Origin of the sequence: Cypionkella sinensis (genome assembly GCF_042646385.1) — a bacterium.
GTDB lineage: Bacteria > Pseudomonadota > Alphaproteobacteria > Rhodobacterales > Rhodobacteraceae > Cypionkella > Cypionkella sinensis.
This window is the reverse complement of the sequence record NZ_JBHRTO010000002.1, coordinates 843,020-933,825: the sequence shown is the minus strand read 5'-3', so window position 1 is coordinate 933,825 and position 90,806 is coordinate 843,020. Positions and strand designations below refer to the sequence as shown.

89 protein-coding genes, 4 pseudogenes and 1 other annotated feature (1 of these 94 cut by a window edge) are annotated in these 90,806 nt (G+C 61.3%); of the genes and pseudogenes, 53 read left to right on the top strand and 40 right to left on the bottom strand.

From position 1 onward, the window contains the following. Positions 1–879, bottom strand: a pseudogene (locus tag ACFOGH_RS19690) (IS3 family transposase); the annotation flags it as partial. Then, positions 542–658, bottom strand: a sequence feature (AL1L pseudoknot). It overlaps the preceding pseudogene by 117 nt. Positions 880–1,517: 638 nt before the next feature. Here ACFOGH_RS19690 and ACFOGH_RS19685 point away from each other — a divergent pair. Next, positions 1,518–1,613 (top strand): annotated as a pseudogene (locus ACFOGH_RS19685) (cyclopentanol dehydrogenase); the annotation flags it as partial. Positions 1,614–1,686: 73 nt separating this feature from the next. Here ACFOGH_RS19685 and ACFOGH_RS19680 read toward each other — a convergent pair. The 4 genes from ACFOGH_RS19680 to ACFOGH_RS19665 form a co-directional block, all read right to left on the bottom strand. Continuing rightward, the gene (locus tag ACFOGH_RS19680; RefSeq protein ID WP_380074881.1) at positions 1,687–2,985 is read right to left on the bottom strand and encodes an MFS transporter; all 1,299 of its coding nucleotides are present in this window, start codon (positions 2,983–2,985) and stop codon (positions 1,687–1,689) included. A gap of 58 nt (positions 2,986–3,043) precedes the next feature. Then, complete coding sequence (locus tag ACFOGH_RS19675) at positions 3,044–3,499, bottom strand: MaoC family dehydratase (RefSeq protein ID WP_380074880.1); 456 nt, start codon at positions 3,497–3,499, stop codon at positions 3,044–3,046. Then, on the bottom strand, positions 3,496–3,954 hold the full coding sequence (locus ACFOGH_RS19670) for a MarR family winged helix-turn-helix transcriptional regulator (protein WP_380074879.1): 459 nt from the start codon (positions 3,952–3,954) through the stop codon (positions 3,496–3,498). The genes ACFOGH_RS19675 and ACFOGH_RS19670 overlap by 4 nt, the downstream gene beginning before the upstream one ends. Before the next feature lie 104 nt (positions 3,955–4,058). Beyond that, positions 4,059–4,607 carry a TetR/AcrR family transcriptional regulator gene (locus ACFOGH_RS19665; protein WP_380074878.1) on the bottom strand — a complete coding sequence of 183 codons (549 nt, stop codon included), beginning with the start codon at positions 4,605–4,607 and terminating at the stop codon, positions 4,059–4,061. Between the two features lie 110 nt (positions 4,608–4,717). Here ACFOGH_RS19665 and ACFOGH_RS19660 point away from each other — a divergent pair, with 110 nt between their 5' ends. Further along, positions 4,718–5,494, top strand: coding sequence for an SDR family NAD(P)-dependent oxidoreductase (locus ACFOGH_RS19660; protein ID WP_380074877.1), 777 nt, complete (start codon positions 4,718–4,720; stop codon positions 5,492–5,494). Positions 5,495–5,517: 23 nt separating this feature from the next. After that, on the top strand, positions 5,518–6,528 hold the full coding sequence (locus tag ACFOGH_RS19655; protein WP_380074876.1) for an NADP-dependent oxidoreductase: 1,011 nt from the start codon (positions 5,518–5,520) through the stop codon (positions 6,526–6,528). 10 nt (positions 6,529–6,538) lie between these two features. Here ACFOGH_RS19655 and ACFOGH_RS19650 read toward each other — a convergent pair. Together ACFOGH_RS19650 and ACFOGH_RS19645 are read right to left on the bottom strand one after the other, a co-directional pair. Continuing rightward, positions 6,539–6,831 (bottom strand): annotated as a pseudogene (locus tag ACFOGH_RS19650) (transposase); the annotation flags it as partial. Between the two features lie 242 nt (positions 6,832–7,073). Next, on the bottom strand, positions 7,074–7,913 hold the full coding sequence (locus tag ACFOGH_RS19645; protein ID WP_380074875.1) for an amidohydrolase family protein: 840 nt from the start codon (positions 7,911–7,913) through the stop codon (positions 7,074–7,076). A gap of 171 nt (positions 7,914–8,084) precedes the next feature. On the opposite strand from ACFOGH_RS19645, the gene ACFOGH_RS19640 reads away from it, so the two are divergent. From ACFOGH_RS19640 to ACFOGH_RS19585, 12 genes are all read left to right on the top strand, one after another. Beyond that, on the top strand, positions 8,085–9,395 hold the full coding sequence (locus tag ACFOGH_RS19640; protein ID WP_380074874.1) for an ABC transporter substrate-binding protein: 1,311 nt from the start codon (positions 8,085–8,087) through the stop codon (positions 9,393–9,395). Between the two features lie 95 nt (positions 9,396–9,490). Further along, positions 9,491–10,387: a carbohydrate ABC transporter permease gene (locus tag ACFOGH_RS19635; RefSeq protein ID WP_380074873.1), complete on the top strand. Its 897-nt coding sequence runs from the start codon at positions 9,491–9,493 to the stop codon at positions 10,385–10,387. A 3-nt stretch (positions 10,388–10,390) separates the two neighbouring features. After that, the gene (locus ACFOGH_RS19630) at positions 10,391–11,257 is read left to right on the top strand and encodes a carbohydrate ABC transporter permease (RefSeq protein ID WP_380074872.1); all 867 of its coding nucleotides are present in this window, start codon (positions 10,391–10,393) and stop codon (positions 11,255–11,257) included. Positions 11,258–11,260: 3 nt separating this feature from the next. Continuing rightward, positions 11,261–12,346, top strand: a complete 1,086-nt coding sequence (locus ACFOGH_RS19625) for an ABC transporter ATP-binding protein (RefSeq protein ID WP_380074871.1) — start codon at positions 11,261–11,263, stop codon at positions 12,344–12,346. Positions 12,347–12,348: 2 nt separating this feature from the next. Continuing rightward, on the top strand, positions 12,349–13,467 hold the full coding sequence (locus ACFOGH_RS19620) for a mandelate racemase/muconate lactonizing enzyme family protein (RefSeq protein WP_380074870.1): 1,119 nt from the start codon (positions 12,349–12,351) through the stop codon (positions 13,465–13,467). Then, positions 13,464–13,793, top strand: coding sequence for an L-rhamnose mutarotase (locus tag ACFOGH_RS19615; protein ID WP_380074869.1), 330 nt, complete (start codon positions 13,464–13,466; stop codon positions 13,791–13,793). Before ACFOGH_RS19620 ends, ACFOGH_RS19615 begins: the two co-directional genes overlap by 4 nt. After that, positions 13,786–14,844 (top strand): Gfo/Idh/MocA family protein, encoded by a 1,059-nt coding sequence (locus ACFOGH_RS19610; RefSeq protein ID WP_380074868.1) that lies wholly within the window; start codon positions 13,786–13,788, stop codon positions 14,842–14,844. Before ACFOGH_RS19615 ends, ACFOGH_RS19610 begins: the two co-directional genes overlap by 8 nt. Next, positions 14,837–15,283: a MaoC family dehydratase gene (locus tag ACFOGH_RS19605; RefSeq protein ID WP_380074867.1), complete on the top strand. Its 447-nt coding sequence runs from the start codon at positions 14,837–14,839 to the stop codon at positions 15,281–15,283. Before ACFOGH_RS19610 ends, ACFOGH_RS19605 begins: the two co-directional genes overlap by 8 nt. Further along, positions 15,280–15,606 carry a UxaA family hydrolase gene (locus tag ACFOGH_RS19600; protein WP_380074866.1) on the top strand — a complete coding sequence of 109 codons (327 nt, stop codon included), beginning with the start codon at positions 15,280–15,282 and terminating at the stop codon, positions 15,604–15,606. Before ACFOGH_RS19605 ends, ACFOGH_RS19600 begins: the two co-directional genes overlap by 4 nt. After that, a complete protein-coding gene (locus ACFOGH_RS19595; RefSeq protein WP_380074865.1) occupies positions 15,603–16,811 on the top strand; it encodes a UxaA family hydrolase in 1,209 nt (402 codons plus the stop codon). Before ACFOGH_RS19600 ends, ACFOGH_RS19595 begins: the two co-directional genes overlap by 4 nt. An 11-nt stretch (positions 16,812–16,822) precedes the next feature. After that, positions 16,823–17,560 carry an SDR family oxidoreductase gene (locus tag ACFOGH_RS19590; protein WP_380074864.1) on the top strand — a complete coding sequence of 246 codons (738 nt, stop codon included), beginning with the start codon at positions 16,823–16,825 and terminating at the stop codon, positions 17,558–17,560. 15 nt (positions 17,561–17,575) lie between these two features. Next, positions 17,576–18,415 carry a fumarylacetoacetate hydrolase family protein gene (locus ACFOGH_RS19585; protein WP_380074863.1) on the top strand — a complete coding sequence of 280 codons (840 nt, stop codon included), beginning with the start codon at positions 17,576–17,578 and terminating at the stop codon, positions 18,413–18,415. Positions 18,416–18,539: 124 nt separating this feature from the next. On the opposite strand, the gene ACFOGH_RS19580 is transcribed toward ACFOGH_RS19585, so the two are convergent. Together ACFOGH_RS19580 and ACFOGH_RS19575 are read right to left on the bottom strand one after the other, a co-directional pair. Continuing rightward, positions 18,540–19,106, bottom strand: a complete 567-nt coding sequence (locus ACFOGH_RS19580; protein WP_380074862.1) for a MaoC family dehydratase — start codon at positions 19,104–19,106, stop codon at positions 18,540–18,542. Positions 19,107–19,109: 3 nt separating this feature from the next. Continuing rightward, positions 19,110–20,204 (bottom strand): lactonase family protein, encoded by a 1,095-nt coding sequence (locus ACFOGH_RS19575; protein WP_380074861.1) that lies wholly within the window; start codon positions 20,202–20,204, stop codon positions 19,110–19,112. Positions 20,205–20,334: 130 nt separating this feature from the next. Here ACFOGH_RS19575 and ACFOGH_RS19570 point away from each other — a divergent pair, with 130 nt between their 5' ends. The 8 genes from ACFOGH_RS19570 to ACFOGH_RS19535 all read left to right on the top strand — a co-directional run bounded on the left by ACFOGH_RS19570 (position 20,335) and on the right by ACFOGH_RS19535 (position 28,205). Further along, positions 20,335–21,096: an IclR family transcriptional regulator gene (locus ACFOGH_RS19570; RefSeq protein WP_380074860.1), complete on the top strand. Its 762-nt coding sequence runs from the start codon at positions 20,335–20,337 to the stop codon at positions 21,094–21,096. A gap of 180 nt (positions 21,097–21,276) precedes the next feature. Then, on the top strand, positions 21,277–22,440 hold the full coding sequence (locus ACFOGH_RS19565; protein ID WP_380074859.1) for a CaiB/BaiF CoA transferase family protein: 1,164 nt from the start codon (positions 21,277–21,279) through the stop codon (positions 22,438–22,440). Next, the gene (locus ACFOGH_RS19560; protein ID WP_380074858.1) at positions 22,437–23,561 is read left to right on the top strand and encodes an extracellular solute-binding protein; all 1,125 of its coding nucleotides are present in this window, start codon (positions 22,437–22,439) and stop codon (positions 23,559–23,561) included. The genes ACFOGH_RS19565 and ACFOGH_RS19560 overlap by 4 nt, the downstream gene beginning before the upstream one ends. Before the next feature lie 53 nt (positions 23,562–23,614). After that, positions 23,615–24,799, top strand: coding sequence for a substrate-binding domain-containing protein (locus tag ACFOGH_RS19555; RefSeq protein WP_380074857.1), 1,185 nt, complete (start codon positions 23,615–23,617; stop codon positions 24,797–24,799). A 53-nt stretch (positions 24,800–24,852) separates the two neighbouring features. Next, positions 24,853–25,596 carry an ATP-binding cassette domain-containing protein gene (locus ACFOGH_RS19550; protein WP_380074856.1) on the top strand — a complete coding sequence of 248 codons (744 nt, stop codon included), beginning with the start codon at positions 24,853–24,855 and terminating at the stop codon, positions 25,594–25,596. After that, entirely contained in the window at positions 25,589–26,314 is a 726-nt protein-coding gene (locus tag ACFOGH_RS19545; protein WP_380074855.1) for an ATP-binding cassette domain-containing protein, read from the top strand. Before ACFOGH_RS19550 ends, ACFOGH_RS19545 begins: the two co-directional genes overlap by 8 nt. Further along, positions 26,311–27,246 carry an ABC transporter permease gene (locus ACFOGH_RS19540; protein ID WP_380074853.1) on the top strand — a complete coding sequence of 312 codons (936 nt, stop codon included), beginning with the start codon at positions 26,311–26,313 and terminating at the stop codon, positions 27,244–27,246. Before ACFOGH_RS19545 ends, ACFOGH_RS19540 begins: the two co-directional genes overlap by 4 nt. Beyond that, entirely contained in the window at positions 27,243–28,205 is a 963-nt protein-coding gene (locus tag ACFOGH_RS19535; protein WP_380074852.1) for an ABC transporter permease, read from the top strand. Before ACFOGH_RS19540 ends, ACFOGH_RS19535 begins: the two co-directional genes overlap by 4 nt. Before the next feature lie 114 nt (positions 28,206–28,319). Here the strand turns inward: ACFOGH_RS19535 and ACFOGH_RS19530 are convergent, their stop codons facing one another. Further along, entirely contained in the window at positions 28,320–28,556 is a 237-nt protein-coding gene (locus tag ACFOGH_RS19530) for a hypothetical protein (RefSeq protein WP_380074851.1), read from the bottom strand. A 697-nt stretch (positions 28,557–29,253) separates the two neighbouring features. Further along, positions 29,254–29,868, bottom strand: coding sequence for a TetR/AcrR family transcriptional regulator (locus ACFOGH_RS19525; protein WP_380074850.1), 615 nt, complete (start codon positions 29,866–29,868; stop codon positions 29,254–29,256). 149 nt (positions 29,869–30,017) lie between these two features. Here ACFOGH_RS19525 and ACFOGH_RS19520 point away from each other — a divergent pair, with 149 nt between their 5' ends. The 3 genes and pseudogenes from ACFOGH_RS19520 to ACFOGH_RS19510 form a co-directional block, all read left to right on the top strand. After that, positions 30,018–31,145 (top strand): efflux RND transporter periplasmic adaptor subunit, encoded by a 1,128-nt coding sequence (locus tag ACFOGH_RS19520; RefSeq protein WP_380074849.1) that lies wholly within the window; start codon positions 30,018–30,020, stop codon positions 31,143–31,145. A 5-nt stretch (positions 31,146–31,150) separates the two neighbouring features. Continuing rightward, positions 31,151–32,896 carry an efflux RND transporter permease subunit gene (locus ACFOGH_RS19515; protein WP_380074848.1) on the top strand — a complete coding sequence of 582 codons (1,746 nt, stop codon included), beginning with the start codon at positions 31,151–31,153 and terminating at the stop codon, positions 32,894–32,896. Beyond that, a pseudogene (locus tag ACFOGH_RS19510) lies at positions 32,863–33,532 on the top strand (IS3 family transposase); the annotation flags it as partial. The gene ACFOGH_RS19515 and the pseudogene ACFOGH_RS19510, both read left to right, overlap by 34 nt. Before the next feature lie 516 nt (positions 33,533–34,048). Here ACFOGH_RS19510 and mnhG read toward each other — a convergent pair. The 7 genes from mnhG to ACFOGH_RS19475 all read right to left on the bottom strand — a co-directional run bounded on the left by mnhG (position 34,049) and on the right by ACFOGH_RS19475 (position 41,112). Further along, positions 34,049–34,426 carry a monovalent cation/H(+) antiporter subunit G gene (gene mnhG, locus ACFOGH_RS19505; protein ID WP_380074847.1) on the bottom strand — a complete coding sequence of 126 codons (378 nt, stop codon included), beginning with the start codon at positions 34,424–34,426 and terminating at the stop codon, positions 34,049–34,051. Next, entirely contained in the window at positions 34,423–34,704 is a 282-nt protein-coding gene (locus tag ACFOGH_RS19500; RefSeq protein ID WP_380074846.1) for a K+/H+ antiporter subunit F, read from the bottom strand. Before ACFOGH_RS19500 ends, mnhG begins: the two co-directional genes overlap by 4 nt. After that, positions 34,701–35,189 (bottom strand): Na+/H+ antiporter subunit E, encoded by a 489-nt coding sequence (locus ACFOGH_RS19495; RefSeq protein WP_380074845.1) that lies wholly within the window; start codon positions 35,187–35,189, stop codon positions 34,701–34,703. Before ACFOGH_RS19495 ends, ACFOGH_RS19500 begins: the two co-directional genes overlap by 4 nt. Further along, the gene (locus ACFOGH_RS19490) at positions 35,186–36,805 is read right to left on the bottom strand and encodes a monovalent cation/H+ antiporter subunit D (RefSeq protein ID WP_380074844.1); all 1,620 of its coding nucleotides are present in this window, start codon (positions 36,803–36,805) and stop codon (positions 35,186–35,188) included. Before ACFOGH_RS19490 ends, ACFOGH_RS19495 begins: the two co-directional genes overlap by 4 nt. Next, positions 36,802–37,146, bottom strand: a complete 345-nt coding sequence (locus tag ACFOGH_RS19485; RefSeq protein WP_380074843.1) for a Na+/H+ antiporter subunit C — start codon at positions 37,144–37,146, stop codon at positions 36,802–36,804. The genes ACFOGH_RS19490 and ACFOGH_RS19485 overlap by 4 nt, the downstream gene beginning before the upstream one ends. Further along, positions 37,146–40,031, bottom strand: a complete 2,886-nt coding sequence (locus ACFOGH_RS19480; protein ID WP_380074842.1) for a monovalent cation/H+ antiporter subunit A — start codon at positions 40,029–40,031, stop codon at positions 37,146–37,148. The genes ACFOGH_RS19485 and ACFOGH_RS19480 overlap by 1 nt, the downstream gene beginning before the upstream one ends. Positions 40,032–40,425: 394 nt before the next feature. After that, the gene (locus ACFOGH_RS19475; protein ID WP_380074841.1) at positions 40,426–41,112 is read right to left on the bottom strand and encodes a GntR family transcriptional regulator; all 687 of its coding nucleotides are present in this window, start codon (positions 41,110–41,112) and stop codon (positions 40,426–40,428) included. A 174-nt stretch (positions 41,113–41,286) separates the two neighbouring features. Between ACFOGH_RS19475 and ACFOGH_RS19470 the strand changes: the two genes are divergently transcribed. Together ACFOGH_RS19470 and ACFOGH_RS19465 are read left to right on the top strand one after the other, a co-directional pair. Further along, positions 41,287–41,922, top strand: a complete 636-nt coding sequence (locus ACFOGH_RS19470) for a flavin reductase family protein (protein WP_380074840.1) — start codon at positions 41,287–41,289, stop codon at positions 41,920–41,922. 3 nt (positions 41,923–41,925) lie between these two features. Continuing rightward, positions 41,926–42,651 (top strand): aspartate/glutamate racemase family protein, encoded by a 726-nt coding sequence (locus tag ACFOGH_RS19465; protein WP_380074839.1) that lies wholly within the window; start codon positions 41,926–41,928, stop codon positions 42,649–42,651. Positions 42,652–42,851: 200 nt separating this feature from the next. Here the strand turns inward: ACFOGH_RS19465 and ACFOGH_RS19460 are convergent, their stop codons facing one another. The 7 genes from ACFOGH_RS19460 to ACFOGH_RS19430 are packed head-to-tail and all read right to left on the bottom strand — an operon-like array spanning position 42,852 to position 51,063. Further along, a complete protein-coding gene (locus ACFOGH_RS19460) occupies positions 42,852–43,862 on the bottom strand; it encodes an ABC transporter ATP-binding protein (RefSeq protein WP_380074838.1) in 1,011 nt (336 codons plus the stop codon). Beyond that, the gene (locus tag ACFOGH_RS19455; RefSeq protein ID WP_380074837.1) at positions 43,859–44,845 is read right to left on the bottom strand and encodes an ABC transporter ATP-binding protein; all 987 of its coding nucleotides are present in this window, start codon (positions 44,843–44,845) and stop codon (positions 43,859–43,861) included. Before ACFOGH_RS19455 ends, ACFOGH_RS19460 begins: the two co-directional genes overlap by 4 nt. Positions 44,846–44,847: 2 nt before the next feature. After that, positions 44,848–46,332 carry an amidohydrolase family protein gene (locus ACFOGH_RS19450; protein WP_380074836.1) on the bottom strand — a complete coding sequence of 495 codons (1,485 nt, stop codon included), beginning with the start codon at positions 46,330–46,332 and terminating at the stop codon, positions 44,848–44,850. Then, entirely contained in the window at positions 46,329–47,531 is a 1,203-nt protein-coding gene (locus tag ACFOGH_RS19445; protein ID WP_380074835.1) for an amidohydrolase family protein, read from the bottom strand. Before ACFOGH_RS19445 ends, ACFOGH_RS19450 begins: the two co-directional genes overlap by 4 nt. 3 nt (positions 47,532–47,534) lie before the next feature. Continuing rightward, positions 47,535–48,467 (bottom strand): ABC transporter permease, encoded by a 933-nt coding sequence (locus ACFOGH_RS19440; RefSeq protein WP_380074834.1) that lies wholly within the window; start codon positions 48,465–48,467, stop codon positions 47,535–47,537. Positions 48,468–48,470: 3 nt separating this feature from the next. After that, positions 48,471–49,442, bottom strand: a complete 972-nt coding sequence (locus tag ACFOGH_RS19435) for an ABC transporter permease (RefSeq protein ID WP_380074833.1) — start codon at positions 49,440–49,442, stop codon at positions 48,471–48,473. 58 nt (positions 49,443–49,500) lie between these two features. Next, complete coding sequence (locus tag ACFOGH_RS19430; RefSeq protein ID WP_380074832.1) at positions 49,501–51,063, bottom strand: ABC transporter substrate-binding protein; 1,563 nt, start codon at positions 51,061–51,063, stop codon at positions 49,501–49,503. 915 nt (positions 51,064–51,978) lie between these two features. On the opposite strand from ACFOGH_RS19430, the gene ACFOGH_RS19425 reads away from it, so the two are divergent. The 18 genes from ACFOGH_RS19425 to ACFOGH_RS19340 all read left to right on the top strand — a co-directional run bounded on the left by ACFOGH_RS19425 (position 51,979) and on the right by ACFOGH_RS19340 (position 70,395). Beyond that, positions 51,979–52,539 (top strand): NAD(P)H-dependent oxidoreductase, encoded by a 561-nt coding sequence (locus ACFOGH_RS19425; protein WP_380074831.1) that lies wholly within the window; start codon positions 51,979–51,981, stop codon positions 52,537–52,539. Between the two features lie 19 nt (positions 52,540–52,558). Then, the gene (gene sfnG / locus ACFOGH_RS19420) at positions 52,559–53,650 is read left to right on the top strand and encodes a dimethylsulfone monooxygenase SfnG (protein ID WP_380074830.1); all 1,092 of its coding nucleotides are present in this window, start codon (positions 52,559–52,561) and stop codon (positions 53,648–53,650) included. Between the two features lie 36 nt (positions 53,651–53,686). Then, positions 53,687–54,532 carry an ABC transporter ATP-binding protein gene (locus tag ACFOGH_RS19415; protein ID WP_380074829.1) on the top strand — a complete coding sequence of 282 codons (846 nt, stop codon included), beginning with the start codon at positions 53,687–53,689 and terminating at the stop codon, positions 54,530–54,532. Then, positions 54,532–55,428 (top strand): branched-chain amino acid ABC transporter permease, encoded by an 897-nt coding sequence (locus ACFOGH_RS19410; protein WP_380074828.1) that lies wholly within the window; start codon positions 54,532–54,534, stop codon positions 55,426–55,428. Before ACFOGH_RS19415 ends, ACFOGH_RS19410 begins: the two co-directional genes overlap by 1 nt. Continuing rightward, complete coding sequence (locus ACFOGH_RS19405; RefSeq protein ID WP_380074827.1) at positions 55,428–56,456, top strand: branched-chain amino acid ABC transporter permease; 1,029 nt, start codon at positions 55,428–55,430, stop codon at positions 56,454–56,456. Before ACFOGH_RS19410 ends, ACFOGH_RS19405 begins: the two co-directional genes overlap by 1 nt. 21 nt (positions 56,457–56,477) lie before the next feature. Then, complete coding sequence (locus ACFOGH_RS19400; RefSeq protein ID WP_380074826.1) at positions 56,478–57,806, top strand: ABC transporter substrate-binding protein; 1,329 nt, start codon at positions 56,478–56,480, stop codon at positions 57,804–57,806. Between the two features lie 52 nt (positions 57,807–57,858). Further along, complete coding sequence (locus ACFOGH_RS19395; protein ID WP_380074825.1) at positions 57,859–58,620, top strand: ABC transporter ATP-binding protein; 762 nt, start codon at positions 57,859–57,861, stop codon at positions 58,618–58,620. 3 nt (positions 58,621–58,623) lie between these two features. Then, positions 58,624–59,859, top strand: a complete 1,236-nt coding sequence (locus ACFOGH_RS19390) for an SfnB family sulfur acquisition oxidoreductase (RefSeq protein ID WP_380074824.1) — start codon at positions 58,624–58,626, stop codon at positions 59,857–59,859. A gap of 1 nt (position 59,860) precedes the next feature. Beyond that, entirely contained in the window at positions 59,861–61,024 is a 1,164-nt protein-coding gene (gene ssuD, locus ACFOGH_RS19385; RefSeq protein WP_449249483.1) for an FMNH2-dependent alkanesulfonate monooxygenase, read from the top strand. Then, on the top strand, positions 61,021–62,433 hold the full coding sequence (locus ACFOGH_RS19380; RefSeq protein WP_380074823.1) for an FAD/NAD(P)-binding protein: 1,413 nt from the start codon (positions 61,021–61,023) through the stop codon (positions 62,431–62,433). Before ssuD ends, ACFOGH_RS19380 begins: the two co-directional genes overlap by 4 nt. Positions 62,434–62,619: 186 nt before the next feature. After that, a complete protein-coding gene (locus tag ACFOGH_RS19375; RefSeq protein WP_380074822.1) occupies positions 62,620–63,252 on the top strand; it encodes a helix-turn-helix domain-containing protein in 633 nt (210 codons plus the stop codon). 50 nt (positions 63,253–63,302) lie between these two features. Further along, on the top strand, positions 63,303–64,373 hold the full coding sequence (locus ACFOGH_RS19370) for an extracellular solute-binding protein (protein ID WP_380074821.1): 1,071 nt from the start codon (positions 63,303–63,305) through the stop codon (positions 64,371–64,373). A gap of 89 nt (positions 64,374–64,462) precedes the next feature. Then, a complete protein-coding gene (locus tag ACFOGH_RS19365; protein WP_380074820.1) occupies positions 64,463–65,308 on the top strand; it encodes an ABC transporter permease in 846 nt (281 codons plus the stop codon). Beyond that, positions 65,305–66,096 (top strand): ABC transporter permease, encoded by a 792-nt coding sequence (locus tag ACFOGH_RS19360; protein WP_380074819.1) that lies wholly within the window; start codon positions 65,305–65,307, stop codon positions 66,094–66,096. Before ACFOGH_RS19365 ends, ACFOGH_RS19360 begins: the two co-directional genes overlap by 4 nt. Continuing rightward, a complete protein-coding gene (locus ACFOGH_RS19355) occupies positions 66,093–67,196 on the top strand; it encodes an ABC transporter ATP-binding protein (protein WP_380074818.1) in 1,104 nt (367 codons plus the stop codon). Before ACFOGH_RS19360 ends, ACFOGH_RS19355 begins: the two co-directional genes overlap by 4 nt. Positions 67,197–67,205: 9 nt before the next feature. After that, the gene (locus ACFOGH_RS19350; RefSeq protein ID WP_380074817.1) at positions 67,206–68,594 is read left to right on the top strand and encodes an NAD(P)/FAD-dependent oxidoreductase; all 1,389 of its coding nucleotides are present in this window, start codon (positions 67,206–67,208) and stop codon (positions 68,592–68,594) included. Positions 68,595–68,656: 62 nt separating this feature from the next. Beyond that, positions 68,657–69,016: a cupin domain-containing protein gene (locus ACFOGH_RS19345; protein ID WP_380074816.1), complete on the top strand. Its 360-nt coding sequence runs from the start codon at positions 68,657–68,659 to the stop codon at positions 69,014–69,016. A 47-nt stretch (positions 69,017–69,063) separates the two neighbouring features. After that, on the top strand, positions 69,064–70,395 hold the full coding sequence (locus ACFOGH_RS19340) for a glutamine synthetase family protein (protein ID WP_380074815.1): 1,332 nt from the start codon (positions 69,064–69,066) through the stop codon (positions 70,393–70,395). A 10-nt stretch (positions 70,396–70,405) separates the two neighbouring features. Here ACFOGH_RS19340 and ACFOGH_RS19335 read toward each other — a convergent pair whose 3' ends face one another. The 7 genes from ACFOGH_RS19335 to ACFOGH_RS19305 all read right to left on the bottom strand — a co-directional run bounded on the left by ACFOGH_RS19335 (position 70,406) and on the right by ACFOGH_RS19305 (position 76,689). Then, positions 70,406–71,113, bottom strand: coding sequence for a pentapeptide repeat-containing protein (locus tag ACFOGH_RS19335; RefSeq protein ID WP_380074814.1), 708 nt, complete (start codon positions 71,111–71,113; stop codon positions 70,406–70,408). A 153-nt stretch (positions 71,114–71,266) separates the two neighbouring features. Next, positions 71,267–72,046, bottom strand: coding sequence for a carbohydrate ABC transporter permease (locus ACFOGH_RS19330; protein ID WP_380074813.1), 780 nt, complete (start codon positions 72,044–72,046; stop codon positions 71,267–71,269). Continuing rightward, positions 72,043–72,897: a carbohydrate ABC transporter permease gene (locus ACFOGH_RS19325; RefSeq protein WP_380074812.1), complete on the bottom strand. Its 855-nt coding sequence runs from the start codon at positions 72,895–72,897 to the stop codon at positions 72,043–72,045. The genes ACFOGH_RS19330 and ACFOGH_RS19325 overlap by 4 nt, the downstream gene beginning before the upstream one ends. A 245-nt stretch (positions 72,898–73,142) precedes the next feature. After that, the gene (locus ACFOGH_RS19320; RefSeq protein WP_380074811.1) at positions 73,143–73,961 is read right to left on the bottom strand and encodes an LOG family protein; all 819 of its coding nucleotides are present in this window, start codon (positions 73,959–73,961) and stop codon (positions 73,143–73,145) included. A 113-nt stretch (positions 73,962–74,074) separates the two neighbouring features. Next, positions 74,075–74,464, bottom strand: a complete 390-nt coding sequence (locus ACFOGH_RS19315; RefSeq protein ID WP_380074912.1) for an SDR family oxidoreductase — start codon at positions 74,462–74,464, stop codon at positions 74,075–74,077. Between the two features lie 579 nt (positions 74,465–75,043). Further along, complete coding sequence (locus tag ACFOGH_RS19310) at positions 75,044–75,535, bottom strand: flavin reductase family protein (protein ID WP_380074810.1); 492 nt, start codon at positions 75,533–75,535, stop codon at positions 75,044–75,046. A gap of 62 nt (positions 75,536–75,597) precedes the next feature. Then, positions 75,598–76,689, bottom strand: a complete 1,092-nt coding sequence (locus tag ACFOGH_RS19305) for an LLM class flavin-dependent oxidoreductase (protein ID WP_380074809.1) — start codon at positions 76,687–76,689, stop codon at positions 75,598–75,600. 116 nt (positions 76,690–76,805) lie between these two features. On the opposite strand from ACFOGH_RS19305, the gene ACFOGH_RS19300 reads away from it, so the two are divergent. The 4 genes from ACFOGH_RS19300 to ACFOGH_RS19285 all read left to right on the top strand — a co-directional run bounded on the left by ACFOGH_RS19300 (position 76,806) and on the right by ACFOGH_RS19285 (position 80,930). Continuing rightward, positions 76,806–77,360, top strand: a complete 555-nt coding sequence (locus ACFOGH_RS19300) for a winged helix DNA-binding protein (protein WP_380074808.1) — start codon at positions 76,806–76,808, stop codon at positions 77,358–77,360. 93 nt (positions 77,361–77,453) lie between these two features. Beyond that, positions 77,454–79,625 (top strand): esterase-like activity of phytase family protein, encoded by a 2,172-nt coding sequence (locus ACFOGH_RS19295; protein WP_380074807.1) that lies wholly within the window; start codon positions 77,454–77,456, stop codon positions 79,623–79,625. Between the two features lie 155 nt (positions 79,626–79,780). After that, positions 79,781–80,605: a 2,3,4,5-tetrahydropyridine-2,6-dicarboxylate N-succinyltransferase gene (dapD, locus tag ACFOGH_RS19290; protein WP_380074806.1), complete on the top strand. Its 825-nt coding sequence runs from the start codon at positions 79,781–79,783 to the stop codon at positions 80,603–80,605. Between the two features lie 4 nt (positions 80,606–80,609). Further along, on the top strand, positions 80,610–80,930 hold the full coding sequence (locus tag ACFOGH_RS19285) for a hypothetical protein (RefSeq protein WP_380074805.1): 321 nt from the start codon (positions 80,610–80,612) through the stop codon (positions 80,928–80,930). 326 nt (positions 80,931–81,256) lie between these two features. Here the strand turns inward: ACFOGH_RS19285 and ACFOGH_RS19280 are convergent, their stop codons facing one another. Beyond that, positions 81,257–82,258 (bottom strand): Hint domain-containing protein, encoded by a 1,002-nt coding sequence (locus ACFOGH_RS19280; protein WP_380074804.1) that lies wholly within the window; start codon positions 82,256–82,258, stop codon positions 81,257–81,259. A 306-nt stretch (positions 82,259–82,564) separates the two neighbouring features. Between ACFOGH_RS19280 and dapE the strand changes: the two genes are divergently transcribed. Together dapE and ACFOGH_RS19270 are read left to right on the top strand one after the other, a co-directional pair. Beyond that, a complete protein-coding gene (gene dapE / locus ACFOGH_RS19275; protein ID WP_380074911.1) occupies positions 82,565–83,719 on the top strand; it encodes a succinyl-diaminopimelate desuccinylase in 1,155 nt (384 codons plus the stop codon). Further along, positions 83,716–84,144: a GNAT family N-acetyltransferase gene (locus ACFOGH_RS19270; RefSeq protein WP_380074803.1), complete on the top strand. Its 429-nt coding sequence runs from the start codon at positions 83,716–83,718 to the stop codon at positions 84,142–84,144. Before dapE ends, ACFOGH_RS19270 begins: the two co-directional genes overlap by 4 nt. Before the next feature lie 114 nt (positions 84,145–84,258). Here ACFOGH_RS19270 and ACFOGH_RS19265 read toward each other — a convergent pair whose 3' ends face one another. From ACFOGH_RS19265 to ACFOGH_RS19235, 7 genes are all read right to left on the bottom strand, one after another. Continuing rightward, a complete protein-coding gene (locus tag ACFOGH_RS19265) occupies positions 84,259–85,065 on the bottom strand; it encodes an ABC transporter permease (protein ID WP_380074802.1) in 807 nt (268 codons plus the stop codon). Further along, positions 85,055–85,987, bottom strand: a complete 933-nt coding sequence (locus ACFOGH_RS19260) for an ABC transporter permease (RefSeq protein ID WP_380074801.1) — start codon at positions 85,985–85,987, stop codon at positions 85,055–85,057. The genes ACFOGH_RS19265 and ACFOGH_RS19260 overlap by 11 nt, the downstream gene beginning before the upstream one ends. A gap of 115 nt (positions 85,988–86,102) precedes the next feature. Continuing rightward, positions 86,103–87,101, bottom strand: coding sequence for an ABC transporter ATP-binding protein (locus ACFOGH_RS19255; RefSeq protein WP_380074800.1), 999 nt, complete (start codon positions 87,099–87,101; stop codon positions 86,103–86,105). A 101-nt stretch (positions 87,102–87,202) separates the two neighbouring features. Beyond that, positions 87,203–88,369, bottom strand: coding sequence for an ABC transporter substrate-binding protein (locus ACFOGH_RS19250; RefSeq protein WP_380074799.1), 1,167 nt, complete (start codon positions 88,367–88,369; stop codon positions 87,203–87,205). Positions 88,370–88,511: 142 nt separating this feature from the next. Further along, positions 88,512–88,943 carry a GAF domain-containing protein gene (locus ACFOGH_RS19245; protein ID WP_380074798.1) on the bottom strand — a complete coding sequence of 144 codons (432 nt, stop codon included), beginning with the start codon at positions 88,941–88,943 and terminating at the stop codon, positions 88,512–88,514. Positions 88,944–88,960: 17 nt separating this feature from the next. After that, complete coding sequence (locus ACFOGH_RS19240) at positions 88,961–90,040, bottom strand: HPP family protein (RefSeq protein ID WP_380074797.1); 1,080 nt, start codon at positions 90,038–90,040, stop codon at positions 88,961–88,963. Further along, a complete protein-coding gene (locus ACFOGH_RS19235; protein ID WP_380074796.1) occupies positions 90,037–90,387 on the bottom strand; it encodes a hypothetical protein in 351 nt (116 codons plus the stop codon). The genes ACFOGH_RS19240 and ACFOGH_RS19235 overlap by 4 nt, the downstream gene beginning before the upstream one ends. A gap of 249 nt (positions 90,388–90,636) precedes the next feature. Here ACFOGH_RS19235 and ACFOGH_RS19230 point away from each other — a divergent pair, with 249 nt between their 5' ends. Next, positions 90,637–90,806, top strand: the beginning of a protein-coding gene (locus ACFOGH_RS19230; RefSeq protein ID WP_380074795.1) for a hypothetical protein. Its footprint extends 436 nt past the window's final position; only the first 170 of its 606 coding nucleotides appear in the window; it begins with the start codon at positions 90,637–90,639; its stop codon lies off the right edge, out of view.

Here is a 90,806-nt window from a genome sequence, read left to right as displayed (position 1 = left end):
ACAAGTATTGCGATCCACGGTCCGAATGGTGAACCAAGCTCTTGTTATCCGGCGTCTTTCTTTGCCAGATCGCTTGCTCCAGTGCATCGAGCACGAACTGGGTCTTCATCGAAGTCGAGGCACGCCAACCGACAATACGGCGCGCGAACACGTCAATGACGAAAGCCACATAGACCGTCCCGGACCAAGTCTGCACATAGGTAAAATCTGAAACCCACAGCTTGTTCGGCCGATCTGCCATGAAGAGCCGGTTCACCTTGTCATCGGGGCACGGTAGCGAGGTGTCAGGGTTGGTCGTGATGATCTTTTTGCCCCGAAGCACGCCCTTGATGCCCAGAACACGCATCAACCGTTCCACGGTGCAGCGGGCGACATCCTCACCTTCACGCCGCAGAACATGCCAGATCTTCCGTGCACCATAGAGCTTGCGGTTGTCCTGCCAGGCCGCATCGATCTTGATGCTCAGGGCGGCGTCGGACTTGGCCCTAGCAGAGGCCAGATCGGGGTCACGCGCAATGGCACGCCGGTCATAATAGGTCGACGGGGCGATCTGTAGAATTTTACACATCAGCTCGACCCCGAACTGTCCCCTATGTTCTTCCATGAAAGCAGTCACTTGCGAAACGGGCGGTCGAGCTCCGCCATCGCAAAATACGCTGATGCCTTCTTCAGTATCTCGTTGGCCTGACGCAGTTCACGGTTCTCACGTTCAAGCTCTTTTATTCGAGCTTTATCGGCACTGGTCAGACCTGGCCGTTCGCCACCATCACGCTGGGCCTGACGCACCCAAACGCGAAGGCTGTCCGGCGAACAACCCAATTTGCCTGCAATCGCCACCAGCGCCGCAGCTTCGCTTTGATACTCATCGCGGTGTTCCATCGCCAGCCGCACCGCACGTTCGCGGAACTCGGGTAGCGCTGATCCAGCGCCAGATAGCAGCGCTGATAAAAGTCTGCATCGAACTGCTCTGAAGGTGATCGCACTTCGTAGTCACCATGCGATATGAAATGAAGAATCGCCGCTGCACCAATCTGCGCCAGATCGGCATAGCGCTCCCGATAGAAGACTGGATCAATCAAAGGATGCGGCTGGCGCAGATGGCCCGCCAAAGTGCGTTCTATAAAATCCCCAAAAGCTGTCTGAGCCCCCTGGTCGTCCCAGTCAACGTAGCGGGCTTTGTAAAACGCTGTGGAAAAATATGGAGAGGGGTCAAGACCCTGTTTGTCTCCTTCTGTCAGGAAGTGATGAAGTGTTGCCCCCTGATCCAGACGATTATGTCGAGTGTAGAAATTGCGATCGAAAATTTTCTCGATGAAGTGCGCGATTTGTGGATTTACGGAGCTTTTTTTCATAGATCATAAACTCGTTACGACAAGTGAAAGTAAGCTAGAGCCAAGTTCGCAGCGTTCGGTCCCAGCATTTGATATACAGATTCAATGATGTAACGACGCATTACTGATGTCCAGATGCCACGGGGCTATTCCAGATGACAGGCATGATAGTGCCGCTTCGGCAGCCCCGCCGAGGTCGCCAAGGCGGTCGTCTACCTCGTCTCAGACGAATCCTCATGGAACATTGGCAGCGAGATCGTCGTCGACGGCAGCGCATGCTGAACAAGTGACCCTGCGGGCAGGCGCGGTCTGCCTTCATTTTCACCAGCCGCACCGCCTTATGAAACTGGCGGGCTCAGGTCAGCGTCGTCGCGACCGACCACTTTCTGCGCCCGGGTCCGATCGCCAGAACCGACAGCGCGGCAATGATGCACAACACGCCGGCGGTGACGAGTGCTGGCATGTAGGTATCTAGTCCCGTCCTTACCGCGCCCGCGAAGTAGGCAGCCGTGGCAGCCCCGATCTGGTGGCCCATGAACACCCAGCCAAACACCATGGGTGCGCGTTCGGCGCCAAACTTCTCGGCCGCAAGTTTCACGGTTGGCGGCACCGTTGCAACCCAATCCAGCCCGTAAAAGATCGCAAAGACGGAAAGCTCATAGATCGAGAAGCTGCTGAACGGCAAATAGATCAGCGACAGGCCGCGCAGGCTGTAAAAGACGAATAGCAGGTGGCGGTTGTCATAGCGGTCCGACAGCCAACCCGACCCGATGGTGCCGACGAGGTCGAACACGCCGATCAGCGCGAGGATGCTGGCTGCCGTCACGGCTGCGATGCCAAAGTCGCCACAGATCGAGATCCAGTGCATCTGGATCAGCCCGTTGGTGCTGAAGCCGCAGATGAAAAATGTTCCGAACAGAATCCAGAACACCGGCTCGGTTGCGGCGGCACGCAGGATCTGGAGCGGTTGCAACAGCAGCTTGCCCACATTGGCGGCGCGCGGCGGGGTGGGCGCGATCTGATCTTCGCCAAAGCGCGGCAGGCCGACATCCGCGGGCCGGTCGCGCATGAACAGAAGGATCAGGAAAAGCGTGACCAGGAGCACGCAGATCAGCACGGTCAGGGCACTGCGCCAGCCGAATGTCTCCGACAGGCTCGCCAGAAGCGGCAGGAAGACCAATGACCCCGTCGCGTTGGCGGCCGTCATCAGGCCCACGACAAGCCCCCGCCGCGCACCGAACCAGCGGGTGGCGACCGTCGCCCCCAGCACCAGCGCCGTCATGCCGGTGCCCATGCCGATGATGACGCCCCACAGCGCCACCAGATGCCAAAGTTCGGTCATGAAGTAAGAGGCCGCAATGCCAGCAAGTATCGTCACAAGCGCGAAAAGCGTCACTTTGCGCACGCCCCAGTAATTCATGAAGGCCGCAGCAAAGGGGGCAAAGATCCCGTAGAACACCAACCGGACGGCTATGGCGCTTGAGATCTGTTCGGTCGTCCAGCCGAATTCCTGTTCCAAGGGGCCCATCAGCACTCCGGCAGATCCCATGACACCGGCGGTGGCGAGCATCGTCAGAAAGGTGATGGCCGCAACGAGCCAGCCGTAGTAGACGTTACGTGCAGCGAGAGTATGGGCGAGACGGTCGGACAGCATGGGTTGGCCTTTGCGGTGTGGGATGTCGGTGTTTGGGAAATCCGGTAAGCCGCACTTGTCAGGGTTCAGCCGACCGCGCCTTGACGATCAGGTTGCCGATAGCGCGCTGCACCACCTCGCCGTTCTGGTTGATGGTAAGGTTGCGCACCTTGATCACGCCCTGCATCGTGCGGCTTTGTGATCGGCGGACAGCCAGGATTTCTGACGTAACATGCAACTCGTCGCCTGCGCGCACCGGAACGGGCCAAGCCAGTTCATCAAAGCCCGCGGCGATGATCCCGCCTGCGGGAAGGAACTCTCCGTCAACCATAAGGCGCATCGTCAGGGCGGCGGTGTGCCATCCGCTTGCCGCCAGATCACCGAACAGCGTATGCTCTGCCAAAGCGGGGTCAAGATGGAAGGGCTGCGGATCAAAGTCCTGTGCAAAGCGGACAATGTTCTCCGCGCTCACCCGGACTCTGCCGGACCCGAAGATCTGACCAACGCTGATGTCCTCTAGATAGGCGTCTCTCATGGCGCGCCCTCCACGGTGTCGGACAGACCTTCCGAGATGGCACGCGCGCGCTCTAGCATCGCCAGAAACGCCGGCCAGTCCTCACCGAACGCATCCACGAAGGCATACTGCGTTACCTCCCATGCGGCCTTGGCCCGCAGACGCAGGGTGGCACCTTCGTCGGTCAGGGACAGGATCTGCTCTCGGCCCCTCCCGGCTTCTGTGCGGATCAGGCCGCGCCGCTCCAGCACTGCCAGCGCACGGTAGAGCGCCGTGCGCTCGATCGAAAGCTTGTCCGACAACGCCATCGTCGGAATGCTGCCCGCCCGCGCGATATTGGCAAGGATCGCGTATTGCATGGTGTTGATATCGAATGGCGCCAGCGCACGATCATAAAGCCGTCCCGTCGCGCGAGCGGCTATTTTAAGATTGGTGCCCGCGCAAAGGATGCGATGGCGATCACTGTCGGTTGGCATGTCGTGTCCTGTCGGCGAAAGAAGGAATCATCCATTAGATGTATATGCATCATATTATCCGTGATGCATATACATCTTCCCATTTGGTGCCAGAGTCGCGGGTTTCAGCGCTTCAGTGAGGCCGCAATCCACGCCTTGGTCTGTGCCAGAATATCGTCCGACAGCGCAGGGTCGTCGACCGCACGCGCAAGGATCATCGCGCCGACCGCCGCCGACCAGCAGCCAATCGCAGCGCCTCGGGCATCACCCACGCCCTCGCTTTCCAAGGATTCAGCCAGCCGCGCGATCTGATCCGTTACCCCTGACGCCATGGCGGCACGTGCCTCGGGCGTCTGACGGCGCGCGTCAGAGGCAAAGGCGGCCGTCGGGCAACCCGACGCCGGAGCATCCCGGTGGACGGGCGACAAATAGGCCGCGAGGAAGGCATCGAAACCGCCCGCATCCCGTTCATCCGCAAGCGCGTGGGTCACCGTCTGGGCGATCAGCTCGTCCTTTGATGCGAAGTGGCCGTAAAATCCGCCATGCGTCAGACCGGCGGCCTTCATAACCTCGGCCACCGACACTGCCTCGAACCCCTTGTCCCGAAACAACCGCGCCGCTTCCGTAAGAATGCGGTCGCGATTTTCGGCCATCTGCTCACGCGTAACTTTCATCGTTGCACCTCTCGCCCGGGGACTTGACTTATTCATGATCATCATCATATTTGTGCACAATGATGATGATCATCATGAATATAATCGCGATCCTGCAGGAGAACAATGCCATGCAAACGAAAACTCTGATTACTGGTGCCTCATCGGGCATCGGTGCCACTTATGCAGATCGCTTCGCCAAGCGCGGTCACGATCTGGTTCTGGTCGCGCGTGACACCGCCCGGATGGAGGCGTTGGCCGCCCGGCTGCGGTCCGAGACGCGGGTGGCAATCGATATTTTGACCGCCGATCTGACGCAGAATGCAGATGTCGCCACAGTTGCCGCTCGGCTGCGCGATGACACCAGCATCGGCATCCTTGTGAATAACGCCGGAGCGGCACTGAAGGGTGCCTATGCCGATCAGGACAGCGGCGACATTGCACGGCTGATCGCGTTGAATACCACTAGCCTAGCCCTTCTGGCACACGCAGCTGCAGCCCGCTTTGCCCGCGAAGGGTCAGGCGCGATCATCAACATCGCTTCAGTTGTGGGGCTGGTGCCCGAGTTCGGCCAGACGGCCTATGGCGCGACCAAGGCTTTCGTGACCTTCCTTTCGCAAGGATTGGCGTTCGAGCTTGGGCCCAAGGGCGTTTATGTGCAGGCGGTGCTGCCTGCCGCGACCCGGACCGAGATATGGCAACGTGCGGGCGCAGCAGATGCCGACCTGCCACCGATGATGGAGGTGGGCGATATGGTCGATGCGGCCCTCGCAGGTTTTGACGCACGCGAAGCGATCACGATTCCGGCGCTTGGCGATGCGCGTCTATGGGATGCCTATCAGGCCGCGCGCCATGCCATGCTGCCTGAATTTGGAAATACCCAACCCGCTGCACGCTATCGCGCCTGATCTTTCCGATTGAGGATATCCCGATGAAAGCCTTCATTCTTGACGCCTACGGTAAGGGCGCAAAGCTGCGCCTCGCAGATCGGCCCGACCCAAGCCTCGGCCCGCGCGACGTGTTGGTGCGTGTCCATGCTGCGGGACTGAACATGCTAGACAGCAAGATCCGCGACGGAGAGTTCAAGCCGCTGCTGCCTTACAAGCCGCCTCTGATCCTTGGCCACGATCTGGCCGGCACGGTCGAGGCGGTCGGTAGCGCTGTCACCCACTTTGCCCCCGGCGATGCCGTGTTTGCGCGGCCAAGGGATGGCCGTATCGGCACCTTGGCGGAACTGATCGCGGTGGATGAAGGTGACCTTGCCCGTAAACCCGAAAGCCTCACAATGGTCGAGGCCGCAGGACTGCCGCTTGTGGCGCTGACCGCATGGCAAACTTTGGTGGAATTGGGCAGGGTTCAATCGGGTGCCAAGGTGCTTATCCACGCCGGTTCGGGTGGATTTGGCAGTGTCGCAATCCAGTTGGCCAAGCATCTTGGGGCCACGGTGGCCACCACGGCCAGTAGCGGCAATGTCGACATGGTGCGTGCGCTTGGGGCTGACGTTGTGATCGACTATCGCACTCAGCGCTTCGATGCCCTGCTTTCCGACTATGATGTGGTCGTCTGCGGTCAGGATGCCGATACGCTGGCCCGATCGTTGGCAGTGCTTAAACCTGGCGGCAGGCTGATCTCGATCTCTGGCCCGCCAACTGTTGAATTTGCCAAGGCGCAAGGGCTTAATTGGCTTTTGCAGCAGGTCGTGCGCCTCCTAAGCTTTAGCATCCGCCGAAAGGCAAAGGCGAAGGGCGTGCGATATGACTTCATGTTCATGCGGGCCGATGGCGGGCAACTGGCACAGCTTGGCGCGCTCATCGAGGCGGGCGCCATCCGCCCGGTGATGGATCGCATCTTTCCATTCGATCAGACGAACGAGGCGTTCGCCTATCTTGAAACCGGGCGGGCAAAGGGCAAGGTCATCGTCGAGCTGCACCCCAAACCATAGGCCAGAAAAGCAAGGCTTCCCGCCGCGCCATCGGCGTCGTCAGGACTTTCCCAAGAGATCCTTCAGAACTACATTGTCGAGCAAGGCATCGGCCAGCAGGCGCTTCAGCTTCGCGTTCTCGTCCTCAAGCTGCTTCAGACGCTTGGCGTCCGACAGGTCCATCCCGTCATACTTGGCCTTCAACTTGCAAAACGTCGCCCGGCTCAGACCTGGCTTCCGGCAGAGATGGGAGGTGGCAGTCCCGCATCCTGCTCCTTGATCATCCCCGATGATCTGCGCCTCGGAGAAACGGCTTTTCCTCATGTCGTCTGCTCCTTCTTAAGGTTGGGCAGACTTTACATCACATCGAAGGAACTTCCGGGGGGCAGGTCAGCTCCACGGCAAGTACGGCCTCAAACGCTGATGTGCACATCATCTAGCCAGAAAGATCGCTCACTAGGGCCGCAGTCGTTTCTGAACCCTTCATCACCCAGCGACGGCATGCCCAAGCATTTCAATGGGTCCCAACATCGACTCTTGGTGACAAAGATCTCTTAGGGTCAAACTCACTGCGCTGCGGTCTTCCAAATCCTTTGCGCATTTCCATGCAGCAGACTGTTACGGTCATCCTCAGAAAGTGCCGCCAGCAGCGCATGGCTACTGGCGACCCATTCGCCAAGGTTGGAATGCAAGGTACAAACCGGGCTATCTGACCCCCAGACGATGCGATCCGGGCCGAATTGGTGCAGAATGTGATCAACCCAAGGCCGCAGCGTTTGCAAAGTCCAGTTTCCGCCAGTGTAAGCGGTCACGCCTGACAGCTTCATGTAAAGGTTGGGTCGCCGCGCCAGTTCGGTGATCTGCGCTGCCCATGTATCAAACCCACCGCCAGCAATATCGGGCACACCGCAATGGTCCAGCACAAAAACCGTGTCCGGGCAGGCATCCACCAGCGCCCTTGCCAAAGGTAGCTGCCGGGCTAGCATTACAATGTCAAACGGCAAGCCAGCAGCGCCAAGACCTGCGATATTCTGCCGGAAAAGCGCGGTTTGCGATACCGCATCCGGCACCACATGCAGCACGCGGCGCACGCCCTTCACCACCCGGCGATCCACACGCTCCAGCCATGCCGCAAAGCCCGCAGACTCGGGTCGCGCCGCCGCAATCGCCCCCCGGATCAGACTGCAGGGCCGCTGCATTAGTTCGGCGACAAAGGTGGTTTCGGCCTCGATATCCGCCTCGGCCACATCCACCTCCATGTGCAGCACATCGGTAATCCCGATGCGCCGCGCAGTGGCCTCGTAATCCGCATAGCTCCAATCCCGGTTCAAATCCGGCACATCGGCCAGCCACGGATAGGACAGTCGCTTGCGGTCGATCAGATGCAGATGGGTGTCAAAGATCACAGGATTACCCTCGCCAGTAGCCACAGATCCAGTCAGCGCGCCGGAATCTGCCCGAGTCATACTTGACTTGCAGCCGCTTGTCACGTTTAACTATGAAAAGATGTTCTGGATATGAAATTCCTCGGCTTCAAGATCGCCGCTTTTGAGCATCGCAAAACGGGAGGAGACGACATGAAAGGACGCGTTGCCAGCTCTGTGCTGGCGCTTGGCGCAGGCTTGGGATTTGCGACCGGCGCACTGGCGGACGGCGAATTTGCAGGCGTGACCATCGAGGCCAAACTGATCGGCGGTCAGCAGTATGAGGCGCTTTATGCCCGCATCGCCGATTGGGAAAAGGCGACCGGGGCCAAGGTCAATATCATCAGCCAGAAGAACCACTTCGAGCTGGACAAGGAATACAAGGCCGACATCGCGGCTGGCACGACAAGCTGGTGTGTGGGCTCCAACCACTCATCCTTCGCGCCGCAATACCCCGACTTGTTCACCGATCTGACGCCTTTGGTGCCCGCAGATTCGGTTGCAGGCTTTGTGCCCGCCAATATCGCGGCAGCCACGATCAACGGCAAACTCACCATGCTGCCGCGGGCGCAGTTCGATGTCTCGGCGCTGTATTATCAAAAATCGCTCTACACAGATCCGGCCAAGGCCGAGGCGTTCAAGGCCAAATTCGGCTATGATCTGGCCGTGCCGGAAACCTGGGATCAATTCCGCGATCAGGCGGAATTCTTCGCGGCACCCCCGAACTTCTACGGCACCCAATACGCGGGCAAGGATGAGGCGATCAACGGCCGCTTCTACGAACTCGTCGTCGCCAATGGCGGCAAGATGTTCAACGACGACATGTCGCCAGCGTTCAATTCGGCTGCGGGCAAAGAGGCGCTGCAGTGGTTCGTTGACCTCTACAAGGCAGGCGCGGTTCCCCCCGGCACCACCAACTATCTGTGGGATGACCTTGGCAACGGCTTTGCCTCTGGCACCGTCGCGCTGAACCTGGATTGGCCGGGATGGTCGGGCTTCTTCAACGATCCGAAAGCCTCGAAAGTCGCAGGCAATGTCGGCGTCGCCCCTGCCCCCAAGGGCTCGGCAGGCGTCCGCACCGGCTGGTCGGGCTTCCACGGCTTTTCCGTCACCGAAGGTTGCGCCACCAAAGAGGCTGCGGCTTCGCTGGTCGATTTCCTGACCAACGAGGACAGCCAAAAGCTGGAATCCGCCGCAGGCCCGCTGCCGTCGCGCACCGCTGTCTGGGATTACGTGATCGAGCAAGCCAAGGGCGATGCCTACAAGACTGAAGTGCTGCAAGCCTTCCAGGAAACCGCGAAAACCGCGTTCCCTGTGCCGCCAACCCCGTACTGGATCGAATCCGGCAATCTGATCTTCCCGGAACTGCAAGCGGCCATCCTTGGCGACAAGACCGTGGATCAGGCGCTGCAAGATGCGTCCGATGCCGTTGACGGGCTGATGAAAGAAAACGGCGTCTACTGATCGCCGCGCAGTCAAGACGGGGCGGCCGCCTGTGGCCGCCCCTGTTTCCCTGAAGCTCCGCGCCTCAGCCCAGACCTTTCAAGTCGAGTGACGTCATGACCCGTGCCAAACTGCCCCCGTGGCTGGTGCTTTTGCTGCCTGCCTTCATCATCATTCTGGCGGTGGTCGCGGTTCCGCTGATCTTGTCGCTGTATTCCAGCTTCACGCCATATCACCTGACCCGGCCCGACACGCTGTGGAAATGGACAGGCAGCTTCAACTACATCAAGGCCGCAACCGACGCGAATTTCTGGAAAGCCTTTGGCCGCACGGTTCTGCTGCTGACCATCGCGCTGAACCTTGAAATGCTGTTGGGCCTTGGCCTTGCGTTGATGGTGTCCAAGGTGACGCGCGGCCAGCGGGCTTTGCGCACGGCCATGATGTTTCCGATGATGTTTTCGCCCATCCTCGTGGGCTTTCAGTTCAAATTCATCTTCAACGATAACGTGGGCTTGGTGAACAACGCCCTGCAATCGCTTGGGTTGACCGATGTTGCGATCCCGTGGTTGGTCGATGGCAACCTTGCGATGTTTGCCATCATCTTTGCCGAAGTCTGGACCAGCACATCCGTTTTCGCCATCCTGATCTTGGCGGGTCTGTTCGCCATCCCGCAAGACCCACTTGAGGCGGCAAAAGTCGATGGCTGCACGCCTTGGCAATCGTTCCGCTTTGTCACCCTGCCGTTCCTGATGCCGTTCATCTACATCGCCATGGCGATCCGCAGTCTGGATGTGGCGCGGGCCTATGACATCGTGCAGGTGATGACCAACGGCGGCCCCGCGCGGCGGACCGAACTGCTTTGGACGCTGATCGGGCGCACCGGCTACGTCGATGCCCGCATGGGTTATGCCAATGCCATGGGCTACATCGCCATCCTGATGTCGATTGGCTTCACCGTCTATTTCTTCCTGAAATTGCAATCGGCCCGGCGCGAGCTGGGCATGGGGGACTAAGCCATGGCAAGTGCCTCGCAACACCGCATCCAAAAGCGCGTACTGAAAGTCGCGCATTTCATCGGCCTATTCCTGGCCATGTCGCTGATCTGTGTGCCCGGTCTGTGGGTGGTGCTGAACAGCTTCCGCCCCACCATCGAGATCATGGCAAAGCCGCCGGTCTGGATACCGCAAGATCTGAGCCTTGATCACTACCGCGCCATGTTCGGCGGGGCAGGCGAAGGCGGTGTCCCGGTGATGACCTATTTCCGCAACTCGCTGATCGTCTCGCTGACTTCGACCGTGATCGCGCTGCTGGTGGGGATGGCAGGCGGCTATGCCTTTGCCCGCTACCGCTTCAAAGGAAAGGGCATGATGTTCGTGGCCCTGATGGCCAGCCGCGCCGTGCCGGGCGTGGCGTTGTCGCTGCCGTTGTTCATCATCTTTGGCCGCACGGGGTTGATCGACACGCATTTCGGCCTGATCCTTGTCTATGTCGCGATGAACGTGCCGTTCACCATCTGGCTGATCGACGGCTTTTTCCGGCAAGTGCCGAAAGAACTGGCCGAGGCCGCCGAAATCGACGGCTGCACCCGCTGGCAAGCCTTCTGGAAGATCGAATTTCCGGTGGCGCGGTCGGGGATCGCCTCGGCAGGCATTTTTGCCTTCCTCACCTCGTGGAACGAATACGCGCTGGCCAGCCAACTCACCCGGTCCACCACGTCCAAAACCATGCCAGTGGGGCTGCTGGACTTCACCTCGCAATTCACCCTCAATTGGGGGGGCATGTGCGCGCTGGCGGTCTTGATGATCATTCCAGCGCTGGTGCTGACCTTCCTCGTGCAGAAACACCTTATCGCCGGGCTGACCTTCGGCGGCGTCAAAGGATAAATCATGGCTCAGGTTCAACTAAAAAACGTCGTCAAGAAATACGGCGCCTTGGGGGTGGTTCATGCCATCAACCTTGACATCGCCGAGGGCGAGTTCGTGGTGCTGGTTGGCCCCTCGGGCTGCGGCAAATCCACCACCCTGCGCATGGTGGCAGGGCTCGAGGATATAACGGATGGTGAGATTCTGATCGGCGACCGCGTGGTGAACGACCTGCCCCCGCGCGAGCGTAATCTTGCGATGGTGTTCCAGAACTACGCGCTTTATCCGCATATGACGGTGCGCGAAAACCTTGGATTCAGCCTGAAGATCGCCAAGAAATCGCAACCCGAAATCAACAGCGCGGTGGACGAGGCCGCCAATATCCTGTCGCTCACCCCGATGCTGGATCGCAAACCCGGCGCGCTTTCGGGCGGTCAGCGTCAGCGTGTCGCCATGGGCCGCGCCATCGTCCGCCAGCCCGAGGTGTTCCTGTTCGACGAACCCCTGTCAAACCTCGACGCCAAACTGCGCACCCAGATGCGGGTCGAGATCAAGAAACTGCACCAGCGCGTGGGCTCCACCGTGATCTATGTCACCCATGACCAGATCGAGGCGATGACCCTGGCCGATCGCATCGTGATCATGCGCGACGGCCACATCATCCAAGTCGGCACCCCGTTGGAGGTGTTCGAGAACCCGGTGAACACCTTCGTCGCCACCTTCATCGGCTCTCCTCCGATGAACCTGCTGAACGGCACCGTCCAAGGCGGCAAGGTCGTGCTGACCGATGGCACCGCAATCCCGCTGCCCCCCGGCCTGCCCGTCGCAGATGGTCGCCGCATTCAGTTCGGCATTCGCGCTGACAACATCATGCCCGAAGGCCACGCCCTGCCGCCCACGCCGCATATGGCCTATGTCGATATGCCCGTCGCGCTGACCGAACCCCTGGGCACCGAAACCCTGCTCTATGCCACACTTGCAGGCACCGAAGTGCAGGCCAAAATGCTCAACCCCCGCCCGGTGTCCCCCGGCGAGACGATGCGCTTTGGCATAGCGCTTGATAAATGCCACATCTTCGATGCCGATACCGGCATCAGCCTGCGGGGATAATCATGGCACGCATCACTCTGGCCGAGGCTTTTCTGGTTGACCTGATCCCCAAGGTCAAACGCACCGACGCGATCCAGTCCTTCAAATCGCAGGAAACCATCTTCGTCACCCTGACCGATGCCGACGGCGCCACCGGCATAGGCTATGCCTACACCATCGGCGACGGCGGCCCGGCCATCCTGTCGCTGCTGCACCGCACCCTGCTGCCCGCGCTGATGGGGCGCGAGGCGGAGATGATCGAACAGATCTGGCGCGACCTTCTGTTCACCAGCCATGCCACGGCCGTTGGCCCGATCATGGCACTGGCGCAAGCAGCCATCGACACCGCTTTGTGGGACATGCGCGGCAAACGCGCCAACCTGCCGCTGCATCTGCTGGCAGGCGGTGCCAAAACCCGCGTGCCGATGTATTCGACCGAAGGCGGCTGGCTGCATCTGGAACCCGCCGCTTTGGTCGATGACGCACTGGCGATGCGCGCGGCGGGCTTCAAAGGCTCGAAAATCAAGATCGGCAAGCCCACCGTCGCGGGCGACGCCGCCCGCCTGACTGCCGTGCGCAGCGCGCTTGGCGATGATTACGAAATCATGACCGATGCCAACCAATCCCTGACGCAACCCGAGGCCACGCGCCGCCTGCACCTGCTCGAATCCCTCAACATCGCGTGGTTTGAAGAACCCCTGCCCGCCGATGACATCGCAGGCCACGCCCGCCTGAACCGCCTCTCCCGCGTGCCGATTGCGGTGGGCGAGTCGATGTATTCCCCCGGCCAGTTCGCCGATTACATTGCCGCCGAGGCTTGCGGCATCGTGCAGGCCGATGTCGCCCGCATCGGCGGTATCACCCCATGGCTGAAGGTCGCTCATATGGCCGAAGCGCATAACCTGATGATCTGCCCGCATTTCCTGATGGAACTGCATGTCTCGCTGGTCTGTGCCGTGCCGAACGCGCCGTGGCTGGAATACATCCCGCAACTGGATGACATCGCCGCCCCGATGGCGCGTGACGGCGGCCACGCGCTTGCCCCCACCACGCCCGGCCTTGGCATCACATGGGATCACGCAGCTTTGGCCGCCCGCACCGCCGCAGGCTCGCGCTTTACCGTGCAAGAGGGCAAGCTATGAAACGCTATGGATCCGTCCTTGGTCTTTCCGAAGAAGGCAAAGCCGAATATCGCAAACTGCACGCCGCCGTCTGGCCTGCGGTTTTGGCCAAGATCACCGAATGCAACATCCGCAATTATTCGATCTTCCTGAAAGAACCCGAAAACCTGCTGTTTTCCTACTTTGAATACACAGGCACCGACTATGACGCCGATATGGCGAAAATGGCCGCCGATCCCACAACGCAAGAATGGTGGGCCGTCAACATGCCGCTGCAACGCCCGCTCGACACCCGCAAGCCCGGCGAATGGTGGGCGGATATGACCGAAATCTTCCACCATGACTGATCTGCGCCAAACCATCACTCCGCCCAGAACCAGCCTGCCCATCGTGATTTTCGGCGCAGGCTCAATCGTGTCTGACGCGCATCTGCCCGCCTATGCGCAGGCAGGTTTCACCGTCGCTGGCATCTACGACCCCGACCATGCCAAGGCCAGCGCGCTGGCGCAAAAGCACGGCACAACCGCCTTTGCCAGCCTGTCCGATGCCACAGCCCTTGGCACCAAAGCGCTCTATGACCTTGCCGTGCCACCTGCCGCCATCCCCGGCCTGTTGCGCGCCCTGCCCAAAGGCTGCGTGGCCCTGATCCAAAAGCCGATGGGCAGCGATCTGGCCGAGGCGGATGAGATCATCCGCATCTTGCGCGCCCGCAACATCCGCGCGGCGGTGAACTTTCAATTGCGGTTCGCGCCGATGTGTCTGGCACTGAAAGACGCCATCGCGCGCGGTGATCTGGGCGATGTGATCGACTTTGATGCGCTGCTGGCGGTAAACACCCCTTGGCATCTCTGGGCGTTTCTGGCTGACTTGCCGCGCGTGGAAATCCTGCTGCACTCGATCCATTACCTTGATCTGATCCGCGATCTTCTCGGCAATCCGGCAGGCATCGCCGCCCGCACCATGGGGCATCCGTCCTCCTCGATCTCGAACAGCCGCACCTCGATGATCCTCGATTACGGCCCGCAGGTCCGCGCCAATCTGTCGATCAACCACAACCACAGTTTTGGCCGCAAGTTTCAGGCCTGCGAGTTTCGCATCAGCGGCACCAAGGGCGCGGCCTATCTCAAGGTCGGCGTCAACCTCGACTACCCCTTGGGCGAACCGGATGAGTTGTGGCTGAACACAGGTGGCGACTGGCGGCAAATCCCGCTGGTCGGCAACTGGTTCATCGCCGCCTTTGTGGGCCGCATCACCCAAGTCATGCGCTTTGCCACCGGCGAGGACGCAGTGCTACAAGGCAGCGCCGAAGACGCTTGGCACACTATGGCGCTGGTAGAGGCCGCTTACGAAAGTGCCGCGGCGCCGCTTCATCCGATCAGGACGCATCCCAATGCTTGAACAGACCAAATACTATGAAGATTACACGATCGGCGAGGCGCGCCACACCACGGGCCGCACCATCACTGAAACTGATTTTGTCGTCCACGCCGGACATTCCGGCGACTTCTTTCCGCATCACCTCGATGCCGAGTTCTGCAAAACCCTACCCTTCGGCCAACGCATCGCCCACGGTACTATGGTGTTCACCATCGGCGTCGGCCTGACCGCCACCATCATCAACCCGGTGGCGTTTTCCTACGGCTACGACCGGATGCGCTTTGTGAAGCCCGTGTTCATCGGCGACACCCTGCGCAGCCGAGTAGAGATCATCGCCAAGGAATTGATGGAGAAACGCCCCGGCTATGGCCGCGTGACCGAGCGTCTGACTGTCACCAAACAAGCCGGCGAAACCGTTCTGGTGGCCGATCACATCTATATGGTGGAGTGCAAGAAATGACCGGCTTCGATTTCGGCCCGTTTCTCTTGCTGTCCGACAAAGACAACGTGCTGGTTGCCCGCGCCAACGCGCCCGAGGGGCTGGTGGTCACGCTCGAATCCGGCCCAACCACGCTGACCCGCCCCATTCCGATGGCCCACAAGATCGCCCGCCACGCCATTGCCGAGGGCGACACGATCTTGAAATACGGCATGCCCATCGGCATCGCCACCGCCCCGATTGCTGCGGGCGCGCATGTCCATATCCACAACATCCGCTCGGCCTATACCGCGACGATCTCGCTGCAAGATGCCGACGGGGTTTCTGCCGGAGTATCGCTATGATCAACGCCTGGGCCCGCGCCGATGGCCGCAAAGGCATCCGCAATACCGTGGTTGTCGCCTATCTGGTCGAATGCGCGCATTTCGTGGCGTCAGAAATCGTCCACCGTTTCCGCAACACCCCCCACGAAGGCGATGTGCAACTGATCGGCTTTCCCGGCTGCTACCCCAACGAATATGCCGCACAGATGATGGAAAAGCTCTGCACCCATCCCAATGTCGGCGCGGTGCTGTTCGTCTCGCTGGGCTGCGAAAGCTTTGACAAGGTCCGCGCGGCCAATGCGGTTGACGCCTCGGGCCGCCCGGTGAAAACGCTGGTGATCCAGCGTGCTGGCGGCACCCGCTCCACCGTGCAGGCCGGGGCGGATTGGATCGCCCAGACCCTGACCCAGATCGCCACCGGCCCCCGCGCCCCGATGGGGGTGGATGAGTTGATCATCGGCACCGTCTGCGGCGGCTCGGACGGAACCTCCGGCATTTCCGGCAACCCCGCCGCTGGCAAGGCGTTTGACCTGCTGGTCGCCGAAGGCGCCGCCTGCATCTTTGAGGAAACCGGCGAGTTGATAGGCTGCGAAGAGATCATGGCCGAACGCGCCATCACCCCCGAACTGGGCCAGATCCTGCGCGAAAGCGTGCAGAAGGCCGAACGCTATTACGCCACCCTCGGCTACGGGTCTTTCGCCGCGGGCAATGCCGCAGGCGGGCTGTCCACCATCGAGGAGAAATCGCTGGGCGCTTATGTCAAATCCGGCGACAGCCCGATTTCCGGCCTGATCAAACCCGGCGACATCCCCCCCACAGGCGGGCTTTACCTGATGGATGTGGTCCCCGACGGCGATGTCCGCTTTGGCTTTCCGAACATTTCCGACAATGCCGAAATCGTCGAGATGATCGCCTCTGGTGCGCATATGACGCTGTTTGTGACCGGGCGCGGCTCGGTCGTCGGCAGCGCCATCTCGCCCGTGATCAAGATCTGCGCCAACCCCGACACCTACCGCGCACTGTCCGAGGATATGGACGTGAACGCGGGCGACATCATCGAAGGCCGCCGTTCCATCCCCGAAGTGGGCCAGGAAATCCGCGATCTGGTCGTCGCGGTCGCCGCCGGCAAACAGACCAGATCCGAGGAACTCGGCCACCGCGAATTCATCCTCACCTACAAATCTTTCGAACCCATCGGCCCGGCCTGCCTGCCGGGTGCCGCATAAAGGACCACAAGATGCAAAGACTGCTGGGCAAACGCGCCCTGATCACCGCCGCCGGACAGGGCATCGGCAAGGCCACCGCCCTGCGCTTGGCCGAAGAAGGCGCCGAAGTGCTGGCGACCGATGTGAACGCCGCAACGCTCGACGAACTCAACGGCACCCCCGGCATCACCACGCAAGTGCTGAACGTGCTGGATGCCGAGGCGATCACCGCCACAGTGGCCGCGGCTGGCCGCATCGACATCCTGTTCAACTGCGCAGGCGTGGTCCATGCAGGCGACATCATGCAATCCACCGAAGACGATTGGGATTTCGCTTTCGCACTGAACTGCAAGGCGATGTATCGGATGCTGCGTGCGGTTCTACCCGGCATGGTCGCGCAAGGCGGCGGGTCGATCATCAACATGGCATCCGTTGCGGGGCCCCTGACCGCGCCGCCAAACCGCTTCATCTATTCGGCGTCCAAGGCCGCAGTTGGCGGTATCACCAAATCCGTGGCGCAGGATTACGTCAAGCAAGGCATCCGCTGCAATGCGGTCTGCCCCGGCACCGTCGACAGCCCCTCTTTGCACCAGCGTCTGCGCGACACCGGCAACTACGAATCCGCCATGGCCGCCTTCATCGCGCGTCAACCGATGGGCCGCATCGGCAAGCCCAAGGAGATCGCCGCCATGGTCGCCTATCTGGCGGCCGACGAATCCGCCTACACCACCGGCCAGTTGATCGCGCTTGATGGCGGCTGGACCATCTAAGACAAGGAAATCCCTATGAAACTCGTCCGTTACGGTGCCCGTGGCGCTGAAAAACCCGGCCTGATCGACGCCGATGGCGATATCCGTGATCTGTCGGCGCATGTGCCTGACATTGCAGGCGACGTGCTGGCCAATCTCGACCGCCTTGAATCCATCGACCCCGCCAGTCTGCCCTTGGTCGAAGGCAACCCGCGCTACGGTGCTTGCGTCGGGCAGATCGGCAAATTCATCTGCATCGGCCTGAACTATTCCGATCACGCCGCCGAATCCGGCATGGCCGTGCCGCCCGAGCCGGTGATCTTCGCCAAATACACCTCTGCCGTCTGCGGCCCGAATGACGACATCATCATCCCGCGCGGTTCGGAAAAGACCGATTGGGAGGTGGAGTTGGCCTTCGTCATCGGCAAACCCGGCAAGTATATCGCCGAGGCCGATGCGATGGATCACGTCGCAGGCTTCTGCGTCTGCAACGATGTGTCAGAGCGCGCCTATCAGACCGAACGGTCCGGCCAATGGTCCAAGGGCAAGTCTTCGGACAATTTCGGCCCGATCGGCCCGTGGCTGGTGACGCGCGATGAGGTCGCCAATCCCAACGATCTGCATATGTGGCTGAAGGTCAACGGCGCGCAGATGCAGAACGGCTCGACCAACACGATGGTCTATCAGATCCCGTATCTGGTGTCTTACCTGTCGCAATTCTTCACCCTGCATCCGGGTGACGTGATTTCAACGGGAACGCCGCCGGGCGTTGGTCTGGGCATGAAACCGCCGCGTTATCTGAAGGCGGGCGATGTGGTGGAATTGGGCATCGAAGGTCTGGGCGACCAGCGCCAAACCTGCGTAAACGATCAATAAGACAAGGATTAGCCCCTTCAACCACAACATATAGTGGTTGCAGGGGTTTATCCACACAAGTCATTCCCAGCTGGGAATGGCACTTCAGGACAGTGCCACCGCTGGAAAGCGCGCGGCGACCAGCCTAAACCCGCGCCGCCTTTTCGGCCATCCGCGCCCTTGCTGCTTCAGCAAACGGCGCTGGATCGCGGTAAAGCGCTGTCAGCAGATGCTCGGCATACAGCACCAACTCGCCCTCGCCCTTATAGACCGAATAGCTGACCCGCAGCTTGCCCATCTTTTCGGAATGCACCTCTTTCGCCAGATTCTCGCGAATGGTGTAGATGGTGTCGCCGATGAACACCGGCTTAATGAACCGCAGCCGGTCATAGCCATAGCTGAATGAGTTCAGGCAGTTTGTCGCCGCCAGCCCAAGCCCGAGTGAAAACACAAACGCCCCCGCCACCAAGCGGCGGCCAAACACGCCTTCCTCCACCGCAAAACGCTCATCGCTGACGTAGGGATGATGGTCCATCACCAGCGAATTGAACTGCATCGACTCGCCCTCGGCAATCGTGCGGCGGATCGACCGGATTTTATCGCCAATCGCAAAATCCTCGTAAAACCAGTTCTCGGCATTCCAAACCGGAATTTTTGCATGGTCGTCCGGCAACCCCGGCAGCCCGCGCGGATGCACTCCAATCTCCGCCATCGCCTATACCTCCGCGAATTTCAGGCACATCGGCGTGCCAATCTGCAAAGCGGCCCCGGTGTCCCGCAAGCCACCTGTGTCCGCATCCCGTGCCAGCACGCTCACCCGGTCTGAATTCTGGTTTGCCACCAGCAGATGCCGCCCCGAAGGCGTGATCGCCAAATGCCGGGGTGTCGCCCCACCGCAGGGCACAAACCCGCGCGGGGTCAGATGGCCCGTGTACTGATTGACCTCAAAGATCGCGACACTGTCATGCCCGCGATTGCCGCCATACAAAAACCGCCCATCGGGTGAAATCTGAATGTCCGAACAATGATTCCCCGCCCGTGCCTCATCCGCCACCGCAGGCTGGCGATCAATCGGCGAAAGCTGTCCCGTCACCGCATCAAACCCATGCGCCGTCACGGTCGAGTCCAGCTCGTTCATCACAAACACAAACCGCCCCCCCGGATGCAACGCCACATGCCTTGGCCCGGCCCCCGGCGCCGTCTGCGCCAAAGCGATACGCACCGGCACCCCATCGGCACCAATCCTGTAGGTGATCAGCGCATCCATGCCCAGATCGGCGACAATCACCATGCTGCCCTGCACCACCTCTGTGACGCTATGCGCATGCGCCCGCTCCTGCCTTGCCGCATCGGGGCCAGAGCCTTGATGCGCGACGCTTGCCATCGCAGGCGACAGGCCCTTCGAATCAATATCAAACACCACCAAAGACTGGTCCGGCCCGCCCTCGCCCACCGTATAATTGGCCACAAACAACCGCCGCCCATCGCGCGAGATCATGTTATGCGCGGTGATGCTGCCACGGCTTGGTTGGGTGTTCAGATACGCCAGCGTCCCCGTCTCAGGGTCGAAGGTAAACGCCGTCACCAATCCCTCCCGCCAATCTGCCACTTCGGAATTGGCATAGACACGGCGCCCATCGGCGCTGACCGACAGATAGGTCGGATTTTCCACTTGGCGGTAGACTGCCCGCTTGCGAAACGTCAGCGCGTCTTCGTCAAAGTCAAATACATTCAATCCATCCCCGCGCGCGCCCTGAAAATAGGGTGCCTCACGGTTCAGCGTGCCTATAAACAACAGCAATTCGCCCATCATGTCCCCCTGACCCAGATCGCGCCCTAACGGACCATCTTCCATATGTAAAAAATCATACTGCCAGTAAACTCTGTTGACGCAGCTGCGTCAATGCGTAGCTTGATGTGATAATTTCACAGGTGAAACCATGTCAGAGACTGAAGACGACGGCCGCTACCGTGCCCCTGCGCTGGACAAGGGGCTCGATATGATCGAACTCTTGGCCGCCCGCGAAGAGGGCATGACACTGAAAGACATCTCAACAGCGCTGAACCGGTCTCCGACTGAACTTTACCGGATGCTCGACCGCCTTGCGCGGCGTGGTTATGTTGCGCGGCAAGGCGATACCTATGCGCTGACGATGAAGCTGTTCTTGCTGGCCCATCTGCGCCCGCCGATCCGCCGTCTTGTCGGGCAGGCGATGCCGGTGATGCGCCGCTTTACCAACGCTGCCGAGCAAGCCTGCCATTTGGTGATTTATGATCGCGGCGATCTGGTGGTGATCGCGCAGGTTGAAGCGCCGGGATATTGGGGCGTTACAATCCGTGTAGGCGCGCAGATTGGGCTGGTCAATTCGGGCTCTGGGCATGTCATTCTGGCCTTCGCATCGCCCGAAGAACGCGCACTGATGTTCGAAGAGCATGAGAAGATGCCCTATGAGGTCGCGCCCACTGATCTGGAGCAGCGACTGGCCGATGTGGCCTTGCACGGCTATGAGGCGATGCAAAGCCAGCAAACGCCGACGGTATGGAACCTGTCCGTGCCGATCATGGGGCCGAATGGCAGCGTGCTGGCTGCCCTGACCTGCCCCTTCGTGCGCCGCCTTGAAAACCCCGATGCGCCGGACCGTGATCGCGTGCTGGCTTTGCTGCGCGCGGCAGGGAACGAGTTGTCGGTGACAACCGCCTGAATTGCCCATGCGCTGCCAATACCCAAGCCCCGGCACGTGCCGGGGCTTTTTCTTTGTGCCAGCCTGCTGATTCTGGCTTGCGCGTTTCTTCCATAAATGAAAACATAATTTACCAACGAAAGATTGTGCTGCATTGCGGCATGACGAAGGCGGCGCACATTGCGCCGGGGAGAGAGCGACGTGACACAGACCGAGGCCATTCTGCCGCTTGACGGGTTGATCGTGCTGGACATGAGCCAGTTTCTGTCCGGACCCTATTGCTCGTTGCGTTTGGCTGACATGGGCGCGCGGGTGATCAAGATCGAACGGCCGGATGGCGGCGATCTGTCGCGCAGACTGTATCTGTCGGATACCGAGATTGGCGGCGATTCGACGATTTTCCATGCCATCAATCGCGGCAAGGAAAGCCTTGCAATTGACCTGAAGAACCCCGCCGATCTAGCCGCCTTGCGCAAGTTGATCACCAGCGCCGATGTGCTGATCCAGAACTTCCGTCCAGGTGTGATCGAACGGCTTGGCTTCGATTACGACGCGGTCAAGGCGATCAATCCGCGTCTCGTCTATGCCTCGATCAGCGGTTACGGCGATGAAGGGCCGTGGGTCGCGCGGCCAGGCCAAGACCTGCTTGCGCAGGCGCGCTCGGGGGTGATGTGGCTGAACGGCGATGAAGACCAAGGCCCGGTGCCGTTTGGTCTGGCGATTGCTGATATGCTGGCGGGGGCAGCCTGCTGTCAGGGCATCCTTGCGGGCCTCGTGCGACGCGGGATTTCAAACCAAGGCATGCATGTGCAGACCAGCCTGATGGAGGCATTGATCGACTTTCAGTTCGAGGTGCTGACCACCCATCTGAACGATGGCCGCCGCTTGCCGAAACGGTCGGATTTCCGCAGCGCCCATGCCTATCTGTCTGCGCCTTACGGCGTGTATCAGGCCACCGATGGCTGGCTGGCCATCGCGATGACGCCACTGCCAAAGCTGGCGGATCTGATGCGGATCGACACGCTGGCGCCTTACCGTGATGATCCGAAACTCAGCTTTACCCAGCGCGATGCGATAAAGCGCCTGATTGCGGACAAGGTCGCCACCCGCTCGATTGACGAATGGCTTGCCGTATTGGAACCCGCGGATATCTGGTGCGCGCGGGTGTTGGATTGGCCCGCGCTGCTGGCCTCGGAAGGCTTTCAGACCCTGGACATGTTGCAAACCGTGACCCGCGCCGATGGTGTTTCGATTGAAACCACCCGTCTGCCGCTGCGTCTGAACGGGCATCGCCCCGTGAACACCGCAGCCGCGCCTTTGATCGGCGCGCACTCTGCCGCCATTCGCAAGGAGTTCAACCTGTGACCCGCCTTAAAGGCATGACGTGGAGCCATCCGCGTGGATTTGATCCGATGGTGGCCTGCTCGACGATCTGGGCGGAAAAGACTGGCGTCCAGATCGAGTGGGACAAGCGCTCGTTGCAGGATTTCGAAAGCTTTCCGGTCGAGGAATTGGCGCGGGCCTATGATCTGATCGTCATCGACCATCCCCATGTTGGCCAGATTACCGATGAGGGCTGCCTTGCGCCACTGGATGGGCCGGGGCGCGAGGTTGAACGGGCAGCGCTTGCCGCAGGGTCGGTTGGGCAAAGCTATCCCAGTTATTTCTGGCGTGGTCAGCAATGGGCGTTCCCGATTGATGCTGCCACGCAGGTGCTGGCATGGCGGCCCGATCTGCTGGAGACAGCACCGACGAGCTGGGCCGAGATTGTGGCGCTTGCCAAGCAAGGCCGGGTGCTGCTGCCACTCCGACCGCCACATTCGCTGATGTCGCTGTTTACGATGACAGGCAATATGGACGCACCTTGCAAGGTGGAAGGCGATACGCTGATTGACCCTGCCGTCGGGGCGCTGGTGTGGGCGATGCTGCGAGAACTGGCCGATCTGGTCGACCCGGCCTGTGTGGGTTGGGACCCGATTGCGGTGTTCGAGGAAATGGCCAAGCCAAGATCGCAGATCGCCTGTGCACCGCTGATCTATGGCTATGTTAACTATGCCATCCCGGGCTTTCGGCCCAACCTTATCCGTTTTGCCGATATGCCCGTTGCAGGTGGCAACGGTCCTGTCGGCTCGGCGCTGGGCGGCACCGGCATCGCGGTTTCGGCGTTTTCTGGTGCGAAAGATGCCGCCATCGACTTTGCGTATTGGATAGCCAGTGGCGATGTGCAGCGCGGCCCGTTTGCTGCAGCGGGCGGCCAGCCGGGCCATGCTGCCGCTTGGGAAGATGCAGCAGTTAATGCAGCGACATCGGACTTTTACCGTGCCACCCGGGCGACGCTTGAGGGAGCGTGGGTGCGCCCACGCCACAACGGCTACATGGCGCTGCAAGAGGCTGCCGCACTACGGATTACAGCCGGACTGGCGGCGAAGGAAGCGGCGGGTCCTGTGATCGACGATATCAACCGATTGTTCCGGGAGAGTTTCTGACACGACATCGACCCCCGGTGACACCTGCCGGGGCAATAGGGAGGAGGAACCCAATGAAGAACCTGATCTGCGGCCTGATGGCCGCAACCGCGCTGACGACGGCACTGCCCGCTTTTGCTGCGACAGTGGAAGAGACCATCGCCGCGCTGCCCGAAGCGTTGCGCGCGCAATACGAAGGTGCTCCGCAAAACATCACCGCAGGGCCACTGGCAGATTTCACGCCCAAGGCGAAACCCTACAAGTGGTGCCACTCCGAAAGCTATCAGGGCAATCCGTGGCGGGTTTCCGTGACCACCGAGTTGAAGCGGCTGGTTGATGGCATGATCGCGCTGGGTGTAGTGTCGGACTTTGAAGTGTCGGACTCTAACGGCGATGTTGGCCAGCAGATCAACCAGATCCGCGCCTTCATCGACAAGGGCTGTGGTGTTATCACCTCGATCCCGGGCTCGGCTACCGGGCTGGACGAGGCTGTCGCGGCGGCATCCGCCGCAGGCATTCCGTTCATCACCGCTGCGGGTTCCGTTACGGCACCTTCCGCTGTCAACGTCGACAGCAACTATCAGCGCTGGGGCTATGAGATGATGGATGCCATCGGCAAGGCGCTGCCCGAGGGTGGCAATGTGCTGATCGTCGAAGGTATCGCGGGCCATCCGATTGTCGCGCAGGAACGCGCAGGCGGCGACGCGGCGATGGCGCTTTATCCCAAACTGAAAACCGCGCGTGTGGTCAATGGCGACTGGACGGCGAATGTCACCAAAACCGTCGTGCTGCAAACGCTGGCAACAAACCCAGCCCCGATTGACGCGGTGTGGTCTGCCGGCTCCGAATCTCGCGTGATTGCGGAAGCCTTTGCTGAGGCCGGTCGCCCGGTGCCACTGATCACAGGCTCGATCACGGGTGATGCGCTGGGATATTGGAAAGCTAATCCCGAAGGCTATCGCTTTGAAGGCCATGCCGTGCTGCCGGGCTGGACAGCGCAGACTCTGTTCCGCGTTGCGGGTCGCATCATGGAGGGCCAGAAGCCTGTGCTGAACACCCTGCTGATACCACTGCCGCCGGTGCACGAGGCCGATCTTGCGGGCTGGTATCAGGATTGCATGACGCCGGATGCGGTTTCCGTTTTCCCCGTTCCGCCGACTGACCCAGTGTCCGAGGCCGATATGGACGCCTATTTCTCAAACCCTGCCGCAAGCCCCGGCTGGGACTACGCTGCCGTGCCTGCGGCCTGCGCGAAGTAAGCCTGAAAAGCCGCGCCCCGATGGGCGCGGCACCCACCCTGCGGGAGACTGCAATGCTGGCGATCACCGGCCTGTCCAAACGCTATGGCGAGACCGTGGCGCTGGATCAGGCAACCATTTTTTTTAGGGCGGGGACCGTCCATACTATTCTGGGCGAAAACGGCTCGGGCAAAAGCACGCTGGTCAAACTGTTGTCGGGCATTGTGCTGCCCGATGCAGGTGCAATCAGTTTTGACGATCAGCCCGTCATCGCACGCAGCCCTGCCACTTTTCAGGCCGCAGGCTTTGCCACCGCATTTCAAGAGGTGCTGATAGCGCCGGATCGCTCGGTGACGGATAACATTCTGCTTGGTCTTGATGGCCTGTTCATCCGCCGTATTCCGCGCCTCGAACGCCGAGACCGCGCGGCGGAGGTGCTGTCGCGCTTTGCCCGCACCCCGATCGACCTTGACGCCGCCGCTGGATCTCTGCCGCTGGCGGCACAGCAACTCGTGGTTTTGGCCCGCGCCGTCGCGCGTGAGCCACGGGTACTTATTCTGGATGAGATCACAGCTGCTCTCGATTTTGCCGACCGTGAATCTGTGTTTGCCTTCATGCGCGCCCGCGCCGCTGCCGGCTGCCTGATCCTGTTCATCACGCACCGCATGGATGAGGTTATGGCGCTGTCTGACGACATTTCCGTGCTGCGCTCGGGTCGTGTCGTTACTACGCAGACCCGCGATGCCTCAACCCCGTCGCAACTGCTGCACCTGATGGCACCGCAGAAGGCGCAACAGCTGGAGGCCCAGCATGGATAGCTTGTCCCTGACCATACGAGACCTGCATCTGCAGTCCGGTGCCGCCCCCATCAGCGCCCATATCAAGGACGGCGAGATTGTCGGTCTTGCGGGCCTTGATGGCCACGGTCAAGACGTATTCCTGCGCAGTCTGGCAGGGTTAGAGCGCAATCAGGGGGCTGTCGATCTGCAAGGCAACCGGATTAGCAGCTTCCGCGATGCCGAGCGCAATGCGGTGGTTTATGTGCCGCGCGACCGCCGCTCCACCGGGATTTTCCCTGACCTTTCGATCCTTGATAATTTCGCTATCGCCACGCCGGGGGTTGATCGCAGAGGTCCGCTGATCAGCGCGAAGGCGCGTCGCGCGCGCTATGAATACTGGAAAGACCGGCTAAAGATCACGGCTCCAAGCCCGGAGGCGCCGATTACTGCGCTGTCGGGTGGCAATCAGCAGAAAGTATTGCTGGCGCGGGCGTTGGCCCGAGATCCGAAGGTGCTTTTGCTGAACGACCCCACGCGCGGTGTCGATGTGGCAACTCGTCTGGTGCTTTATGATCTGTTCCGCGAGCTTGCCGCCGAAGGCATGGCGCTGGTGATCCTTTCATCGGAAATCGAGGAAATCCTTGTGCTGTGCCATCGTGTGCTGGTGTTCCGCGATCACGCCCTCGCGGGGGAAATGTCAGGCGATGCGATGCGCACAGACAGCGTTATTGCCGCAATGTTTGGAAGGGCAGCATGAGCCGCAGATTTGGCCGTTATGGCTTTGCCATTGGCATCCTTGTGGTGCTGCTGATCGCCAATCTCTTGATGAACCCTACGCGTTTCATGCCGGGCAACTGGGGAACGCTGTTGGGATTGGCTGCCCCGCTGATCGGCGCAGCACTGGCATCGACTCCGGTCATTCTGGCTGGGCGTGGTGGCATTGATATTTCGGTTGGCCCAGTGATGGGGCTGGTCAGCGCGGTGGTGATTAAGGTTCTGTATTTGGATAGCGGAATCGCTTCGCCCTATATCCTGTGGCCTGCTGCATTGCTGTTGGGGGCGGCCATCGGTGCGTTCAACGGCTTTATGGCCACCGTGGTGCGGGTGCAGCCGATTGTGGCCACCTTGGGCACCTATCTGATCCTTGGCGGGCTGACGCTGACCATCCTGCCAGCCCCTATCGGCCCCGCCCCCGATTGGCTGAAAGCCATGGCAGGCGCGTGGAGCTTTCTGCCCTTGGGCATCATCGCAGCGCTGTGGTGGGCTTTGTGCCGCACGCCGTTTCATGGGCAGTTGATGGCGGTGGGCAGCGATGATCGCGCGGCTTACACGGCAGGCGTGCCCGTCACGCTGGTGCGGTTTCTGGCCTATGTGCTGACGGGTCTTCTGGCGGGGGCGGCAGGCATGATGCTGACCGCATTGATCGGCTCGGCTGACCCCAAGGTGGGTGCGAACTACACCCTGATTGCGATTGCTGCCGTTGCACTGGGCGGCGTCAGCCTTGCCGGGGGGCGGGGTGGCTTGCTGGGGGCGGCGATCGGGGCGGTGGATATTTTCCTGCTGCAAAGCCTGCTGACAGCCTTCAACGTCTCAACCTATGTGTTGCAGGTTGCCTATGGCACGATCCTTGTCGTGGCCGTGGTGCTGATAGCCTTGCAAGACCGCAGCGCCAAACGGAGCCACGCATGACCCTGAACCTCGATAGCATCAAGGCCCGTGTGCTGGGCGCCTTCGCCGTGGCGCTGGTGCTGCATGGCATCGGCACCGCGCTGATCCCCGGCTATTCCGCGCCGTTTGCCATCCGCGCCATGTTGGTGATCGCAAGCCTGTTAGCGGTGGCGTCCATCGGCCAGACACTTGTGGTAATCCTTGGTGGAATTGACCTGTCGATCCCGTTCGTGATGGGGTTCGCCAATGTTGTTGCCGCCCAGCTTTACGGGCAGGGCTGGCATTTCGGGTTGGTTTGCGTGGTGGTCTTCGGCTTGGCAGTATTGATTGGCGCATTTAACGGCGCACTATCCCGGGCGCTGAACCTGCATCCACTGATCGTCACACTTGGCATTGGAATGATTGTGCAGGGGCTTGTGCTGATCTGGACCAAGGGTTTTCCGTCTGGCTCTGCGCCGAAGTCAGTGTCAAATTTTGTCTCGATCGGGGGCACCTTCGGCCCCCTGCCTGTGCCTGCGCTGATTCCGGCGCTGTTGATCCTGACCGTCGTGGTTGTCTTAGTGCTGGAACGTACGCCCTACGGCCGCAGGCTTTATGCACTTGGCGCAAATCCTGGTGCCGCACCCTATGCGCTGATCAACCCACTGAGCATATGGACTGTCACTTTCGCCGCATCTGCAGTGTTTGCTGCTTTGGCAGGCGTGCTTCTGCTAGGCTTTACCGGTTCTGCCTACGGCGATGTCGGCCAACCCTATCTGTTCCAAACCATAGCTGCAGTTGTGGTTGGTGGCACAACATTGGTCGGAGGTCGTGGTAGTTTCATTGGCACAATCGCAGGGGTCCTTGTACTGACCGAGATCAACACACTTCTCATCGGATTGAATTTCTCTCCTGCTTCCGTACAAGCGGCTTTCGGCGCAATCATTCTGCTGCTGGTATCACTTTACGGACGCGAGCGGCACTTCCGTACTACCGTCTAACAAAATGAGCGATGATCTGAAACTAAACGCCATGCAGTTGCGAAGCGAGCAGGTTGCCAGTCAATGACGGCGACCAAATAGAGAAAGCCGCGGCGCATCAGTAGGTAGGTGATGTCACCTGACGTGATTGGGCCGTTCGATCCGAAACTCGCCTCGGAGATAGGGATAGGTTTTGTGCCCCTTCGCAAGTGGGCTAGTCTCGGGCCGTTGATAGATCGGCATCAGCCGCAGGAGGCGCTTCTGGTTCACGGCGTGGCCCTCGTTCTGCAAACGCCACGTCATCTGCCGCACGCCATAAAATGAGGTTTCCGGAAATGGCTTGTCGATCATCAGCGTGATGTCGAGGTTCATCAACGTCTTACCTTAAGGCCTGTAGTAGAGCGATGAACGCGAGATCGACAGCAGTCGGCTTTGCACTCCAAACCATAGGCTTGGGTGGTTCTTCTCGATCATCCAACGCCTCACTTGCCGATCCTGCGCTGGAGCTTTTGCGACAAAAAATCGTTGGCGATAGCCAGTTCTCAAGTCTTGGCATGAAGGGCACGAACCGTTTCTTCGGTAACTTCCGACGGCACAGCGGCCTTGATCGACCACAGGTTTGGCGCCCTGACACTGGACCAGATCGCTCCGGGCGTGACGGGGTTTCATGCATAGTCCGCAGGGCATCCTGCTGCGACGACTGTCTGACGTCTGGGGCTGGCGGCGATCTGGGATCAGCCGCGTTGACGAGGACCAACGGATCACTGGTGAATCTGGCGGATGCTTTCGCACGGAGTTGGAAGCCATGCCAGCTCTTGATGTTCTTCTGCGGTGGTTCGGTGAGATCGTCCAGTTGACCGCTCTGTCGGTCTCGCTCGGCCCGAAGAAGAAGTATGTGCCCGGCCGTAGGCTCCGTGTGGGTCGACGGGGAGTTTCAGGGCCGGAAGATCACGGTCGCGATCCTGCACCCGTCTGCGCGGCAGCCAGGCCTGGGCGTCGGTCAGGCTGAACTGGTTGCTGATCCACCGGGGTTCACGGCGGATACTCAGGGTTTTGGGGGGCGCTGAGCCTAGACGGTGGCGCCCCCGCGTTTGGGCAAATGAAACAGGAGCCTTTCGGCGCCCTTGGCCATCATCTCTTGCGTATCGACCTCGGGGGCGACCTTGGCATAGTCGCCATCGATCGTCAGGCTTGCCGCGCCATGGACCAGGGTCCACAGCTGCACGGCAATCATCATCGCGTTGCCCTCGACGCCGTGAAAGGCGCAGTGGTCGATGACCTCTTGCAGGACATAGGCAAAGCAGGCCCGGCCATGGGTGGTCACGATATCTTCTTCGGACAGGTTGGAACTCTGGCTGAACATCATGCGGAAGAGCGCAGGCTCGGCCATTGCGAAGCCTAGATAAACCTGACCCACGGCGATGATCCGCCGCGGGTCGCCCGGCGCAAGCGGCTTGATCGCCTCCCGAAAGCGGTTGGTCATGTCGGTGAAACCCTGGGCCACGACTTCGTTGATGATTTCGGTCTTGTCGGCGAAATGGCGATAGGGAGCGGCCGTGGAGACGCCAGCCCGGCGGCAGGCATCCGACAGGCTGAAGTCATTTCCATGCCGTTCGTTCATCAGAATGCGCGCGGCAGAGATCAGCGCCTGCCGCAACTCGCCGTGGTGGTAGGAGGTCTTCACCCTGGTTCCTTCACGCTTGCCGATCTGCACCCTAAGGCCTGGGGGCGACGATGAAAAGATGCGGGCCTGCGGGAAGGCCCTTGCCATGTTAGAGAGACCAACATAAGTTAGAAGCTCTAACATTGCATGAATCCTGAGGAGGCTCCCGCATGGCAAGGCGCAGGACAGGCATGGCAGGCTGGGCACTTTTGGGCCTGGTGGCGCTTGGGACGGCAGGTTTCATGGCCTGGCAAAGGCTTGCGCCGGTTCAGGAGCCCCTTGCGGCGACTGCCGCCCGTGTCGCGCAGCCCGTGCGGGTCACAAGCGTGGTCTTTGCGGCGGCGGATCTGTCGGTCAGGTACACCGGCACCATCCGCCCTCGGCATGAGGTGCCCTTGGGCTTCAGGCTGGCGGGCAAGCTGATCGCACGCGCGGTCGATGTGGGGGACAGTGTCACCAAGGGTCAGGTCCTCGCGCTGCTGGACGAGGCGGACGCGCACCTGCAGCTGGATGCCGCCGAGGCAGAGCTTGCCGCCGCCCGCACCGATCTGTCGCGCGCCAGGGCCGATGTGGCGCGCAGCCGCGACCTTTTCGCCAAGGGCAATGTGGCGCAGGCGGCGCTTGACCGGGCCACCAGTGGCGTGGCCGAGGCCCAATCCCGCGCCGACCGGGCCCAGCAGATGCGGGACCTCGCGGCAAACCAGCTCTCCTATATGGAGCTGGTGGCCGAGGCGGATGGCGTCGTGACCGCAACCTTGGCCGAACCCGGGCAGGTCGTGGCGGCGGGGCAAGCCGTTCTGTCTCTGGCCGAAGGCGATGGGCGGGATGTGGTCTTTGCCCTGCCCGAACAAAGCCGCGCGCTTTTGGACACCGCCGTGGCCAGGGCCGAGCTTTGGGGTGGCGGGGGGGACTACGCGCTTGCCTTCCGCGACATCTCCCCCGATGTCGATCCGGTGGGGCGCACCTACCGAGTCCGCATGACGCTGGCGGCGCCCGATGCGCAAGCGGCGCTGGGGCGGACGGTCACGGTGCGGCTGACCTCGCCCGGCACGCCCGCGGCCCGCCTGCCGCTGGCCTCGGTGGTCAATGACGGGCAGGGGGCTGCAGTCTGGCGCCTGGCCCAGGGCGGCGCCCAGGTCGAGCGCGTGCCGGTGGAGTTGGTGACGATCGAGGGCCAAGGCGCCCTTGTGCGGGGTGGCCTGGCGACGGGTGACTTCGTGGTCAGCCTTGGCGCCGCCAAGATCGACCCGACCCGGCCCGTGCGCGTGGTCGAAACCGCAGCCTCGCCCGAAAGCTGAGCCCGATGCGCAACCTCAACCTCTCGCTCTGGTCGGTCACCAATCCGGCCGTCACGCTTTTTGCCATCCTAGTGGCGCTGCTGGCCGGGACCCTGGCCTATGTCAACCTGGGCCGCGCCGAGGACCCGACCTTCACCATCAAGACCATGGTCGTCCAGGCAGTCTGGCCCGGCGCCACGGCGGAAGAGATGCAGAACCTGGTCGCCGAACCCATGGAAAAGCGCATCCAGGAGCTGCCGGAGCTGGACTATATCCGCACCTTCTCGCGCCCCGGGGCCACGGTGCTGCAGATCCAGCTGAAGGACGATGTGCGTCAGACCGAGGCGGTCTGGTATCAGATCCGCAAGAAGGTGGGTGACCTGCGCCCCAGCCTGCCGCAAGGGCTGATCGGGCCCTTCTTCAACGACGAATTCGGCGATGTCTTCTCGGCCATTTACATGGTCACGGGCGAGGGTCTGGGGCGGGCGGAGCTCAAGGCCTATGCCGAACGCCTGCGCACCCGGCTTTTGACGGTCGAGGATGCCGCCAAGGTCGCCCTGATAGGCGATGTCCCCGAGCGCATCTTCGTCGAGATCAGCCATCACCGGCTGGCGACCTTGGGCCTCTCGCCGCAGGTGATCTTCGACGCCATCGCGCGGCAGAACGCCATGACCCCGGCGGGCAGCTTCCAGACCGAGGCCGACGAGGTGCAAGTCCGAGTCACGGGCGATCTGGCGAGCCTGGAGTCCCTGCGCGCCCTGCCGATTGCGGCGGGGCGAACGGTCCTGCGGCTGGGCGACATCGCCACGATCCGGCGCGGATATGAGGACCCGGCCTCCTACCTCGCCTTCTTTCGCGGCAAGCCTGCCGTGGCCGTCGGCGTGCAGATGGCCGAGGGCGCCAATGTCGTCCACCTGGGCGAAAAGCTCGCCGTCGAGGTCGAGGCCTTCCGCGCCAACCTGCCGCTCGGCGTCGAGGTGACCCAGGCCGCCGACCAGGCCGCCATCGTGGAGGATGCCTTCCACGAATTCATCCAGACCTTCATCGAGGCCCTGGTCATCGTGCTGGTCGTCTCTTTCGTGACCCTGGGCCTGCGGACCGGGATCGTCGTGGCCCTGTCGGTGCCCATCGTGCTGGCCGTGGTCTTCGTCATCATGCAGGCGCTGGGGCTGAACTTCGACCGCATCACCCTGGGCGCGCTCATTATCGCGCTCGGGCTTCTGGTCGACGATGCCATCATCGCGGTCGAGATGATGGTGGTGAAGATCGAAGAGGGCTACGACCGCATCGCCGCCGCCTCGGCCGCCTGGTCCTCGACCGCCTTTCCCATGCTAACGGGCACACTGGTGACCGCCGCGGGCTTCCTGCCCGTGGGCCTCGCACAATCGACCAGCGGAGAATATGCCGGCAATATCTTCTGGGTCGTGGGGATCGCGCTGATCGTCTCCTGGGTCGTGGCGGTGATCGTGACGCCCTATCTTGGGCTGAAGCTGCTGCCCCTGCCGAAGCCCGGCGCGCATCATGGCAGCTATGACAGCCGCCTCTACCGCGCTCTGCGTGCCGGGGTCGAGGCCAGCCTGCGCTATCGCTGGGTTGCCATCGGGCTGACGCTGGCCGCCTTGGGGGCGGCGGGCCTCGGCATGACGTTCGTGCAGCAGCAGTTCTTTCCGACCTCGGCGCGGGCCGAACTTTTCATCGAAACGCGGATGCCCGAGGGCTCTTCGATCGAGGCCACCGCATCCGCGTCGGCCAGCGCCGGGTGGGCCGTCTGATGCGCCAGAACGGCATCCAAGTCATCCGAAGCCGAAAGTTCAAGCGCACCACCGACAGCGATCGTGCCTTCGACATCGCGCCGAATCTGCTGCAACAGGACTTTACCGCGCGCGGGCCGAACCAGAGGTGGGCAGGCGACATTACCTATGTCTGGACGCGCGAGGGGTGGGTCTATCTGGCTGTAATCATTGATCTGTTTTCGCGCCGCGTCGTCGGTTGGGCGATCGACAACCGCATTAAGCAGGATCTGGCCTTGCGGGAGCTGAACATGGCCATCGCGATCCGCAGGCCACCGCCAGGCTGCGTTCACCACACGGACCGCGGGTCGCAATACTGTGCCCACGACTATCAGAAGCTGCTGCACGAGCACGGGTTCAAGGTTTCAATGAGCGGGAAAGGCAACTGCTACGATCGCGCCATTGGGCGCCATCGGTTCAAGCCCAATGGCGAGGTCCTCCGTCGAAAGCTTCTTCAAGTCGCTGAAAGCCGAACTGGTATGGCGGCACAACTGGCAAACCCGTCGCGAGGTCGAGATCGCCCTCTTCGAATACATCAACGGCTTCTACAACCCGCGAAGTAGACACTCAGCCCTCGGCTGGAAATCCCCCGTGGCCTTCGAACAGAGGGCCGCCTAACATGAGCACCTGACCGGAATAGAACCGGTGCAGGTCCAAGAAGATCTGCGACCGGATGGCGAAGCCCGCGGCCACCAGGCTCTTGACCACCAGCCGGTTGCCCCAGGGCCGGTTCCACCATCTTCTTCAGCATCGACACCTGGTCGCCCGCATTGGTCTTGGCCAGTTTCGGCAAATGCTCAGCGATCTAGCGGTCGATCATGACGGTGACGCGGGGTGGGCCCGCTCATCAGGCCGGTCGCATGGCAGACGCGCACCCGGGCCGAAAACGCTGTCGCCAGATACATCAACGGTTTCTATAAACCCGTCAGGCGACATTCATCGCTCGGCTTCCAGAGCCCCATCGCCTTCGAGCGAAAGGCCCGGCAAACGAGCTAAATGCTTTCCACAAAAGTCAGGCAAGTCCATTTCACGCTACTGCAGGATGCCAATGATCTGCTCTTCCCTTTATTGGCGTTCCCATCCCTGAGGCGGACTCTAACCCGCATATGGAGAGGGGAAAAATCCCGTGGCAGGTCATTGCGAGTTTTCGTCGCCGCCAAGCGTTCTGAGGGCAACGTCAGGCAGGTGCGGCGATTTCTCGGCGCGGTCGCGATGCAGGGCCGCGCGGCCCAGCATCATTAGCGTGACAGGCGTGGTGATCATCACGAAGATCGCCAGCACGGCCTCGTGCATGACAAGGCGCCCACCCAGCCACGAGAACAACAGCATGGAGGACAGCACGATGCTGGCCATACCCCAACTGGTGCCAAGTGTTGGCGCATGCAACCGCTCGTAAAAGCTGGTCAGTTGCGCAAGACCGATGGTGCCAAGCAGGGTCAGAAAACTGCCAAGCACCAGCAGTACCGCGATGGGTACGGCCAGCCACAGCGGAACGATTTGCAGATGGGTCATTCGATCACCTCGCCGCGCAGCAGAAATTTGGCCAGTGCGACAGTGGCAACAAAGCCGAGCAGGCCGATCACCATGGCGGCCTCGAAGAAAAATCCGCTGGCAGTGCGCATTCCCGTGACCAGAAACAGCAGCATTGCCGTGACATAAAGTGTGTCAAGCGCCATCACCCTGTCTTGCGCGCGGGGCCCCCGCAGGATCCGCCAACCGGCAAAGCAGCCTGCCAGAGCCAAAAGCACCTGCGAAAAGCTGATCGCTGCGACGAGAAGGGTAGCGCTCATCTGAAAATCTCCAATAGAGGGGCTTCGTAGCGGTCGCGGATAAAGGCTGTCCAATCGCTGCCTTCGCGCAGATCGAACACGTGCAGGAGCAGCAATCCGCTGTCTTGGTCATGCTCAAGCCATGCCGTGCCCGGTGTTGCGGTGATGATGATCGACAACATGCCCAGTCCGGCAGAACTGCGAAGGGTTAGGGGAATGCGGACAAAGCCCGATTGGCGCGTGCCGCCATGACCATTGGTCATGATCGACCATGCCACTGCTGCATTGGATTTCAGGATGTCCCAAGGCACAATAACGGCCAAACGCAGAACCAGATCCCAGCGGCGGATCCGCACGCGGGATGGCTGTAGCGCACCCATTGCCCAGCCGGCGACCAGCGCAATGACAGTTCCAATCAGCAGGTTGCCTAGCGAAAACCGGGTTAGCATCAGCCACATTGCAACAAGTCCGACCGTCAGCAGAGGGTGCGGGAAAAGCTGTCTCATTCGGCCTCCTCCGGTTGGTCGGCGATGCGCGGCGCGTTCATCACGCCATCGACGTAGATGGCCGGGTTTTGCAAGCCGCGGGCGGTATCCTCCATATAGCGGATGGAATGTTGGGCCTGGAAGGTCAGCATCAGGATCATGCCGACCAGCAGGATCACCGGCGCAATCTCGAGCGCCAGAACCTTTGGCGCCACGTTGTCGGTCGCCCAGAAGGTGCGGATGCCGATGCGGATCATCCCGATCAAGGTGGCCAGACCCGACAACAGCAAAAGCGCCATGAAGGCCCAGACCAGACCAGAGGCGATGCTGTGCTGGGCCAGTGCGCCCGAAAGGATCGCAAACTTGCCGATGAAACCGGACAGCGGCGGCAGGCCCGCCAGCACCAGCAGGCAAGCGCCAAAGCACAAGCCCAGAATGGTCAGCGTGCCGGGGATCGCAAAGCCGACTTCGGGGCTTCCGTCATCTTCGACATCATCCAGACCGTAGGCATCGGCGGTCAGCGCAAGCATGGCGGCGATGCCGCCTTCTTCGCGGCCCATCGGCTCGATCAACAAGAACAGCGCGCTGGTCGCAAGGGTTGAACTGACAAGATAGTAAAGCGCGCCCGCCAGCATCGCCGTGCCTGCCCCGGCCAGCGCAAAGCCCGTCACCGCCAGCAAGGTGCCAGACGAGATCAGCACCAGATGCGCCGCCATCCGCCCCACGCTTTGCGACGCAAGTACGCCCAGCAGGCCGAATGCCACCGTCGCCATGCCCCCGGCGATAAGCACCTCAGACCCAAAGCCTGCCGAGGCGCCAGCATCCGCACCGAACAGCAAAAGTGACAGCCGCATGACGACATAGATGCCGACTTTGGTCATGATCGCAAACATAGCGGCGACCGGGGCCGCACCCGCCATATAGGCCGTCGACAGCCAGAACGACATCGGCCAGACCCCCGCCTTGATCAGAAAGGCAATCCCCAGTAACGCCGCCCCGGCATGAAGCAGCGGGCGGTCAGCATCGGGCAGTTGTGGGATCATCAGGGAAAGCTGTGCCATGTTCAGCGTGCCGGTGACACCGTAGATCAGGCTGACGCCCAGCAGGAACAGCAAGGATGCGGTCAGGTTCACCGCGATGTAATGCAGACCGGCGCGCACCCGCAACTGGCCGCTGCCGTGCAGAAGCAGCCCGTAGGAAGCGGCAAGCAGCACCTCAAAGAACACGAACAGATTAAACAGATCGCCGGTCAGAAACGCCCCGTTCAACCCCATCAGCAGAAACTGGAAAAGCGATTGGAAATGCTGGCCCTGCTTGTGCCATCCTGCCGCCGAATAGATCAGCGCCGGTATTGCTAGCAACGCTGTGAGCATCAGCATCATCGCCGACAAACGATCCAGCACTAGAATGATGCCGAACGGCGCTGCCCAATCGCCCAGCAAATACAGGCCAAGACCGTTGCTGCCCTTGGCGCGATTGAGAAGTTCGATCGAAACCAGTAGCAGGGCCACTGCCGAGGCAATGCCGACCCCCAGTTTCGCCCGCCGCTGTCTTTCATCATAAAGCAGCATTAGCGCCCCTGCGATGAAGGGGATCAGGATTGGCGCGATCATCAGATGGTCAGGACGAATGGTCATTGCTCGCGTTCCTGCCCGTCAACATGGTCGGTCCCGGTCATCCCGCGTGAGGCGATCATCACCACCAGAAACAGCGCCGTTGTGGCAAAGCTGATGACGATGGCGGTCAGAACCAGCGCCTGCGGCAAGGGGTCGGCAAAGGCTGTGGCATCGACAAAACCGCCCTTCGGCATGATCGGTGGCGCGCCAACGGTCAGCCGCCCCATCGAAAAGATGAACAGATTGACAGCATAAGATAACAGGCACAGCCCCACGATCACCTGAAACGTCCGGGGCCGCATCAGCAGCCAAATGCCCGAAGCCGCAAGGACGCCGATGGCGATGGACAGCACAATCTCCATCACAGGGCCTCCTTTTCAACCGGAATGTCATCCTGCGCCCGCAACCGGGCCGAGCGCAGCGATTGGTGGGCAATAGCGATCAGCATCAGCACGGTGGCCCCCACGACCAGGGCGTAAACGCCAATGTCGAACAGCAAGGCCGTCGCGGCAGGAACCTTGCCGATCAGCGGCAGGTCAAGATACTGGGCATGTGCGGTCAGGAATGGATAGCCGAACAACCACGCTCCAATGCCCGTGCCGCACGAGATCAACAGGCCCAAGCCCATCCAGCGGATCGGCAAAATGGTGATCCGGCTTTCGACCCAGCGCACGTTCGACGCCAGATATTGCAGCAAAAGCGCAATCGCCAGAGTGACACCCGCCGAAAAGCCGCCGCCGGGTAGATCATGGCCACGGAAGAACAGATAGGCGGACATCACGATCATCACCGGGAACATCCAGTGCATGATCACCGAGGGCACGAACAGGTAATCCTTCAGCGCCTCGGCTTCCTCGCCCAGTTGCTCGTCGGGCAATCCGGCACTTTCCGCGCCGGGCCGGAAACGTCGCAGCAGCGCGTAGACGGTAATGCCGACAATCGCCAGAACGCTGATTTCGCCAAACGTGTCAAAGGCGCGGAAATCCACCAGAATGACATTCACGACGTTGGTGCCGCCGCCTTCGTGATAGGCGTTGCGCAAGAACCAGTCGCCAATGTTGGGTACAAGCGGACGGGTCATCATCACATAAGCAATGATTGCGATTCCAAGGCCTGAGACCCCGGCGATGACAAGATCCCAAAAGCGGCGAATGCGCGCGGGCGCAAGTTTGTCGGCGGCAATCTCTTCGCGCCGTTTCGGCAGCCAGCGCAGACCCAGAAGCAGCAAGACGGTCGTCACCACTTCGACAAGCAGTTGGGTAACGGCCAGGTCGGGAGCCGAGAACCATGCGAATGTGAGGCAAGTGATCACCCCTGCCCCCCCCAGCAGCGTCAGCGAGGCGAAGCGGTGATACTTTGCCTGCCATGCCGCCCCGATGGCGCAGACCCCACCCACCACCCACATCAAGGCAAAGGCCGGATCATAAGTCGGCATTCCGGTTTTCTGGATAAAGCTGATGCCGCCCCACAAGGTCACGGCTGCCGCAGCAAAAGACAGCACCACAATCAACCGCAACTGCGGTTGCAAGCGTTCCGTGCCAAAGAACCTGTGCGCCACACGCGGCCATTTCCAACTCAGTGCCAACAGCAGCCATTCGAAAATCCGCTGCGCCCGGATGCGGTGCAGAAGCGGTGGCCCCTCGGGCCCTTTTGATATGCGGGCTGCGCACAGGAAATAGAGTGCGGTGCCCAGCGCCAGCGCGATCAGGCTCATGATCATCGGCGTGTTGAAGCCATGCCAGACCGCGATGCTGAAATAGGGCGTATCGGCCCCCAGAACCGAGCGCGCCGCCATGTTCAGCACCGGGCCCAAGGTGATGCCCGGGATGATCCCCACCACCAGACAGATCAGCACCAACAACTCCACGGGGCGGCGCATCCATGCGGTTGGTTCATGCGGGGTTTTCGGCAGGTCGGTCGGCGGTGGGCCAAAGAACACCGTCACAATGAAGCGCATAGAATAGGCGACCGCAAAAATGCTGGCAAAGGTCGCGAGGTAAGGCAAAGCATCGTCCAGCCAAGAGCCATTATGCCAGCTTGCAGCCTCGGCAAAGAACATCTCTTTCGACAAAAAACCGTTCAGCAGTGGTACTCCCGCCATCGAGGCCGCTGCGACAATCGCCAAGGTGCCGGTGATGGGCATCAACCGCATCAAGCCGCTGAGGCGGCGCATGTCTCGGGTGCCGCTTTCGTGGTCAATAATCCCTGCCGCCATGAAGAGTGAGGCCTTGAACACAGCATGATTGGCGATGTGGAAGATGGCCGCCACGATGGCCCCGGTGCTGCCAATGCCCGCCAAAGCTGTGATCAACCCCAGATGGCTGATGGTGGAATAGGCAAGTAAGCCCTTCAGATCGTGTCGGAACAGCGCAAATACAGCCCCAACGATCAGCGTGATCATGCCTGTGCCCGTGACCGCGAAGAACCAGGCCTCGCTACCCCCCAAGGCAGGCGAAAACCGCACCAGCAGAAACACTCCTGCTTTCACCATCGTCGCAGAATGCAGAAACGCCGACACCGGGGTCGGCGCCGCCATCGCATTCGGCAGCCAGAAATGAAACGGGAACTGCGCCGATTTCGTAAAGGCTCCGATCAGGAACAGGCCCAGCACCGCCAGATACCAGGGATGCGCCCGGATCACATCGCCTGATGCCAGAACGCGGTCCAGATCATAGCTGCCAACAATCTGCCCCAGCATCAGCATGGCCGCCAGCAGGCAAAGCCCGCCCGTGGCCGTCACGATCAGCGCCATACGTGCCCCGTCGCGCGCCGCCGGATTGTGATACCAATATCCGATCAACAGGAACGAGATCACGCTGGTCAGTTCCCAGAACACCACCAGCATGATGATGTTGCCCGACACCAGAATCCCCACCATCGCCCCGGTGAAGGCCAGCAAAAAACAGTAGAACCGCGGCACCGGATCACTTTTTGACAGATAGTAGCGGGCGTAAAGCACCACCAGCAGCCCGATCCCCAGCACCAGTGTCACAAATAGCCAGGAAAAGCCATCAATCCTAAAACTCAGGTTCAGCTTCAGCGCCGGAACCCACGTCAGAACGCTGCGAAGTACTTTGTCGTCGGCGATCGCCGGATACAGCGCCGCCATGACGATCAGTCCTGCCACCAGAACCGCCCCCGACAACCAAGCCGCTGCATTGTGGGCATTCACCGACAACGTTGATGCGGCAAAAGCCCCTAAGAAGGGCAGAAAAATCAGGATCAGTATCAGGTTCTGCTGGATCATACTGGACGGACGTCTCTTTTCTTGGGCTTCTGCACTGTTTTCACGACAGGTTTCGCCACGGCCCTTCTCAATGGGGCGGCAATGACCTGTCGTCGTTTCGGGAGAACCGATGCCCTAAATGAAAGAATAAATGGCGCGCATTCAACCCTTACTCGCAGCAAATGACCGATTTTGCCAATTTGCCGCGCGTTTTGCGCGCGCGAACCGCGATTTGTGTCTTTGAATTGGCACAAGAAAATTGGACTGCGGCCGAAGCCAGAATCTGACAGCTGAAGTCTCCAATCATGAGGGATCAGTCTGAGACGACGCGCAGGGACGAAGATGTAGGTTTCAATGCCCACGCGAGGCAGAATATCGCGTCGCAGCTATGCCAAACTAGGCGGAAACGGACGACTCAGACCAGTGCCTGGCGCAAATCTCGCGTTGTGGGGGCTTCCGCGGTCAGATCCAGTTCGTCCTCGACGTGCTGAAGGTGGTTGAACATGATCTCTGTTGCACCTGGCTTATCGCGGGCCGCGATGCGGTCGATCAGGGCGGCGTGTTCATCCGGGCCGCAGTTGTGAAGATGACGTGAGCGGTACATCGCTGTGATCAGCGAACTGCGAGAGATCAAATCACGCAGAATGCCGAACAGGAAATCCGACCCGGCCAGCTCTGCAAGCAACAGATGAAAGCCACCCGACAGGCGAATGGTGGCCGAAGTGTCGCCGCGTTGGTCCGCTTCACGCTCTTGCAACAGATGCGTTTGCAGCTGCGGAATTTGTGCATCGGTGATGCGGTCGATCAAACGCTCGACCACACGGGCCTCAATCTGTTTGCGGACGTGAAAGACATCCCGCGCCTCATCGACCCCCGGCTCGGCCACAAACGCGCCGCGGTTCGGCACGATTGTCACCAAACCATCGCTTTCCAACACCGACAGTGCCTGACGCACCCGCGCGCGGCTGACCTCAAAAATCTCGGCCAACTGCTCTTCTTTCAGACGCGCACCGGGCCGCAGCCGCTTTTCCGCGATAGACAGCCAGATCCGCTCACAGATCTCGGCCGTCGGACCCGTCACGGTTTCTTTGCTGTGATACATGAAGGCTCCTTTGCTCAGCCGACATACTTGCTGCCTACATCAAAAAGTCAATCTATGCGGCAGGTTGATGTTGACTACAAAAATGTAGACAATATTGTCTATCACAACAAGCTAAAACTCCGGGTGGATTCTACAAGAGTCCGCACCCCTGCAATCAGCCGACAGGAACGCGCGATGGATTTTGATTTCACCCAGATCACAGCACAGGATCGCTATCGCCTGCTGACGAATTTTGTCGGCCCCCGGCCCATCGCGCTGGTGTCCACTCTGTCGGAAAGCGGCCAAGACAACGCCGCCCCGATGAGCTTTTTCAACGTGTTCTCGCATGATCCGGCGATTGTGATTCTGGGCATTCAGACCAAGGCAGATAGGCAGGAAAAGGACACCGTGCGCAATATCCGGCGCAGCGGCGAGTTTGTGGTCAACATGGTCGATATGGCGATTGCCGATGCGATGCTGGTCTGCGGGCTGGCGGTGGCGTCGGATGTGGATGAGATTTCGCTGGCGGGATTGACCTCGGCTCCCTGCGATCAGGTAGCCGCGCGGCGGGTGGCGGAAAGCCCCTGCGCGATGGAGTGCCGGGTGGAGCGGTTGATCGACTATGACCGCCGGGTGATCGTGTTGGGCGAGGTCGTTCATATGCATGTGCGGCGCGATTGTCTGGATGCTGCGGGCCGCTATGTCGACCCAGACCGTTATCAGCCCATCGCCCGACTGCACGGGGATAATTACATCACCTCGGATCGGCAGTTTGTGATGCCATCGCCGGGGCTGGAATCGGTGCAGCACCGCCTGAAAGCCGGGGTATGAGCCATGAAAATCCTGGTGATCAACCCCAACTCCACGGCCTCAATGACGGCCCAGATCGGCGAAAGTGCGCGGCGCTGTGCGTTTTCTGCGACCGAGATTTCGGCCGTGAATCCCAGCAGCACCCCGGCCAGTATCGAGGGCCACGCGGATGAGGCGCTTTCCGTGCCGGCCATGCTGAATCTGATCCGCGACGGCGAGGCGCTTGGTGTCGATGCCTATGTGATCGCCTGCTTTGATGATCCGGGATTGGCCGCCGCGCGCGAGATTGCGCGGGGACCGGTCATTGGAATTTGTCAGGCAGCAGTGCAGGTGGCGACGACAATTGCGACCAGGTTTTCGATTGTGACCACATTACCCCGATCTGTTCCCATCATTGAGGATCTGGTCGAAGCCTATGGCGCGAGCCATCGCTGCCGGAATGTACGGGCAGTGGACATGCCGGTGCTGGCGCTGGAATCCGACCCGATCACCGCCGAGGCGCGTCTGGTGCGCGAGATCGAGGCGGCGCGGGATATTGATGGGGCCGAGGCGGTGGTGCTGGGCTGCGCCGGTATGTCCGAGCTTTGCGAACGCTTGCAGGCCAAGACGGGGGTGCCGGTGATTGATGGGGTAAGTGCTGCGGTGAAACTGGCCGAGGGTCTGGTCGGCGGCGGCTATGCGACCTCTAAAATCGGCGCTTACGATTATCCCCGCGTGAAATCCGTGCCCGTGCTGGCTGAAACTGCTTGAACCCTCCCTGATGCCCTATCCGGGACACCTGACCGCGCCAGACTATCGGCGCGGTCTTTTTAAATGTCGCAGGGCCTGCAGATGTGTGCACGCGCGGTCAGAATTGAAGCGTAACAAGATCAAGCACTTACAGGACTTTCCGAGTTATCAAGACGGTCCGCGTCGTCGACAACGCCGGACCATCTTAAAGTGGGGTGGTGTTACGCAGAAATCCGCCGCCCCTCCACCTGCGGCACCGCAAGAGCGGCCATAGCTTCGGCGACGCGGTGACAGGCGACGCGGCTGCCGTCACTGTAGGCTTGCATCTCGGGGCGTTCGGCGGCGCAGCGGGCATCGGCCTGCGGGCAACGCGGGTGGAAGGTGCAGCCGGAGGGTGGTTTCATCGGGCTTGGCACCTCGCCCGATTGCACCGCGCGGTCGCGCTTGGGATCGGTGACGTTCGGGATCGTTTCCAGCAAAAGCTGGGTGTAGGGGTGTTTGGGATTGGCGAACAGCACCTCGGTTGCGGCCTGTTCAACGATCCGCCCCAGATACATCACCGCGATCTGATCGGACATATGGCGCACCACGCTCATGTCGTGGCTGATGAACAAATAGGTCAGGCCGATCTCATCCTGCAAGCGCCGCATCAGGTTCAGGATTTGCGCCTGCACCGATACATCGAGGGCCGAAGTCGGCTCGTCGCAGACCAGAAATTCCGGCTCGGTCGCCAAGGCGCGGGCGATGGAAATGCGTTGACGCTGACCGCCGGAAAACTCGTGCGGGAATTTGCGGCCATCGCGCGGGGCAAGGCCGACGGTGGTCAGCAATTCACCGACGCGATCCGTGATTTCAGCCTCGGTTGCGCGCAGTTTCAACTCGCGCAGCGGTTCGGCGATGATGTCAAACACGCGCCAGCGTGGGTTGAGGCTGGCATAGGGGTCTTGGAAAATCATCTGCGCGGCCAAAGGCTTGCCGTTCTTGCCGGGGGCGAACTGCATCTGGCCGGTGGTGGGGGCGTGAAGCCCGGTCACCAGCCGCGCCACGGTGGATTTGCCGCAGCCGCTTTCGCCGACGAGGCTGAGGCAGCCACCCGAGGGCACGCTGAAACTGATGTCGTCGACGGCGCGCAGATAGGCCTTCGGCTTACGCTCGATCACCCGGTTCAGCCAGGGGGCCGAGACGTTGAACAGGCGCGACAGATGGGTCACGGTCAGGGCGGGATTGCTCATGCGGCGCTCTCCTGTGCGACGGGGTTTAGCCAGCAGGCGCTTTGGCCTGCGCCTCTGGGTTGCAGATGCGGGCGTTCGCTGCGGCAGCGCGGCATCACCAGCGGGCAGCGCGGGTTAAAGGCGCAACCTTGCGGGATGGCATCCAGACGCGGCATCGCGCCGTCGATCTGTTGCAGGCGAGGCACCCGCGCGCCGAGTGTTGGGATCGAGCCCATCAGGCCGCGCGTATAGGGATGGCTGGGGCGGGCGATCACATCGGCGACGGGGCCGATCTCAACCAGCCGTCCGGCATACATCACCGCCACCCGATCCGCGGTTTCGGCGATGACACCCATGTCATGCGTGACCAGCATCACTGCCGTTCTGTTGTCTTTGCACAGGCGACGCAAAAGCGACGTGATCTGGGCCTGGATCGAGACATCCAATGCAGTCGTCGGCTCATCCGCGATGATCAGTTTCGGGCGGGCGGCAAGGGCCAAGGCGATCACCACGCGCTGCCGCATCCCGCCCGAGAATTGATGCGGGAAGTGATCGACGCGGGTTTCCGGGCCGGGAATGCCGACTTCGGCAAGTAGTTCGATCGCGCGCTGGCGGGCCTCGGTACGGTTCAGCGGCAGGTGCAGGCGGATGGTTTCGATCAGTTGTTTGCCGACCGAAAACAGCGGGTTGAGCGAGGTCAGCGGGTCTTGGAAGATCGCGCCAATCTCGCGGCCGCGCACCTTTTCCATCTCGCGGTCGGACAGATGGTCAATGCGGCGGCCGTTCAGCCAAACCTCACCGCCTGCGATATGGCCGGGGGGTTCCAGCAGGCCTTGGACGGCAAGGCCGGTCATGGATTTGCCTGCGCCGGACTCGCCCACCACGCCAAGGATTTCGCCGGGCTGGATGGTCAGGCTGATATCGGCAAGGGCTGTCACCGTGCCGTGACGGCCCGGAAATTCCACTCGCAGGGCGCGGACATCAAGTGTCGGGGTTTGGGTCATGGCTATGCTTCCTGTCGGATCGGGTAGCTGGGCGGGAAAAGCTCTGACAGCGGGGGGTGTTGCCAACTGCGTTCTGGGTATTTGGCGAGCAGGCCATCGAACTGGGCTTGGGCGCGGGTTTGCGCGGTGGCCATGTTGAGGCCTGCGACGCGGCCTTCGCACATCGACAGGCGGCCATCGACAAAGGTGGCTTGGGTAACTTTGCCGGAGCCACCTGCGATCAACGTCGTAATTGGGTCGATGGCGGGGGTCATGATGGCATCGTCCAGCCGGAACACGGCGATATCGGCGCAGGCCCCCGGTTTTAGGCAACCAATGTCGCTGCGGCCGAGCGCGCGGGCACCGCCCAAGGTGGCGGCATCCCAGAAATCGGCGCTCTGCTGATGGGGCGCATTCGGGTCGGCAATGCGGGCGGTCATCAGGCCGGTGAGCAGGTTCAGCAGCATGTCAGCCGGGGCGGTATCGGTGCCCATGGCGATATTGATGCCGCGCGCGCGCAATGCGCCAAAGCCGCGCAGGACCGAGCCGCCGCGGGCCGAGACCAGAGGGCAGTGCACAACGCTGACGCCATTTTCTGCGTAGTGGTTGAGGTCGGACTCAGTGGCATTGGTGGCGTGAGGGGCGAGGATGCGGTCGTTCAGCAGGCCTTCACGCGCCAGCCAATCGGGGGCGGTTGTTCCGTGCAGGCTTTGGACGGTTTGAACCTCCATCGCGCCCTGCGCCATATGCAGGCGGACGCGGCAATCGAGATCGCGGGCGGCGTCCATGGTGCGGCGCAGCAGGGGCGCGGTGCAGGTCTCTACTCGGTCGGGGGCGAGCATGCCGGTGATCAGGCCGTTGTGGCGGCCGGTTTGCGCGGTAATGAAGACGATGGCCTCATCCAGCCCAGCCATGCCGCGCGCTTCGTCGAATACAGGGACCATCTGGCCGGGGGCATCCAGTACCATGCCGCCCGCGCGGTAAGCTGGCGACAGATAGACGCGCAGGCCCATCTCGCCTGCGGCGTCTGCGGCGGCGATGAATTCGGCGGTGGTTTCGCCCCATGCGCGGTAGAACAGCGAGGCGATCGGGGCGGCGGTGGTGATGCCGTTCAGCAAGAGTTGCGCGAAGGCGTAGCGTTTCTGGAAGGCGAGTTCCTCGGGCGTATACATCTCATACGGGCCGCGCTCGATGTAGCTTCGTGGCCAGACGCGGCCTTTGGCCCAGCCGGGGTTGTGGTCGATGGACAGAAGCGTGGTGTCGAGATCAGACAACGCATCAAGGTCGATCAGACCGGGCGAGATCAGCGCGCGGCCAAGGGCGATGCGGCGGGCGACTTCGCCTTCAAAGCGTTGACCGACATGCAGGATGCGGCCCGCCTCGAGCACCACTTCGCCGTTCGGGATCAGGCAATGGCCAGTTTCGGTGTGGCCAAGCACCCAATCGGCGGTTAGCGCCGTGCGGCCTTTGGGCTGTTGCCCAAGCGTCAGATCACACAGCGCGCTCATGGCATGGTGATCCCCGGCAGGGTCAGCGCGCCGTTGCGCGCGACGATGCGACCGCCCTTGACGACCAGCGGGCGAGGGGCTTCTTCGACAACCGCATGGGCAAGGGTTTCGCCTGCGACCAGCGTCAGGTCTGCGACAGCGCCAACCATCAGCCCCAAAGCCTCCACCCCCATCGCATCAGCGCCACCGCGCGAGGCTGTGTCGAGCAGCAGTTCCAACTCGTCATCGCGGCGCATACGGTTTTTCATCCCCACGATGCGGGCGCGGTGCAGCATGTCGGGCTGGCCCCACGGCCCCCAAGTGTCGCGGATACCGTCGCAGCCCATGCCAACCTTGATACCTGCCGCGCGCATGTCTTGCAGCGATGGCACCTCGGCGGAGGGGTGGCCGGTGGTGAAGATGCGGATATCCTCACGCGCCACCTGTTCCATCAGCGGACCCACCCGATGCGGGTCGGGCATCCCCAGACAGAAGCAATGCGACACGCCGACCTTGCCCTGCATCCCGTGCGCGCGGGTGCGGGTGATGATTTCTTCCAGCGTAAACGCCCCCAACTCGCCGTATTCATGCAGGTGAATGTCGATAGGTTTGCCGTGCTTTTCCGCCAGCCGGAAAATCGCATCGAGTGAGGCTTTCGGATCGCGGTCCATCGAGGACGGATCAAGCCCGCCCACCACATCGGCCCCCATCGCCAAGGCTTCGTCCAGCAGTTCATAAACGCCGGGGCGGATCATCAGGCCCGATTGCGGGAAGGCGACGATCTGAATGTCAACCGCGCCTTGCAGGGCCTCGCGCGTGCGCAGTTTGCCTTCCAGCAAGGTCAGTTTGTGGTCGTGATCCACGTCAACATGGCTGCGGATATGGCCGGTGCCGTTGGCGATCAGTTGTAGGGCGTGGCGCATCGACTGGCGATGCACGTCGAGACCCAAGGGGATACGCTCATTCCGTTCATTGTCGATCAGGTCTTGCAGATCGCCGCCCTTGCGGCCTGTATACCAGCCCATGCCCCAAGTGGTTTTGTCGAGATGCGTGTGGGCATCGACCAGTGCGGGGATGGCGATTGCGCCGTTACCATCCTCAACCTCGACACCATCGGCCGCAAGGTTCGGCCCAACGGCAGCAATGCGGCCATCGCGGATCAGCATGTCGGTGGCAACCCCGGTCATCGGGCGGATATTGCGGAGCAGAAGGTCGGTCATGGCTTACCTCAGTTTCGGGTTCAGAGCATCGCGCAGCCAGTCACCCAGCAGGTTGACCGACACCACAAGCAAGCAAAGTTGCAGCACGGGGAAAAGCACAATCCACCACATGCCAGAGAACAGGAATTGGTTGCCCAGCCGGATAAGCGTGCCAAGGCTCGGCTGGCTGGGTGGCATACCGATGCCAAGGAAAGACAAAGTGGCCTCGGTCAGGATCGCCATGCCAAAGTTCAGCGTGGCGGCGACAAGGATCGGCGTCAGCGTGTTGGGCAGGATATGGCGGAACATGATGCGGCGGGCAGGCACTTTCAGCAGTTGTGCGGCCTGCACATATTCCTTGCGCCGCTCAACCGCCGTCTGGGCGCGCACGGTGCGGGCATATTGCACCCAGCCACTCAGCACGATGGCCAGCACCAAGACGCCCGCCGCCCCGACATCGCGCAAGTTTACCGGCAGCAGTTCGCGCACGATGGCGCTGACCAGAATGGCGATCAGGATGGTGGGGATCGACAGCAGGATATCACCGACCCGCATCAGCGCATTTTCGACGAAGCCGCCGTAATATCCCGCAGCCAAGCCCGAACCGATGCCGATCAGCAGCGCGAACACCACCGAGGCGATGCCGATCAGGATCGAGATGCGCGAACCGTATAGGATGGCGGAAAGGATATCGCGGCCTTGGGTATCGGTGCCCAAAAGGTAAGGCCACTGACCTCCCTCCAGCCAGATCGGCGGGATTTCGGCGTTCCACAATTCCAACTGCGCCGGATCAAACGGGTTCTGCGGCGCATAAAGCGGGGCGGTGAAGGCGCTGATGATCAGCACCGCCAGCAGAACGGCGGCGAATACCGCGCTGCGCTGCCGCGTAAACGAATACCACAGATCGCTTTGGCGAATGCGGGCGAACAGGCTGGGAGCTGTCAGATTTACGGTCATGGATCAGGCCTTTGCATTGCGCAGGCGCGGGTCGATCAGCGCATAGGTGATGTCCACCAGCGTGTTCAGCGCGACAAAGATGAAAGAGACGATGCAGAGATAGGCCGCCATCACCGGGATATCGACGAAGGTGACGGCCTGGATGAACAGCAGCCCCATCCCCGGCCATTGAAACACGGTTTCGGTGATCAGCGCGAAGGCAATCAACGATCCGATGTTCATTGCCGTCATGGTCACCACCGGCATCAGGCAGTTGCGCAGGGCGTGGCTGTAATGCACCCGCCAAGACGGCACACCACGGGCGCGGGCGAATTTGATGAAGTCCGATCGCAGCACTTCCAGCATTTCGGCACGCACCAAACGCATCACCAGCGTGATCTGGTAGAACGACAAGGCGATGGATGGCAGGATCAACGCCGCACGGCCCGACGGCGTCAGCAGGCCCGTGGTCCACCAGCCGATGTTCACCACATCGCCCCGGCCAAAGGCGGGCAGAATATTGAACATCACCGAGAACACCAAGATCAGCATGATACCGATGACGAAACTGGGCAGCGAGACGCCGATAATCGACAGAAATTGCAGCCCCTCGGAATACCATTTGCCGCGATGGATGGCGGTGATCACCCCCAGCGGCACGCCAACGACCAGCGAGATGATGGTGGCCATCAGCACCAGTTCGATGGTGGCGGGGAAGCGCTCGGCAATCAGGCTCATCACCTCTTGCTGGTTGCGATAAGAGATTCCGAAATCCCCTTGCACGGCGTTGGTTACAAAATGCAGATACTGCATCGGCATGGATTGGTTCAGGCCCAAGCGTTCACGCAATTCGTCGCGCTCTGCTTGCGTGGTCTGTTCGTTGACCATCAACTGCACCGGATCGCCGACAAAACGGAAGATCATGAAGGCCATCAGGGCTACGACAAGCATGACAAATGCCGCATTCGCCAGCCGTTTTATCAGGAAAACAATCATTTCACCGGCTCCGGGTTATGGGCAGCCCGGCGCGTGCTGCGCCGGGCCTGATGCGGATTTATTCGGTCATCCGGGTCAGCCAATGGCGACCCTTGTTGTCCGAAAGTTGCACCACGCTTTCCACCTTGTCCGAGGTCGCCCAAGCCATCGGCTGCTGATGGAACGGCAGCATGATCGACTCGTCTTTCACGATCTTCAGCGCTTGCGATTCCAGCGCCAGCCGCTTGGTGCGGTCCAGTTCGGTCGAGGCCGCGATGATCAGCTTGTCGAGTTCAGGATAGGACCAGCCGCCCCAGTTGAACACGCCGGCGTTGTCGCTTTTGGTCTGGAACACTTGCAGCAAGATCGAATAGGCATCCAACATCGGCTCGTTCGCCCAGCCAAAGCTGAACATGTCGGCCTCACCATTGGTCTGCTTGATCTGCTGCACGGCGTTCGGACCAATGCTGAGGGTGGGTTTCAAGCCCACGCGGGTCAGCATCGACACCATGGCGTTGCAGATTTCTTCCTCGTTCAGCCAGACATCATTGGCGCAGACGATTTCAAATGCAAAACCCTCGGCCCCCAGTTCCTTGATCATCGCCGCCGCTTTGTCGGGATCATAGGCGGTCGGCACGTCAAGCGCCGCATCATAGCCGGGGATCGCTGGCGCAACCACGGTGCCCGTCACGCGGGATTTGCCGCGCATCACCTTGTCACGGATCAGGTTGAGGTCGATGGCCAGCGCCACAGCCTCGCGCATTTCCTTATGCTGGAAGAAGTTCGGCTGGCCATTCGCCAGTTTGTCGTGGAAGTTGAAGCCGAACATGATGGTGCGCAGTTCGTTGGCTTCCATCACCTTGACGGTCGGCGTGGCTTCAAGACGCGGCAGATCCTGCACCGGGGCCTTTTCGGTAAAGTCGATCTCACCCGACAACAACGCCGCAACGCGGGTCGCATCCGAGGCAATCGGGGTGAATTCGATGCGTTTCAGGTTGTGCTTCGGGGTATCCCACCAGTTTTCATTCACCACCAGCACGGTCTTGCTGTCGGGCACGCGGCTTTCGACGATGAACGGGCCCGTGCCGTTGGCGTTGAAGGTCGGATAGCCCTCGACCTTTTTGGCCACATCAGTCGGCAATTCGGCGTTGTGCTCCTTCAGCCAACCAGCATCAAACATGTGGATGTTGGTCAGATCGTTCAGCAGCAGTGGATAAGTGCCAACAAGTTCGATATCGACGGTGTAATCATCCACCTTCGTGGCCGATTTGTAGGCAGGCAGGTTGCCTTTCAGCGGGCTGTCCGGGTGGCTGACACGGGCCAGCGAAGACACAACATCATCCGCCGTAAAATCAGCGCCATCGTGGAACTTCACGCCCTGCCGCAGCTTAAAGCGCCAGATGTTGTTCGGCAGCACTTCCCATTCGGTCGCCAGCGCGGGTTCAATTTCAAGGTTCGCGTTATAGCGCACCAGCCCTTCATAGACATGGTTCAGAAAGCTGATGGTAAAGGTCGACCCATAGGAATACGGGTCGAGTGAGTTGATGTCCCGTGCTGCCCCCCAACGCAGGGTCTGCGCTGATCCGGCGGTGGCAAAACAGGCAATGGCGACGCCTGCCAGAAGAATGGATTTGAAAGTCATGGTCAGCCCCTGTTGAAGCCCCGCATCTTCCCGGTCTGATGCCGGAACGCGCGGGGCAATGTCGGATGGACGGCAAGCACTGCCGCCCTGCCCCTACTGTCAGAATTGCCGCCTATTTTGTCAATAATTTTGTCGACAATATTTTCAACAGAAGTGCCGTTGCCTAACGCATTGGCATACTGCAACAATTTTGCAGCCTAAGAAAACACCATGTTGTGGACTAGCCTGTATCTCTTAGTTTCAACTTACAAGAGATTCGACCAAACGGTCAGGTCATGCTCTATTAAGGTGTTGTGTCAGGTGCCGCTTGGTATCAGCCCGGCCTCTCTGGTTCAGTTTCCGCAATCTGATTTGCCGGTTGCTTGTCTGTGACCTCCTACCGCAGTCGGGTCAGCAGCGCCCTCTCCTGACTCAGAAGAAAGTTGCATGCGTACCCCTGGCTACGAGCATCGTTTGCCGCTGTGAACCTTACTCGTGCCGCGCTGGCGGTGACCCGTTTTTGCCGTTGTCGACACCCGGCCGCGCTCCATAGCGCCGGCCTTAAGGGGGTGGCGGCTGAAATGGGCACTGTCTTGACCAGCGCCATTACCATGCTCGCTGCCTATCCTGATCTTAGTGCTGCGCTTTGAGTAGGCATCTGGCCGATCTGGACCATTCTCAACACCATTCCTCAGTTGGCTATCGAAAGACACCGGGTCAATTGGAAGCTGCCTTTGCATAAAGCGCGATGCTGGACATCTCCTGAAACCCAGATTCCTGCCATCTCAGGACGAATCCTGTCCAAACAGCGCTTTGTAACTGTGTGGCATGGCTGCTGGGGATACTCCTTCCAAAGATGCAGTTTTCTTTAGAATTGCCCCGGACGCGGTCCCGCACTTAAAGTCTAGCAACTTTATCGTGTTTAGGAATCTGCTGATGTCCACGCTGAAATTGGTCGGATTGTCCGGCAACATCACCGTCCCCTCGAAAACAAGGGTCTTGGTGCAAACGGCCGTTGCTTTGGCTACCGATCGGCTTGGTGCAACCACCGAAATCTTTGAGATCAATGACTTCGGCGATCAGCTAGGCCGTGCGCGTCGCCTAAGTGACCTCGACACAAATGCTCAGGCACTTGTCGCCCGCATCCTTGACGCTGATGCGCTGGTGGTTGCGACGCCGATCTACAAGGCCAGCTATCCCGGCCTGTTCAAGCACCTGATCGACCTGCTTGACCCCGCCGCGCTGATCGGCAAGCCGATCCTGATCGCGGCCACGGGCGGCGGCGAGAAACACGCGCTGGCGGTCGAGCATCACTTGCGCCCGCTGTTTGCGTTCTTCGAGGCCCATGTGCTGCCCACCGCTGTCCATGTCTCGGACAAGGATTTCACCGATGGCGCGCTAACCGCCCCCGCCGCCCTGACCCGGCTGGAGCGTGCCGTCGCCCAGTTTGATCTGCATTTCCCACAAGCCCTGCGCCCCGCGCATGCGGCAGAATAACCCCGAAAAGGACGCCGACATGACCACTGATCCCGTCAAATTCGCCTATTGGGTGCCCAATGTTTCGGGTGGCCTGGTGATCTCGAACATCGAACAGCGCACCAGCTGGGACATCGACTATAACCGCAAGCTGGCGCAGATCGCCGAGGCCGCAGGCTTTGATTACGCGCTCAGCCAGATCCGGTTTACCGCAGGCTATGGCGCCGACAATCAGCACGAGCCCGTGGCCTTCAGCCATGCCTTGCTGGCCGCCACCGAAAAGCTGAAAGTCATCGCCGCCCTGCTGCCCGGCCCGTGGAACCCCGCCATCGCCGCCAAACAGATCGCCACCATCAGCCAACTGACCCAAGGCCGCATCGCCATCAACGTGGTGTCCGGCTGGTTCCGCGGCGAGTTCCACGCGATTGGCGAACCCTGGCTGGATCACGACGAACGCTACCGCCGCTCGGAAGAATTCATCCGCGCGCTGCGTGGCATCTGGGGGCAGGATGATTTCACCTTCAAGGGAGATTTCTACCGCTTCAACAACTACACCATGAAGCCCAAGCCCGCCGATCCACAGCCCGAGATTTTCCAAGGCGGCTCCAGCCGCGCCGCGCGCGATATGGCCGCGCGGGTGTCGGACTGGTATTTCACCAATGGCAACACACCCGAAGGGCTGGCGGCGCAGGTTGATGACATTCGCGGCAAGGCCGATGCCGAAGGCCGCCGCGTCAAGGTGGGCGTCAACGCCTTTGCCATCGCCCGCGAAACCGAGGCCGAGGCCCGCGCCGTGCTGGATGAAATCGTCGCCAAGGCCAACCCGGATGCCGTCAAGGGCTTCGCGCACGAGGTGAAGAACGCCGGCAAGGCCAGCCCCGAAGGCGAAGGCAACTGGGCGAAATCGACGTTTGAAGACCTTGTACAATACAACGACGGTTTCCGATCCAACCTGATCGGCACGCCCGAACAGATTGCCGAGCGGATCATCGCGCTGAAAGACGCCGGGGCCGATCTGATCCTGCTGGGCTTCCTGCACTTCCAGGAAGAAGTCGAATTCTTCGGCAAGCATGTGATCCCGCTGGTGCGCCAACTGGAAGCTGATCGCGCGCAAAAGGTGGCGGCCGAATAGGCCCCACCACCCCCAACCGCTTTGATGGAGACTGCCATGACCAGCGCTGTTCTGCGCCGGATTGCGCCTGCACGCGCAGTCCCTGACACCCTGCACACCGCCACCTTGCATCCGGCATATGCCTTGGCGCTCAGCCGGATCAACCTGTCATTCGGCAGGATTCATGCCCTGCGCGAGGTGTCGTTTCAGGTGGCCTTGGGCGAGATTCGCGCGGTGATCGGGCCGAATGGCGCGGGGAAATCCTCGGTGCTCAACGTCATCTCGGGGCTTTATCAGGCGGATAGCGGCAGTCTGGTGGTGGGAGAGCGGGTGTTTGACCATGTGCCGCCGCAGGCCCTTGCCGGGCTTGGCGTGGCACGCACCTTCCAGAACCTCGCGCTTTTCCCCAGCCTGTCGGTGGCCGCCAACATCGCCGCTGGCCTGACCTTTCAACGCCGGGTATGGGCGCTGGCGCAGGTGCTGCGCCTGCCCAATGCCCGCACCGAGAACCGCGCGATTGCCGATCAGGTCGCCGAAATCGCAGCCCGTCTGGATCTGACCCCGCATCTGGATCGCACCGTATCGACCCTGTCCTATGGTCTGCAAAAACGGGTCGAACTGGCCCGCGCTTTGGTCGCCCGCCCGAAACTGCTGCTGCTGGACGAGCCGATGGCTGGCATGACCGCCACCGAAAAGGCCGAGATGGCGGGCTATATCCGTGCCGCGCGCGACACCTCGGGGCTGTCGGTGATCCTGATTGAACATGACATCGGCGTCGTCATGGGCCTGTCCGATCGTGTGGCGGTGCTGGATCATGGCACCAAGATCGCCGACGGCACACCGGCCGAAGTGCAGCGCGACCCCGGCGTGATCCGCGCCTATCTGGGGCAAGAGGCCGCGTGATGGATTGGTTCGGCTTTCTGTTTCTGATCGAAGTCACCATCGGCGGCCTGCTGTCTGGCGTGATGTATGCCCTTGTGGCGATTGGCTTTGTGCTGATCTACAAAACCTCTGGCGTGCTCAATTTCGCCCAGGGCGCGATGGTGCTGTTCGCGGCGCTGACCTTTGTCAGCCTTGTCGAGGCAGGCGTGCCTTTCATCCTTGCCCTGCTGATCTCCGCCGCGATCATGGTGGTCTTGGGCTTTGCCATCGAGCGCACAGTCCTGCGCCCGCTTGCCAACCGATCCCCGATGACCCTGTTCATGGCCACCCTGGGTCTGTCCTATATCATCGAAGGGGCCGCGCAGATCATCTGGGGCACCGAAGTCCACCGCCTTGATCTGGGTATCTCGAACGCGCCATTTCAGGTGGCGGGCGTGTTCATCTCAACCTTCGATCTGGTCGCGGCGGCGATTGCGGCGGTTCTGGTCGCTGCCCTCACTGCCTTCTTCCGCTGGACCCGCACCGGCCTCGCCTTCCGCGCCGTGGCCGATGATCAGTTCGCCGCCTTGGCGGTCGGCCTGCGGCTGGACCGCACCTGGGCCACCGTCTGGGCTGCCGCTGGCATCGTCGCCCTCGTCGCAGGGCTATTGTGGGGCGCGCGCCTTGGCGTGCAATTCTCGCTGTCGCTGATCGTGCTGAAGGCGCTGCCGGTGCTGGTGCTGGGCGGGTTTGACTCAGTTCTGGGCGCGATTGTCGCAGGCCTTGCCATCGGTGCCACCGAAAAGCTGGCCGAAGTCTATCTCGGCCCCTTCGTCGGCGGCGGGATCGAGGGCTGGTTCGCCTATGTCGTGGCGCTGCTGGTGCTGCTGATCCGTCCCTCGGGCTTGTTTGGCCAGAAACTGGTGGAGCGGTTCTGATGTCTGCCGTTGTCGATACCCCGCTGCAAACGCTCAACTTCCTGCGGCATTGGCCCTTGGCTGCCCTGCTGCTGATCGCCTTCGTCGGCGTGCCCGCCTTCGCCCCGGTCTATGTGCTGGAGGCCATCCTGCTGCCGTTCCTCGCCCTTGCCTTGGCTGGCGTCGGGCTGAACCTGCTGACCGGCTACGGCGGGCAAGTGTCGCTTGGGTCGGCCGCGTTCATGGCGGTGGGGGCCTTTGCCGCCTATAACCTGCAACTTCGGTTGGGCCTGCCACTGCCCGCAACCATCCTGCTGGCCGCGCTGATCACAGCCGCCATCGGGCTGGTGTTCGGCCTGCCCAGCCTGCGCCTGCGCGGCTTCTACCTCGCTGTCTCCACCCTTGCCGCGCAGTTCTTCGTGCAATGGGCGCTGACCAAATTCGGCTGGTTCTCCAACGACAGCCCATCCGGCGTGATCTCGGCCCCCGGCCTCAGCCTGCTTGGCCACTCCCTCGACAGCACCACCGCGCGTTACCTGCTGTCTCTCAGCCTTGTCACCCTGATCACCCTCGGCGTCTGGGCCTTCACCCACGGCCCGCTCGGCAACGACCTCATCGCCATCCGCGATAACGAAACCGCCGCCCGCATCATCGGCGTGCCGGTACTGAAAACCAAACTTGTCGCCTTTGCTATCTCCTCTGCCATCATCGGCGTCGCGGGGTTTCTCTGGGCCTTCACCTACCTGCGCACCATCGAGCCTGCGGGCTTCGATCTCGACCGATCCTTTGACGTGCTGTTCATCATCATCATCGGCGGCCTCGCCACTCTGCGCGGAGCCTTCCTTGGTGCCGGGCTGATCGTGGTGTTCCCGCTGCTACTGTCGCGCCTCTCGGCCACAGCCTTTGGCGGCATAATCGATTCAGGGATGCTGGAACTGGTGCAGCGCATCATCCTCGGCACCCTCATCATCGCCTTCCTGATCGCCGAACCCAACGGGCTGGCGGCCATCCTCACCCGGCTGAAGCGCCGCTTCGCGCGCAGCCCCTGATCTTCAACCTACGGAGTTTCCATGTCTTTCCTGAAACGTATCACCACAGCGGCACTGACCGTGGCAAGCCTTGCCGCCACCAGCGCCGCGCAAGCGGATGAGCAATATTTCCCGCTGCAATCCTACCGCGTCGGCCCCTATGCCGCGGGCGGCACCGGGTTCTTCGGTGGATTTATCGACTACATGACCCTGATCAACACCCGCGACGGCGGCGTCAACGGCGTCAAGCTGGTTTGGGACGAATGCGAAACCGAATACGCGGTGGAAAAGGGTGTTGAATGCTATCAGCGCCAGAAAAGCCACGCTGACATTGCCGCTTGGAATCCGCTTTCCGTGGGCATCGCCTATGCGATGATTGATGGCGTCACCGCCGACAAAGCCCCGCTGATCACCGTCAATCATGGCCGCACCGACACCACCGACGGCCGGGTGTTCCCTTACGTTTTCCCGCTGCTGCTGAACCCCTATTCCGAAACCTCGGGCATCGTGAACTACATCGCCAGCAAGGAAGGCGGGCTGGAAAGCCTCAAGGGCAAGAAGATCGTCGTGCTGTATCACGGCTCGCCCTATGGCAAGGAAACCATCCCGATCTACGACCTGCTGGCCGAGAAATACGGCTTCACTGTTGTGCAGATCGAGGTGCCGCATCCGGGCAACGAACAGGGCGCGCAATGGCTGCAAATCCGCCGCGAGGCCCCCGATTATGTCGTGCTGCGCGGTTGGGGCGTGATGAACCCGGTGGCTTTGACCACGGCACAGCGCAACGGCTTCCCGGTCGATCACATCATCGGCAACGTCTGGTCGAACTCGGAAGAAGACGCGCTGCCCGCAGGCGATGCCGCGATCGGCTACACCGCGATCACCACCCAAGCCTCGGGCAACCAGTATCCGGTGCTGCAAGAGATCATCAAGTCCGTCTACGACGCGGGGCAGGGCAACCTGTCCGACAAATCGCGGATCGGCTCGGTGTATCATAACCTTGGCATTGTGAATGGAATCCTGAACGTCGAAGCCATTCGCATCGCGCAAGCCAAATTCGGCAACCGCACCCTGACCGGCGATGAAGTGCGCTGGGGCTTTGAGCATCTGCAACTGACCCCGGAGCGGGTGAAGGAACTGGGGGCCGAGAACCTGTTCCACTCGATCAACGTCACCTACGACAACCACGAAGGCGAAGGCTACGTCACCTTCCAACAGTGGGATGGCAAAAAGTGGAACGTGGTGTCCGACTGGATCGCCCCCGATTGGGCCCTGTTGCGCCCGATCATTACCAAATCGTCTGAGGCTTATGCGGCGGAAAAGGGGCTGCTGATCCGCAGCTCGGAAGATGCCGACAAGGTCACGCAATAAGCCAAACGGGTGGCCCTGCATCGGGGCCACCCCATCCAGACCGGAGGGTGCCATGTCGCAACCTATCCTTGAATTTGACCACGTCTACGCCGCCTACAACGGTGCCATCGCTGCCCTGCACGGCGTCAGCCTGACGGTGCCGAAGGGTGAGATTACGGCCCTGCTGGGCGCAAACGGCGCGGGCAAAACCACGCTGCTGAAGGCATCTTCTAACCTGCTGCCCGCCGAACGTGGTCAGATTACCGGCGGGCGTATTCGCTACAAGGGCCGCGATGTTACCGCCGACACTCCACACGCCCATATCCGCAATGGCCTTGTGCCGGTGCTGGAAGGTCGGCGCTGTTTCAAGACCCTAAGCATCGAGGAAAACCTGACCACCGGCGCGATTGGCCGAGGCCTTGACCGCGCCCAGATCGCCGAAGTTCTGGAACAGGTCTATGATCTGTTTCCCAAACTGAAACTGCGGCGCAATTCGCTCGCTGGCCTGACCTCGGGCGGCGAGCAGCAAATGGCCGCCATCGGGCGCGGTCTGATGGCACGCCCCGAAGTGTTCCTGCTGGACGAGCCTTCCATGGGCCTCGCCCCGCTGGTGGTCGCCGAAATCTTTGAAACCCTCGCCCGGCTGAATCGTGAAACTGGCCTGACGATCCTTGTGGCCGAGCAAAACTCTGCCATCGCACTCAAACACGCCCATCACGCCACGGTCATCGAAAATGGCCGCTCGGTGCTGAATGGCCCCGCATCCGACCTCGCCGCCCGCGCCGACATTCGCGCGCTTTACCTCGGCGGCACTCCTGAACCTGTAAGGATTTGAACCATGACCAAACATGAACCGCTGAAAACGCCTGTTCCCCCGGTTGCCCGCCCGATTGGCGATCCGCACATCATCCAATCCGACGCCGAAGCGATTGCCGTGGCGCACAAACTGGCCGCCGAGTTCGCCAAAGGCGCGTCCGACCGCGACCGCAACCGGATCTGGCCGCAGGAACAACTCGATGCCTTCTCGCAATCCGGGCTGTGGTCAATCAACGTGCCGAAAGAATACGGCGGCCCGGGGCTGTCCTATGTCACGCTGAACCGGGTGATCGCGATCATCTCGGAAGCTGACCCGTCCTTGGGCCAAGTGCCGCAGAACCATCTGGGTGTGGTCGCCGCGATCAACACGGTGTCTGACCCCGCACAAAAGGCGCTGCTGTTTGCCGAGGTTTTGCGCGGCACCCGCTTTGGCAATGCGTTCTCGGAATTTGGCAGCAAACGCGCCGTCGATTTTGAAACCAAGTTCACCGACGACGGCGATCATGTGCGCGTCACGGGCCGCAAGTTCTACTCCTCCGGCGCTTTGCTGGCACATCTGGTGCCGATTGTGGCTTTGGACGATGAAGGTCGCGCGTGGTACGCGATTGCGGATCGAGGGGCTGAGGGGCTGAGCGTGATCGACGATTGGTCCAGCTTTGGCCAGCGCACCACGCTTTCTGGCACGGTGATCCTCGACAATGTGAAGGTGCCGAAAACTCATCTGGTGCCGGGCTACAAAGGCTACGAATCCCCCTCGGCGGATGGTGCGATCTTCCAAGTGATCCAAGTTGCGGTTGATCTGGGCATCGCGCGGGCCGCCATCGCCGACACCAAGGATTTCGTGCTGCACCGCAGCCGAGCTTGGGTCGATTCTGGCCTCGATCACGCTGCCCAAGACCCCTACACCATTCAAGCGGTTGGAGACTTGAATCTGCGCGCCAATGCAGCGGCGGCCTTGCTGGATATTGCCAGCGCCGCAATTGACGTGGCCGTGGCAAACCCCACCGTCGAAACCGTAGCCCAAGCCCAGATTGCCACCGCCGAAGCCAAGGTGCTGTCCACCGAAATCGCCATCCTTGCCACCAACAAGCTGTTTGAACTGGCAGGCACGCGGTCGACCTTGGCCGAGCATAACCTTGATCGCCATTGGCGCAACGCCCGCACCCATACGCTGCACGACCCGGTGCGCTGGAAATACGCCATCCTTGGCAATTACTATCTGAATGGCGTCAACCCGCCCTTCCACGCGTGGAGCTGATATGACCATTCCAAATAAAATCAACGTCCTGTGGTTCATCCCCACCCACGGCGAAAGCCGCTATCTTGGTACATCCGAGGGTGGGCGTCCGGTCGATCTGGCCTACCTCACGCAAGTGGCTAAGGCCGCCGACAGCCTCGGCTTTTACGGCGCACTCTTGCCCACGGGCCGCAGTTGCGAGGATAGCTGGGTGGTGGCCTCGGCCCTCGCCACCCAGACCGAGCGCCTGAAATTCCTTGTCGCCGTCCGTCCCGGCCTGCAATCGCCGACCTTGGCCGCACGGATGACCGCCACGCTGGACCGCATTTCCAATGGGCGGTTGCTGATCAACATCGTCACAGGCGGCGATCCGGCAGAAAACCGGGGTGACGGCATCAACCTGCCGCACAGCGAACGCTACGAAATCACGGATGAATTTCTCGGCATCTACCGCGCCCTGCTGCGGGGTGAAACGGTGGAGCATACTGGCAAGCATTTCCAAATCTCGGATGGCCGCCTGATTTATCCGCCAGTGCAAAAGCCTTATCCGCCGCTGTATTTTGGCGGCTCGTCGGATGAGGGCTTCAAGGTTGGTGCCAAACACATCGACAAATACCTGACATGGGGCGAACCCCCCGCACAGGTGGCGGAAAAGATTGCGGTGATGCGGCGCCATGCCGATGCCGAGGGACGCGAGGTGTCGTTCGGCATCCGCCTGCATGTGATCGTGCGCGATACCAATGCCGAGGCTTGGGCGGCGGCGGACAAGCTGATCAGCAAGCTGGACGATCACACCATTGCCGAGGCGCAAGAGGTGTTCGCGCGGATGGATTCGGTTGGCCAAGCCCGGATGACCGCCCTGCATGGCGGGCGGCGGGATAAGTTGGAGATCAGCCCGAACCTGTGGGCGGGGGTCGGTCTTGTGCGCGGCGGTGCGGGCACGGCTTTGGTGGGCGATGCCGATACCGTGGCGGAGCGCATCGACGAATACCGTCGCATCGGGGTGGATAGCTTTATCTTCTCGGGCTATCCGCATCTGGAAGAAGCCTATAGCTTTGGCGAGTTGGTGCTGCCGAAATTGCCGCTTGCGCATCCGATCCCGCGCCGCGATCTGGTGGTCAATACCGGGCCGTTCGGCGAAACCATCGCCGGAGATCACAAACCAAAGCTACAGGCGGCACAATGACCAAACCTTACGCCAAAGCACCGCTGACCGTCGCCATCATCGGCGGCGGTTTGTCCGGGGCTGCGGTGGCCTATCATCTGGCAAACCTGACCGATGCCGACATTGTGGTCATCGAGCCGCGCGCTGATCTCGGGCGCGGGGTGGCCTATGCCACACCCGACCCCGACCACCGCCTGAACGTGCCCGATCACAAGATGACCCTGCGCTCGGATCGCCCCGACGACTTCCGCGCTTGGCTGCATCAGGCCGATGCGCCCAGCTTGCCCGCCAATTCAGCGCGGCTGTCAGGCGAAATCTATGCTCCCCGTGCGGTGTTTGGCGCATATGTCGCAGCACAGCTTCAGCCCTTGCAAAAGCAGGGCCGCTTGCGCCATGTGCAGGCGCGCGTGATCACGGTCAGCCGCCCGGATCGCTACCGCTTGGGGTTGTCGGATGGCGGTCAGGTCACAGCCGACATCGTGGTGCTGGCGGCAAGCCACCCCAATGCAGGCCTGCCGCGCGAATTGGCAAGCCTTGCCGGCGATCCCGCCCTGATCACCGATCCCTTTGCCCCCGGCGCGCTGGCAGAGGTGGCCGAGGATGCCCGCGTGCTGATCGTCGGCAATGGGCTGACCTCGGCCGATATCGTCGCGTCGCTCTACCTGCGTGGCCATCGCGGCCAGATCACCGCCTTGTCACGCCACGGGCTGCGCTCGCAACCGCACGGCCCCAACCAGCCCGAAACCAAAGCCGATTTCGCCAAATCCCCACCGCGCACCGCCTTGGCGCTTCTGCGCCGCACACGCGCCGCCGTCGCCCAAGATCACGCCTTGGGCCTGACATGGCACGCGGTGTTTGACCGTTTGCGCGCGCAAGGCCCCGTGATCTGGGCCGCCCTGCCAGAACCCGAGCGGCGGCGCTTCCTGCGCCATCTGCGCGCGCTGTGGGATGTGCACCGCTTTCGCATCGCCCCGCAAACCTATGACGCCAACCAGCAGATGCAGCGTCAGGGGCGGCTCGTCAGCCTCGCCGCCCGGATTGTCACTGCCACACCCGGCAGCCCGATCAAATTGGGCTTGCAGGCCCGCCACAATGGCACCCGCTTCACCATCGCGGTGGATCGGGTGATCTTGGCCACCGGCCCGGCGCATGGCAGCGTCATTGCCGCGAATCCCGCGCTTTCCGATCTGGCCGCGCTGGGTCTGTTGCAACCGGATCCGCTCGGCCTCGGGTTGCTGACGGCACCAAACGGCCAAGCCGTGCCTGTGTCAGGCGCACCCGACGGTAGCCTGTTGGTCGCAGGCCCGCTTGCCCGCGCCGCGGTGGGCGAACTGATGGGCGTGCCCGAAGTGATCACTTGGGCCGAGCATATCGCGCGCGAAGCCGCCAGACAGATCAATGCACGCCAGGGTTTGGTGGCGGCGCAGTAGCGTCACACGAACGAGTTTGCCCTAAACTGCGACGGCCAAGATAAATGCTCAAACGGCATGCCGTTGAACTCTCAACCAAAGATATCCCCATTCTTGCCGACACTGGCATAAGAACCGAATCATTGAAATTGTGTTCGCTATTACTTAACACTTGTGAAGTAACATTGGCTTCACGCGAGATCCAGATTGACCCGATCGGTTCCCACGCTCCCTGTTCCGGACGATGCTGACCCCACCCGGCTGGTGGCGGAGCGCCTGCAGCGTCTGCGCAAGGCCAACGGGATTTCACTGCGCAAACTGGCCGAGGCGACAGGCACTTCGGCGAGCTTTCTCAGCCAGTTGGAGCGTGGTTTGTCAGGCGCCAGCACTTCGACCCTGATCCGCATTGCCAACTGCTTTGGCACCAGCATTTCGGAGCTTTTTTCCGGTGTCGAAACCGGCCAGAACCCGGTGCTGCGCCGCGCGCAACGGCCAGCCCTGCCGGTGATGAACGGCCAGCGCAAGATGCTGCTGTCGCGCCGTCCGCTCACCCATTTTGAAACCTATATCGCCGAATTCGAGGTCGGCGGCTCCTCGGGTGACGAACTTTACACCCATGGCGACTCGCACGAGATGATCCTGGTCATGCGCGGTCAGGTCCGGCTCGATCTTGGCACTGACAGTCATGACCTCGATGAAGGCGACAGCGTTGAATACGCCACTTCGGTGCCACATCGGGTGGTCAACATCGGCAATGGCCCGGCCGAGGTGCTGTTCATGATCTCGCCACCCACTTCAACGGCCAGATACCTCGATGATTTCCGCCAAAAGGGCGATTGAAGCCCGCCGCAAATCCAAAACCAAAGACGACAACAAAAGGGAGGAATACGATGAAGATGAAGCATACCGCAGGGCTTGCCCTGGCCGTTACCCTGGGGCTCACGCTGCCCGCGCTGGCCGAAGGCCCCGTTGCTGGTGAGGTCGCCGAAGGCTCTCTGAAGGGCAAAACGCTTACCTTCGTGTCCTACGGCGGCATCTTTCAAGATGGTCAGCTCAAGGCGCTGGAGGATTTCGTGCAAAAATCCGGCGTAACCCTGCTGTCAGACGGTCCGACCGAGAATGCCAAGATCCAAGCGCAGGTCGAAGCCAAGAACGTGATGTGGGATGTGGTCGATACCGGTGACTTCACCCCATTTGTCCATTGCGGCACGCTGTTCGAAAAGCTGGATTTCACCAAGATCGACATCTCGAAAATTCCGGCGGGGCAAGTTGGTCCGTGCAGCGTTCCGGCGATGAACTATGCGGTCATGTTCTTGTATAACAAGGATAAATACGGTGACAATCCGCCGAAAAGCTGGGCCGATTTCTTTGATGTTGAAAAATTCCCCGGCACGCGCGGCATTCCCGGCTATGCCGACCCGGAAGGCTATATGGTTGAACTGGGCCTGATGGCCGATGGCGTGCCCAAAGATCAGATGTTCCCCGCCGATATCGACCGTGGCCTGAACAAATGGCGTTCGATCCGTGACAATCTGGTGCCGTGGACGACGGGCGCCGAAAGCCAGCAGATGATGGAATCGGGCGAGGCCGACATGGTCATGGTTTGGTCCGGTCGTGGTAAAGCGGCTTTGGCCAACGGCGCGAACTATGTGCCAGTTTGGCAGGATTGGATCGTCGTCAAAGACCAGATCGCCATTCCGGTTGGCGTGAAAGACATTGATGCCTCCTATGCGCTGATCAACGCCTATCTCGGCAAGCACGCGCAAGAGGTGATGGCCGAAACCACTTCGTATTCGCCGATCAACGTCGATGCGCAGCCGAAGGTGGATGAGCTGACCGCCTCGTTCATGACCAACACCCCGGAAAAGCAGGCGATGGCCTATAACCAGAACGTCGAATACTGGGTGGAAAACTACGAGACCCTCAGCGCCAAATGGGCCGAGTTCGTCGCCGGTAACTGATTTGGGATGCAAAGGTCAGGGCAGCGCTTGCGCCGCCCTGACCATGTCGCGGCACAGCTCAAAGAGTGGCCGCTGCGGGGGGTAATGCTATGTCTATCCTGACCGACAGGACGCAACGCGGCGCGCTGTTTCTGACCGTTCCGGCACTGGCGGTGCTGCTTCTGGTGATGGCTATTCCGCTGGGCGTGATCGTGCTGCGCAGTTTTATCGAACCCGAGCCGGGCATGGCCAACTACGCCTGGTTCTTTGACACCAAGGTCAATGTGACGGTGCTGCTGCGGACCTTTTCCATCGCCTTCTGGGTAACGCTGTGCTGTGTGATCGCTGCATACCCCTACGCTTTCGCGATGTCTGTCGCGGGGCCGCGGCTGCGGCTTGTACTGATCATGTGCGTGCTGGTGCCGTTCTGGGTCTCGGGCGTGGTGCGCACGCTGGCATGGGTGATCCTGTTGCAGGATTCCGGGGTGATCAACCGCATCCTGCTGTCGCTGGGGTTTGAAAAAGTTCGGCTGATCCGCACTCAACTGGGCGTGACGATCGGCATGACGCAGATTCTGCTGCCCTTCATGATCATGCCGCTGTATGCCGTGATGCGCGGCATCGACCTGCGGCTGTTGCAGGCGGCGCGCAGCCTTGGGGCCCACCCGATCAAAACCTTCTTCCAGATATATCTGCCGCTTTCGCTGCCGGGTGTCTTTGCGGGCGCAACCATCGTTTTCATTCTCGCGCTGGGCTTTTACATCACACCACTCCTGTTGGGCGGGCCGCAATCGACCATGCTGTCCACGCTCATTCAGCAACAGGTGCTGTCGCTGCTGAACTGGGGCCGGGGCGGCACGATGGGTGTAATCCTGCTGATCGCCACCTTCGGTATACTCGGGATCGCCAGCCCGTTCATGAAACGCAAATACCAGATGAGCGGAGGCAGCCGATGAAACGCTTCAATCCGGGCAAGCTGATCCTTGGCCTGACCTGTCTGCTGATCGCGATCTGGCTGGTCGCGCCGACGTTGGTGGTGATCCCGATGTCCTTTGCCGAGAAAAAGTCGCTGGCCTTCCCGCCGACCGGATTTTCTCTGCAATGGTATCAGAACTTTTTCACCAACCCGCAATGGTTTGACAGCCTGATCGTTTCGGCCAAAGTCGCGTCTATGGTTGCCGTAGTGGCAACCGTGATCGGCACCATGGCCGCCATCGGGATCGAGCGTCTGAAAGGCCGTACCGGCGGGCTGATCCGCGCGGTTTTGATCACGCCGATGATCGTGCCGGGCGTGGTTCTCGCTGTCGGCATCTATGCCGTCTATCTGGATGCGCAACTTGTCGGCACTTGGACGGGCTATGTCTTTGCACACACGCTGCTGGCCATCCCCTTCGTCGTCATTGCCGTAGGTGCCAACCTTGCCGTGTTTGATACCCGACTTGAGACAGCGGCGGCCAGCCTTGGCGCATCGCGGCTGGCGACGTTTTTCAGCGTCACCCTGCCGCTGATCCTGCCCGGCATCCTGTCGGGGGCATTGTTCGCCTTCGTCACCTCGTTTGACGAAGTCATCGTGTCACTTTTCATCACCAGCCCGCAGTTGAAAACGCTGCCGGTGCAGATTTTCTCATCCATGACCCGCGATGCCGATCCCACAGTGGCGGCGGTGGGGTCGCTGATCTTCATGGCGACCTCGGTGATCATCGGACTGGGACTCATCTTCGGAACACGGAGGCGTGGGGCATGACCCTTGCAACCAAAGGCGCGGCCATCGACATCGCGGGCGTCAGCAAATTCTACGGCAACTTCACCGCACTCGACGATGTGTCGCTGCGGGTGGAACCGGGTGAGTTCATGTCCTTCCTCGGGCCATCCGGTTCGGGCAAGACCACAACGCTGAACCTGATCGCGGGCTTCACCGACCTCAGCGCGGGCGAAATCCGGCTGGGCGAACAGTCCATAGGCCATGTGCCCGCACACAAGCGCAACATCGGCGTGGTGTTCCAGCATTACGCCCTGTTCCCGCATATGACCGTGGCCGCGAACGTCGCCTATCCCCTGAAACAGCGTGGCATGCCCAAGGCCGAGCGCACGCGGGCCGTGGACCAAGCGCTGCAAAAGGTGCAGTTGGAGAAATTCGCCCACCGTTACCCTTCCGAATTGTCGGGCGGCCAGCAGCAGCGCGTCGCTTTGGCCCGCGCGATGGTGTTCACCCCGTCGCTGTTGCTGATGGACGAACCGCTTGGCGCGCTGGACAAGAAGCTGCGCGAAGTCCTGCAACTGGAAATCAAGCGCATCCACCGCGAGTTGGGCAGCACCTTTGTCTATGTTACCCATGATCAGGAAGAGGCGCTGGTGCTGTCCGACCGGATCGCGGTGTTCAACAAGGGCCGCATCGAACAGGTCGGCACCGGACACGACCTTTACACCGCCCCCCGCACGCTGTTCGTCGGCCAGTTCATTGGCGAAAGCTCGGTCTTGCGTGGCGCACATCGTGTGGCGGGGGATGAGACTGCGCTGACCGTCGCAGGCACAACCTTGACAGCCCCCGGTGCGGCCAAGGGTGACAGCCCGCAAGTGATCCTGCTGCGTCCCGAAGCGGTGATGGTTCAGGCCCCCGGCACGGGCCCGCAGGACGGCCGCTCCAACATCGTCTCGGGCACGGTCCGCGAAATGCTCTACCTCGGCTCGGCGATGAAATACGAGGTGACGCTGGCCGACGGCAGCCACGTCACCGCCCGAACCCCCACGCAAAGCGCCTTCCCCATCGGCAGCACGGTCGAACTGGCGTGGAACCCCAAAGACAGCGCGCTTCTGGCCGACGACGGCTCGACCGCAGCGCTTTAAGGACAGATCATGGATGTGAAAAAGAACGGCGAGGTTTCCTTCTGGTATGCCGATATCGGCGGAGTGCCCGGCTACCGCGCCCCATTGCCCGGCAATATCGAGGTGGATGTTTGCATCGTCGGCGCAGGTTTCACCGGCCTCTGGACCGCCTATTACCTGAAAGAGGCCGAACCCGGCATCTCCATCGCCATCGTCGAAAAGGAATTTGCAGGCTTCGGCGCCTCTGGCCGGAACGGCGGCTGGTGTTCCGGCGAATTTGGCTGGAGCCGCGAGAAATACCTCTCCTCGGGCACGCGCGAAGGCATCATCGAATGGGAACGCCAGTTGCGCAGCACCGTCGAAGAGGTGCAGCGCGTGACGGAAAAAGAGGGGATCGACTGCGATTTCCTGATGACCGACTGCCTGACCTTCGCCCAAAGTCCCGCCCAGATGGAGCGCCTGCGCGAAGGCTATGACGAGGCAATGTCCTGGCAGGTGCCCACCACGCGGCTGGAGTTGATCGACGGGCCAGAGGCCGCATCGCGCATCCGCGTCGCCAACGCCCAAGGCGCGCTGGTCCGCCACAATGTCGCCCGTGTCCAGCCCGCCAAACTGGTGCGCGGTCTCGCCGAAGTGGTCGAGCGCAAGGGCGTGAAAATCTATGAACAAACCGCTGTGACCGGCATCGAGAAAGGCCGCGTCACCACTACCCGCGGCACGGTCAAGGCCAAGCGCATCGTCCGCGCCACCGAGGGCTTTACCCATGGCATCCCCGGCAACGAACGCCAGTGGATTCCGATGAACAGCGCCATCGTCGTGACCGAGCCTGTCCCGGATGAAATCTGGCGCGAGATCGGCTGGGATGGCTCGCAGCTTCTGGCGGATGCGTCCCACGCCTATTGCTATGCGCAGCGCACGCGCGGCAACCGCATCGCCATGGGCGGGCGCGGCGTGCCCTACCGCTTCGGCTCCAAGACCGACGACCGCGGCCAGACCCAGCCCGAGACCATCGAAAAGCTGAAAGCCATCCTCTACCGGATGCTGCCGCAGACCAAGGCGCTAAAGCTGGATCATGCTTGGTGCGGGGTGCTGGGTGTGCCGCGCGACTGGTGCGCGACGGCAGGGCTAGACCCGCAGACGGGCATCGGCTGGGCGGGGGGCTATGTTGGCCTTGGCGTTTCGACCTCAAACTTCTCAGGTCAAACGCTGGCCGATCTGGTGCTGGACCGTAAAACCGAGCGCACCGACCTGCCTTGGGTGAACCGCCAGCCCCGCAAATGGGAGGTAGAGCCCTTCCGCTGGCTGGGCGTCCACGGCATGTATCGGCTTTATCACATGGCCGACCGCAACGAGGCCGCATCGGGCGGCAAAACCACCTCGCGGCTAGCCAAACTCGCCAATCGGCTGACTGGGCGCTGAGCCAAACGCTGATGACTTACGCGGCCTTCACAAAGGCCGCCCACTTTCTCGCAGGAAACCCAATGATTGACCTATCCGTCTTCACGCAACTGTCGGGGATCGACCTCGGCGCTTTGGCAGACAAGCCGACCACGTTGAACCCCGGCCAGCAAGAGGCCGCGACCTCGCTCTGGACCTCGCCCGATGGCGCGCTGGACATTGGTCTATGGGAATGCACCCCCGGCCAGTTCACCGCCGACCGCAGCGCTGCGGCAGAGTTCTGCTATTTCCTGCAAGGCAAGATCGTGATGACCCAACTGGACGGCACCCGCCGCACCTTGGGGCCGGGCGATGCGATCATGCTGCCGCGCGGCTGGAAGGGCACGTGGGAGATCGTGGAGCATACCCGCAAGATCTATGTTTTTCTGGCTGACCCGGAATAAGCCGCGACCTCAAATCGCCTGAAAGCACGACAACCGAGGATACCGCCATGACCGACACGACCTTCTCTCAAGCCGTGGCTGACGCAGGTTACAAGGACATCCACCTTGGCCTGTTCGATCTGAACAGCGAGTTTCGTCACAAGATGGTCGATGCCGCCAAGGCGGTGAAATTGGCGGAAAAAGGTTATGCGTTTTGCGAGGTCATCCACGCCTGGGACAGCGCCGAGCGCACATGGCAGGCGGATCGCCCCTATATAGACCTGCCCGCGCAGATTTTTCCCGACACGCTGCGCCAATGGCCGTTCGGGCCAAATGCCGGGGTGGCGATTGCCGATTTCACCGGGGATTTCGGCCAGAAATCGCCACGCAATCAGGCACTCCGCCAGATCGCGCGGGCGGCCGAGATGGACTTGCACGTCACCGCAGCCTTCGAGTTCGAGTTTTTCTTGCTAGACGAAACCGCTGACACATTGCGGGCGAAAGGCTGGCGCAACCTCAACCACTTCGCCAAGGCCAACCGCACCTATTCGCTGCAATCGGCCGCGGCTTATGGCGAGATGTTCGACGATCTGCGCGCCACGATGAACCGGCTGGGGATCGGGCTGGACAGCCTGCATACCGAACTGGGGCCGGGTTGTTTCGAAGCCCCCTTGGCTGCCGTTTCGGGCATCCGCGCCGCCGATGATGCCGCGCTTTTCAAGAACTTCGCCAAGGCGTTTTTTGCCCGGCGCGATCTGACAGCGGTGTTCATGTCCAAGCTTGATCCAAGCTTGTCCGGGCAATCAGGGCATTTCCACATCTCGCTGCAAGACAGCGCCGGCAACCCGGTCTTTGCCGACCCCACGGCACCCGACGGGTTGTCGCATAAGGGACGGCATTTCCTTGGCGGCCTGATCCGGTTGATGCCCGAACTTCTCTTGCTGACCGCCCACCGGGTCAACGCCTACAAGCGGATGGTGCCGGGGGCTTGGGCGCCCACTTGGGCAAGCTGGGGCGTGCAGAACCGCACCGCCGCCGTGCGCATCATCAATGACAGCCCCGAGGCAACGCGGATCGAATACCGCGTGCCCTCGGCCGACACCAACCCACATGCCACCATGGCCATGTGCCTCGCCGCAGGTCTTTGGGGGATCGAACACGCAATCGAACCGCCCCCGGCCCTGCAAGCCAGCGCCTATTCTGTCACCCCCACACCCGAACAGCGCTTTCCGCGCGATCTGATCGAAGCCGCCCAACGCCTTGAAGCCAGCGACACCGCGCGCAGCCTCTTCGGCACAGCCTTTGTCGATCACATGGTCGAAGCCAGCCGCTTCGAGGCCGCCGATTACCTGCGCCAAGTCACGCCTTGGGAACTGCAACGCTATCTCGAACTGCCGTAAGCCTCAGCCGCTATTCGTCCGCGCAGGGCCAATCTTTCGGCACAGTCAAACCCGCGGGCAGAATGGTTTGCGCATCGCCGCAAGCCTCGTTCAGTTGCTCTTGCTCAAGCCCGGTCACACCCGACAGGTCTACATTTTCAAAATGGGTCCGCAGCAAAAACGCGCCCGCCAGATTGGCGCCCGTCATTGTGGCCCCGGTAAACACCGTGCGCGGCATGATCGCATCGTGCATGTTTGCACCACTCAGCTGCGCATTGCTGAAATCGTTGCGGTAAAAGTCGCCACCGCTAAGGTCCGCATTCGTCAGATCGGCCCCCGCAAAGCTGACCCGCAAAAATTCGGCCTTCACCAAAGTTGCATCGCGCAACTTGGCCTGACTGAAGTTTGACCGGCTGGCCAGCGATTTCTCCAGATCCGCGCCAGTCAGATCGGCCCCAACGAATGAACTGCGCACCAACTCGCTGCGTTCCAGATTGGCCCCGGCCATCAAGGCACCATCAAACCCGGTGCCCGACAGAAAAGCGTTCTCGAAAACGCCCGCGGTCATATCCTTGCCGTTCAGCATCAACCGCTCTTTCGAGCAGCCTGTCCAATCCATCGCTGCCTCCGGGCTGTCACTGCACCCCGCCAGCACCGTTTGCGGAAGCATCAGCGCCGAAAACATCGCCGCAATAGCCAACCGGAACGCGGGGGAAAACTTGGGTGCAACGTGATTCATGGTGTGACCTTTGCGTGATTGCCTCAGCCTAGCACCGAAGCGGGGCAGACGACCAGCCACGCGCTGCGCAGCTGCGTCAAACCGCTGTGAATAGTGGGCGTCAGCGGCGCCATGATCCTGCGCAGGCCGAAATCTAGCATGCGCGCAACCGCATCAAGCGCGCAGCGCAAACCCGCGTGCGATATGGTTCCTGACAAACCAGATCATCGCCACACCGGGCAGTAGCGACAGGCAGGTCATCGCCATGACCATCCCCATATCGGTCTGAAAGCCGAACATCGCATTGATCGCCATCGTAATCGGCTTGCCATCCGTCACGGTCAGAATGCGCGCGAAAACCACCTCAACCCACGAAAAGATAAAGCAGAAAAACGCGGCTACGCCGATGCCGGGTGCAATCGCCGGAATAAGATGGCGAAAGAAAAACGAACGGCCAGAGTGACCATCCAGAAACGCCGTCTCGTCAAACTCGGGCGGCACCCCCCGGATAAAGCTTTCCAGAATCCAGATCGCCACCGGCAGATTGAACAGACAATGCACCAAAGCGATGCCAACCGGCGAGTTCACTAGGCCCAGTTTGGCAAACAGAATGAAAATCGGCAGCGACAGCACCACCGGCGGCGTGACCCGAAACACCAGGATCATCAGCAAGAAATGCCGATCCCCCAGAAACCGATAGCGCGCCAAAGCATAGGCGGCGGGCAAAGCCACCGCGATACACAGCGCCACATTCAGCAGCACATAAATGATCGAATTTCCGATGGCCGCGCGCAACGCAGGCGTCGCCAGCACATCGCTGTAATTCATCAGGCCAACCGTGCCTTCGGGCAGGCCGTCTTTTGGCAGGGTTACGGTAAAGCTGAGGATCAACGCTTGCGTCAACGGCAACAGGATGAACGCCGCCAAAGCGAGCAAAGCCAGCGCGCGGATCATGCTTCGGCCTCTGGCCGTCGGGTGATCATCACAAAGGCACAGACGACGCTAACGACCATCACAAAGTAAAGTGTCGCGCGCGCAGCAGCCTGCCCGTAAGAAAAGCTTTTGATCTCTTCGCCCAGCTCAATCGACAGAAAACGGGTCGCATCGCTTGGCCCGCCCGCGTTGATGGCAAAAGCTTCGGTATGGATCATGAGGCTGTCGACGAACCGCAGCAGAAACACGATGGCCAAGCCTCCGGCAATCCGAGGCAACTCGATGTGCCGAAACACTGCGCTGCGTGAAGCGCCGTCGATGCGGGCGGCCTGACGGTAGGCGGTCGGAATGGTCGAAAGTCCTGCATAGGCCAGCACAACCACCAATCCCAGCCAATGCCAGGTGTCCATCACCAAAAGCAGCATCCAAGTGTGCAAAGCGGTGAATTTGTAGTCAAAACCGATTGCCGCCAGCCCATGCCCCAACAATCCGGTATCCGGGTTGATCAACCCCAGCCAAAGGATGGGGATCATGTTCCACGGCACCACAAGCGGCAGCGCACAGAGCATCAGCCCCCAGACCGCCCACCGTCCATAGGTCAACAGCAAAAGCGCCACCGCAATGCCCAAGGGCACCTGAATGGTCAACGCAAGCGCCGAGAACAGCAGGCTTCGGCCCAGCGATGCCAGAAACCGTTGCGATTGTAGAATATCGGTAAACCAATCAAGCCCCACCCAATGCACGTCGGTCAGAGAGAAAATATCGTGAAAACCATAGTTTATCACGGCCATAAGCGGCAACGCGCCCACCACGCCAAGTAAGGCGAGCGCGGGCAGCAACAGCAACCAAGCCCGGTTGTTATAGGGCCGCATAGGCACTCCCTTTGTCGTCAGGCAAAACGGCGGCAATGGCGCGCCCAAGGCCCAGAACCGGGCTACCTGCTGGGGAATCTTGCGATGCGTGGCAAGCTTGGTCAACCCGTTTGTCGGAACAAATGCCAGGCAGCCAGCCAGATGGCAAAGCGCCGGAGTGTTAACAAATGATTAAATCGCCTAGGTCAACGCATTGATATAAAATAATAAAAAAAGGTCCCGAGTTGGGACCGTCCAATTTTCGTCTATTCGTTCCCCCAGTTATCCATCGCAGCCACGGCCTCTTCTGCCGTCTCAACAAACTGGAACAGCTTCAGATCGGCAGCCGAAATCACCCCTGCTTCGGCCAGCATATCCCAGTCAATCAACCGCTCCCAGAAAGACTGGCCGAACAGCAGGAACGGGATCGGTTTCATCCGGCCGGTCTGGATCAGGGTCAGACTTTCAAACATCTCATCCAGCGTGCCAAACCCGCCCGGAAACACACAAATCGCCCGCGCCCGCATCAGGAAATGCATCTTTCGGATCGCGAAATAATGGAAGTTGAAGGAAAGTTCCGGCGTCACATACTGGTTCGGTGCCTGCTCGTGCGGCAGCACGATGTTCAACCCGATCGACTGCCCCCCCGCATCATCCGCCCCCCGGTTCCCCGCCTCCATCACCCCAGGCCCACCACCCGTGCAGATCACGTCTTCATGCCCATAAGATTGCAGGCTCCGCTCGGTGATGATGCGGGCAAAGTTGCGGGCCTCGGCATAGTATTTGGTAAGCTCGGCCAACATCGGAGTTTTAGCGGCGGATTTGTTGACAGGATCAGGAATGCGCGCCCCACCGAACAGCACCACGGTGGATTTGATGCCCAACTCATCCATCATCAACTGCGGTTTCAAAAGCTCCAGTTGCAGCCGAACAGGCCGCAGATCTTCCCGCATCAGGAAAGCCTGATCGGCGAAGGCCAGCTTGTAGGCGGGGGAGCGGGTCTGCGGGGTATCGGGCAGGCGCTTGGTTGCCGCCACGTCCTGCACGGAATCGCGAAACGGGTGGGGGCGGGCTTCGTCGGACATTTGGCGGCCTTGATTGGGGGGTGTAGAGGGCAGGGGTAGCGGGTTTTGTTGGGGTTGGGAAGGGCGGCGGTTTAGGGTGTCCACGCGTGGACCCGAAATGCGGTTATAAATTATCAATGGGTTACGGGGTGTTGTTCACGAAATGTTAACTTTTGGCCCAAAGCCCGCAACGCCTGTGAGTGCCATGCAGCAGGCTGACAAGCCACAGGCTTACGGCCGCCGCACCGTCTGCCAACATCGACGGCACTGACTGCCCCGGTTTCAAAACTGGTAAGGTCTGACAGCAAGAACACGGCGGCTTGGGCGATTTCGGAGGGGGTGGCCATGCGCTTTATCGGGTGCAGGGCGGGCGGTTGCGCTCTGGCGGCGAACAAGGCGCTGGTAAGGTTTGGGAAGGCTGTGGTGGACCTGACCGCATCCGACGCGATACGATGCCTCGGTCGCGAGGGTCTGCTATGCGGGACATAGCGGTCAGTCGTTCTGGGCGAACCTTCCCTTTTCATCAGGCCAAGTCCAAATACGGTCATCTGCGAGTATCGCTGCCACGACTGCTTCAGCTCGTTCGCGTGATGTGGGACGTTCGCCAAGCCCCACGTAATCGGACTCGACGTGAACAAGGTAACTGACGACTTGATTGTGCGGTTCGCCCTCCCTTAGCTGAGATGCGGCGGAAATCAGATATCTATCATACTCATCCGCAAACCCTTGATTTGCTTCGTCGCTCCATCTTCCAGATCCCAACAGACCTATTGGGTCCCACAGGTTCCAGCCAATATCGCGGAGCTTAGACAGCTTAACCCGAGGCTGAGGGACCGAATTTGTCATTGAAACCCTATAAAGTCACTTAATCCCACAAGTTTATGGGAACCTTGCAACCGCCCGCAATGGGCTCCAAACCGACTTTGCGCCCAACTCCTGCCCACGGACAGTTTCGGTCGCTGGCTTGGGTCAGTTCTTATGTCCCCAACAAGTTTTCGATGCGCATCGCTGGAACTGAGGCGCATTGCGCTGCGCCCCGCTTTCTGCGGCGGTGTTGGCTTGGGCGGGGAATGCGCAGAAAACGTATAGCGCCGCCGTGCCGATCAGTCCGTCAGCGTGCGGTAGCCGCCGTTCCAGTAGATCAACGCGCCTGCGCCGGGTGTGGTGCGGATGGCTTGGACGCGGCCGATCAGGATGGAATGGGTGCCGCGATCGATCATTTCCTCGATGCTGCAATCAAAGGCGGCGGGAGCGCCTTTCAGCAGGCGTGCGCCGGTTACAGCGGTTTCCCATTCGGCACCTTCGTAACGTGCGGCGCCTTTTGTGCCGCCGAAGCCGGAGAACCGCTCGGCCACCGCTTGATGCGCGGCCCCGAGGCTGGACCAGCCGAAAATGCCGGTCTCTTTCAGCACCGGCCAACTGGAGGAGGCGCGGTTGACGCAGGCCAGCAGCAAGGGCGGTTCGGCGGAAAGCGAGATGGCAGAGGTGACGATCAGACCCGTGGCGGCCTCGCCCATGCCGGTGGTGATCAGGCTACAGTTGCCGACGAAGGCGCGCATGGCGTCGCGGAAGTGCTTGGGGGTAGGTTCGGACATCAGGCACTCGCGGTTTGGGCGGCACCGCCTTGGGGGCGATGCCGAAGGGATCGGCGCTGCTGTCAGCGGATGCCCGCCTCTTGCAGTTTTGGCAGCACGTTGTCGCGGAAATAGGGGAATTCCTTGACATAATCCACAAAGGAAAGCGTTGTTCCGGCAAATCCGGTGGCATGCAGTTTCAGGATGCCCTCGGCCACATCATCGGGGGTGCCGACGAGGGGGAAGCCGCCGTGGCCCATGGCGAACAGGTGCTTGATCTGCGCCAGCAGATCATGCGGGAAGCTGTGGGCATGGGCGAACTGCAGGTTCACCAGATTGTCCACCGCTGCGGTGTCGGTGTTGGCGACGGCGGTGTGGTGCAGGAAGGCTTCGGCCTCATCCCGCGAGGGGCGGCAGATGACATGAGAGAAGGTCAGCACGTCAATCTTGCGGCCCTTGGCCTTGGCCTGCGCCTTGAGGTCGGCGATTTCCGTGACAGAGCGCGACAGGTCAATCGCCGGGGTGAACAGGAAATCGGCGTTGTCGGTGGCAAAGGCACGGCCTTGTGGTGAGCCTGCGGCGTTGATGATCGGCACGGAACCCCGCAGCGGGGCGGGATCGCCCTTGCTCCGCTTGGTTTTGAAATAGGTGCCGTTCCAGTCGAAATGCTCTTTCGACGCCCAAAGCTTGCGCACCAGATCGAACCATTCCTGCGCATAGGCGTAGCGGGTTTCGTGATCATCCGGCAGGGTCAGGCCGAGGGCTTCGTATTCCGGTTTGTTCCAGCCCGCGACGATGTTCAGCCCTGCGCGGCCATGGCCGATCTGGTCGATGGTGGCGATCTGTTTGGCTGTCACTGCCGGATGGTTGGCGACGGTGTGGATGGTGGCAAACACCGCGATATTCTTGGTGGCCGCGAGAAGGCCAGCGGCCCAGGTCATGGTTTCCAGCACGTTGCCGTGGAAATCGGTCTCGCCGCCGTAGCCGATCCAGCGGGCGATAGGCAGCATGAAGTCTATCCCTGCATCATCCAGCATTCTGGCGAGGGTCAGGTTGTTGTCCCAGGAATTGTCCCACCGTTCGGCGATTTTGGTGGGGGTCATGCCCGAGGAACAGTTGGAAGAAAACGTACCCAAGCGAAAGCGGTCGCCCGAGAGCATCGGGTTGGTGGTCATGGTCGGCTCCCTGTTAGGATTTATGTTATATTTTATGATTGAAAGTCTATCGTATATTCGCATTGCGTCAATGGGTTTGCAGGCTAAGGATGTGGCTTAGGCAAGGGGCTGGGGTGATGGCGGAAAAAACGGTTCAAACTCAAAATGATAGTGCGGGCGACGCGCTGGATTACCGTTGGCATCTGGCGGAAACGGCGGTTGAGGTCGAAGTGACCGAGCTGGAATTCGCGCTGATGCGGGCGTTTGAGGGATTCGGGCGGTGGCAGTCGGAATGTCTGGCGGGGGTGTGCGAGATGCCCGCCTCGGGGCCAGAGAATGCGCTGTTGCACATCATTCGAATGCACGACCGCCCGAAAAGCATCAAGGAACTGGCGCGGCTGGCGAACCGGGATGATGTGCCGAACATCCAGTATTCGCTGCGCAAGCTGATTGGCGCCGGGCTGGTGGTGCGAAGGGGCGCAGGGCGGTCTGGGGTGACTTATGAGGTGACGGGCGAGGGGCGGCGGGTGACGGATGATTACGGCGCTTTGCGGCGGCGGTTGCTGCTGGCGGAACTGGGCAATCTGCCAGGGTTCTCGACGCGGTTGGCCGAGGCGGCGCGGGTGTTGAATGTGTTGACCGGGATTTACGAGGAGGTGGCACGGGTGGCGGCGACGCATCGGCGGGCCTGAGCGGGCGTTGTAAAACTGTCATGGGGGTGTCGTCTGTGTGTCATCCGGGGCGGGCATGGCTGGGTCTGATTTTATCTGACCAAGGATGCCCCGATGCGTTTTCCAATCTCTGGCCTGACCTCTGCTTTGGCGATCTGTGCGGCCCTGCCTGCGCTGGCTGAGCAAAACTTCAACCGCATTGCCAGCTTTGCCACGCCGTTGAACATGGCGGCGGGTGAAGATCTGGCGCGGGCGAGCAGTGCCGAGATCATTTCGGCCTCGGAAGATGGCATGACGCTGGTTTACACCGACAGCCCGCTGGGGGTGATCGGGCTCATTGATATCACGGACCCGGCGGCACCGAAGCCTTTGGGCAATATCGCGATGGGGGGCGAGCCGACGACGGCCAAGATCATCGGCGGCACGGCGTTTGCGGCGGTGAATACCTCGAAGGATTATGTGAACACTTCGGGCAAGCTGGTCAGCGTCGATCTGGCGACCAAGGCTGTGGTGGCGGAATGTGAACTCGGCGGGCAGCCGGATTCGGTGGCGGCGGCGAACGATGGCTCGTTTCTGGCGATTGCGATCGAGAATGAGCGCGACGAAGATGTGAACAACGGCGCGATCCCACAAATGCCTGCGGGCTATGTGGTGAAGCTGCCGGTGAAGGATGGTGTGGTCGATTGCGCCGCGTTGCAGAAGATTGAAATGACCGGGCTGGCGGGTGTTGCGGGCGAAGATCCTGAGCCGGAGTTTCTGGACATCAATGCGGCAGGTGAGATCGTTCTGACCCTGCAAGAGAACAACGAGATCGTGCTGATCGGCGCGGATGGCAAGGTTTCGGGGCATTTCAGCGCGGGCGCGGTCGATCTGGACGGCATTGATACCAAGAAAGACGGCAAGCTGAACTTTACGGGCAAGCGCGAGGGCGCATTGCGGGAACCGGATGGCGTGAAGTGGATCGACACCGATCATTTCGCGGTGGCGAATGAGGGGGACTACAAGGGCGGCTCGCGCAGTTGGACGATTTTCAATCGTGATGGCGCAGTTGTCTATGACAGTGGGCCGAGCCTGGAACGTGCGATTGCCGAGATCGGGCATTACCCGGAACACCGCAGCAAGACCAAGGGGGTTGAGCTGGAATCGGTGGAAGTGGCGACGTTTGGCAGCACGCCGATGGCATTTGTGGCCTCGGAACGGGGTTCGGTGATCGGGGTCTATGATCTGACCGACCCGAAAGCGCCGATGTTGAAGCAACTGCTGCCGTCGGGGATTTCGCCCGAAGGCATGGTGGCTATTCCGCAGCGCGGCCTGCTGGTTTCGGCGAATGAGGTTGATCTGCGCGAAGATGGCGGTGCGCCTGCGCATGTGATGATTTACCAACTGGCGGAAGGGCCCGCGGCCTATCCGATGCTCACCTCGGCTGGGTCTGATCCGCTGATCGGCTGGGGCGCTTTGTCGGGTCTGGCGGCAGATCCGAAGGACGCGGGCAAACTTTATGCCGTGTCGGACAGCGTGTATGCGGCGGCACCTACGATCTACAGCATTGATGCCACGCAGACTCCGGCGAAGATCACCGGCGCGATGGTGGTGACGCGCGGGGGCGATGCGGCACAAAAGCTGGATCTGGAAGGTATCGCGGTGGATGGCGCAGGCGGGTTCTGGCTGGCCTCGGAAGGGCGCAGCGACAAACTGGTGCCGCATGCGATTTACCATGTGGATGCCGAGGGCGCGATTGATCAGGAGATCGCGCTGCCTGCGGAACTGCTGGCGCAGGAAACCCGCTATGGCTTTGAGGGTATCGCGCTGGTCGGTGATACCCTGTGGATGGCGGTGCAGCGCGAGTGGAAGGACGATCCGAAAGGCATGGTCAAGCTGCTGGCCTTTAACACCAAGGATGAAACCTGGGGTGCGGTGCATTACCCGCTGGACGCGCCCGCTGAGGGTGCATGGATGGGGTTGTCGGAAATCACAGTGCATGGCGATTGGGCCTATATCGTCGAGCGCGATAATCAGATCGCCGACAAGGCGGTGACGAAGAAGTTGTATCGTGTGGCGCTGGGCGATCTGGCCCCGGCTGCATTGGGTGGTGCGCTGCCGGTGGTGAAAAAGGAACTGGTGCACGATCTGCTGCCCGATCTGGGCGTGTTGAAGGGCTACAACGTCGACAAGATCGAAGGCTTTGCGATTGATGCGGCGGGCACAGGTTGGGTTGTGACCGACAACGACGGTGTTGATGACAGCTCGGGTGAGACGCTGTTCTGGTCGATTGGCGCGGTGAAGTAACCGACGGATGGTTTGCCTGTGCCGCCTGCCCCCGGAATTGGGGCGGGCGGCATTTGGCTTTGTGGCCGTCGCCGCTGGTGGGTGTGATGCCGCCCAAGCGATTGCATGGCGGGGCGGGCCTCGCTATAGGGCTGCAAAGCCTTGAGGAGATTGCCATGAGCTATGCCGCGTTGGAAACTGCGATTGAAGCTGCCTGGGAGGCACGCGACAGCATCTCGACCACCACCAAGGGCGAAGCGCGCGATGCTATCGAAGCAACCTTGGCGGCGCTGGACAGTGGCACGCTGCGGGTGGCGGAAAAGCGTGGCAACGATTGGCATGTCAACCAATGGGCGAAGAAGGCGGTGCTGCTGTCGTTCCGCCTGACCGATATGTATGAGATTTCGGGCTCCAACGGCGGCTCGAACTGGTGGGACAAGGTGCCGTCGAAGTTTCAGGGCTGGACCGAAGCCGACTGGCGCAAGGCAGGCTTCCGCGCGGTTCCGGGCAGCATCGTGCGCCGCTCGGCCTATATCGCCAAGGGCGTGGTGCTGATGCCGTCTTTCGTCAACATCGGCGCTTATGTCGATGAGGGCGCGATGGTGGATGGCTGGGCCACGGTCGGTTCCTGCGCGCAGATCGGCAAGAATGTGCATCTGTCGGGCGGCGTCGGCATTGGCGGCGTGCTGGAGCCGATGCAGGCCGGCCCGACGATCATCGAGGACAACTGCTTTATCGGCGCGCGGTCCGAGGTGGTTGAGGGCTGCATCGTCCGCGAAGGTTCGGTGCTGGGGATGGGCGTGTTCATCGGTCAATCGACCAAGATCGTGGATCGTGAGACGGGTGCGGTGATGTATGGCGAGGTTCCGGCGGGGTCGGTCGTGGTGGCGGGGTCGATGCCCTCGAAGAACGGTATCAACCTTTATTGTGCAGTGATCGTTAAGAAGGTCGATGCGCAGACCCGCAGCAAGACCAGCATCAACGAATTGCTGCGGGATTGATCCGATGTCAGAAGGCAGCAAGCAGCAGGTCTATACGCTGACCGTCGAAGTCGGGCGCAAGCCCGGCGATGGTTTGCCCGACAAGGCCACCGGGGCGGCGCTGTTGATCTATGCCAGTGGCGTGGATGAGGCCGAGGCGGTGCGCGAAACCGTGGCGATCCTGAAGCAGGCCGATCTCGCGCCGTTGGACGTGTCGGGCTACGGCACGCTGGAGGAGCGTCTGGCGGCGGGCGATGAGATTGACGGCGAGGAGCGTGATTTGATGGCGCGCGCTTTGGCCGAGAACTCCGTCGTTGTGGCGCAGATGACGCCGTTTTTCGACTGAGTTACCAACCCCTGCTGGCTCACGATGGCGGTGCGCATTGTGGCGGTTTCCAGCTTATTGCGTCAGCACAATGGCCAGCGCCACATTACAGCCGCATTTTGGTAGTTAGTTTAGACAGTGCACCTTTTTCGGGCAGGTTCTTATGCCATATCGCATTCGCCTTACTCATGCTCCGCGGTTATCGTCGCAAAAGAGGCTGACTAAATCGCATGGCGCGCATGGGTCATTTGCCGCCAATACAGAACTGGCCGAGGTGCGGAGTTGCAAGGGGCTATTGCTGTTCTACCGTCCTCGGAGGGTCGCACTGAAGCTATAGGCGCGCGGCGTCAGGCGGCGCGGCGCGGGCTCCGGCCCAGCAACATCATCAGGGTCAGCACTTCGTAGGTTTGCAGGCAGCGCAGCGGTAGATCGCTGGCGGGGTCTTGGCCGATGGCCAAAAGGCTGCCATTTGCCTCGATCAGCGCCGGTCTGCCGAGATCAAGCGCCACCGATCCGGTGATGGCGCGGCGTTGGTCAGACAGAGCAGTGCGGCCATCCACCAAGGCTCCGGCAGGCATCAAAACGGCATCGGTGCCGAACAGATATTCCACCTCGGGGCCAGAGATTGCCAGCAGTTGATCGGCAGAGACCAGAAGATCCTGAGTTTGGGCATAGAACGGTGCGCGCAGCAAAACCGGGGCAAAGCTGCCGCGCGCGGGCAGGGCAAGGCGGTGGGCTGCCCGCAGGGGCAGTGGACCATGATCTGCAGTCAGCAGCATGTCGCCGGGTTTGAGATGACCCGCCAGCACCGGGCCGAGGCTGGTTTCCACCGGCGTGCGCAGGCCGATCCATGGCGCGGCACCGGGCGGGGCAGCGCCTTCGGTCAGGCCAAACCACAGCACCGGGCCTGTGGGGCGCGGGCGGGTGCAAAGTGATTGCAGATCGCTGAGCGGGATCGGCAGCGGGTTCTGGCCAGTCGCCGTGAGGGCAACGGGGGGATCGCTGCCCAAGAGTTCAAACGTCAGCCGCCAATTTCGGGCGGGAGCATCGAAGTGGAAAGACAGCCGCGCCGTGCCTTTGCCCTGCGGCAGGGGGGCTGGCAGCACATGGCGGGCAACCTCTTTGCCCTGGCGGTGCAGGATGACGATGCCCATGGCTGGATCGTGGAAGATGGCGAAGGTGCGCGGCCAACCGGCATTGGATTGGTGATCCAGCAGCAGGCCGACGTTCTGCAACGGCAGCGCCAGCTCCATCACGAACAATCCTTGATGCAACAGCGCATCGGGCGCGGCAGGGGCCAACAAGCCACGGTCTGACAGGGCCACCCAGCCTTGATCAAAGCCCTGCATCATGCGCGCATGACCGGGCTTCCCGCGCAGAGTGCGGAAGGGGGCAGTAGGGCCGGAGTGCGTGGATTGCCCGCTGTCATCTAAGCCTCGGTTGCCATTGCGCGGTTGGTGTGGGGCACGTTGGCCCCGGCGCATGGTATTGACGCCAAGGTAAGGCAGGTTGCGGGGCTGCTGCCACTGCATTTTGCGGTTGTGCGCATGGGCGACGGCAATGGTGGCGTGTGGGACACAGATTGGGCGGCGTTGCATTGGTTTGGGCAAGGCGGTATCCCGATGTGCATCATATATACGCAAAAGGGCATCACCATGGCTGCACATCTTCCCGTTGATCCGGTGGCGCTGACCGCTGATCTGATCCGCTGCGCCTCGGTGACGCCGGATGAGGGCGGGGCACTGGTGCTGTTGGAGGGCGTTCTGGCGGCGGCGGGCTTTGCCTGCACACGGGTGGATCGCGGCGGGATCAGCAATCTTTATGCGCGCTGGGGTGTGGCGGGGGCCAATAAATCCTTTGGCTTCAATGGTCATACCGATGTGGTGCCGGTGGGCGATCTGGCGGCATGGACGCGCGATCCGTTTGGCGCGGAAGTGGTGGATGGCTGGATGTATGGCCGGGGGGCCACCGATATGAAATCGGGCGTTGCGGCCTTTGCAGCGGCGGCAGTGGATTTTGTGCGGCAGACCCCGCCCGATGGTGCGGTGATCCTGGCGATCACCGGCGATGAGGAAGCCGATGCTTTGGATGGCACGGTGGCCTTGCTGGATTGGATGGCCAGTAATGGCGAGCGGATGACGCATTGTCTGGTAGGTGAACCCACCTGCCCGAATGAGATGGGCGAGATGATGAAGATCGGGCGGCGCGGGTCGATGACCTGCTATTTCACCGCTGTCGGCGTGCAGGGCCATTCCGCCTATCCACATCGCGCCAAGAACCCGATGAGCGCCTTGGTCGGCCTGATGGCGCGTCTGGAGGCGGAGCCGCTGGATCAGGGGACCGCGCATTTCGATGCCTCGACCCTTGCGATCACCACCATCGACTGCGGCAACAAGGCGACGAATGTGATCCCGGCGAAGGGCTTTGCCACGGTGAACATCCGTTTCAATGACGCGCATTCAGGAGCCTCTTTGACAGCGTGGTTGCAGGGCCATGCCGCTGCGGTGCAGGCGGCAACCGGGGTGGAGATTTCCATGCGGGTGACGATCTCGGGCGAAAGCTTCCTGACCCCGCCGGGGGATTTCTCCGCTTTGGTCGCAAAGGCGGTGCAGGCCGAGACCGGGCGGGTGCCGGAATATTCGACTTCAGGGGGGACATCGGACGCGCGGTTCGTCAAGGATCACTGCCCAGTGGTGGAGTTCGGGCTGGTCGGCAAGACCATGCATCAGGTGGATGAGCGGGTCGAGGTGGCGCAGATCCACGCGCTGAAGGCGATTTACACGCGGATCTTGCGGGACTATTTCGCGTGACGCTGGAGATCATCGAGACGCTCGACATTGCCCTGTGCCGCCAGTTGCGCCGCGTGGTGTTCATCGAGGAGCAGGGCGTGTCCGAAGCCGATGAGCTGGATGATCTCGACGACGTGGCGCTGCATTTGCTGGCTGTGCTGGATGGCTTGGCGGTCGGGTCTGCGCGGCTGTTGGTGCAGGGCGAGGTCGGCAAGATTGGCCGGGTTTGTGTGCTGCAACAGGCGCGGGGTGCCGGGATTGGTGCGGCGCTAATCCACGCGGCGGTGGCACGGTTGCGGGCGGCGCCGGGGGTGAAAAAGGCCAAGCTGGGCGCGCAGGTGCATGCTTTGGGTTTTTATCAGGCGCTCGGATTTGAAGCCTATGGCCCGGTCTATGACGATGCGGGGATTGAGCATCGGGATATGGTGTTGGGGTTTGGCGATTAAGGCGCGCTGATGTGACGGGCCTTGCGGTTGCCACATCAGCGCATGGCCGCGCCGCAGAGGTCGGCCCGGCCATTTTGCCTTGTATTTCAGCTTTTCGGCGGAATTGCGGCGGCGCTACTTGCCTGAACCGGCGGTTTCTGACCCGTTGCGGGTCAGGTAATAGGCCAAGAGGATCGGGAAGAACGTCGCCGCGAAGACCACCATGGCCACCACATTGGTGACGGGGCGTTGGCGTGGGCGGATCAGTTCTTCCAGCATCCAGATCGGCAGGGTGGCTTGCTGGCCTGCGGTGAAGGTGGTGACGATCACCTCATCAAACGACAGGGCAAAGGCCAGCATCCCGCCGGCCAGCAGCGCCGTGCCAAGGTTGGGCAGCAGGATGTGGCGGAAGGTCTGGAAGGCGTTGGCGCCAAGATCGGCAGAGGCCTCCAGGATACCGCCAGACAGGCGGCGGAAGCGCGCGACAGCGTTGTTGTAAACGATGACGATGCAGAAGGTGGCATGGCCAAGGATGATGGTCAGGGTGGAAAACGGAATGTCCATCAGGCCGAAGGCCGAGCGCAGCGACATGCCGGTGATCACACCGGGCAAGGCGATGGGCAGGATGATCAGCAGGGAAATCTGCTCGCGCCCGAAGAACCGGGCTTGCGCCATCGCGGCGGATATCAGCGTGCCAAGGATCATTGCCAGCAGGGTGGCGGCGAATGCCACTTGCAGCGACAGGGTCAGGGCTTGCCAGATGTCCGGGCGCTCCCACGCGGCGGCGAACCACTTTAGCGTCAGGCCGGGGGGCGGGAAGGCATAGGTGCGTTCCTCGGTGGTGAAGGCGTAAAGAAAGATCAGCAGGATCGGCAGGTGCAGGAACAACAGCACCGCGAAGGCGGAAAGTTTCAGCGAGAATGGCGCTTGATCAGAGTGCATCGAAGGCCCCCGCGCGTTTGGCAAGGCCAAGGTAGATCAGCATGATCACGATGGGAATCACGGCGAAGGCGGCGGCGAGCGGGATATTACCGGCGGTGCCTTGAAGTTGATACACGGCCATGCCGATGAAATTGGCCGAATTGCCGACGATCTGCGGGATGATGTAATCGCCCATCGTCAGCGAAAAGGTGAAGATCGACCCCGCGATCACGCCCGGCATCGCCAATGGCAGGATCACGGTTCGGAACGTCTGCGCCCGAGTGGCGCCAAGGTCTTGGCTGGCTTCCAGCATCGAGGTCGGCACACGTTCCAATGCTGCCTGCATCGGCAGGATCATGTAGGGCAGCCAGACATAGGTGAACACCAGAAACATACCGATATAGCTGGTGGACAGGCTATTGCCGCCAACACCCGGCAGCGCCAAAGCGGCATCCAGCAGGAAATTGGTGTGGGTCTGGGTGGCGGCCCAGGTGATGATGCCCTCTTTCGCGAGGATCAGTTTCCAAGCGTAAACCTTGACAAGGTAGGACGACCACAGCGGCAGCATGATGCCCAGATAGAACACCGCTTTCCAGCGGCCACGGGCATAGCGGGCGGCGAAATAGGCGATCGGGAAGGCAAGGATCGCTGCGCCAAGCGTGACGGCGGCGGACATCAGCAGGGTGCGGACGATGATGTCGTAATTCTGCGGCCGCAGCAGTTCGGCATAGGTTTTCAGGGTGAATTCGCGCACCACCATGCCGGAGAATTCGTCGATGGAATAGAAGGATTGCAGCAGCAGGGCTGCGAGCGAACCAAGGTAGATCACCCCCAGCCACAGCAGCGGCGGGGTGATCAGCAGCGCCAGCAGCAGTTTCGGCTTGCGCCAGAACAGGGTGGTCAGCCGATCAGCAAGCGATTTGTCGGGGAGGATGGCTGTCATATGGCATTTCCTGAAACGGCTTCATCTTGGCAAAAATACTCCCGCCGGAGGCTTCTGTGGCTGCCGCGGGAGCCTCCGGCGGGAGTATTTATCGCCAAGATGAAATTGTTTCGCATCAGGCTTCATCCATGATGTGCAGGGCGTCGGGGCCGAAGGCAAAGCGGGCTTCGCTGCCCGGATCGGGGAGGGGGGTGCCTGTGGGCAGGATGGCGGCGATGTCGTGGCCTTGGCTGGACAGGGTGATACGGTGGCCCGCGCCGAGGTAGCGCAGGGCGGTGACGGTGCCTTGCAACGGGCCTGCGGCGTCAAGGTGCAGGGATTCGGGGCGCAAGCTGGACCATTTGGCGGGACCGCCGAGGCTTTGCGTCAGTGCGGGGGGCAGCACGTTGGACGAGCCGACGAAATCGGCGACAAAGCGGGTTTTCGGGCGGGCGTAAACCTCGGCCGGGGTGCCGATCTGGGCGATTTTGCCGTCGTTGAACACTGCGAGGCTGTCGGCCATCGACAAGGCCTCGTGTTGGTCATGGGTGACGAAAACAAAGGTGATGCCAAGCCGCTGTTGCAGCGATTTCAGCTCGTCCTGCATCGCCTCGCGCAGTTTCAGGTCCAGCGCGCCAAGGGGTTCATCCAGCAGCAGGACTTTCGGTTCATTGACCAAAGCGCGGGCAAGGGCGACACGCTGGCGCTGGCCGCCGGACAACTGGCCGGGTTTGCGGCTGCCGTAGGCATCAAGGTGGACGAGGGCCAGCATTTCCTCGGCGCGGGCATAGCGCTGGGCTTTCGCCATCCCCTTCACCATCAGGCCGTAGGCGACGTTATCGCGCACGTTCATATGGGGAAACAGCGCGTAATCCTGAAATACAGTATTGACGTTGCGCAGATGCGGCGGGGTGTTTGAGACATTTTCACCGAAGATGCAAATCTCACCCGCCGTAGGGGATTCAAAGCCCGAGATCAGCCGCAGGCAGGTGGTTTTGCCCGAGCCTGATGGGCCAAGCATGGCAAAAAACGCGCCTTCCGCGATGCTCAGATCGACGGCGTCGACGGCTTTCACCGGGGCAGAGGCGGGGCCGAAATGACGGGAGACTTTGCGGAATTCTACGGCTGCAGGCATGGGAACGGGGCCTTTATCCGCCAAGGCGGGGAGGGGGAAGGGTGCGTGATGTCACGCACCCTTTGAGAGAGATGTAGGGCAGGGTATCCGCCACCGCTGGCTTAACGCCCGCCGATCACGCCGATATAGTCGGACACCCAGCGATAATACGGCACGCAAGCACCTTCGCCTTGGGCGCAGTTGGCGGTCGGCGTGGTCCAGAACCGGATCTTGTCGAAATCATCCAGACCGTTGGCCGTGCAACCTTCCGCCGTCTGCATCCCTGATTTGTCGGTGCAGGCGGCGGGCACCACCGGGTTGCCGCCGAACCAGACCGAGAGGTCGGATTGCAGGTTGGAGTTCAGCGTATGCTCCATCCATTTATAGGCACAATTCGGGTTGGCGGCATCGGCGGCCAGCATGGTGGTATCGGCCCAGCCGGTGGCACCTTCCTCGGGGATCGTCGAGGCGATGGGGAGTTTTTCCGATTGCAGCAGGCCAACCTGGAACGGCCAGGAACCCGAGGCCACCACGCCCTCGTTCTTGAAATCATCCATCTGGATATAGGCGTCGTGCCAGTAGCGGCTGACCAGCTTGCGCTGTTCGCGCAGCAAATCCAGCGCGGCCTTGTATTGGCCTTCGTTCAACTCATAGGGTGAGGTGATTTTCAGTTCCGGCTTGTGGAACATCAGATATTGCGCGGCATCGGCGATGTGGATCGGGCCATCATAGGCCTGCACGCGGCCCTCGTTGGATTTGCCATCCGGCAAGTCCATCTTCTCGAACACCACGTTCCACGATTTTGGCGCTTCCTTGAACACATCGGTGTTATACATCAGCACGTTCGGCCCCCACAGATAGGGTGTGCCGTAATGGACGCCATCGACGGTGAACCATTTGGCATCTTGCAGGCGCGGGTCGATTTTCGACCAGCTTGGGATCAGCGCCGGGTTGATCGCCTGCACCCGTTTGCCCGCGATCAGCCGCAGCGAGGCATCGCCCGAAGCCGTCACCAGATCGAAGCCGCCTTCGTTCATCAGCGCGACCATCTCATCGCTGGTGTTGGCGGTCTTGACGTTGACCTTGCAGCCCGAGTCGGCCTCAAACTTTGTCACCCAGTCATAGGCCTTGTCGGTTTCACCGCGTTCAATATAGCCGGGCCAGGCGACGATATTCACCTGCCCTTCCGAGGCGCCAACTTCGGTCATCTCGGCAAGGGCGGGGGTGACGGCGGTGGCAAGGCTGGCCAGAAGGGCGGCAGCGGTGGCCGCTTTGTGGGTTTTGGTCATGGAAAGCTCCCTGTGATTGAGCGCAAGCCGGGTTCCCGGTCATGCCATCAGGGTAGCGGGGTCGCGCTGTTTCGCAACAGAAAATCGTGGCGCGGCGGCAGTTTTTTGATCAAACGATAAACCGTGCCGCCGCAGCCGGGGCTTAGCCCTTGGCCATTTCGGTGGCGAGCGCCGCATGGTGCCGGGCAACCAGTGCTTCATAGGCGGCCAGTCTTTCGGAGGTGAAGTGGTGTTCCTCGGCCAGAAGGTTGACTGTGCCCAACACTTTGCCGCCTTCGACCAGCGGGATGTTGATGCAAGAGCCAAGGCCAAGCGAGCTGATCAGCGCGTGATCGAAGAAGTATTTGGCGAATTCTGGCGTTGTATTGGCGACAAAGGTTTGCTGGCCGGTGATGCAATGGTCATACCAGCCGTCACGGGTCAGCGGTTTGGTGCCAGATACCGGGTATTCCACCGGATGCGAGGTATAGGCACGGCGCGCCACATCAAGCTTCAGGTCTTGCACGGTGACGGTGAACAGGCGGGTGCCAAGGGCTGCGCAGGCGTGGTGCAGAGTGTCATAGACGGCGGGCATCGAAGGCTCCTTCAGGTTTAGGCAGGCATATGGCCGGACAGCAAAGCGATCATGTCAGAGCGGGTGATCAGGCCGACAAGCTGGGGGCCTTCCAGCACCGGGATGGCTTGTTGGTTGCCATCGGTCAGCAGCGGGATCAACGCGGCAAGCGGTGTCTCGGGCGTGACGCTGCGCAGGTCGCTGTCGATCAGCATTGCGGCGGTCAACGTCGGGTCGGCAAGCCCGACGAGGGCCGATTGCGATACAAGCCCGCCGAAGCTGCCATCAGCATTGCGCACCGGCAGGGTCTTGAAGCGGTGGGTGCGGAAGCTGGCCGCCAGTGCGGGCAAGGGCGTGTCGGGCGTCACCTGAATCAGATCGCGGGACATCATCTGATCGGCGGTGGTCGGGCCCAGATGGCTGGCATTGGCCTCTGTTTCGGCGGCTTCGATCAGGCGCGCGAGGTCTTCGACGCCAAGGTTGCTGCCCAGTCGCAGCCTGGTTAGCGTGGCGGCCAGCACTTGTTCTGATGGGATAAACCGGCGGTCGGGGGCAGGGTCTTTGGTGCCGTGCGGTGTTGGATCGGGGGCGACACGGAACGGATAGCGCCGCCCGGTGATCTGTGCCCACAGGATGCCAAAGCCGACCAGCGCCATGCTGCCGCTGGCCACGGGCAGCGCCAGATAGGACAATCCGGGCAGGGCATCAGGATGCGCCGACAGCACGGTGGCCAGCGCCACCGCGCCACCCGGCGGATGCATGGCACGAAGGCCTGCCATGGCGAGGATGGCCAGCATCACCGCAAGTGCTGCGGTTGGCAGCATCGGCATGCCCGTGTGTAGCAACAGCACGGCGGCAAGGGCCGCGACGGTGTTGCCAATCACCACTGCCCAAGGCTGCGCCATCGGGCTGTTCGGCACCGCGAAGATCAAAAAGCACGATGCACCGAAAGGCGCGATCAGCGCCGGATGGCTGATCGGATCGGCTCCGGGATGCAGCCCCCATAGCACCGCAGCCGTCAGGGCAAGCCCCAATGCGGCGCCAGTCGCCGCACGCAGAATCTCGTCCGGCTTCGGCGCGGGCATCGACGGGCCAAGGCTATGCAGGAAATGTTTCACGGCTGTTTCCGGCTGACCCAGCCCGCGCTGGCGATCAGGGCAAGGTCGGGCTCCGGGTCTGGCAGCGGCGGCGGATCGTCTTGCCAGAAGAACAGCCGCACATGCGCCGGGGATTTCAGATCATCCGGTTCCGCAAGGATCTGATAGTGCATCTGGAAGCCTTCCAGCAGCAGCCCTTCGGCGTAGAACGGGATTTCTTCGGCCTCGAGCAGGGCATCGGTGCCCGATTGCGGCTCCCACGCCGCGCCATCGGCCCAGATCACTTCAGCTTCGACCTCGGGATGTTTGAGGGCGAGCTTGGCAAGGGGGGCAAGGAAGGTCTCGATCGGCGTGGGGGATTTGGCCATGGTTGCCTGCTTTGTTTATCGGGTTGAAGCAGGTGGGGCGGGCGGGGTCAAGCGGGTTACGGCGCGGCGCCGGGGGTTTCACACCCCCGGACCCCCGTGGAGTATTTTTGCCAAGATGAAAAAATTTTAGATAAAGTTTAGCGGTTTGAGGATTGCAGGGGGTGGTTTCAGGAGCTGGCAAGGGGTGGTGGTTCCACACTTGGCGCGCTGCCTGTGGGGTGATCAGTTGAGGGGAGATTTTGTGAGGGGATGATGGAAGATAAAGTCTCGGTTTCGCCTGTGCCGCGCCCGTCGTGGTTGCCCAGTCTACTGCTGCCGCCGCCGATGCCATGGGGATTGGTGCGGTGGGTGGCGCTGCCGTTGGCGGTGCTGATCTGGGCATTGGCAGTATTCTGGCGCGCGCCGGTGTTATTGGGGCA

Coding starts and splice junctions, on each gene's coding strand:
- ACFOGH_RS19515 (WP_380074848.1), top strand. CDS start 31,151: ATGCGCAACCTCAACCTCTCGCTCTGGTCGGTCACCAATCCGGCCGTC.
- ACFOGH_RS19285 (WP_380074805.1), top strand. CDS start 80,610: ATGTCAGAAGGCAGCAAGCAGCAGGTCTATACGCTGACCGTCGAAGTC.
- ACFOGH_RS19680 (WP_380074881.1), bottom strand. CDS start 2,985: ATGCTGTCCGACCGTCTCGCCCATACTCTCGCTGCACGTAACGTCTAC.
- ACFOGH_RS19475 (WP_380074841.1), bottom strand. CDS start 41,112: ATGTATCACAGCAAAGAAACCGTGACGGGTCCGACGGCCGAGATCTGT.
- ACFOGH_RS19305 (WP_380074809.1), bottom strand. CDS start 76,689: ATGACCACCAACCCGATGCTCTCGGGCGACCGCTTTCGCTTGGGTACG.
- ACFOGH_RS19580 (WP_380074862.1), bottom strand. CDS start 19,106: ATGGCGGAGATTGGAGTGCATCCGCGCGGGCTGCCGGGGTTGCCGGAC.
- ACFOGH_RS19300 (WP_380074808.1), top strand. CDS start 76,806: ATGGCGGAAAAAACGGTTCAAACTCAAAATGATAGTGCGGGCGACGCG.
- ACFOGH_RS19235 (WP_380074796.1), bottom strand. CDS start 90,387: ATGGCCAAATCCCCCACGCCGATCGAGACCTTCCTTGCCCCCCTTGCC.
- ACFOGH_RS19465 (WP_380074839.1), top strand. CDS start 41,926: ATGAAAATCCTGGTGATCAACCCCAACTCCACGGCCTCAATGACGGCC.
- ACFOGH_RS19590 (WP_380074864.1), top strand. CDS start 16,823: ATGCAAAGACTGCTGGGCAAACGCGCCCTGATCACCGCCGCCGGACAG.
- ACFOGH_RS19390 (WP_380074824.1), top strand. CDS start 58,624: ATGACCAAACATGAACCGCTGAAAACGCCTGTTCCCCCGGTTGCCCGC.
- ACFOGH_RS19255 (WP_380074800.1), bottom strand. CDS start 87,101: ATGCCTGCAGCCGTAGAATTCCGCAAAGTCTCCCGTCATTTCGGCCCC.
- ACFOGH_RS19445 (WP_380074835.1), bottom strand. CDS start 47,531: ATGACCGACCTTCTGCTCCGCAATATCCGCCCGATGACCGGGGTTGCC.
- ACFOGH_RS19620 (WP_380074870.1), top strand. CDS start 12,349: ATGGCACGCATCACTCTGGCCGAGGCTTTTCTGGTTGACCTGATCCCC.
- ACFOGH_RS19520 (WP_380074849.1), top strand. CDS start 30,018: ATGGCAAGGCGCAGGACAGGCATGGCAGGCTGGGCACTTTTGGGCCTG.
- ACFOGH_RS19665 (WP_380074878.1), bottom strand. CDS start 4,607: ATGAAAGTTACGCGTGAGCAGATGGCCGAAAATCGCGACCGCATTCTT.
- ACFOGH_RS19380 (WP_380074823.1), top strand. CDS start 61,021: ATGACCAAACCTTACGCCAAAGCACCGCTGACCGTCGCCATCATCGGC.
- ACFOGH_RS19415 (WP_380074829.1), top strand. CDS start 53,687: ATGACCAGCGCTGTTCTGCGCCGGATTGCGCCTGCACGCGCAGTCCCT.
- ACFOGH_RS19625 (WP_380074871.1), top strand. CDS start 11,261: ATGGCTCAGGTTCAACTAAAAAACGTCGTCAAGAAATACGGCGCCTTG.
- ACFOGH_RS19435 (WP_380074833.1), bottom strand. CDS start 49,442: ATGATTGTTTTCCTGATAAAACGGCTGGCGAATGCGGCATTTGTCATG.
- ACFOGH_RS19245 (WP_380074798.1), bottom strand. CDS start 88,943: ATGCCCGCCGTCTATGACACTCTGCACCACGCCTGCGCAGCCCTTGGC.
- ACFOGH_RS19405 (WP_380074827.1), top strand. CDS start 55,428: ATGTCTGCCGTTGTCGATACCCCGCTGCAAACGCTCAACTTCCTGCGG.
- ACFOGH_RS19670 (WP_380074879.1), bottom strand. CDS start 3,954: ATGCCAACCGACAGTGATCGCCATCGCATCCTTTGCGCGGGCACCAAT.
- ACFOGH_RS19595 (WP_380074865.1), top strand. CDS start 15,603: ATGATCAACGCCTGGGCCCGCGCCGATGGCCGCAAAGGCATCCGCAAT.
- ACFOGH_RS19575 (WP_380074861.1), bottom strand. CDS start 20,204: ATGGGCGAATTGCTGTTGTTTATAGGCACGCTGAACCGTGAGGCACCC.
- ACFOGH_RS19630 (WP_380074872.1), top strand. CDS start 10,391: ATGGCAAGTGCCTCGCAACACCGCATCCAAAAGCGCGTACTGAAAGTC.
- ACFOGH_RS19600 (WP_380074866.1), top strand. CDS start 15,280: ATGACCGGCTTCGATTTCGGCCCGTTTCTCTTGCTGTCCGACAAAGAC.
- ACFOGH_RS19495 (WP_380074845.1), bottom strand. CDS start 35,189: ATGAGACAGCTTTTCCCGCACCCTCTGCTGACGGTCGGACTTGTTGCA.
- ACFOGH_RS19315 (WP_380074912.1), bottom strand. CDS start 74,464: ATGAAAAGGGAAGGTTCGCCCAGAACGACTGACCGCTATGTCCCGCAT.
- ACFOGH_RS19530 (WP_380074851.1), bottom strand. CDS start 28,556: ATGAACCTCGACATCACGCTGATGATCGACAAGCCATTTCCGGAAACC.
- ACFOGH_RS19655 (WP_380074876.1), top strand. CDS start 5,518: ATGAAAGCCTTCATTCTTGACGCCTACGGTAAGGGCGCAAAGCTGCGC.
- mnhG (WP_380074847.1), bottom strand. CDS start 34,426: ATGACCCATCTGCAAATCGTTCCGCTGTGGCTGGCCGTACCCATCGCG.
- ACFOGH_RS19265 (WP_380074802.1), bottom strand. CDS start 85,065: ATGCACTCTGATCAAGCGCCATTCTCGCTGAAACTTTCCGCCTTCGCG.
- ACFOGH_RS19370 (WP_380074821.1), top strand. CDS start 63,303: ATGAAGATGAAGCATACCGCAGGGCTTGCCCTGGCCGTTACCCTGGGG.
- ACFOGH_RS19485 (WP_380074843.1), bottom strand. CDS start 37,146: ATGGAGATTGTGCTGTCCATCGCCATCGGCGTCCTTGCGGCTTCGGGC.
- ACFOGH_RS19615 (WP_380074869.1), top strand. CDS start 13,464: ATGAAACGCTATGGATCCGTCCTTGGTCTTTCCGAAGAAGGCAAAGCC.
- ACFOGH_RS19660 (WP_380074877.1), top strand. CDS start 4,718: ATGCAAACGAAAACTCTGATTACTGGTGCCTCATCGGGCATCGGTGCC.
- ACFOGH_RS19260 (WP_380074801.1), bottom strand. CDS start 85,987: ATGACAGCCATCCTCCCCGACAAATCGCTTGCTGATCGGCTGACCACC.
- ACFOGH_RS19545 (WP_380074855.1), top strand. CDS start 25,589: ATGGATAGCTTGTCCCTGACCATACGAGACCTGCATCTGCAGTCCGGT.
- ACFOGH_RS19535 (WP_380074852.1), top strand. CDS start 27,243: ATGACCCTGAACCTCGATAGCATCAAGGCCCGTGTGCTGGGCGCCTTC.
- ACFOGH_RS19635 (WP_380074873.1), top strand. CDS start 9,491: ATGACCCGTGCCAAACTGCCCCCGTGGCTGGTGCTTTTGCTGCCTGCC.
- ACFOGH_RS19550 (WP_380074856.1), top strand. CDS start 24,853: ATGCTGGCGATCACCGGCCTGTCCAAACGCTATGGCGAGACCGTGGCG.
- ACFOGH_RS19310 (WP_380074810.1), bottom strand. CDS start 75,535: ATGTCCGAACCTACCCCCAAGCACTTCCGCGACGCCATGCGCGCCTTC.
- ACFOGH_RS19320 (WP_380074811.1), bottom strand. CDS start 73,961: ATGTCCGACGAAGCCCGCCCCCACCCGTTTCGCGATTCCGTGCAGGAC.
- ACFOGH_RS19500 (WP_380074846.1), bottom strand. CDS start 34,704: ATGAGCGCTACCCTTCTCGTCGCAGCGATCAGCTTTTCGCAGGTGCTT.
- ACFOGH_RS19410 (WP_380074828.1), top strand. CDS start 54,532: ATGGATTGGTTCGGCTTTCTGTTTCTGATCGAAGTCACCATCGGCGGC.
- ACFOGH_RS19280 (WP_380074804.1), bottom strand. CDS start 82,258: ATGCAGGGCTTTGATCAAGGCTGGGTGGCCCTGTCAGACCGTGGCTTG.
- ACFOGH_RS19460 (WP_380074838.1), bottom strand. CDS start 43,862: ATGAGCAATCCCGCCCTGACCGTGACCCATCTGTCGCGCCTGTTCAAC.
- sfnG (WP_380074830.1), top strand. CDS start 52,559: ATGACCACTGATCCCGTCAAATTCGCCTATTGGGTGCCCAATGTTTCG.
- ACFOGH_RS19330 (WP_380074813.1), bottom strand. CDS start 72,046: ATGATCCGCGCGCTGGCTTTGCTCGCTTTGGCGGCGTTCATCCTGTTG.
- ACFOGH_RS19480 (WP_380074842.1), bottom strand. CDS start 40,031: ATGATCCAGCAGAACCTGATACTGATCCTGATTTTTCTGCCCTTCTTA.
- ACFOGH_RS19555 (WP_380074857.1), top strand. CDS start 23,615: ATGAAGAACCTGATCTGCGGCCTGATGGCCGCAACCGCGCTGACGACG.
- ACFOGH_RS19470 (WP_380074840.1), top strand. CDS start 41,287: ATGGATTTTGATTTCACCCAGATCACAGCACAGGATCGCTATCGCCTG.
- ACFOGH_RS19340 (WP_380074815.1), top strand. CDS start 69,064: ATGACCGACACGACCTTCTCTCAAGCCGTGGCTGACGCAGGTTACAAG.
- ACFOGH_RS19345 (WP_380074816.1), top strand. CDS start 68,657: ATGATTGACCTATCCGTCTTCACGCAACTGTCGGGGATCGACCTCGGC.
- ACFOGH_RS19365 (WP_380074820.1), top strand. CDS start 64,463: ATGTCTATCCTGACCGACAGGACGCAACGCGGCGCGCTGTTTCTGACC.
- ACFOGH_RS19675 (WP_380074880.1), bottom strand. CDS start 3,499: ATGAGAGACGCCTATCTAGAGGACATCAGCGTTGGTCAGATCTTCGGG.
- ACFOGH_RS19605 (WP_380074867.1), top strand. CDS start 14,837: ATGCTTGAACAGACCAAATACTATGAAGATTACACGATCGGCGAGGCG.
- ACFOGH_RS19355 (WP_380074818.1), top strand. CDS start 66,093: ATGACCCTTGCAACCAAAGGCGCGGCCATCGACATCGCGGGCGTCAGC.
- ACFOGH_RS19640 (WP_380074874.1), top strand. CDS start 8,085: ATGAAAGGACGCGTTGCCAGCTCTGTGCTGGCGCTTGGCGCAGGCTTG.
- ACFOGH_RS19490 (WP_380074844.1), bottom strand. CDS start 36,805: ATGACCATTCGTCCTGACCATCTGATGATCGCGCCAATCCTGATCCCC.
- dapE (WP_380074911.1), top strand. CDS start 82,565: ATGGCTGCACATCTTCCCGTTGATCCGGTGGCGCTGACCGCTGATCTG.
- ACFOGH_RS19610 (WP_380074868.1), top strand. CDS start 13,786: ATGACTGATCTGCGCCAAACCATCACTCCGCCCAGAACCAGCCTGCCC.
- ACFOGH_RS19585 (WP_380074863.1), top strand. CDS start 17,576: ATGAAACTCGTCCGTTACGGTGCCCGTGGCGCTGAAAAACCCGGCCTG.
- ACFOGH_RS19295 (WP_380074807.1), top strand. CDS start 77,454: ATGCGTTTTCCAATCTCTGGCCTGACCTCTGCTTTGGCGATCTGTGCG.
- ACFOGH_RS19400 (WP_380074826.1), top strand. CDS start 56,478: ATGTCTTTCCTGAAACGTATCACCACAGCGGCACTGACCGTGGCAAGC.
- ACFOGH_RS19455 (WP_380074837.1), bottom strand. CDS start 44,845: ATGACCCAAACCCCGACACTTGATGTCCGCGCCCTGCGAGTGGAATTT.
- ACFOGH_RS19350 (WP_380074817.1), top strand. CDS start 67,206: ATGGATGTGAAAAAGAACGGCGAGGTTTCCTTCTGGTATGCCGATATC.
- ACFOGH_RS19360 (WP_380074819.1), top strand. CDS start 65,305: ATGAAACGCTTCAATCCGGGCAAGCTGATCCTTGGCCTGACCTGTCTG.
- ACFOGH_RS19325 (WP_380074812.1), bottom strand. CDS start 72,897: ATGCGGCCCTATAACAACCGGGCTTGGTTGCTGTTGCTGCCCGCGCTC.
- ACFOGH_RS19540 (WP_380074853.1), top strand. CDS start 26,311: ATGAGCCGCAGATTTGGCCGTTATGGCTTTGCCATTGGCATCCTTGTG.
- ACFOGH_RS19430 (WP_380074832.1), bottom strand. CDS start 51,063: ATGACTTTCAAATCCATTCTTCTGGCAGGCGTCGCCATTGCCTGTTTT.
- ACFOGH_RS19440 (WP_380074834.1), bottom strand. CDS start 48,467: ATGACCGTAAATCTGACAGCTCCCAGCCTGTTCGCCCGCATTCGCCAA.
- ACFOGH_RS19425 (WP_380074831.1), top strand. CDS start 51,979: ATGTCCACGCTGAAATTGGTCGGATTGTCCGGCAACATCACCGTCCCC.
- ACFOGH_RS19570 (WP_380074860.1), top strand. CDS start 20,335: ATGTCAGAGACTGAAGACGACGGCCGCTACCGTGCCCCTGCGCTGGAC.
- dapD (WP_380074806.1), top strand. CDS start 79,781: ATGAGCTATGCCGCGTTGGAAACTGCGATTGAAGCTGCCTGGGAGGCA.
- ACFOGH_RS19250 (WP_380074799.1), bottom strand. CDS start 88,369: ATGACCAAAACCCACAAAGCGGCCACCGCTGCCGCCCTTCTGGCCAGC.
- ssuD (WP_449249483.1), top strand. CDS start 59,861: ATGACCATTCCAAATAAAATCAACGTCCTGTGGTTCATCCCCACCCAC.
- ACFOGH_RS19395 (WP_380074825.1), top strand. CDS start 57,859: ATGTCGCAACCTATCCTTGAATTTGACCACGTCTACGCCGCCTACAAC.
- ACFOGH_RS19450 (WP_380074836.1), bottom strand. CDS start 46,332: ATGAGCGCGCTGTGTGATCTGACGCTTGGGCAACAGCCCAAAGGCCGC.
- ACFOGH_RS19335 (WP_380074814.1), bottom strand. CDS start 71,113: ATGAATCACGTTGCACCCAAGTTTTCCCCCGCGTTCCGGTTGGCTATT.